57 protein-coding genes are annotated in these 83,056 nt (G+C 60.1%); 27 read left to right on the forward strand and 30 right to left on the reverse strand.

The genetic code is table 11. The features are described 5' to 3' along the window. Window positions 1-164: 164 nt before the first annotated feature. Window positions 165-1,187: a tRNA preQ1(34) S-adenosylmethionine ribosyltransferase-isomerase QueA gene (gene queA / locus JNK74_17905; GenBank protein ID MBL7648061.1), complete on the forward strand. Its 1,023-nt coding sequence runs from the start codon at window positions 165-167 to the stop codon at window positions 1,185-1,187. Window positions 1,188-1,257: 70 nt separating this feature from the next. Further along, entirely contained in the window at window positions 1,258-2,838 is a 1,581-nt protein-coding gene (locus tag JNK74_17910; GenBank protein MBL7648062.1) for a putative DNA binding domain-containing protein, read from the forward strand. A gap of 34 nt (window positions 2,839-2,872) precedes the next feature. On the opposite strand, the gene JNK74_17915 is transcribed toward JNK74_17910, so the two are convergent. From JNK74_17915 to JNK74_17940, 6 genes are all read right to left on the reverse strand, one after another. Beyond that, on the reverse strand, window positions 2,873-3,964 hold the full coding sequence (locus JNK74_17915; protein MBL7648063.1) for a nitronate monooxygenase: 1,092 nt from the start codon (window positions 3,962-3,964) through the stop codon (window positions 2,873-2,875). Window positions 3,965-4,135: 171 nt separating this feature from the next. Next, entirely contained in the window at window positions 4,136-5,527 is a 1,392-nt protein-coding gene (locus tag JNK74_17920) for a Gfo/Idh/MocA family oxidoreductase (protein ID MBL7648064.1), read from the reverse strand. 137 nt (window positions 5,528-5,664) lie between these two features. Then, the gene (locus JNK74_17925; protein ID MBL7648065.1) at window positions 5,665-7,692 is read right to left on the reverse strand and encodes a transglycosylase SLT domain-containing protein; all 2,028 of its coding nucleotides are present in this window, start codon (window positions 7,690-7,692) and stop codon (window positions 5,665-5,667) included. Between the two features lie 40 nt (window positions 7,693-7,732). Continuing rightward, complete coding sequence (locus JNK74_17930) at window positions 7,733-9,016, reverse strand: sulfatase-like hydrolase/transferase (protein ID MBL7648066.1); 1,284 nt, start codon at window positions 9,014-9,016, stop codon at window positions 7,733-7,735. A gap of 112 nt (window positions 9,017-9,128) precedes the next feature. After that, window positions 9,129-10,118: a Gfo/Idh/MocA family oxidoreductase gene (locus JNK74_17935; GenBank protein MBL7648067.1), complete on the reverse strand. Its 990-nt coding sequence runs from the start codon at window positions 10,116-10,118 to the stop codon at window positions 9,129-9,131. A gap of 2 nt (window positions 10,119-10,120) precedes the next feature. Beyond that, window positions 10,121-12,466, reverse strand: coding sequence for a YfhO family protein (locus JNK74_17940; GenBank protein MBL7648068.1), 2,346 nt, complete (start codon window positions 12,464-12,466; stop codon window positions 10,121-10,123). A gap of 233 nt (window positions 12,467-12,699) precedes the next feature. On the opposite strand from JNK74_17940, the gene JNK74_17945 reads away from it, so the two are divergent. From JNK74_17945 to JNK74_17955, 3 genes are all read left to right on the forward strand, one after another. Further along, a complete protein-coding gene (locus tag JNK74_17945; protein ID MBL7648069.1) occupies window positions 12,700-13,641 on the forward strand; it encodes a glycosyltransferase in 942 nt (313 codons plus the stop codon). A 115-nt stretch (window positions 13,642-13,756) separates the two neighbouring features. After that, entirely contained in the window at window positions 13,757-14,914 is a 1,158-nt protein-coding gene (locus tag JNK74_17950; protein MBL7648070.1) for a metallophosphoesterase, read from the forward strand. After that, complete coding sequence (locus tag JNK74_17955; protein MBL7648071.1) at window positions 14,911-18,072, forward strand: AAA family ATPase; 3,162 nt, start codon at window positions 14,911-14,913, stop codon at window positions 18,070-18,072. The genes JNK74_17950 and JNK74_17955 overlap by 4 nt, the downstream gene beginning before the upstream one ends. A 253-nt stretch (window positions 18,073-18,325) precedes the next feature. Here the strand turns inward: JNK74_17955 and mnmE are convergent, their stop codons facing one another. The 6 genes from mnmE to rpmH all read right to left on the reverse strand — a co-directional run bounded on the left by mnmE (window position 18,326) and on the right by rpmH (window position 23,973). After that, window positions 18,326-19,702 (reverse strand): tRNA uridine-5-carboxymethylaminomethyl(34) synthesis GTPase MnmE, encoded by a 1,377-nt coding sequence (gene mnmE / locus JNK74_17960; protein ID MBL7648072.1) that lies wholly within the window; start codon window positions 19,700-19,702, stop codon window positions 18,326-18,328. After that, window positions 19,695-21,071, reverse strand: a complete 1,377-nt coding sequence (locus tag JNK74_17965; GenBank protein ID MBL7648073.1) for a Jag N-terminal domain-containing protein — start codon at window positions 21,069-21,071, stop codon at window positions 19,695-19,697. Before JNK74_17965 ends, mnmE begins: the two co-directional genes overlap by 8 nt. Window positions 21,072-21,152: 81 nt before the next feature. Beyond that, complete coding sequence (gene yidC / locus JNK74_17970; GenBank protein ID MBL7648074.1) at window positions 21,153-23,078, reverse strand: membrane protein insertase YidC; 1,926 nt, start codon at window positions 23,076-23,078, stop codon at window positions 21,153-21,155. Window positions 23,079-23,156: 78 nt separating this feature from the next. Then, a complete protein-coding gene (gene yidD / locus JNK74_17975) occupies window positions 23,157-23,384 on the reverse strand; it encodes a membrane protein insertion efficiency factor YidD (protein MBL7648075.1) in 228 nt (75 codons plus the stop codon). Further along, complete coding sequence (gene rnpA / locus JNK74_17980) at window positions 23,377-23,787, reverse strand: ribonuclease P protein component (GenBank protein ID MBL7648076.1); 411 nt, start codon at window positions 23,785-23,787, stop codon at window positions 23,377-23,379. The genes yidD and rnpA overlap by 8 nt, the downstream gene beginning before the upstream one ends. Before the next feature lie 51 nt (window positions 23,788-23,838). Next, window positions 23,839-23,973, reverse strand: coding sequence for a 50S ribosomal protein L34 (gene rpmH, locus JNK74_17985; protein MBL7648077.1), 135 nt, complete (start codon window positions 23,971-23,973; stop codon window positions 23,839-23,841). Window positions 23,974-24,276: 303 nt separating this feature from the next. Here rpmH and JNK74_17990 point away from each other — a divergent pair, with 303 nt between their 5' ends. Then, window positions 24,277-26,007 (forward strand): alkyl hydroperoxide reductase, encoded by a 1,731-nt coding sequence (locus JNK74_17990; GenBank protein ID MBL7648078.1) that lies wholly within the window; start codon window positions 24,277-24,279, stop codon window positions 26,005-26,007. A 31-nt stretch (window positions 26,008-26,038) separates the two neighbouring features. Here the strand turns inward: JNK74_17990 and JNK74_17995 are convergent, their stop codons facing one another. Further along, the gene (locus tag JNK74_17995; GenBank protein ID MBL7648079.1) at window positions 26,039-26,467 is read right to left on the reverse strand and encodes a hypothetical protein; all 429 of its coding nucleotides are present in this window, start codon (window positions 26,465-26,467) and stop codon (window positions 26,039-26,041) included. Next, on the reverse strand, window positions 26,464-27,645 hold the full coding sequence (locus tag JNK74_18000; protein ID MBL7648080.1) for an ATP-binding protein: 1,182 nt from the start codon (window positions 27,643-27,645) through the stop codon (window positions 26,464-26,466). The genes JNK74_17995 and JNK74_18000 overlap by 4 nt, the downstream gene beginning before the upstream one ends. Before the next feature lie 321 nt (window positions 27,646-27,966). Here JNK74_18000 and JNK74_18005 point away from each other — a divergent pair, with 321 nt between their 5' ends. Beyond that, a complete protein-coding gene (locus JNK74_18005) occupies window positions 27,967-29,367 on the forward strand; it encodes a hypothetical protein (protein ID MBL7648081.1) in 1,401 nt (466 codons plus the stop codon). 43 nt (window positions 29,368-29,410) lie between these two features. Next, on the forward strand, window positions 29,411-30,700 hold the full coding sequence (locus tag JNK74_18010; protein MBL7648082.1) for a hypothetical protein: 1,290 nt from the start codon (window positions 29,411-29,413) through the stop codon (window positions 30,698-30,700). A 158-nt stretch (window positions 30,701-30,858) separates the two neighbouring features. Here JNK74_18010 and JNK74_18015 read toward each other — a convergent pair whose 3' ends face one another. Continuing rightward, window positions 30,859-31,791: a tyrosine recombinase XerC gene (locus tag JNK74_18015; protein ID MBL7648083.1), complete on the reverse strand. Its 933-nt coding sequence runs from the start codon at window positions 31,789-31,791 to the stop codon at window positions 30,859-30,861. Window positions 31,792-32,127: 336 nt separating this feature from the next. On the opposite strand from JNK74_18015, the gene topA reads away from it, so the two are divergent. Further along, entirely contained in the window at window positions 32,128-34,827 is a 2,700-nt protein-coding gene (topA, locus tag JNK74_18020; protein MBL7648084.1) for a type I DNA topoisomerase, read from the forward strand. 353 nt (window positions 34,828-35,180) lie between these two features. Here the strand turns inward: topA and JNK74_18025 are convergent, their stop codons facing one another. From JNK74_18025 to JNK74_18035, 3 genes are all read right to left on the reverse strand, one after another. Then, window positions 35,181-35,639: a DUF494 family protein gene (locus JNK74_18025; protein ID MBL7648085.1), complete on the reverse strand. Its 459-nt coding sequence runs from the start codon at window positions 35,637-35,639 to the stop codon at window positions 35,181-35,183. A 198-nt stretch (window positions 35,640-35,837) separates the two neighbouring features. Further along, window positions 35,838-36,626, reverse strand: a complete 789-nt coding sequence (locus tag JNK74_18030; GenBank protein ID MBL7648086.1) for an alpha/beta fold hydrolase — start codon at window positions 36,624-36,626, stop codon at window positions 35,838-35,840. A 138-nt stretch (window positions 36,627-36,764) separates the two neighbouring features. Continuing rightward, the gene (locus JNK74_18035; protein ID MBL7648087.1) at window positions 36,765-37,088 is read right to left on the reverse strand and encodes an SCP2 sterol-binding domain-containing protein; all 324 of its coding nucleotides are present in this window, start codon (window positions 37,086-37,088) and stop codon (window positions 36,765-36,767) included. A gap of 295 nt (window positions 37,089-37,383) precedes the next feature. Between JNK74_18035 and JNK74_18040 the strand changes: the two genes are divergently transcribed. The 5 genes from JNK74_18040 to groL all read left to right on the forward strand — a co-directional run bounded on the left by JNK74_18040 (window position 37,384) and on the right by groL (window position 42,082). Continuing rightward, complete coding sequence (locus tag JNK74_18040; protein ID MBL7648088.1) at window positions 37,384-38,076, forward strand: leucyl/phenylalanyl-tRNA--protein transferase; 693 nt, start codon at window positions 37,384-37,386, stop codon at window positions 38,074-38,076. Window positions 38,077-38,122: 46 nt separating this feature from the next. Then, window positions 38,123-38,782: a redoxin domain-containing protein gene (locus tag JNK74_18045; GenBank protein MBL7648089.1), complete on the forward strand. Its 660-nt coding sequence runs from the start codon at window positions 38,123-38,125 to the stop codon at window positions 38,780-38,782. Between the two features lie 82 nt (window positions 38,783-38,864). After that, window positions 38,865-39,476, forward strand: coding sequence for a redoxin domain-containing protein (locus JNK74_18050; GenBank protein ID MBL7648090.1), 612 nt, complete (start codon window positions 38,865-38,867; stop codon window positions 39,474-39,476). A 78-nt stretch (window positions 39,477-39,554) separates the two neighbouring features. Next, on the forward strand, window positions 39,555-40,196 hold the full coding sequence (locus tag JNK74_18055; protein ID MBL7648091.1) for a redoxin domain-containing protein: 642 nt from the start codon (window positions 39,555-39,557) through the stop codon (window positions 40,194-40,196). A gap of 239 nt (window positions 40,197-40,435) precedes the next feature. After that, window positions 40,436-42,082, forward strand: coding sequence for a chaperonin GroEL (groL, locus tag JNK74_18060; protein MBL7648092.1), 1,647 nt, complete (start codon window positions 40,436-40,438; stop codon window positions 42,080-42,082). Window positions 42,083-42,285: 203 nt separating this feature from the next. On the opposite strand, the gene JNK74_18065 is transcribed toward groL, so the two are convergent. Together JNK74_18065 and JNK74_18070 are read right to left on the reverse strand one after the other, a co-directional pair. Beyond that, window positions 42,286-43,044, reverse strand: a complete 759-nt coding sequence (locus JNK74_18065) for a hypothetical protein (GenBank protein MBL7648093.1) — start codon at window positions 43,042-43,044, stop codon at window positions 42,286-42,288. A 76-nt stretch (window positions 43,045-43,120) separates the two neighbouring features. After that, window positions 43,121-43,267 (reverse strand): hypothetical protein, encoded by a 147-nt coding sequence (locus JNK74_18070; protein ID MBL7648094.1) that lies wholly within the window; start codon window positions 43,265-43,267, stop codon window positions 43,121-43,123. 245 nt (window positions 43,268-43,512) lie between these two features. On the opposite strand from JNK74_18070, the gene JNK74_18075 reads away from it, so the two are divergent. From JNK74_18075 to JNK74_18095, 5 genes are all read left to right on the forward strand, one after another. Then, complete coding sequence (locus tag JNK74_18075; protein ID MBL7648095.1) at window positions 43,513-46,563, forward strand: type I restriction endonuclease subunit R; 3,051 nt, start codon at window positions 43,513-43,515, stop codon at window positions 46,561-46,563. Next, window positions 46,556-47,887 carry a restriction endonuclease subunit S gene (locus JNK74_18080; protein ID MBL7648096.1) on the forward strand — a complete coding sequence of 444 codons (1,332 nt, stop codon included), beginning with the start codon at window positions 46,556-46,558 and terminating at the stop codon, window positions 47,885-47,887. The genes JNK74_18075 and JNK74_18080 overlap by 8 nt, the downstream gene beginning before the upstream one ends. Continuing rightward, complete coding sequence (locus JNK74_18085; protein MBL7648097.1) at window positions 47,884-48,999, forward strand: anticodon nuclease; 1,116 nt, start codon at window positions 47,884-47,886, stop codon at window positions 48,997-48,999. Before JNK74_18080 ends, JNK74_18085 begins: the two co-directional genes overlap by 4 nt. Window positions 49,000-49,025: 26 nt before the next feature. After that, window positions 49,026-50,630, forward strand: coding sequence for a type I restriction-modification system subunit M (locus tag JNK74_18090; GenBank protein MBL7648098.1), 1,605 nt, complete (start codon window positions 49,026-49,028; stop codon window positions 50,628-50,630). 543 nt (window positions 50,631-51,173) lie between these two features. Then, on the forward strand, window positions 51,174-53,546 hold the full coding sequence (locus tag JNK74_18095; GenBank protein MBL7648099.1) for a hypothetical protein: 2,373 nt from the start codon (window positions 51,174-51,176) through the stop codon (window positions 53,544-53,546). An 89-nt stretch (window positions 53,547-53,635) separates the two neighbouring features. Here the strand turns inward: JNK74_18095 and JNK74_18100 are convergent, their stop codons facing one another. Beyond that, window positions 53,636-54,853, reverse strand: coding sequence for a hypothetical protein (locus JNK74_18100; protein ID MBL7648100.1), 1,218 nt, complete (start codon window positions 54,851-54,853; stop codon window positions 53,636-53,638). Then, complete coding sequence (locus tag JNK74_18105) at window positions 54,850-55,857, reverse strand: hypothetical protein (protein ID MBL7648101.1); 1,008 nt, start codon at window positions 55,855-55,857, stop codon at window positions 54,850-54,852. The genes JNK74_18100 and JNK74_18105 overlap by 4 nt, the downstream gene beginning before the upstream one ends. 205 nt (window positions 55,858-56,062) lie before the next feature. On the opposite strand from JNK74_18105, the gene JNK74_18110 reads away from it, so the two are divergent. From JNK74_18110 to JNK74_18130, 5 genes are all read left to right on the forward strand, one after another. Then, window positions 56,063-60,256, forward strand: coding sequence for a DUF5011 domain-containing protein (locus JNK74_18110; GenBank protein MBL7648102.1), 4,194 nt, complete (start codon window positions 56,063-56,065; stop codon window positions 60,254-60,256). 411 nt (window positions 60,257-60,667) lie between these two features. After that, window positions 60,668-61,003: a PadR family transcriptional regulator gene (locus JNK74_18115; GenBank protein MBL7648103.1), complete on the forward strand. Its 336-nt coding sequence runs from the start codon at window positions 60,668-60,670 to the stop codon at window positions 61,001-61,003. Between the two features lie 393 nt (window positions 61,004-61,396). Then, a complete protein-coding gene (locus tag JNK74_18120) occupies window positions 61,397-62,395 on the forward strand; it encodes a hypothetical protein (protein ID MBL7648104.1) in 999 nt (332 codons plus the stop codon). A 102-nt stretch (window positions 62,396-62,497) separates the two neighbouring features. Further along, window positions 62,498-63,487: a hypothetical protein gene (locus tag JNK74_18125; GenBank protein ID MBL7648105.1), complete on the forward strand. Its 990-nt coding sequence runs from the start codon at window positions 62,498-62,500 to the stop codon at window positions 63,485-63,487. Window positions 63,488-63,507: 20 nt separating this feature from the next. Then, on the forward strand, window positions 63,508-64,953 hold the full coding sequence (locus JNK74_18130) for a hypothetical protein (protein MBL7648106.1): 1,446 nt from the start codon (window positions 63,508-63,510) through the stop codon (window positions 64,951-64,953). A 181-nt stretch (window positions 64,954-65,134) separates the two neighbouring features. On the opposite strand, the gene JNK74_18135 is transcribed toward JNK74_18130, so the two are convergent. The 5 genes from JNK74_18135 to JNK74_18155 all read right to left on the reverse strand — a co-directional run bounded on the left by JNK74_18135 (window position 65,135) and on the right by JNK74_18155 (window position 72,321). After that, on the reverse strand, window positions 65,135-66,517 hold the full coding sequence (locus tag JNK74_18135; GenBank protein MBL7648107.1) for a hypothetical protein: 1,383 nt from the start codon (window positions 66,515-66,517) through the stop codon (window positions 65,135-65,137). Between the two features lie 51 nt (window positions 66,518-66,568). Continuing rightward, window positions 66,569-69,016, reverse strand: a complete 2,448-nt coding sequence (locus tag JNK74_18140) for a Cache 3/Cache 2 fusion domain-containing protein (GenBank protein MBL7648108.1) — start codon at window positions 69,014-69,016, stop codon at window positions 66,569-66,571. A gap of 390 nt (window positions 69,017-69,406) precedes the next feature. Continuing rightward, complete coding sequence (thiD, locus tag JNK74_18145) at window positions 69,407-70,231, reverse strand: bifunctional hydroxymethylpyrimidine kinase/phosphomethylpyrimidine kinase (GenBank protein MBL7648109.1); 825 nt, start codon at window positions 70,229-70,231, stop codon at window positions 69,407-69,409. Next, a complete protein-coding gene (locus JNK74_18150) occupies window positions 70,228-71,496 on the reverse strand; it encodes a NupC/NupG family nucleoside CNT transporter (GenBank protein MBL7648110.1) in 1,269 nt (422 codons plus the stop codon). Before JNK74_18150 ends, thiD begins: the two co-directional genes overlap by 4 nt. Before the next feature lie 165 nt (window positions 71,497-71,661). Beyond that, window positions 71,662-72,321, reverse strand: coding sequence for a phosphatase PAP2 family protein (locus JNK74_18155; protein MBL7648111.1), 660 nt, complete (start codon window positions 72,319-72,321; stop codon window positions 71,662-71,664). Window positions 72,322-73,167: 846 nt separating this feature from the next. On the opposite strand from JNK74_18155, the gene thyX reads away from it, so the two are divergent. The 3 genes from thyX to JNK74_18170 all read left to right on the forward strand — a co-directional run bounded on the left by thyX (window position 73,168) and on the right by JNK74_18170 (window position 78,172). Then, window positions 73,168-73,950, forward strand: a complete 783-nt coding sequence (gene thyX, locus JNK74_18160; GenBank protein ID MBL7648112.1) for an FAD-dependent thymidylate synthase — start codon at window positions 73,168-73,170, stop codon at window positions 73,948-73,950. Between the two features lie 205 nt (window positions 73,951-74,155). After that, entirely contained in the window at window positions 74,156-76,210 is a 2,055-nt protein-coding gene (locus JNK74_18165) for a hypothetical protein (protein MBL7648113.1), read from the forward strand. Window positions 76,211-76,960: 750 nt separating this feature from the next. Beyond that, window positions 76,961-78,172, forward strand: coding sequence for a DGQHR domain-containing protein (locus JNK74_18170; GenBank protein MBL7648114.1), 1,212 nt, complete (start codon window positions 76,961-76,963; stop codon window positions 78,170-78,172). Between the two features lie 18 nt (window positions 78,173-78,190). Here JNK74_18170 and JNK74_18175 read toward each other — a convergent pair whose 3' ends face one another. The 3 genes from JNK74_18175 to JNK74_18185 form a co-directional block, all read right to left on the reverse strand. After that, a complete protein-coding gene (locus JNK74_18175; protein ID MBL7648115.1) occupies window positions 78,191-79,738 on the reverse strand; it encodes a DUF87 domain-containing protein in 1,548 nt (515 codons plus the stop codon). Next, window positions 79,722-81,827, reverse strand: coding sequence for an AAA family ATPase (locus JNK74_18180; GenBank protein MBL7648116.1), 2,106 nt, complete (start codon window positions 81,825-81,827; stop codon window positions 79,722-79,724). The genes JNK74_18175 and JNK74_18180 overlap by 17 nt, the downstream gene beginning before the upstream one ends. A gap of 240 nt (window positions 81,828-82,067) precedes the next feature. Next, window positions 82,068-83,056 (reverse strand): phosphoadenosine phosphosulfate reductase family protein (locus tag JNK74_18185; GenBank protein MBL7648117.1); only part of this gene is annotated, 989 nt, incomplete at its 5' end.

Genomic DNA, 83,056 nt, shown 5'->3' on the forward strand with positions numbered 1-83,056 from the left:
CCTACATTCGGCAAGCCATGACCACAGTGACAAACAGGGAAACGAGACCCTGTTGCACTTAGTTTATGAATCCAAGCGGTTTCGCGTCAGCGCCTCAAACTGGCAGCCCGCGCGGATTCTGTGCGATCATAGGACTTCCCCGAAGCCCCAATCCGTGAGTCCCCATGAATACAAGCGATCTTGATTACCACCTTCCCGACCATCTCATTGCCCAACAGCCCTGCCCCCAGCGGGACCAGTCCCGCATGCTGGTCGTTGACCGCGCCGCAGGTACGATTCGCGAAGACGTTTTCTCCAACCAGCCTAATTACCTGAATCCCGGCGACTGCCTCGTGCTCAACGACACGCGCGTCATTCGCGCGCGGCTGAAGGGGCAGAAAGTCACGGGCGGGCAGGTGGAAATCTTCCTGCTCCACGAGGAATATCCTGGGACCTGGACCGCGCTGGTGCGTCCTTCCGCCAAGGTGAAGCCGGGCACCCCGGTGCATCTGGCCGGCGGCGTCATCGCTACGGCGGGCGAGATCCTCCCCGAGGGACGGCGCCTGGTGCACTTTGAGGCGCCGAATGTGATTGAGGTACTGGAGCAAATCGGCGAGCTGCCCCTCCCTCCCTACATTCACCGGGAAACCCAGGCGGACAGCGACCTGCGGCGATACCAGACGGTATATGCCCGCCATCACGGCGCCGTGGCCGCCCCCACGGCGGGACTTCACTTCACACCGGAAGTTTTCGACGCGCTCGCGGCAAAAGGCGTGAACAAAACCCACGTGACGCTTCACGTAGGTTATGGAACCTTTAAGCCCATCACCGCAGACAAGCTTGAAGACCACTATGTGGACCCGGAAGAGTTCCATGTGTCGGAAGACGCAGCCGCCACCCTGAACGCCACCCGCGCCGCGGGCGGCCGGATCGTCGCCGTGGGCACCACCGCCACCCGGACCCTCGAAACCCAGTACCGAGATGGCCGGTTCCATCCGGGCGAAGGCAACACCAGCAAGTACATCTATCCGCCCTACACATATGGCGGCGTGGATGTTCTGCAGACGAACTTTCACCTGCCCAAATCAAGCCTCCTCGCCCTCGTCTTCGCCTTTGCGGGACGGGAACTCGTTATGGACGCGTACCAGCACGCCATTCGGGAGGAGTTTCGGTTCTATTCGTATGGGGATGTGATGCTGATCATTTGATGGAAGTTTACTGATGGGGTCGAGAACGATACAATACCCATAGTTCGATTGTTGAAAATGAGAGATTATCATGATGTCCACCCCTGACGGCCAGATGTATTTTGATGATTTACCTGCGCGAAGCTATTCGGCTGTCCTGACTGCGGAGGAGATCTTTAGCTTTGCGGATGCCGCATTCATGGCTGGAGTTCATGAAAGTAGCCTGATAGAGAAGAAGTCGAGCCGTATTCAACCCAAGCAATTGGCCGAGTACCTTTCAATGTGGGCAAACACGACGGGGGGCGGGCTTATTGCAATTGGAATCTCGGACGATGGCACTCTGGAAGGCTTTGTCAGGCAGTCACCAAACCACGTGAACCGACTTGAACAGGCAAGAGCGGACTTGTGTCCCGATGCGCACTTCAAGTCAAAGCGACTTCCCTTCACGCATCCTTCAGGCGAACAAGATTTTGTTCTGCTTTTCTACGTTCAGTTTCACGAAACCAAAGCGGTTGCGACGGCACAAGGTGAGTATTTTGTGCGTATCGGGGATCAACGAAGGAAGTTGAAAGACGATCTCGAAATCCGCGAGCTGCGAGATTCGAAAGGTGAGGTTCGGGCAGAGTCTGAACTTGTGAGCCTAGATTTTCCCGAGGATTTCAATGGTCGGGCCATAAGTCAGTTTGTCGAAACAGTTCGGGCGCGAGACGAGCTTAGTGCGGAGTTGCGACCTGAGGAGATATTGAGTCGTCATTCACTCGGCAAAATTCGCGTCGGAAAATTTCTTCCCAATTTAGCGTGCGCACTACTTTTTGCATCCGTACCACGGGAAGTCGCGCCTGGTTGTCGTATCCGATTTCTTCGCTTTGATGGCGAAGAAGAGGGATCAGGTGAAAAGTGGAACGCGGTAAAAGATCTTTATGTTGATGGAAGCATTCCGGAGCAGATCATTGGAATTGCCCAGATCCTCAAGTCACAACTTCGAACGTTTTCGAGACTTGGACCCGGAGGTAAGTTTTTTACTGCGGAAGAATATCCCGAAACGGCATGGTACGAGGCGATTGTTAACGCTTGCGTTCACCGAACCTACAGCAATGGTTTGCGCAACGCGACCGTGTTCGTAAAGATGTTCGATGACCGTCTCGAAATATTGAGCCCAGGTTCCTTCATGCCTTTTGTCTCACCGAGCAATATCTACACTGTGCTAAGTGTTCCACGAAATCCAAATCTTATGAACGCGTTGCGATACTTGGATCTCGTCAAAATGGCTCGTGAGGGCACGCGGCGAATGAAGGCAACCATGGGCGAAATGGGTTTGCCCGTCCCGGAATTTAGAGCGAGACCAGATGTAGGCACCCATGTCACTGTCATACTCAGAAATAAAATCAAGCAACGAAAGGCTTGGGTCGACTCCGACATTGCTAGTGTCGTGGGGGCGTCGCTGGCGCGATTGCTCAGCGACCAAGAACGGCGCTGCCTGAATTTTGTTGCGGAAAACGGAAGTATTAGCGTAAGCGATGCGCAGCGACTGACTTCGCAATCCTGGCCCGCATGCAAGAAGCTGCTTGATGGACTTGTAAGCAAAGGTGTATTGACACATACCCATCGCACCGACTTGGAGCGCGATCCTAAGGCCCGCTATACACTTTCCGATATCCAAGACGCCGACTAGACTGTACTGGCAGAAATCATTGGCGCGGACTTTTCTACTTGTTTCCCAACGCTCCAATCCGCTCTTCCACCTCATCGACCACGCGCTGAATCAGCGCCGCCGCGTGCCGGTCACGCACCAGCCTTGCGGACTGGCCCGCCCAGAGGGGCGTGAAATCTTCGCGCCCCTGGGCTTCGCCCGCTTCGCGGAGCACCCGGTTCAACTGGCCCTGGAGTGGATAAGGCATGGGCCGTTCGTGCCGCTGTGCATAGGCCTCCGATACGCGATTGGCAAGCCCCCGGCCCAGACGCCCTGAATACGCCCGGGTCAACACGGTATGCCAAGCCGTCTGGCTGTGGAGGGTGTCCCGATGGTGGGTAGTGGCGTTGGATTCTTCGCAGGCCAGGAAGGCGGTGCCAATTTGTGCCCCCGATGCTCCCAGGGCGAGGACCGCTGCCACACCACGCCCGTCGGCAATGCCGCCCGCCGCAATTACGGGGGCACGGACAGAATCCACCACCTGCGGCACGAGGGCCAGGGTGCCCATGAGGGACGACTCCGCCGGGCGCAGAAACGATACCCGGTGTCCGCCCGCCTCGAAGCCCGTGGCCACGACAACATCCACCCCGGCTTCATCCAGCGCAACGGCCTCCTCCACCGTGGTCGCGGTACCAGCGGTGACAATGCCCCGCTGTCGGCAGCGCTCGAGTATGCTTTGATTGGGAACGCCGAACACGAAACTGAAGACCGGTGGGGCGGCTTCGAGCAGCGCCTCGGCCTGGGCGTCAAAATCGTGGGGGGCGGCGGGTGTCAGCAAGGACGGTGCGACGCCGAGTTCCTCGAAGAGCGACGCCAGTGGAGAGAGCGCCTCCTGAAAGCGCGCTTCCACGGAAGTTGCGTCGGCCAAACTGTCGACCGTCGACACCCAGAAATTGATGGCAAATGGGCCGTCCGTCAGGGCGCGGATCGACGCGCACAAGCCGCCCAGCTCGGAAGGCGCCAGGCCCATGGCCCCAAAGGAGCCGAGCCCGCCGGCATTCGTAACGGCGGCCACCAACTCCGCGGAGGAATGCCCCCCGCCAAAGGGTCCCTGCACGATGGGGTAGCGGAGGTTGAGCAGTTCAGTCAGGCGTGTTTTGTACCACATGGAGGATTCCTTGATCGGTGGGTTTGGGCCTCGCGTTGCAGGGACGGCAGGGACAGCAGGGAGAACTAAATGGTCCCCATACGACCCAAAAGACCCATAAGACCCCTGCCCATTACAAAAAGCCCCGGTGCGGCCGTCACCGCACCGGGGCTCGACAATTCATTCACCAAATCAGCAGGGCAGTTCCCAGCCCTTGCGATATTCCTTGCTCACGATTTCCTTCGGGTTATTCACGTTCGTAACTTCGCCCTTGATGTTGTCCCACTTCAGCTTCTGGCCGGACTTGACCACCAGGTTGCCGAAATTCACCATTTCGGTGAAGGGGCCGGAGTAGGAGAAGTTGGACGCGGGCTGGTAGCCGTTCTTGATGCCGTTGATCCAATTCAGATAGGGGTTCTGATCCGGGATGCGTTCCAGGAAGGGCTCCGGCTTGGTGTACTGCTCCATGGCGGAGGCGGGCATGAGGCGGGTACGGTCGCCGTATTCGCCCGTGGTGATAATGCCCTTCTCGCCGATGAGGAAGGAGCCGTTGGAATCGTTGTCGCCGAGCATTTCGCCTTCGGGGATACCTTCGGGGCGCTTCGGGCGGTTGTAAATTTCTTCGCCGGGCTTGTCGGGGTTGGGCCAGTGGCCGTCATACCAGTACACGTCCACCGCCTGCATGTCGCCGCGCGCGGGGAAGGAGTACTTGATGGTGCTCATGATCGGGAAGGTCTCGCTGTTGACACCTTTCTGCTCAATCACTTCCACGGTGAAATATTCGGCTTCCACCAGCTTCAGGGACATGTAGATGGGGTCCATGATGTGGCAGGCCATGTCGCCCAGGGCGCCGCCGCCGAAGTCCTGCCAGGCGCGCCAGTCGTGGGGCGCAAGACCCTTGTTGTAGGGGCGCCAGGGGGCCGCGCCGATCCAGCGATCCCAGTCGAGGTTTTCGGGGGTCTTCTGGGGGGGAAGGGGCTCGCCCATGCCCTGATTCGCCCACACGGGACGGTGTGTCCACACGTGGGCTTCCTTCACCTGGCCGATGGCGTCTTTCCAGATCATTTCGCAGAGTTCGCGTGCGCCGTCGCCGCAGTGTCCCTGGTTGCCCATCTGGGTGAAGACCTTCATCTCCTCCGCCGTGTTCTTCAGCAGGCGCGCCTCGGCCACGGTGTGGGTCAGCGGCTTCTGCACGTAAACGTGCTTGCCCATCTTCATGGCCATGTAGGCGGCGGGCGCATGAGTGTGGTCCGGAGTCGAAATCGTCAGCGCGTCGATCTCGGGCATCTGCTCCAGCATGTTCCGGTAGTCTTTGAACTTCTTCGCGTCGGTGAAGGTGCCGAAGGCCTTCGCGGCGCGATCCGCGTCCACGTCGCAAAGGGCGACAATGTTTTCTTCGCGGCAGGCATAGATATCGCCGCCGCCCTTGCCGCCCGCGCCAATAGCGGCGACGTTCAGCTTCTGATTGGGGGAAATCTTACCGGGCACGACCTGGGCCGTGTTGGGCTGGGCCGAGGCGATGGTCACCGCGGTCGTCGTGGTCGCCGCCAGAAAGGCGCGGCGGCTCAACTTGCTGTCTGACATTTCTCTCTCCTTGTAAAAATCATGAATGGAAGGAACCGCGGCCCGGCGCCAGGCACCGGGGACACTGGGGGACATTATAGGAGTTTCCGAAGCCCGTCGCGAGATCTTTTTTTCTCGTTCCCGTGGGGCCGTCTTGTTCAAGACGCCGGGGGGTACAGGGAGCGGTAGGCCGCGTAATTTCCGAGCACCTTCTGAACGTAGTCGCGGGTTTCATCGACGGGAATGGCCTCTACGAAAGCGTCCAGATCCAGATTCCGGAACTTCGCCCGCCATTTGTCCCGATTGCCCGGTCCCCCGTTGTACGACGCGGCGGCATCGATAAGATTGCCGTTGCTCCGCTCCACCATGCGGTGCAGGTACCAGGCGCCCAATCGAAGCGAATTTACGGGGGACTCCAGATTGGCAACGTGGACGGGCTCGATATTGGGGTCCACATCGGCCATCCATTTCGCGGTGGCCGGCATGATCTGCATGACGCCACTCGCCCCGGATCGCGAGGTGAGATTCGGTCGGAAGGTGCTCTCCTGGCGGGCGATGGAAAGAATGAAGTAGGGATCCAGACCCGTTTCCCGAGCCATATCCTGTACCTCTTCCCAGTAGGCCCGGGGGTACTCCAGCCGAAGCCGCGCCAGGCTGCGCCGTCCCTGTTCGTCCACCCCCCAGCCTTCGTGAGTGGCAAATTGCAGCGCGGTGTGGGCCAGGCCGGCCTCCGCGATGGCGCGGAGGCGGATTTCCCGATCAGGTCGCTGGTTCAGCCCCTGTAACATGGGCACCACCTCCCATTCACTCTCTTCGAGGCCGTGGCGCGCGAAGAAAGAGAGGCGCTGATACGCGGGATCGGCGATAACCGATTCCGGCAGGGGGGGTAATTCCTCCAGCAAATTGCCAAAGGGCAGGAGCACGGGATTCGTGCCGTCCACCCTGAGATTGACGTCGGGCGCTCCCGTAGGCACCTTGGCCTCCTTCAGGCGCTCCAGCGCCCGATGGGCGTAGTAGTAGCCCAGACCATTGTCGGAGGCCGCCGTGTAATAGAGGCGGGTGAGCGCGCTATCCGACGCCGTAGCCGGGTGGGTGGCACATTTGTAGTAGGCCTGGGAGCGGAATCGGCTGTCTGGATACTCCCGGCCAAGCCGCACAAAGTACTCCAGCCCCCGGGCGGCATTACCCTGGTTCAGGTAGAGCTGCCCGAGTTGATAGAGCGCGTCGTCGGCGCGAAAGTGATTCTTACATTTCGATGGAAGCAGCTCATAAACCCGCGCGGCGTCGGCGAGCCGGCCCTCCTTTTCCAGGACGCCGCCGAGATACCAGACGGTCTCTCCCGCGTCGCGTGTTTCCGGGGCAATATCGACGAGGAAGCTGCAAAGGAACTCCGCGCCGACATAGTTCTTCTTCTGGGTGGCAATACGGGTTGCGTAGGCCGCGACGAAATGCGCCGCCGGATCGGCCGACTGCTCCCGCAGCAAGGCCAGGACGCTGGAATCGTTGCCGGGATCGGGATCATAAAGCTGGGCCGCCAGCACCGAAACCGGCATCGCACCGCCGGCTCCGGGCAGAGAAACGGGCGCCAGGGGAAGCTTCTCTTTCAAATCCGTGTAGGCACTCGCACGGAGCAGGCCGAGGAGAGCCAGGGTCTGATCCTGAGGCGTCGGTGACTTGATCAGGAGCCGGGAAGCATCCAGGCGCTGCTTGATGTAGTTCGTGTTCTCGATGGTATCTCGGAGAAAGTCAAGGCGCGGGTCCGACACCTCGGGTCGGGTCAGGGCCGCCTCGCTGAATTGCCAAAGGTAACTTTCCATCCACCAGGGCGTCGGCGCGATCTGCTCGAATCCGCTGAGCTGGGCGATCACGCCGGCATGATCCTGGCGCTCGGCGGAGAGTTTCGCCATATGCCCGCGGGCCATGGAACGCCAGGGTCCCTCCGGGCCGTCGATGACCTTTCGGTAGGCGGCTTCGGCGCCCGCACCGTTTTTCTGCCGGGCGAGGCACATGCCGATCCGAACGGTCGCCCAGGGCCCAAGGGACGGATCGCCCTCCGATGCCTGAAAGGCCTTGAGCGCCTTCCCATAGTCCGCCGCGCGGTATGCCTCATAGCCTTGAAGGTAGGAGACTTCACCCGGCAGGGACGCCAGCATGCACAGGCTGCCCAGAAGAAAGGACGAAATCATAGGTACTGCTACTCCTGCCCCCGCCGGGGCGTTTGCTGCCTTAACGTTGTGGATCGGCGGCACTGGAACCGAGCGACGCCAGCAGCATCTTGCGAATGGCCGACGACTGCCGCTCTCCCAGGAGATTGTGCCGTTCCAGCGGATCCGCCTGCAAATCAAAGAGACGCTCTCTTCGGCCTGTCCCCTCCACCAGCCACTTGTAGCGGGCGGAGCGGAGGCCGCAGCTATCTTCCCCGCACAACACGAGGGTCCGGCGGTGGGGAAGTCCCTCCTCCCGCAGATGGGAAGCAAGACTGCGTCCCCCTTCGATCGGGGCACTTTCGACATCGAGCACTTCGAGCAACGTGGGAACCAGGTCACCCGTTGACACGAGGGCGGAATCGGTACCGCCGCGCCGCTGATTGGGCACCCCGCCGATCACGAGGGGCACCCGGACCAGGGGCTCGTAGAGCGGTGCGGGCGCCGTATGCAGGAGACCGCGATAGCCCAGGCAGGCGCCGCGTCCGGCCGTAACGGCGAACACATTGTTGGTGCGTCCGCGGGACGTGAGCGTGGCGAGGAGCCTTCCGACTTGACGATCGACGTGGCTGATGCCGCCGTACCAGGCGGTGAGAACGCGCCGGAAATCGGCTTCGCTGCGCCCCGCGCCGTCACGGGGATCGGCAATCTCCAGATCGGGTTCCAGGGGATCCAGCAGCGTGCCCTCGGGAATTTTGAGTCGCGAAGGGCGGTACATGTGCTTCCAGGGCACCGGCGGATCCAGGGGCCATCGCGGTCGGGGGAGGCTCACCCACAGAAAGAAGGGTTCCGCAATGGTTCGAGCCAGCCGCACGGCTTCGTTTCCGGTCCAGGTGGTCGGGTGGTACGCCTCCCGCAGCAGGAGCGCAGCGGAGGCGTCTTCGTCGTCCGGCTGGGCCTGGCCTTCCGTGCTCAGCCAGTCCTGGTAGGCGTCGGCCAGTCCCGGGCTCCCTATGGCCTCGACGAGATCGAAGCTCCCGGTCAGGCGCTCGCCCGGCAGGTCCAGCGCGCCGACGGCCGCCGTGGTGTAGCCGGAAGCGCGCAGGAAATCCGGCATTAAGAGGGGCTCAATCGCCGGGCCCGGCGCGGGTCCGTCGGGATCGAAGGCGTTCGGCACCGAGCCCGTGAGGAATGCATGGGCCCCGGAGGGTGTGTGGGGAAAGGAAGAAAAGGCCTGGGTAAATTGAATGCCGTGGGACGCGAGGGCATCTATGTTTGGCGTGCGGACATCCGGGTTGCCCGAACACCCAAGGCTATCCCAGCGGAGACCGTCCGCGGTGATCACGATGATATTGGGCTGATTCATGCCGTACTGCTGCCTTCTGCTACCGCCGGGTCCACGACTGCCGGGCCGCGGGCGGGCGCGTCCATGTGCTCCATAGAGTATACCGGCGCGCGGGGAACCGGCAAGAACGTGGTCAGTTTTCGACCAGGCGCACCGCGCCACCGCTCTCCATGGCCGTCCAGATGGCTTCGGTCACGCGAATCGTTTCCAGCCCGCACTCGGGTGGTGATTCGGTCGTGGCCTCGCCCAGAATGCAGGCGATAAAGTTGCTGTCTGGATTCTCCGCGTAGTCGGGCAGCGTGTAGGAAACCGGCAAACCCTGGGCGTCCTGCTGGACGAGGGCGCCGTCCTGTCGCAAATAGAACGCCCCCTTCGAGCCGATAATGGTGTGATCCTCATGCCAGGCGGGCGCATTGCCGATGATGGAGATATTCCCGAGGGCGCCGTTTTCAAAGTTGAGCGTGATGGCGCTGTTTACGTCCACTTCGCGACCAAAATTCTCGCCCCGCGCCGACACCGCCGCCACCCGAAGGCCCGTAACCCACAAAATAATGTCGATCACGTGGCTGCCCGAGTCATTCAACTGCCCGCCGCAGGAAAGTGCGCGGACTTGCCGCCAGGTGCCTTCGGTGAGACGAAGCCACTCCTGCGCCTGGATGGACTGTACAAATTGAATTTCCCCGAGCTGGCCCTCGGCAATGGCCGATCGCATGTAGCGAAAGACGGGATCATAGTGCCGCTGGTACGAAAGGGAGAGCACTTTCCCGGTTTCCCGGGCGAGGTCGATCAGGGACCGGGCCTCGTGGCGGTCGCACACGAAGGGCTTTTCGGTGAGCACGTGGAGGCCGCGCCTCAGGCTCACGGAGATTTGCTCGCCGTGATACGCGTGGGGACTCAACACCAGTACCGCGTCGAGATCCACCGCCGCCAGCATCTGCTCATAGGTGGAGTAGGTGGCGATGGTTTCGCTGCCGGGACAGCGCGCGCGAAAGCGCGCCAGCGAGTCGGCCGATGGGTCCGCCAGGGCCGCAATCTCCGCGCGGCCCGTGGCCATCAGCCGCTGATAGTGTCCGGGCGCGATGCCGCCGGCTCCGATGAATCCGACTCGAATCTTTCGGGTCATGGTCACGATTCCTTGTTCCCCGAAAAATCCGCGGGGGTAATGATGGGGGCGGCGCCCCCGCCGTGTTGCGTAAAATGCCCGTAAAGCTGCCGGCTTGCCGTAAAGACGGCCCAGCCCAGGCACCCGATCAGCGCGAGGCCCGATGTGAGCAGGCCCAGCGTGACACTCAATGGCGCATAGGTGAAGGTTACATTGTGTTTGCCCGCGGGCAGATACACGCCGCGGAACATGCCGTTCACTTTCAGAATCGGTTCACGCGCCCCGTTGACGTAGGCGTGCCAGCCGGGCGCGAAGGTATCGGCCAGCACCAGAATTCCCGGTCGTGTGGTGTCGGCCGTGATCTCGACCTCTTCGGCGGACTCGCGCGCCACCGCGCAGCGGGCCTCCGCAACCAAGGTCGCACCGTCCTCCGAATGGCCCGGTGGCAAAGCGGGCAGAAGGGCCTCATACTCTCCGCCCGATGCCGTGACCACGCAGGTGGAGCGCGCCGGGAAGTCTGGAGCAACGAGTCTTTCGATGGCGCCGTCCAGATCGGCGGCAGCCTCCCACTGGGGCACCCAGCGCACCCGCGCATGGGCTGATTCGTTCTTCCAGAGGCTGAGCCGCCCGAGGGTCCGCAGGAAGCGCAGCCGCAGCCGCTCGCGGGTTTCTTCTTTGTCCATCCAGGGGAGATTGCGTTCACCCGCCACCACCCGCACGCCCATGTAGTTGAGAAGCAGGGGGTAGAAGGGGCCATCCGCGTCGGGCTCCGCGCTCAGTGCCGAAACGCCCATATAGGGCGTCAGCCGCGACCACCATCGCGCCTGATCGCGCGTCAGGGGCCAATAGGCCCCGCCCGCGTTTTCCACCGGGTGGAGAAAGCCTATATTCGCGGGCAGCACCGACTCGCGTGAAGCGGGCAGGGTGAGAATACGTTCGCCCAGGGCCTGGGCCTCCGCCTCGCGCACGGCGGGCAGGCACGCGTCGAGCCAGTGGGCGTCCCCCGCATAGGGATGCTGGTAAACGTTGGTGCTGGCTTCGCGCAGATCCACAAAGAGCAGGAAAGCCAGGCACGCGCCGCACATCACCCCGATCCAGCGCACACGGAGAACGAAGAAGGGCAGCAGTACAAGTACCGCCGGGGCGATGCGCCCGCGGGTGTCCGCCGTGCCGACGACCAGCAGGACCGCCGCGAAAATCATGGCCAGCAGGACCGAGCCCCAGATCAGGGGCGAACGCGGATCACGGCCCGCCAGCAGGAGCCGATCGGCGCCAAACCCCGTGAGCAGGGCCACGGCGAAGGTGCCGGGATAGACCAGCACCTTCCAGGGGTCGGTCGCGGGGGAGGCATCGGAGCCCCACACGGCGATCCCTATCCAGAAGACGGCGCTGGCGATAAAATACAGCACTTCAAATCGCCGCTGCCGATAGAGCAGTGCGGCGGGGATCAGGATAAGCGGAATCGCACCGGAATAGAGCATCCCCGGAAGCACGGCGGTGCGGGGCAGTAGCAGCGCGGCGGGAATCTCGCTCAGGTGCGCTGGAAGGTGACCGGACCATCCACCGGGCCAGAGCCCCTCGGCGGGATGCTCCAGGGTCAGCACCCAGGCCATAAAGGGAAGCCACTGGACCGCAGACAGCGCCAGACCGATGGCGGACATCATGGCAAAGCCCCTGAGGGTGTCCCCGATCTGGATCCCGGTGAAACGACGCCGGACCCAGGCGCGCGTGATGCCGTAGAGCAGCGCGCTCAGCGCGAGGATGGCGCCGAAAAGTGGCTCGCCGGCGAGGAGCAGAAGGGCGATCACCACGCCCCCCGGCAGAACCAGAATGCGCCGGTATTTCTCACTGAACTGGTACGCGATGCCGTACAACACGGGGGGCCAGATAAGCACACCGAGCATCTCGGGACTCGACATGACGGAGACGCTGGCCCCGCCGAAGGCATAGACCATGCCGCCGATGGCGGCGGGAATCCAGGCCGTGCCGAGGGTCCGGAGGAGCAGGGCGGTGAAGAGGGCCATGAGGAAGAGTCCGGCGAAGGCGTGAAGCGCGAGGCCCGTCACCGCCGGGGTAACCAGAAACACGAGGTTCAAGGGTTGCAGCATGCCGTGCACGGGATTGGCGAAGAATGGGACACCGCAGAATTGCCGGGGCGACCAAAGGGGCCATTCTCCATCCCGAAGGCGGCTGCTGGCGTAGGAAAGGGTCGGCAGAATGCGACCGTAGACCTCCCCGTTCTCAAAAGCACCGGAGGCCGCGCCCGGCGGGGCCTCCACATGGGTCCAGAACAGCGGTGCGAGCAAAGAGAAGATCGCCGCCAGCAGGAAAAGGGGGAGCATGCCGAATCGTCGAGACGTCAGTTCCACCTTGACCGTTTCCGTTCTTTGACCATCATCGTGCGGCTCCATTGCCCCGGAGCCGGTGGCCGCCCGTGCGAACCAGTGAACGCCTCCGGTTCCGCATAGTACCACTCCCCCGGAATTGCTTTCCATTTCACGGCTTGCGCCGACCCGCCCACCTTGGGTAAGCTCTGCGAGACGCAGCGCGAGCCGCGCACTCGGAACTTCTACCGCAACTCGGGAAAACGGTGGTTGCAACCATGGACGTCTCCATAATCATCCCGACCCGCGATCGCGCCGCCTGGCTGCCCACCTGCCTGGCCCATCTCGAACAGCAGACCTTTCCAGCGGCGCGCTTCGAAATTATCGTCGTGGATGACGGCAGCGCGGACGACACCTCCTCGGTGCTCCAGCGCTACGCGCAGGGTGCGCCGGTGCGTATCCGCCCCATCCGAACGGAGCGCGTGGGCTTCGCGGCCGCCCGTAACAAGGGTGTGACCCTGGCCACGGGAACGATGCTCCTCTTTTTCGCCGAGGACGAACTCGCCAGCCCCCGGATTGTGGAGAACCACTGGCGGGCGCACGGTGGCGATCAGGTGGAGGTTTGTCTGGCCGGTGAAATTCACGTCCACCCCCAATTGTCTCCGGATAGTTTCACGCGACTTTCCATCGACGATTCGCCGGATGATGACGAGTACGCGGAGCAGGTTTCCTACTTCGACGCGCAATCGTCGAATTTCAGCATCGGCAGAACAATCTTCGAACGGATCGGGGGCTTCGACGAAGTGGAAGGACTCTCTCCGCTGGAGCACATTGTCCTCGCTCACCGGCTGGGCAAAGAAGGGGTGGAAATCCGCCGGCTCGCCGACGCGCGCTCTTATGTGTGGCAGCCTGCCTCCCTGCCTGCGGAGCGGGTCCGCTACTACGATATGGGCTACGCCATGTTCGAAGTACTCCGCATGTCGCGATCCGCCGCCATCGTGGAACGCCACCAACTGAATCGCGGCCCCATCGAACGCACGCTCAGCGCCTTTCTTGTGCCCTACTACCTCCGGGCGTTCGAGCGAAACAACCGGGAGAATCACGCTTTCGCGAGCGCCCTGCGGCGGCGCATCCTGCACCATGACCGGGCGGTCGGCTTCAATGACGCCGCGCACGGGCGGCCCCGACACGCGCCCGCGCCCGCGCCGCCCGCCCGCTGAGGGCCGGGGTGTTGAACCCTTTTCCGCCCGCACTTGGATCCTGCGTCGGAATTTGCCACACTAGGGACGAAAATCCACGGGACTTTGCCAACCGATCGGGTACCACGCCACGCCAATGAAGTTCATCCATACCGCCGATATCCATCTCGACCAGTCCTGTGCCGCCATGGAATTGCCGCCCACGCTCGGCAATGAATACCGGGCACATCTCCACGCGGTGCTCCAGAAAATACTGAATCGCGCCCGGGACGTCCGAGCCGACGCCATCTTCATTACGGGAGATCTCTTTGAACACGAGCGCGTCACCCGCAATACCATCAACACGCTGCGCGACGCCTTCGGCGCTCTGGCGCCCACCCCGGTCTTTCTCTGCGCCGGACGACACGACCCCGCCGTTGCGGGTTCTCCCTATCTGACCGAGGCTTGGACGGCCAACGTCCATGTGTTCTCGGAACCCGTCTGGCGCAGTGTCGCGCTGCCGGATCGGGATTTCACCGTGCACGGCTTCGGGCTGACGGACGGCGCCCCGATGGACCGCCTGCCGGGCGATCTGGAAATTCCCCGGGACGGCCGCACCCACGTCGCCATCGGTTATGGCCTGGAGCAAAACGTGCTCCACGGCGGACGGGAAGGCACGGCGGCTTTTGAAACGATGCCCGCGCTGCCCGACGGCCTGGCCTATCTGGGTCTGGGCGGACTCCATGGGCGAACCGAGATCACGAACCCCACAGGAACGGCGATCTGGTATCCCGGCGCACCGGAAAGTTGCCACCCGGGAGAGTCCGGCAGCCACGCCTGCCTGGAGATTGACATTGAAGCGGGCTCGAACGCCACCGTCACCCCCTATAACCTTTCATCGGGGCGATTCCAGGCGCTGACGCTGGACTGCAGCGCCTTCACGAGCGGCCAGGAATTGCTGGACGGGATTCGCGCTCTGCTCCTGCCCTTGCGGGACTGTCCCCTGATTCGCGTGACGCTGGAAGGCGCCCTGCTCCGGCAGATCTATGACGAACTGGAAGGGATCCGGGATATTCTTGCTGAGGAGGTCCATTATCTGCAGTGGCGCGAAGCCTGCCAGGTCGGCGATGACTACGCGGCGATTGCGAAGGAGCGCACGAGCCTTGGGGCCTTTGTGCAGCGTATCAGCGAAGAAATCGGCGACGCGCCGAGCCATGCGCTGCGGCTACAGCGCCAGCGCAGCCGGGATCTTGGTGTATGCGCTTATCGCGCCACACCGCTGCCCATCAAAGGCCTGACGGGAGATTATCGTTGAGAATTCGATCGATCCATATGGCGGGCTACGGCCGTTTCAGCGACGAAGTCATCGAATTCGTGCCCGGACTCCAGATCATCATCGGCCCCAACGAAAAGGGGAAGTCCACCATCCGCGCCTTTCTGGCCGATATGCTCTACGGGCAAAAGCGAAACGAGGCCCAGCGGATCTACGACGACGCGAACGCCCTCCGCGCGCCCTGGAACGGAGACGGGTCCTATGGCGGCTCACTGACCTATGAATTGGACGGCGGCGAGGTCTATGAAGTCGTGCGCAACTTCGACAAGGACCGCGAGTCGATCCAGGTCTTCGACCGGTTGAAGAATAAGGACGTGACGGATTCCTTTACCCGGTTTCGCAATCGCGAACTCGACTTTGCCCGCCGCCATCTGGGCCTGGGCAAGGATGTTTTCCTCAGCACGGCCACCATTACCCATACCAGCCTCACCGACCTCGGCGACAGCGAAGCCCTGGACCAGATCCGGGAAACTATCCTGGCGCTGGCGGACTCCGGCGGCGGCGCGGGCACGGTGGAGGGCGCGCTGGACGCCCTGGCCCGGCGCATTTCGGCGATCGGGCGCCCCGACGCCCGGAACAAGCCCCTGCCCGCCGCGCGCCAGCAACTCGCGGCGCTGGAAAAGGAGTATCAAGTCGCCCGCGAACAGCAGGAAACCCTGCGCGCCCTGGCCATCGCCCGAAAGAAGGTTCTGGATGAGGGCGCGGCCCTCCAGCGGGACAAGGCGGATGCGGAAGCCGCTCTCGCGGCCCACGAGCACCAGGGTGATCTCGAGCGCTTGCGCGATGTCGAGCGGCTTCAGGAACAGATTACCGCGATCTCCGTCAAGTGTGAGGCGCTCGGCGCGCTGCGGGGGTTCCCCCTCGATTTGGATAGCCAGGTTCAGGCCGCCCAGGCGGGTGTCGCCGCCGCGCAACGCCAGTTGGAAAAGTCGCAGGCGCAGCACGAGGCCCTGAAGCAGAAACTGGCCGTCGAACTGGAAGCCGGCAGTGGACGCCCCCTTCAGTCCAACGAATTCCCGCCCGCACTCGAGCAGCAGATCAATCAGACCCAGGCCACCCTTCATCAATTGACGCAGCGCATCGACGAAGCCCGTACCCTGGTCAACGCCGCAAAAGACCGCATGGACGAGGTCCAGCAGCAATTGACCGAGATGCCCGACTTCAGCCGCCTCTCGGCGGACCCGGTGGAGTGGCTCACCCAACTGGCCAGCTCTTTCGCGGCCGCGCTCCGCGCCCGCGATGAAGAGTGCGCGCTGCGGGCTTCCCTGCGCAAGGAGGTGGCCTCGTTGCGGGCGCTCAACGCGCCCTACGACCCCCTCTTTGAGCCTTGCGCCGATTTCTCGGAGTTGGCCCGGGAATACCAGGTGCAGGTGCGCCTCCACGAAAGTCAGCGAAGCCAGCACGCCAGCGATCTTCACTCGCTTCAAGGCACCTACGAAGAAGTGAAGGGCGAACTCCGCGCATTTCTGCCGTTGGGCATCGTCAGCCTGCTGATCGCCTGCGCCATAGGCGGCTATTATTTCCTGTCGGACAACCGGGAAACGGGTATCGGAGCCCTGGTCACCCTCGCCGTCGGCCTCATTTTCCTCACCATGCACCTCTCCCAGCAGGGCCACCTCAAGCGCCTCGCCCGCAATATCGGCATCGCCGAACAGGAACTGGCCAATATCGCCGCCGTGGAGCGGGACAAGAGCCTGGATCGCATCGACGACATGCTGCGCGAATCGGGGCTGCAGAGCGTGCGCGAACTGGAGGCCCTCTACGACCAGTACAAATCCACGCAGATGGAACTACGGATCCGGAGCACGGCACTCGCGGGGCAGGAAGAGAAGGCCGCCGAGGCCGAGGAGCGGGTACCCCAGTTGCTCAGCCGTTTCCAGGACACGTTTGCCAAGGCCGGCGAGACGATTGAAAGCGAGAACGACGTGCAGGAAGCCGCCGGACGGGCCATCGCCCGTTACCAGGCCTATCGCGAGGCCAAACGGCGCGCGACGTCGAACCGCTCCGTGCTGGAGCGACACGAGGCCGAATTGAAGCGCCTTGAACTGCTCGCCGCCCAGACGAGCGACGACCTGGCCCTTCTGGAGCTGGAAGCCCGGGAGTTCGTCCGCGACTATGGGCTGCCGGGCCTTGACGAATACGCCGAGGTCAAAGACCTCATCAACGCCTTCCGGGAAAACATCGCGGACAGCCGGGAGCTGCAGGGCCGGCATGACATGCTGAGCGAGAACCTTCGCAATCTGGAACGGCAGATGGACGAAGAACGAGCTGAGCGGGACGCCGCGGCGCAGAGCCTGGCCGCGCTGCTCGGCCGCGCGAACATAGACACTTTCGAGACGTGGAATCTCCGGGCGGCCGATGCCCGCGAATTCGAATCGCTGGAGCAGGAGCGGGAACATCTGGAGGACCGGCTGGCGGACAAGCTCGACCGACACACCCTCCTTTCCCTGCAGGAGCGGGTGGCGCGCTTCGGTGGCGGCGGCCCTTCCCCCGAAACACCCCCCGAGGTGTTGCGCGAACGGATCGCGCGCCTCAATGAAGGTATCGAACGCAAAATCCAGGAGGAGCACGCGCTCCACGTTGAACTCACCGAACAGAGCGTACGCACCCGCGCCCTCGGCGAGCTCGAAGAGGAGATCGCCCTGACGGAGTCCGGCATTCTCGCGATGGAAGCCGAGATCGAAGCCGCAAGCTACGCCATGGCCCTCATGGAGTCCGTCGCCGAAGACAAGCATGCGGAGATCGCGCCCAAGCTGGCGCGCATCGCCAGCGACTATCTTGCGGCGATCACCTGTGGCAACTACAGCGAACTCTTCCTCGCCCGCGACTTGAGCGTGGGTGTGCGGGTGCCGGCCACGGATCAGGTGAACGACGCGCCGGAAAAATCCCTGAGCAAGGGCACCGTGGATCAAATCTATCTCGCGCTGCGCCTCGCCTTCGTTCAGTGTGTGAGCGAGAACGGCGAGGGCATCCCCATGCTGTTGGATGACCCCTTTGCGAACTACGACGACGAACGTCTGGAATCGGCGATGACGCTGATCCATGGTCTGGTTGGCCAGAATCAGATCCTGCTTTTCACCTGTCGGGAAGACGTTGTTACGGTGGCGGAACGACTGAATGCGTCGGTTATTCGCCTGTAGTTTAAATGTCGGTTTGTGTTTATTTGTGATCTTTTGGCGCGTGTTTATCTCCAAAAAACGCAAATTATTGGCGGAATTTGGCGGGCGACGCGACGCGACGATTCCATCCAAACACAAAGATCACTTGCCGATTTCCGGAGGCTGTGGTAGAATTGGGTTGGTCAGCGCCACAAGTGGCGTTTCTCCTTCCGCGGAGGTCTGGTACGGTTCGTCGTGTCAGACCTCTTTTTTTGTCTCTTACCGAGACGAGTCGCTACTTCCCGATGCAAAACGATCCGAAGATCGCGGCCAGCACATCGTCCGGCGTGGTCTCTCCCGTGATCTCGCCGAGGGCTTGAAGCGCCTCCTGAAGTTCCAGCGCCAGAAACTCCGGCGACATCCCCTGTCCTCCGAGAAATCGCTCCACGCACGCCGCGGCACGGCGCAGACTGTCCTGCTGGTGGAGACGATTTACCAGCGCTTCGTCCGCCGCGATGTTGGCGCCCCCCAGGAGAATCCGGCCGAGCGTTTCTTCCAGGGTACTGAGCCCCGCGCCCGTGAGCGCCGACACAAACTGAGCGGCGGTGGCTTCACGCGCCCACTCGGGAATTCGCGGCTCGTCGACGAGGTCACACTTGTTCAGTGCGAGGACGACGGGGATCTCCAGGGCGATCAGTTCTTGGAACAGATCGCTATCTTCTTCCTTGCTCTCTCGCGAGGCATCCAGCACGAGCAACGCCACCTGAGCGGACTTCTGCACGTCCCGGGCAATCTGAACCCCCTGACGCTCAATCTCGTCGTCGGTGTGCCGCACGCCGGCGGTGTCGATGAGCTTGACCGGCACGCCGGCAAGGGTGATGTATTCTTCGAGGCGGTCGCGGGTAGTTCCTGCCTGGGCGGACACGATGGCCCGGGCGTCGCGCAAGAGGGCGTTGAAGAGGCTCGATTTGCCGACATTGGGGATGCCCGCGATGGCCAGGATGGCGCCGTCGCGGTAAACGCGGCCCGCCTCGCTCTTTCGCAATAGATCGAGCATCTGGCGATGGGCCTCGGCCGCCTGGGCCATGAGGGCCTCGTCGATAAGATCCGGGATATCGTCTTCCGGAAAGTCTACCACCGCTTCAACTCGGGCGAGCAACTCCAGCAGCACTTCGCGCATTTGAAAGAGGGTGCGGGACAGGACCCCGCTGGAGGCCGCGTTTGCCGCCTGCAGGTTGGCGCGGGTTCGGGCCTGAATCTGGTCGATGACGGCTTCAGCCTGAACCAAATCGATGCGCCCGTTCAGAAAGGCGCGCAGGGTAAACTCGCCGGGCCGGGCCAGCCGTGCGCCTTGATTCAGCGCGGCTTCCATGATGGCGTTGAGGGGCGCGGGGCCGCCGTGACCATTGATCTCCACCACGTCTTCGCGGGTGTAGGTGTGGGGGGCGCGCATGACGTGGCAGAGCACTTCATCAACAGTCGCGTCGTCGGCCCCGAGGATGTGCCCGTGAAAGACGGCGCGCGCGGCATCGTCCAGACTGCGGCCCCGGGACGATCGGAAGATGGCCGAAGCGATCGCGATGGCGTCGGGACCGCTTAAACGAACAATCCCCACCCCCCCTTCGCCCGGGGGGGTGGAGATGGCAACAATCGTATCACCGGTGTCAGTCACTCAGGGCGCCTACATCGATATCGCCACCCTCGCTCCGACCGGCGTACTCGCCGCCTCCGGAACGGCCACGGCCACCGCGACGGCGTCCGCCCCGGTTGCCCCGACTGGAACGGGGCGCGCGCTCGGGGCGCGTCGCATTCTTCGGACTGATGACCACGCTGCGGAAGAGGGACTCGCCCAGACTGAAGGTACGGATTTCCTCATCGCCCTGGAGGGTCAGGTGGATGATGCGCCGCTCCTGGGGGCTGAGCGGCTTCAGGCGCATGTTGCGCTGGGTCTCTTTCGCCCGGTTGGCCATGGTGCGGGCCAGTTCTTCCAGGGACTCGCGACGGCGGTCGACATAGCCTTCCACGTCGACAACGATGCGCTCGGTGTTTTCATTGGTGTCGCCCCGAGAGATCATGCGGTTGATCAGGTACTGCATGGCGCTCAAGTTGCGGCCCTTGCGACCAATCAGGATGGCGCTGTCTTCGGAGGACACGTTGATGCGGGCGCTTCCGTCTTCGGAGCGAACGAAGGCCGCCGTGCCGGCGATGCCCATGTGGGTAATGATGGCTTCGAGGAGCGACGCCGCTTCCACACCCTGCTCATCGGTGATGGGCGCGGTCGTGTCGATGCCGGAGCTTTCCTGCTGTTCGACAAATTCGTCCGAAGGCGCTTCGCCATCGGCCAACGCGGCTACGGGACGCTCTTTGCGTTCCGGACGTTCCTTACGCTCGGGGCGTTCTTTCCGTTCCTGACGCTCTTTGCGCTCCGGACGTTCGGCCCGCTCGCCACGGTTTTCTTTGCGTTCGGGACGATTGCGCTCACGATCACCGCGGGACTGCTGGTTATCCCCCTGCTTCTCGGCGCGCTCTCCCCGTCCGCGACCGCGTCCGCCACGCTCGCCGCGGGGCTGCTGGCCTTCGCGCTCTCCACCGGCCTGCTGGCCTTCCTGCGCTTTGGCACGGTTGCCGTCGCGATTACCGCGTTCGCCGGCCGGCCTGTCGCCGTGGCCGCCGCGGGCATTCTGATTGTCCCGACCGCCCTGGCCATCCCGGTTTTCGCCTCTCTCGCGGGCTTCGGTCTTTTCGCGATGCTGTCCACGATCACCGCGACCACGTTCGCTACGTTCCTGACGCTCACCCCGTTCCGGGCGATTTCCCTCGCGGCGGGGCCGCTCACTCGCGGCGGGGCGCTGGGGCTCGTCGGGCATATTTTCCACAATGAGCCGGACCTTTACCGGTCGCGCGCCAAACCCAAGAATCCCCTTGCTTCCCTCGTCGATAATTTCGATCTTATCGACTTCGTACATCTCGACACCCAACTGCTTCAGCGCGCTTTGAATGGCTTCTTCGCGTGTCTTCGCGCTGGCCTCCACTGCTTTCATGGCTCTCTATCTCCTTCGGGGCCTCCGCCCTCGTTACTCCGGTTTTGCCGCGCTCTTGCCGGATGGTTAGTGGATTCGTCCTCAGTCCTTACCGGACTCCTTGCCCCGCGGACCTTTCTTCTTTCCCCGGCGCTCTTCCCGCGCCATCTCCCGTTTTCTCGCCTGCGCCGCCGCGTAGAAATGCTTCGGGCGGGCTTTCTTCTTGGCCACCGCCCCCGGCTTGGCTTTCAGTTCTTCGTCGCTCACATGAACAAAATAATTCTGGAGGATACCGAGCAAGGTGCTCGTTAAGATATACAAGTTGAGGCCGGAAGCCATGTTGTAGCAGATGGCGCTGAAGAAGATGGGCATCAGCGTCATCATCATCTTCTGCTGCGGGTTCTGCACCGGTCCGGAAGTCGGCATGAGCTTGGTGCTCAGGACCATGGCCCCGCCCATGAGGAAGGGCAACAGATTGAAGTGCTCGATCCCGTTGGCCATGAAGGGCATGGGGATCACGAAAGGCAGCGTGAACAGCGCGTCGGGCTTCGACAGGTCGGTAATCCACCCCAGGAAGGGTGCGCCGCGAAATTCGAAGGCCGTCGCGTAGACGCGATACAGCGCGATGAAGATGGGCATCTGGAGGAGCATGGGCATGCAGCCGCCGAGGGGGTTCACGCCCCGCTCGCGGTAGAGCTCCATCATGCGCTTCTGAAGTTCCTGCTGGTCCTCGCCCACTTCCTTCTTGATCTCTTCCATCTCGGGCGCGAGCTTCTGCATCTTCTTCATGCTCTTCATGCCCTTGAGGGTCAAGGGGAACATGGCGGTGCGCACGAGAATGGTGAGGAAGATGATGGCGAGGCCATAGTTGGCCGTGAAAGAACTGAGTCCGTAGAACCAGTTCAGCACCCAGAGCATGCCCTTGGCAAAGGTGTCCATGATGCCGAACATGGTGAAGAATTCGAGGGAGGTTTTCAGGTCGGGCCAGGCCTGGGCCAGGCTGTGTCCCTGAAGTGGACCGAGGTAAACCTTGAAGCTGCGGATATCCGCGGCGCCGGCCGCCACTTCGGTGCGGGGGACGCTCAGGGCGACCTGGAAGTGCTTGGGATCCCCCAGACTCCAGCCGCGAGCCCCTTCATACTCGGGCTTCATGGCGACGATGAAAAAAGCGCTCTTGACGGCGACCCAGTTCGGCGCCTGCATGACCTTCGAGTAGGTGCCGTCGATCGGGCGCTCGAGATCCTTGGTGGGGAAATGGATGTTCGCCTCGCCTTCGCGCCAGACGATCTCCTGGTGCGACATCGCATTGCTCTGGTCGCCGGAGTTTACGTTCGGCGCCCAGTAGAGCGAGTAGGCCGGTTCGGTATCGAGCCCCAGTCGACGGGCCTCGCCACCATTGTTGATGTAGGTCACCGAGACATCGAGGACATTGGGGTGTTCGGCGGAGAGGGTAAAGGTCTTCTTGACGGTGGCGGCATAGGGCTCGGGCAACTGCACCTGAAAGCTCAGGGAGCGTCCGTCCCCGCCCGGTTCCGGCGTCCAACGAACTTTGTTGAGGTAATCGCCGAGATATTCATTCTGGAATACGAGGCTCAGGGGGTATACCGCCTCGTTCTCGGCAACGTCGCCCCAGAGCGGCACGAGGGACTGCTTTTCGCCGTGGACCACGTGGACCGTGCCCTGCTTGAGCCGGGCTCCCACGTCGGTGAAGACGAGGTCAAGCCCGGAGGTGCCGTCGGCGTCGACGTTGGACAGGGTAAACTCTTGCGCGGGGCCCTGGGCGGGATCATAAATCAGCCCGCTGAGCGCCTGCGCGCTTTCCGCGGGAATGGCCGGGGCCGTCGGCGCGGCGACGGGCGCACTCGGTTGCCCGGGCGCCACGGTGCCCGTTGCGGCCGGGGGGGCCTGCTGCTGCGTCGGGGGCGGCATGAAATAAAACGTCGAAATCGCGAGCACGGACATCAGAATAATAAAGATAAAATTATTCCGCTGCGCGTCTTTATCGCGCTGATTGTCACCCAGCATCATAAAAGTGCTTCTCCTCGGCCCGGGGCGCCGTGCATGTGGCGCAACGCGTGCGGGGGCCGGTGTTGTGACGGATGCTCCTCAATGGCCATGGCGCTTCTCGGGCACGGGATCGTGCCCCCCCCTGCAGAAGGGGTTGCATCGGAGGATGCGCCAGGCGCCCAGAAGGAGTCCGTAGACGACGCCATGGGTCCGGAGTGCGTCAATGGCATACTGGGAGCAGGAGGGATAGAATCGGCAATTCTGGCCAAGCCAGGGGGACAGCCAGCGCTGGTAGAGGCGGATTATGCCGACCAGCACCTTAACCATCCATTACGCCGCCGCGATGGAGCAAGCGCTTCATCGTTTGTACACAGGTTGCGTAGTCCAGCCCCGCCGCCTCCGGCCGCGCCACCACCACGAAGTGACACGGTGGCGACAGGAATGGCCGGTGGGTACGGTAGAATTCGCGGAGGTAACGCTTCACGCGGTTGCGCGTCACGGCCTTGCCGACCTTGCGAGACACCGCAAGGCCCATCTTGGTCCCTTGCTGCTCCTGCGTTGCCAGATAACAGACGAAATAGCGATCCGCGACCTTGCGGCTATTGGAAAAAACCGCGCCGTATTCAGATTTCTTCCGGATTCTATCCGCCGGCGGAAAGCTGTTTCCGCCGCAGCGCGCAGAAACGCCGCGGGGGCCGCCCGATGGAGTTGCGGAGGGGTCCGGTGTCATATCGCTGGATTCGACTGTCTGGTCCCGCACTACAGGATCATCACATTCAATTTAAACCGTGAGGCTCTTCCGGCCCTTGCGGCGGCGGCTGCTGATTACGCGGCGACCGTTCTTGGTGGCCATGCGGGCACGGAAACCATGGGTGCGCTTCCGTTTAATGTTCGAAGGCTGGAAAGTGCGCTTCACGCTATGCTCCTTTTACATCTCAAATTCGTATTTTTAGACAACGGATAAGAAAACCGGGACCGTCCGGAAACAGACATAGTGCGCCCGTCCCAGTTCCAAAGATTGAGCTAAGGGCGTAACTATACGAAATTAAGGGTTTTGATGTCAAACGGGAAACGGCGCTTCCCAGACCCTTCGTTCCACAGCCCGCCGCGCCAATGGCCCGGAATTTCGAATAGCGACACAAAACCCGTACGCGGTATAGTATCAAGAGTCCGCCGTCGGGGCGGTCCATTGGCTTGACACCGGGCCGGGAGACCTGTGATGCGTAGACGAGTATTCGTGGCCCTGCTTTGCTGGGCCTTGGTCCTGAGTGCCGGAGCGCTCGCGCCGGGCGATGCGGTCGGCGGCATGACGTTTAAAGACATTCGCTTTCTACCGAGGACGCTGGACGACTTTGGCGAACGAGCGGCCTTTGTATTCGCGTTCACCGCCACAGCCGATCCCGGTCGGGCGGCGCTGGATACACACCTGAAGTCGCTTCACGAATCCTGGAGCGATAAAGGCGTCGAGATCGCCGCTGTCCACCCGTCGCCCGCCGACACCATCCCCACCATCGCACTCCATGGCATCGAGCGGGAACTACCCTTTACCCTCCTGGGTGATCCCGACGGTAGCGCCGCGAGAGCGCTGGGCGTCGAAAAGCTGGGCTCCTTCGTCATTCTCGACGGCCGGGACAAGCGGCTGCGCTATCGCGGCGACGGGGCGGGCGTCGCGGCGGCGCTGGATGCCGTCCTCGCGGGCGAAAGGGTCCCGGAAACCGAGCGGCCCGTGGACGGCGGAGCGATCCCGGCCCGTGCCGTTCCCGATCCCGACGCGCCCGTCACCTACAGCGAGCACATTGCCCCGATCCTGAATGAGCATTGCGTGGCCTGCCACCGCCCGGGCCAGACCGCGCCCTTCGCCCTGCAGGACTATCGCCACGCGTCCGCGCGGGCGGACATGATCCTGGAGGTGGTCCTGGAGGAGCGCATGCCCCCGTGGTATGGCGCGCGGAAGCATGGGCCCTTCGTCAATGAACGTACCGTCACCGAAGCGGAGAAGACCCTCCTCGCCCAGTGGATCCGAGGAGATAAGCCCGAAGGGGATCCCGCACTCGCCCCCGCCCCTTCTGTGTTTCCCGATTCCGAATGGGCCATCGGCGAGCCCGATCTCGTTCTCACGGCGAAGGACGTGGAGCAGATTCCAGCCGAGGGCTTTATCCCCTATCGCTATGTGACACTCCCCTATCAGTTCGCCGCCGACATCTGGGTGCAGGGTCTGGAAATCCTTCCGGGCAATTCCGAGGTGGTGCACCACGCCAATTTAATCTACACCCTGCCCGGCCAGCCTTATGACGAGCAGAACGGTTTCCTGACCGGCAAAGTACCCGGCGGCAATCCCGTGGATCTTGCGCCGGGGGTCGGCATGATGATTCCGAAGGGGGCCGTGCTGACAATTCAGATCCACTACGTCACGACGGGCAAGCCCGAGACCGACCAGATGCGGGTCGGGATTCGTTATGCGGACGGGATCGTCGCCAAGCGCACCTTCCACCAGCGCATACGCCCGGAGACCATCGCTATTCCCCCGGGCGAGCCCTTCTACCGGATGAGTGCGGAGGAGACGATCCCCCACAACGCCACGGTGATAGCGCTCTTCACCCACATGCACACGCGAGGGCGGGACATGACCTTTTTCGCGGACTATCCCGACGGCCACAGCGAGACTTTGCTGACCATCCCCAACTACAGCTTCGACTGGCAGCTCGCCTATCAGTACGCCCCCGGCACGAAGCGTTTTCCCAAGGGCACGAAGATCCGGACGGTCTCTCACTACGATAACTCCGCCTTCAATCCCTACAACCCGGATCCCACGATTGAAGTGCCCTACGGGGATCAGACTATCCATGAGATGAATGACGGATACGTGTTTTATCTGGATGAGGAGGAGAATCTGAATTTGAACATCGATGGGGCGACGGGCCAGGTGAGGGAGAGCGTGGCGGGGAAATAGGGCTGCATGGAGGTATGGAGGGGGTGTGACCTCAGATGGTTACTCGGTGTTGTAACCGCTTAATTTCAATTTCAACCCTGTGTGTTCGATAGAATCTATCTTTGCGCGCCTGGGTATCAGCGCTGAGGCTGGGTACCTTTGACGCCACCAGTATACACTTCTTCGTTGCGTCCCCGTGCCGCTCCCGGAAGTGCCCCAACGTCACCGCGAGTTGCTCAATACCGTGGTCGATTTTCGATCCTTTGAGTTCCAGATAAAACACCGATTGAAGCGGCACCGATATTTCCAGAATATAGTCGCAACGCTTACTCGTTGAATCGCCCTTAAAGACGCACCGATCCACGGCAATTCGCCTCACGGTTTTCATGGCTGGATTATCGATGACCAGCTTCCTCTTCTCCTCCTCGGTCACGATGAGTCGGTCATTTCGAGTTTCTATGCATTCGTCCGGAATGTTCACGCGCTGACTTCCGAATACTTAAGCCGAAGCAGCCGGTCGAATTCCTCGGACAGGACTTCCGATACTCCGTCAATCACGTTCACACCAATCAGGCGGCTCTCCTCGTCCAGAATACTAACCAATTGGCCATCCTGAATGGTGTAAGCCCTTACCTCCTCGTAGCGAAGCTGGAAATCCGGGTCCACCGCATTGCTTTCTCCGAGCCTTTCCAGGACGTCACCCGCGATAATCAGGTTGTTCAACGCGGTCAGGATGTATGGGCTGTGGGTCGTGACGAGAAATCTCGTCTCGTAGCGACGCTGTAACAGGGACAGCAATCGGATAATATTCCGCTGCGAATCGGGAAACAAGTGTGCTTCCGGTTCCTCGATGATGACTGATAATTTGCGTAATCTTGTATCACGCGACGACAATGCCAAGAGCAGTGGCAATACCGATTGCTGTCCCGATGAAGCATCGGACAAAATGACGGAGCGCCCTCCGACATCGATCCAGTCCTGCTCGTTGTCGCGTCGATAATTTCCCTTGAGAACAAGATTGAACAGTACCTGCAACTGAACGCTATGAGGGTCGCTTTCACTCTCCAACGCGTCCAGGGCGTAAAACTGCCTGTAGGTTTCGAACTTGGCACCAAATTCCCACATGGTCGGATCGAGTCTTGGATTCTCGCGAAAGATTTTGAACGCGTTCTGCTGAAGGATCGACAGGAACGATCGACCAGCGGGGATAAACAGGGAGTCGGCCTGGTCATATTTTCCGCCCAGGGCAAAGTGCACCTGTCGTGCCCTCGCTCCATCATCGATCCTCGAAGTGACTTCCTCGACCGCTCCATCCAATCCGTCGAATTCCACTTCGATATCTTTTGCTCCTGAGTTCCGACGGATTCGGGCGCTGAAGTTACCGACAGCATAGTTGAGCTCAAAGGATCCGTCGCCCCACGACAACGGAGAGAAGTAAGAACAGAACTGCTCTGACCAGTACCCGTCAACCCAAACTTGACCACGAGACCCAAGCGCCAGTTCTAAAACGCTGGACACAAAACTACGGCGAAAAAAATGTATCAGCTTCGCGAGCACGCTCTTTCCGGAAGCCTGGGGCCCGATGATTACGGTAAACTTGGCGACCTCCAAATCGGCTTGGCCGATACCAAGAAAATTCTTTGCTGTCAGTCGCTCCATTGTGATTCCAATCGGCTGTCCGGCGCTTGGGAGAACATCGACCCCGTGCGAATCTAGTCGAACCGGGTCGGGAATACGGTATAGTCTACCTGAGACCCAAGGGGAATTGAAGTACGAACTTGGAACCTCTCCGGGGTGATCTCAGTTGGGATGGGATGGAGACATCCGGTGATCGAGACTGTTCACCCCCATAAAATATTGCGTTGTCATCGAAACAAACCATTTCACTGCTTCAATACAGGATGCTACCAACTGAAAATCTTCCGTACGCTGGGACCACGACAGGCCCTTCTCCGCCCCCCATCGATTGGCTGCCTTCTCTTGCTTACCGTCCTCGTCTCCGGCTGCCAGGCGAAAGGATGTGGTAATCCCTATGGCACGCCCGACCAGGCTACGGCCATTGAGGACGCCATGTATCAGGGCTCGATCGCGGACTGCGTCGCGGCGATTGCTGCGGCCCGGGAGACCCGTGCCGTCTGCGTCGGGTGCCCCGATGTGGAATTCGCCCGGGCCGCACCAGACACCACACCGCCCACGCTGGAAGACGTCGCGACGGCATGGAACACGGTGCATCTTCCGGGGCTGAACACCTACGGGGAGGATTGCCCTCCCATCGGTCGTGAATGGCCCGCCGCGGCGCTGGGTGGATACTATGCGCGTCTCGCGGGCTATCCCGCGCCGGAAGAGTTGCTCGCGCTGATCGCGAAACAAGTCGAAGGCGCACAATACGGTCCCGCCCACGCTCCGGAGCCGCTGGTTACCCATGTCGGCCTGTATGGCTATGCCGGACGCCTTGCTGAGAGAAGCGACCCTTGTTATCGGGGCGGCGTGGTTCGGGAGCGCGTGGAGGAAATCTGCGGCAAGCTCCCCCAGTTCTGCCCTGCCTATACGTCGGGGATCTGGGCGGGCGAGCGCTTTGTGGTGGCGGATTTTTCGGTGACGCCCCGGGCCTATGATGGCGGCGCGGCCTACGACCACGGTTGGGCGGGCGCCCTGATGGTGGAGGCCTGGTTGCAAGCGGGCACGCCGGAAGACCGCGGTCTTTTCGAGGCCTCGGCCCGGCTGGCGGCCGCGTGGAGCGCGAAGGAGCCGGCGGTGCGCAACCACAACTACACGGCCAAGAATATCTGGCTCCTGGCGCAACTCTATGCCCTCACCGGCGAGGCGCCCTTTCGAGATGCCCTGGTGGATCGGCTGGAACGCAATCTCAAGCCGGGCGTACTCATGGATCGCGACGCGGACGGTCTCGTGGACGGCATGGCCCATCAGCCCTTTGCCGAACTCAATCCGGTGGCCCGGACCCCCGGACGCATGTGGGACGGGCACAACAGCATTCTCTGGTATCAGGCGATGAATACCTGGGCCATGACGGAAGCCTACTGCGCCTTCCGTGACAGAGGCGATGTGGAGGAGGCCGGGGAGTTGCGACCGTTTGCCGTCGCCATGCTGGACAATATGGCCTGGGAATTGACCCAGCTCGGGCCGGGTGTGGACATCGGCGAGGGCGCCCATCCCACGCCCTACGCCCTTCTGGTCGGCCTGAGGAAGATCGCCGCCGCGGAGGGGGAAACCCACGCGAACTGGGAAGCCGCCCTGGCCGTTCTATGGAACACGGGATATTTTGAGCGCTTCGAGGGCGGCCGAAGCACGGCCAACTGCGGGTTGTATCTGCTCCACCTGAGCGGAGCGCCATTTGTCCCATTGGGAGCACGGGTTCCTTGATTCGACTGGACTGTCACGGGGCAACGCTGGCATAATATATATTATGAATACACTTTTACGAAACCTGATCCTCCTCGCCTGCGTCGCCCCCCGGGCCGCGCTTGCTCAGGACGCCTTTGAGGCGCCGCCGATCAGCTACAGCGAAACCGCACCGGACAATCCCATCGAGCGGCTGCGGACCGAAATTGAAACCGGGAGCGCCACGCTCGCCCAGGACGAGCACGGTTACCTCCGGCCGCTGTTAAAGCTGCTGGGGGTTCCCGAGTCCTCCCAGGTGCTGGTCTTTTCCAAGACTTCGCTCCAGATCAACAACATATCCCCCGCCGCGCCCCGCGCCATTTACTTCAATGACGACGTCTACATTGGTTCGGTGCAGCACAGCGATGTGGTGGAAATCTCCGCCGCCGACCCGAAGTTGGGAACGGTGTTCTACACCCTCGCTCCCGGCGCCGGGTCGCGGCCGGAGATTGTGCGCCAGCGGCACGAATGCCTTCAGTGCCACGGCGGGAGCATGACGCGGAATATCCCAGGGCACATTGTGCGCTCCGTTTTTCCCGCGCAAGACGGTCAGCCCATCATGAAAGCGGGCTCCGCGCTCACGGATCACACCACGCCGATGGAAGAACGCTGGGGCGGCTGGTACATCACGGGGACCCATGGCAACGCCCGCCATCGGGGCAACCAGATCGCCACGGAAACGCCCTATGACGCGATTATCGACGTGGAAGCTGGGGCCAACCAGCCGACGCTGCCGCCACGGGTGAACACGGCGGATTACCTGACCCCGCACAGCGATATCGTGGCCATGCTGGTGCTGGAGCACCAGGCCCACATGCACAACCTGATGACGCAAGCCAACTTCGAAACGCGCATGGCGCTCCATCGCCAGGCGGTGATGGACAAGATATTCGACCGGGCCCCGGATGAACTCAGCGAATCGAGCCAGCGGATCATCAAGAGCGCGGGCGACGCGCTGGTGGACTATATGATCTTCGCCCATGAAGAAGAGCTGAAGTCCCCAATTCAAGGGACCTCGGGCTTTGCGGAAGCATTTTCCGCGCTGGGTCCCCGGGACAGTCAGGGGCGCTCGCTGCGTGAGCTGGATTTGGAAAGCAGGCTGTTCACGTATCCCCTGAGCTACCTCATCTACTCGCCCCAGTTCGACGGCCTGCCCGGCGCCATGAAAGACTACGTCTACCAGCGCCTGTGGAACATCCTCACGGGGGCCGAGGCCACCCCGGATCTGCTCTTTCTCACCAATGCGAAGTGCCGGGCCATCCGGGAGATCCTGATCGATACGAAACCGGGGCTACCGGCGTATTGGGTCCGGTAACGCGCACGCAGGCCCTGTGCGGTGAATCTTCTTCCGTGAATTTCCGTGTCTTTCCGTGGTCGAACCATTGTTTTGCGGGCAATGGCTGCTCCCAGTGAACTTGTGCCCAACGGTCGTTCACCCTTTTTCAATCGCCGCATGCTTACAGCCGGAAGCTGCTACGCATGCGGGTGCGCCTGCTCATAGACCTGCCTGAGGCGCTCGATGCTCACGTGGGTATATATCTGCGTGGATGACAGATTTTCGTGCCCGAGAAGTTCCTGCACCGTGCGGAGGTCCGCGCCGCCGTCGAGCATGTGGGTGGCGAAGGTGTGGCGAAGGGTGTGGGGCGAGACCTCCCGCCTGCCAGGCAGTACCAGGCGCACGTAGTGCTCCACAACGCGCTGGATGCTTCGGGTGGTCAGCGGGCCGCCCCGGGCGTTGACAAAAAGGACATCATGCTTCGGTTCCCCGATGGAGGCACGAACCCCCAGATAGTTCTTGAGTGCTTCCCGGGCGAATTTGCCAAGATGGACGATGCGCTCCTTCTTCCGCTTGCCGAACACCCGCATGGTGCTCTGGATCAGGTCTACATCCCCCAGCTTTACGCCCCGGGCCTCGCTGGCGCGGGCGCCGCTGCTGTAGAGCGTCTCCATCAACGCGCGATCCCGGATGCCGAGCGGTTTCGAGGTGTCCGGGGCCTCCAGCAGGGCCGTTACCTCGGGGATGGAGAGTACATCGGGCAGGTCCCTGGGCAGCTTCGGCGAAGAAACGGCCTTGGCGGGATTATCCTTTAAATAGTCCGATTGGACAAAATAGCGGTAGGCGGCCCTGAGCGAGGCCAGTTTCCGGGCCGTGGTCCGGGGGGAGTTGCCCCGGGTCTGGATATGGGCGAGGTAAGAGCGGATGTTCTGCTTGTCGGCCCGCTGAAGCACATCAAGGGAGGCCTGGGGCAGGATTTCGTCGTCCGGCAGGTCAAAGGCCCTGGGCCCGAGCACCATCCAGGCGCAGAAGTGGTCCAGATCGCGCATGTAGGCCCGCAGGGTGTGGGGCGAATAGTTCCGCTCGATCTTGAGGTAGTTCATGAACTGGAGTATGGGGATTTGCGACATGGGCGATCGTACCTTGGGCGCATTTTGGGCGAGGCGGGCTTGTGGAAGCAAGCGATGCTGTGATCTGCGAAGGGCGATCGGAGGGATCAAACGGATCGGACCGATCTGATCGGTCTAATCAGTCTGATCAGTCCGATTCCACCACCGCAAAAGCCGAAGCGCATCTTCGATTTTTTGAGTTAAGTTCCATTTTGGCGCACAATTACCCAGACTAGCCTACTTGCCCTTGGGACGGGCAAGGTGTTAATGTCTCGCCAAAGCATGAGCTGTTGAATACGGCCCCCCGGCATTCGGGCGGGCCGCGCGGGCAATTTCTGCCCTGATAAGGATATCCCCTTGAAACTGGTAATTGTAGAGTCCCCGGCGAAGGCGAAGACCATCGGGAAGTTCCTGGGCAAGGACCACACGGTGCTGGCCAGCTACGGCCACGTCCGTGATCTCCCGAGCAACGCCGACGAGATTCCGGCTGAATATAAGAAGAAGCCCTGGGCGCGGATGGCGGTGGATGTGGAGAACGACTTCGCACCGATTTACGTGGTGCAGGCGGACAGCAAGAAGCAGATTGCGGAGCTGAAGAAGCACCTTAAGGAGGCCGACGAGGTTGTTCTCGCGACGGACGAAGACCGCGAAGGGGAAGCCATAAGCTGGCACTTGCTGGAGATTCTGAAGCCCAAAGTGCCGGTCAGGCGCATCGTATTCCACGAGATCACCCAGGAAGCCATCCGCGAGGCGGTTGCGAATCCCCGGGACGTGAATCAGGAGCTGGTGCGGGCCCAGGAAGGGCGCCGCATTCTGGACCGTCTTTTCGGTTATTCCCTCTCCCCCGTACTGTGGAAAAAGGTCCGTACCAAGCTGAGCGCGGGCCGCGTGCAGAGCGTGGCGGTGCGCCTGGTGGTGGAACGGGAGGAAGAGCGCCGGGCCTTCCACAAGGCGAACTATTGGGACATCGAGGCGGCCCTCAAAGCCGAAGGGATCGATTTCATGGCGACCCTGGTCGAGGTGAACGGCCAGCGCATCGCCTCGGGCAAGGATTTTGACGAGACCACCGGTCTGCTGAAGTCGGACAAGGTGCTGTGGCTGAAAGAGGAAGAGGCCCGTTCCCTGAGCGAGGGTCTGAAGGCCCACGTGCCGTGGACGATTACCTCGGTCCAGCAGAAAGAGGCCAAGCTCCGGCCCTATCCCCCGTTTATCACGTCCACGTTGCAACAGGCGGCCAGTTCGGTGCTGGGATTTTCCCCGCGAGACACCATGCGCGTGGCCCAGCGCCTCTATGAAGGCGTGGACCTGGGCGGTGGCGAGCGGGAAGGTCTGATTACCTACATGCGAACCGACTCGGTGACCCTGAGCAACCGGGCGCTGGAAGAAGCGGAAAAGGTGATTAAAGACAAGTACGGCGAGCGCTATCACCACCGCCGTCAGTTCTCCACCAAATCGAAGATGGCGCAGGAGGCCCACGAGGCCATCCGCCCGACGCACTTGAGCCGCACGCCGGAACAGGCCGCAAAGTACATCAGCGGCGACGACCTGAAACTGTATCGCCTGATTTGGAACCGCACCCTGGCCTCCCAGATGGCCGATGCGGAACTGCTGCGCACAACCATCGATTTCGAAGCCAACGCCAACGGAAAGAAGGCCACGTTGCGTTCCAACGGATCGGTGGTGACGTTCCCCGGATTTTTGAAGGTGGCGGACAGCGGCCAGCAGGATTCGCTCCTGCCCGCCCTGGCCGAGGGCGATAAAGCCGGCCCCGGCCAGAAGGTCACGATTGACGATATTAATGCCCTGGGCCATGAGACGAAGCCCCCTGCGCGCTACAACGAGGCCTCGCTCGTGCGACGACTGGAAGAAGAAGGCATTGGCCGGCCTTCGACCTATGCGCCAACAATCTCCATCATCCAGCAGCGCGGGTATGTGGAAAAGCAGGGTAAGGCGCTGGTCCCCACCTTCGTGGGCATCGCGGTGACCTTCCTCTTGCGCGACCACTTCCCGGAATATGTCGAGATTAAGTTTACGGCGCGGATGGAAAATGCGCTGGACGCGATTGCTGAAGGCCAGATGGACTGGGTGGATTTCCTCCGCGCCTTCTACAACGGTCACGGCGATTTCGGCGCCGGGCTCGCCCCCACGATTGAATCGGAGCTGGACAAGATCGAGTTCCCGAATATCCCGGTGGGGATTGCGGCGGACGGTCAGCCCCTGGTCGTACGCCTGGGACGCGCTCAGCCTTTCATCCAAAAGGGCGAGGGCGGTACGGGCAATACGGCCTCCATCCCTTCGGATGTGACCTACGATGAATTGACGGTGGAACAGGCGGAGGCCCTGCTGGAAGCCCGGGCCAAGGCGGATGAACCGCTGGGCCAGGATCCGGAAACCGGCAAGAACATCTATGCTATTCTGGGTCCGTACGGCCCCTATGTTCAGCTTGGCGAACAGGAGGAAGGCAGCAAAGTGAAGCCCAAGCGCGCCAGCCTGGGCAAGGGCATCACGCTGGAGAATGTCACGCTGGACATTGCTCTCCAGTATCTTTCCCTGCCGCGCACGCTGGGCCTGCACCCAGAATCGGGCAAACCCATTCGCTCGGCGATCGGTCGTTTCGGCCCCTACATCGTCCATGACGGCGATTTCCGGAGTCTCAAGAACATCGACGACGTGTTCCATCTTCCCCTGGAAGCCGCCCTGGAAATGCTGGCCCAGCCGAAGCGCCGGGGACGTCAGAAGACGGTGCTGCGGGAAGTGGGCTTGGTACCGGGCACCGAGACGAAGATCGAGATGTTCGACGGGCGCTATGGCCCCTACGTAACCGACGGCACCACAAACGCGTCGTTGCCGAAGGAGGCCGATCCGCAGACTTTCACGCTGGAGCAGTCCATCGCGCTACTGGCCGCGCAGGCGGAGAAGACGCCCGCGAAGAAAAAGGCGGCGGCCAAAAAGAAACCGGCCGCAAAGAAAAAGGCCGCCGCAAAGAAACCCGCGGCCAAGAAGAAAGCAGCGACGAAGAAGCCCGCCGCCAGGAAAAAGGCGGCAAGCGAGGGCTGAAACTCGCCGGGACAAAGCTACCGGTAAACAGCGAAGATATTTGACCGTTCAAGAGCGCAAAGGAGAGTACTTCTTTGCGCTCTTTTCTATCAATTCCCTGACAGTCCAGGAAAGGGTTGACCACGGAAGGGCGCGGCATTTCACGGAATCTACAGCGATCTGAATTGTCGATTGAACATTGCGAAATGGCGCTTGCCCTGATGCCTGGATTGTGTCCCCCTCGCGATTTGACCACAATCGCGCGACTATCTCGTTCACTCCTTCCGTGAAATTTCGTGCCCTTCCGTGGTCAAGAAACGAAATCCCCGCAGGCCATTGCCAACGGGGATTTGTAATTGAGTATTTCGGATCAATCAGTGCAGGGGGCCGGTGCCGCCTTCGAAGACCTGAAAGATCGTCTGCTGCGACTCCACGTCGCGCGTTCCCATGAGAATCCAGCTCAGCAGGTACTCCAGTTCGTCCAGGGTGACGATACCCTCCGTCTGCACGACGCGCTCGAAAATCATTTCCCGCTCGTAGGGATCAATCAGTTCGTAGAGCTCCAAACGGGCCAGGGCGTCGCGGGCCTCGCGAGAAAGTTTGTGGCTTTCGATGGCGGAGAGATGGCGAACGGTACCGGTGTTTCGGCGGCCTTCGGCCTGCTCGGCGGACAATTCGGCCCCGACCAGGCGCATGGCGGCATCAATATCGCGCTTGGCGTAACCCTGCCCCGCCAGCCACTTACGCATCCCGGATTCGGACGGGGCGGCTTCTGGATGCTCTTCCAGCCGTTGTAGAATAACGCTGATCAACTCCGAGAGCGCTTGTTTCATAACCGTTCTCCCATGATCGAGAGCCTGTGCCGGGAAATAAGAACGTTCCGGGGATACAATACTGCTTCCACTAACTGACTTCCTCAAGACACCCCGGGCGGGTACGACTAAACGAACGTGCTGCACGCGATTCCCGCCATGCTCTCGCAATATTGTAGGTCCCACGGAGCGGGGTGTCAACTTTTCCGTTAAATCGACTCAATTTGGGGCGGCGGTCGCCGGGGTGGCCTGGCCCGCCAGCATCTGGTTCAGCCAGACCACGATCTGTCCCGTGGCCTGGGGAGATGTGGCAAATATATCTACGCCATGGGCCGTGCCCGGGTAGGTATGGGTTTCGATATGCCCCGGGGCGATGGCCTTCAAGGTGGTCCCGGACGAGGCCGCGTAGGCATCCCCCTCTGCCCAGACCAGGAGCGTCGGCCGCTGGGCACGCTGCTCCATGAGGGGTTCGGCGGCGATACCCTCGATTTCGAGTCCCGGCGAGAGCATGACGAGGCCCTGCAGCGCCGGGTTCTGCGACGCATAGTCGAGGGCCAGGCTTGCGCCGAGGGCCTCACCGGCGATGAAAAGGTTTTCCTGGTCCGCACCGGCGGCCACCAGCGCCTGCAGGGCCGCATCCAGGTCGAAGAGGGCCTTACGCCAGTCCGCCGGGGCAAACTGCTTGAAATTCAGTGGCTGGCCGGTGGCATCGCGGCTGTCGCCGTGCCCCCGCAGATCGAAGGTGACGACAAGATAGCCCGATTGCTGGGCGCGCACCGCGAGGGGCTCCCAGAGCGCGGCGCGGCCCCCTTTGCGGTGGACGAGAATCAAACCCGGCGGATTGGCCTGTACGGGACGGTAGATGTGTGCCGAGAGGGTGATGCCGTCGGACGTGTTGAGCACCATATCGTGATCTTCGAGTCGGGCGCGCTGGCCGCAGGCCGCGAGGGACAAGGCCAGACACAGCGCGAGGGCCGAAGTGAACAGCCGAGGACGACGAAAAATCATGCTGGCCTCAGCGACGTTCTTGACGGCCTGTACAAGACATGCGGGTCCGGAGTCCGACACGACTGACGCCGGGCGCCACCCACACCCGGCGTTTCTATCGAGCGTACGGGCGGCAAGCCCCTCCGGGCGTATCCTGCCTTACCCGAGATTGAAGACACTCTGGAGCTTCAGGGCCAGGGCCATGTCGCCCTGAATCTTCAACTTGCCGGTCATGAAAGCCATCTGTCCGTTCAGCTTGCCCTGGAGCAGGTTCAGGAAATTGCCCGACTCCATGGTGATCGTGATGCTGGGCTTCTCCGCGGCGCCCGCGCTCACCACAGCGTCGCCGTTGGCGATGGCGATATTCCATTCACCGCCACCGTCGCCCGTGATGTTGAACTGATAGACGCAGTTCATGCCCTGAATCTTCTCTTTGTTCACTTTCGCCGGCACCTGGTCGAAGAATGCAGCTACATCAGACATACGCGTATTCGCCTCCGTTGAGTTTTTTGGCGGCCCATCGTCGCCAGCCTTGATACGGCCCAATTGCCCGCAAGGTCACGGGTACTCTAGCACGCGGCGAATTCAGTTGACAATGGACAGTTGACAGTTGACAGCGAAGAAAGGTGAGGCGCCAAAAGGACCGATTCGACGGATAGAACCGATTGATTAAATCCGTCCTGTTGGACCTATTCGTCTGATGACGCTCAACGATTCCGCCTGCGGCGGGTCAACCGTCAACTGTCAACGGTCAACTGCCAACTGCCATAATACCGACATGCCCATTTACCGACTCGATCAATTTATCGCCTTTCCGCCGGTCCACCATGCCGAAGACGGTTTGCTTGCCGTTGGCGGCGACCTGCGGGAGGAGCGCTTGCTGCTTGCCTATCGTTCCGGGATTTTTCCGTGGTACTCCGAGGGGGAACCGCTCCTGTGGTGGTCGCCCGATCCGCGGATGGTGCTCTTTCCGGGGGAGTTTCACTGCTCCCAGAGCCTGAGGCGGGTGATCAAGCGCGGCCTATTTCAGGTGACCCTGGATCGGGCCTTTCCAGCGGTGATTCGCGCGTGTGGCGACACGCCGCGACCGGGTCAGGATGGCACGTGGATCACGCCGGAAATGGAGGCGGCCTATGTGGGGCTGCATGATCAGGGTCATGCCCATTCGATCGAGTGCTGGCACGAGGGCAGACTGGTGGGCGGGCTCTATGGCGTGGCGATTGGCGGGTGCTTCTTTGGCGAGTCCATGTTTTCCCACCGGGACAATGCCTCGAAAGTGGCCATGTTTGCCCTGACCCAGGCCGCCCGGGCATGGGGCATTCCCCTGATCGATTGCCAGGTGGCGAATCCCCACCTGTTGAGCCTGGGCGCGCGGGAGATATCCCGCAAGACGTTTTGTCAGTTGTTGCGGGATGGCTTGCGTACCACCCTGACTCAGGATGCGTGGAAAACCCTGCCGCCCCTGACTTAGACTCGTCGTGGACTGAATGTATTCTTGCACTTCCAAGGAAAAGAAAATGATGCAGTACCTGTTGCGCGGAACCCTCGCCCTGAGCCTGGCCGCCACCCTCGCTTGGCCCGGTCTGTCCTTTGCCGAAGAACCGGAGCCCCTCAAGATTGGCGCGGACTTCCCGGATTTTACACTCCCCGATACGACGGGCCAGGAGCACACCCTCGGCCAGTATAAGGACAAGATCGTCGTGTTCAATTTCAGCACGCCGGAGTGTCCCTGCTCCCGGAGTGTGGATGGGGCCCTGGCCGAACTGGCGGCGGCTTTTGCGGACGAGGGCGTCGTCTTTCTGGGGGTGAACTCGAACTTCTTCATGGACCCGGAATCCCTCCGTGACTATGCGAAATCCGCCGGCGTGACCTATCCCATGCTCAAGGATGACGAAGTGGAACTGGCCGATGCCGCCGGGGCCCGGGTTACGCCGGAAGTCTTCGTGAAGGACAAGAACGGCAAGGTGGTATTCCATGGTCCGCCGGACAATCGACTGAACCCGAAGGCGACGCCGACGGAGTTTTATCTCAAGGACGCCCTGGAAGCGCTTACGATGGGCAAGCCGATTAAGAAATCGAACATCACGCCCTGGGGATGCAGCATTCGGGGGGAGAAAAGTACCGCGGCGGATTCCGAGCATGTTGAGAAGCCGTCAGGCGAGGCGGGCCAGCCCTGACCTTATCATCGTGGGGGGGCGGAATATAGATCTTGGATTGTGGCAGCGGCGCGGCGCCCTGCCGATACCAGGGAGTAGCGTAATGAACATTGCAGCACGCATTTTCGCCGTCGCGGGGCTCGCCTTGGCCGTGACGGTTACCGGGGCCTGGCTGAGTGGTGTTTCGGCGGCAAGACTGGAAGCCCCGAAGATCGGCGCGGCCTTCCCCGATTTCAAGCTGCCCGACACCACGGGCAAAGCGCATGCCCTGGGCGACTACAAGGGCAAGATTCTGGTCCTCAACTTCTCTTCCCAGGAGTGCCCCTTCTCACGCGGCGCCGATCCTTCCATCAATGAACTGGCCACCGCGTTCAGAGAGAAAGGGGTGGTTTTTCTCGGGGTGGACTCCAACAAGGATCTGGACGCGGCGGCGATCCAGAAGCATATTGAGGAGGCGAAGATCCCCTATCCCATCCTCAAGGACGAGGGCAACAAGCTGGCGGATGCGGCGGGGGCCCGGGTAACCCCGGAAATCTACGTGATCGACCAGGACGGCAAGCTGGCCTATCACGGCGCTCCGGATGACCGCGCGGGCCCAACCAGCACCCCCACGGCCTTCTATCTCAAGGACGCTCTGGACGCCCTTACCGCAGGCAAGGCGGTGGAGAAACCTACCGTGAAAGCCTGGGGCTGTGGTATAAAACGGGCCGGTTAGTGACCAAATACAGCACTGAACATTTGTGTGGCGGGCGCGGATGACGCGTCCGCCCTTTAATTTGAATGGAGATTCCCCATGTACACGCTTCGCCTGTTCATACCCGCTCTCGTCGCCTGCGCCCTGCTGGTTGCGGGCTGCTCGCAACCCGACCCGGTGGCTACCGAACCGGCCCCTTTGGAGCCTCCGACCCCGGTGGCGGAGGAAAGTCCGGCGGCCTCCCCGGTCGTCTCACCCACGCCGGAACCGGCACCCGCCGTCGATAGCGCCTCGGAGGCGCCCCTTCCCGAGGTGCGCGCGGTGAACACTGCGGAGCTCGGTGAAGTTCTCGAAAAAACGCGGGGCAAGGTGACCGTGCTCAATTTCTGGGCCACGTGGTGCGTGCCCTGTGTGAAGGAGATGCCCGATTTCGTGACCCTGCACGACGAGTCCGATCCGGCGCAAGTCGCGCTGGTGAGTCTCTCCATTGACGACGCCGCCGAAATTGCGGGCGCCATTCCCGAGTTTCAGCGCGCCCACAAGGTGCCGTTTCCAATCTACGTGCTCAATGAGCGGGATGATGAGGCGCTGCTGAAGGCCCTGCGGGGGAAATTTTCCGGTATGATTCCCGCCACGTTCGTCTACGACAAGTCGGGGGCGCTGGTGAAGACCGTGGAGGGCCCCGTCACCCTGGCGGAGCTGCGCGAAATCCTGAAACCGCTGCTCGCTCCCACCTCCTAACCTCAATTTTTTCAATCATTTAGAAAACCAGAGGATCTCCACCGTGCCGGGGCTGTCGGGGCATGTTTCCGGGCATGGGAACTTGACACCCCGTGTTGGTTATGCTAGTATGCGCTCTTGTTAGCACTCCATTGAATGGAGTGCTAACAGGTTCCCGAGGCACGGGGGTTCAAGTTCCCCGGCTCTTACGGTAATTTTTTTGTGGCACCCCAGGTGCGCAACTTAAGGAGATAGACAACATGGCCAAGCAATTGCTTTTTGGTCAAGAAGCACGCATGACCCTCATCGAGGGCGTGGACAAGCTGGCGAACGCCGTCCGCGCGACGCTGGGACCCAAGGGTCGCAACGTCCTGATTGAAAAGTCCTTCGGCGCGCCCCACATCACCAAAGACGGCGTGACGGTTGCCAAGGAAATCGATCTGAAGGAACCCTTCCAGAACATGGGCGCGCGCATGGTTCGCGAGGCGGCCAGCCGCACGAATGACAACGCGGGCGACGGCACGACGACGGCGACGGTGTTGGCCCAGGCGATGGTGCACGAAGGCCTGCGCCAGGTGACGGCGGGTGCGAACCCCATGTACCTGAAGCGCGGCATGGACAAGGCCGTGGCGGCCGCGATTGAAGCGGTGCAGAAGGCCTCCAAGAAGGTTAAGAATCAGGAAGAGATCAAGCAGGTCGCCACGGTTTCGGCGAACGGCGACTCGACCATCGGCGACATCATCGCGCAGGCGATTGAAAAGGTCGGCGAAGACGGCGTCATCACCATCGAGCAGGGCAAGACCCTGGAGACGGAAGTGGACCTGGTCGACGGCATGCAGTTTGACCGCGGTTATCTTTCCGCCCACTTCGCGACGGACCACGAGACGATGCGCGCGGTACTGGAAGATGCGCTGATCCTGTGCCTGGAGAAGAAGATCACCAACATCGGCGAGCTTCTCCCCATCCTGCAGAAGATTGCCCAGTCCGGCAAGCCCCTGCTGATCATCGCGGAAGACGTGGAGGGCGAAGCCCTGGCCACGCTCGTGGTGAACAGCCTGCGCGGCATCCTGCGCTGCGTTGCGGTGAAGGCCCCGGCCTTCGGCGATCGCCGCAAGGAAATCCTGCGCGACATCGCCATCGTGACCGGCGGCGAATACATCAGCGAAGACCTGGGCACGAAGCTGGAGAGCGTTGAGCTGTCTCAGCTTGGTTCCGCGAAGCGCATCGAGATCGACAAGGACACGACGACGATCATCGAGGGCGGCGGCAAGAAGAAGGAAATCCAGGGCCGTTGCGATCAGATCCGTCGCGCGATCGAAGCCACCACTTCGGAATACGACAAGGAAAAGCTTCAGGAACGCCTGGCGAAGATCGCCGGCGGCGTGGCCATCATCCGCATCGGCGCGGCCACCGAGACCGAGCTGAAGGAAAAGAAGGATCGTGCGGACGACGCGCTGAATGCGACGCGCGCCGCGATTGAAGAGGGCATTGTGGCCGGTGGCGGCGTGACGCTGCTCCGCACCCGCAAGGCCATCGAAGCGCTGAAGCTTGAGGGCGACGAAGCCATCGGCCAGGCCATCGTGAGCAAGGCGGTCGGCGCGCCCCTCCAGCAGATCGCGAGCAACGCGGGCCATGAAGGCTCCGTGGTCGCGGAAGCGGTGCTGGACGGCAAGGGCAATTTCGGCCTGAACGCCGCGACGGGCAATTACGAAGACCTCGTGGCTTCCGGCATCATCGACCCGGCCAAGGTTATCCGTTGCGCCCTGCAGAACGCGGTGAGCGCCGCCACGATGATCATCACCACGGAATGCCTGGTGACGGACATCCCCGAGAAGAAGAAAGCCGGCGGCGGCCATGACGATCACCACCACGGCGGCGGCATGGGCGGCATGCCTGGAATGATGTAAGCCACTGGCTTACGCCCCCTGAATGAATCAAAGCCGGGTCTCCGATGGAGACCCGGCTTTTTTCTTTCGGGACCGTCCCGCGGTTCTTGAAAGCGCGGGACAGTCCTGTTCGGGAAAAATAAACCGCGGCTTGGGGCCACTACAAGACGCGCCATGACTATGGCGGATCCTGGACCACTCTTCTGGACCGTCCCGTTGGGGGCTCACCCCGCGTCGGGAAAGCTCACGATGATCATGCTTACCTTGGGATCCACCGACTGCATGGCCGGGAGATCGGAACTGAAGGTACTATCGCCGAGAACCGTCGAATCGTCGGCGCCGGCGTCGGGCTGAAAGGTCAAGAGCAGCGCGCCGCCCCGGAAGCCGCCCTCGGGATCTTCGTGGGGCAGGTCTTTCAAGGCGCCGCCATTGGAATCCACCAACTGCCCGCCGTAATCCCAGCCGAATCCATAGAGCAGGAAGGGCTTTCCGTTCAATTCTTCAACCCGCTTCAGGGAAGTTCCCACCGCAAGCCCTTCGGCGGTTTTCCACTGGGAACCCGCGCCGTCGATGCGCGCGGCCAGGGGAAGGGCCTTCTTGTCGAGGTCATTCCAGAGGATAAGGACGCGCCTGGTCGGGTCGCCGGGGAATATGGCCGTACCTGGCTCGGTCTCCCCCTCACCCAGCGGGTAAGGCTCGTCGCGAACATTTTCGGCGCCGTAGACGGCAATCAGGTCGGCGGCGCTGGAGGTTGGGGTGATGGGGCCCACGCGTTCGCCCGGCACGATGAGCCAATCGACGACCGCGGCGGGCGTCGGGGCTTCCGCGACCGGCGCGGCGGGAGCGGGATCCGGAGCAGGCGCCTGCGACACGGCGTCGGGCTCCTCCTGGGAATCCGGCTCGGGGGCGTTTCCGCCACAGCCGGCCAGCATCAGGGCCAGGGCCAGGCCAAAAGAAAGGGTAAATCGAATGGATACGGGCATAGATCGCTCCCCGGCGAGATGCGGGCTCAACAGTGTATACACGGGCCAAAGCCCCAGGTTCTTGCGCGGTGACAGTTTAGGGGGGAAAGCTCCCATAGTCAAGCCGCCACGGAAATCGCGCGCCCAGGGGTGCGTTGCCCCGAGAGGCTGGCGAGATGTCGATGAGCTCGCCGTCGCCGGGATCGAGCTGGCCGCTCATTTCGATGAGGTGGACGATGTTCACGATGAGTTCTTCACTCCCCTCGCCGCCGAGGTGGGGCGGGGCACCGGGGTCGAAGTGGGTGTTGGGCGTGCGGTCGGATTCGCGCAGGCCTTGACAGTTGAGGCGCTGACCGTGTTACGGTAGTGGCGCAACGTGCGCATCGGTGCGAGCGGCAACGGGAGAGGACGAGGCGACCTCGCGCGGCAAAATTGTAATCTGAGACGGTCTGGGTGGCATGGGCTCCCATCAACGTTAGAGCGAACAGGATGAGCCAAAAAGAGAGTGATATCGAGCGCAGTCTCATCGGAAAGCTCAAGGACTTAAAATACATCCACCGTCCCGAGATCCGGGACCGGGATGCGCTGGAGAAGAACTTCCGTCAAAAATTTGAGGCACTGAACCGCGTCCAACTGACCGATGCGGAATTTGCCCGCCTGCGCGATAGCATCGTCAGCGCCGACGTATTCCAGGCCGCGAAGACCCTGCGGGAATACGGCTATTTCGAGCGCGAAGACGGCACGCCCCTGCATTACACGCTGGTCAATATCAAAGACTGGTGCAAGAATGACTTTGAAGTCGTCAACCAGCTCCGGATCAATACCAGCAACAGCCACCAACGCTACGATGTCATCCTGCTGATCAACGGCATTCCCGTGGTGCAGATCGAGCTGAAAAGCCTCGACGTTACCCCGCGCCGCGCCATGGAGCAGATCGTCTCCTACAAGAACGAGCCCGGCAACGGCTACGCCAACACCCTCCTGTGTTTCATCCAAATCTTCGTCGTCAGCAACCGCGCCAACACGCGCTACTTCGCCAACAACCACGCCCAGCATTTCGCCTTCAATGCCGACGAGCGTTTTCTGCCTATTTACCAGTGGGCCGACGAGGACAACACCAAGGTCACCCACCTGGACGACTTCGCGGAGAAGTTCCTTCTCAAGTGCGCCCTCGGCCAGATGATCAGCCGTTACATGGTCCTCGTTGCGAGCGAGCAGAAGCTGATGATCATGCGGCCCTACCAGATCTATGCGGTCAAGGCCATCGTCGATTGCATCCATCAGGACCGGGGCAACGGCTACATCTGGCACACCACCGGCAGCGGCAAAACCCTCACGTCCTTCAAGACCTCCACGCTGCTGAAAGACAACCCCGATATCGACAAATGCCTCTTCGTCGTGGACCGCAAGGATCTCGACCGCCAGACCCGCGAGGAGTTCAACCGATTCCAGGAAGGCTGCGTCGAGGAGAACACCAACACCGAAACCCTCGTGCGACGCCTGCTCTCGGAGGACTACGCCGACAAGGTCATCGTCTGCACCATCCAGAAGCTCGGCCTGGCACTGGATGAGACCAGTAAGAAGGCACAGCAGCACCAGAAGAATGGAAAGGCCACCTACAAGGAGCGCCTGGCGCCCCTGCGCGACAAGCACATTGCCATCATCTTCGATGAGTGCCACCGCTCCCAGTTCGGCGACAACCACCAGGCCATTAAGGATTTCTTCCCAAGAGCCCAGCTCTTCGGCTTCACGGGTACGCCCATTTTCGACGCCAACGCCACCTACAAGCAGGTAGACGGCACCATCGGCTCGTACCGAACTACACGGGACATTTTCGAGAAGCAGCTACACGCCTACACCATCACCCACGCCATCGACGATCAGAACGTACTCCGCTTTCACGTCGACTATTTCAAGGCGGCGGAGAACGAGGACGAGGGTGAGAGCAAGAAAAAGACGAAGGGCAAGCCCGACGAGGCGGCCAAACGGCGTGCCGTGGTCGATTCCATCCTGGAAAAGCACGAATCCGCCACCAACCACCGCCGCTTCAACGCCCTCATGGCCACCAGCTCCATCAACGACGCCATCGCCTATTACAACCTGTTCAAGGAAGTACAGGCCCAGCGCCAGGTGGACGACCCAGAGTATGTGCCCCTCCACATCGCCGCCGTCTTCTCGCCGCCCGCCGAGGGTAACCCGGACGTCAAGCAGTTGCAGGAAGACCTGGCCCAGGAAAAGGCCGACAACCAGCAGGACCCGGAGGGCAAAAAGGCCGCCTTGGGGGTGATCATAAAGGACTACAACGCGCGGTACGGCACGAACCACGGCATCGGCGAATTCGACCTCTACTACCAGGACGTGCAGAAGCGCATCAAGGACCAGCAATACCCCAACAGCGACTACGCCCACAAGAACAAGATCGACATTGTCATCGTGGTGGACATGCTGCTCACGGGATTCGATTCGAAGTTTCTGAACACCCTCTATGTGGTTAAAAACCTCAAACACCACGGCCTGATCCAGGCCTTTTCCCGCACCAACCGCGTGCTCAACGACACCAAGCCCTACGGCAATATCCTCGACTTTCTCGGCCAGCGGAATGCCGTGGACGATGCCATCGCCCTCTTCTCCGGCGAGGACACGGGCCGCGCCAAGGAGATCTGGCTGGTGGACCCGGCCCCGCTGGTGATCGACAAGTACGAAGAGGCCGTCGCGGCCATGGCGCAGTTTCTCAATCGGAGCGGTGCGACGGACGAGGAGAAGAAACACCGGGTCTGTGAGCCGGAGGAGGTCTACAACCTCCAGGGCGACACCGCCCGCTTGGAGTTCGTCAAGCACTTCAAAGAGGTGCAGCGCTTCAAGACACAGCTCGACCAGTACACCGACCTGGACGAAACGCAAAAGGAGCGCATCGAAACGCTTTTGCCTGAAGAAAGGCTCCGCGAGCTACGTAGCTCCTACCTGGAAACCGCACAGCGCCTCAAGGCCCAGCAGGGCAAGGGCGGCGAGGACGCGGACAGCGCGGTGGACCAGCTCGATTTCGAATTCGTGCTCTTCTCCTCCGCCCTCATCGACTACGACTACATCATGGGCCTCATCGCCCGCTACACCCAGGAGAAGCCCGGCAAACAGTCCATGAACCGCGCCCAACTGGTGAGCCTCCTCTCCGCCCACAGCAACCTCATGGACGAGCGCGACGATATCGTAGCCTATATCAACACCCTGCAGGCGGGCCAGCCCCTGAGCGAGCAAGCCATCCGCGAGGGCTACCAAACCTTCAAAGCCGAAAAAGCGGACAGCGAACTCCACGCACTGGCCGCGCGACATGGCCTGGCAGACGAAACCCTGAAGATCTTCGTCGGGGCTGTACTTGACCGCCTCATCTTCGACGGCGAACAACTCGGCGACCTCTTCGAATCGCTGGATCTCGGCTGGAAGGCCCGAAGCAAGGCGGAGCTGGCCCTGATGGAGGAATTGGCACCGTTCCTGAAGAAACAGGCCCAGGGACGCGAGATTTCCGGGTTGGCGGCCTATGAGTAAGTCGAAGGGGAGCGGGAAGAAGGGATTGTTGCCCAAGCTGCGCTTTCCTGAGTTTCGGGACGCGGGCGACTGGGCGAGCAAGTGCATGGGAATCTTATACAGTTTTCAGCCGACAAACTCGTATTCAAGGGAAAAACTAAACTACATCGAAGGCGAAGTAAAGAACATTCACTACGGTGATATTCATACAAAGTTCGCTACATTATTCGATGTGACGCGAGAAAAAGTTCCGTTCATCAACTTAAGCGAATCACTCGAAAAAGTGAACCCTGAGAGCTATTGCCTAAAAGGTGACATGGTCTTCGCGGACGCTTCCGAGGATTTGGATGACATTGGGAAAAGCATCGAAATCGTCAACACAAACAATGAGAAGATTTTGTCTGGCCTGCATACACTGATGGCTCGTCAACGGGATTCCGAGCTTGTCATCGGCTTTGGAGGTCATCTGTTCAAGTCTAGTTCGATCCGCAAACAAATCAAGAAAGAGTCACAAGGCACCAAGGTGCTGGGAATTTCCTCCGGCAGACTATCTAAAATCAAAGTTTGCCTTCCACTGAACAAAGACGAACAGCAAAAGATCACCGATTGTCTCTCGTCCCTCGACGCGCTGATCGCCGCGCAGGCGGACAAGCTCGACGCCCTCAAGGTCCATAAAAAAGGGCTGATGCAGCGCCTCTTCCCCCGCGAGGGCGAAACCGTCCCCGAACTGCGCTTTCCCGAGTTTCGGGATGGGGGGGAGTGGGAGGAGAAGACACTCGGATCTATTGCAGAGTTCCTCAAAGGCAAGGGTATCTCAAAGGCCGATATCCATTCAGACGGCAATCAGCCATGTATACGCTATGGGGAACTGTACACCCTCTATAGAGAGCGGATTGATACGGTGGTCTCCAATACTAACTTGTCGCCAGATGAGCTGTTCTTGAGTCATGCTGGCGATGTGATCATACCTGCTTCCGGCGAGACCAAGATTGATATTGCGACGGCAGCTTGCGTGATACATCGTAATGTCGCACTGGGCAGCGATCTAAACATAATTCGCTCCAAACAGGATGGTGTCTTTCTGAGCTACTACTTGAACGGAACGCTTAGATTGGAAATTGCAAAAGTCGCTCAGGGTGACACAGTGGTTCATCTGTACAAGAGCAATTTAGAGAAACTGAAAGTGGCAATCCCGTTACCGGAGGAGCAGCGAAGAGTCGCCGATTGCCTTTCCTCCCTCGACGCGCTGATCGACGCGCAGGCGGAGAAACTCGACGCCCTCAAGATCCACAAGCGCGGCCTGATGCAGCAGATCTTCCCCAGCCCGGAGGTGACGGACGCATGAGCGGCACGCCAACCGTCTACAACTACCCCAATCTCCGCAGAGTCGTCGAACGGTTGAGGGATGACTTTTCCAGTGGCAATTGCGACTTCGTATTGCTCTACGCCTATAATCGCACAGGAAAGACTCGACTTTCCATGGAATTCAAGGAGTATAGAAAGCGCAAACGGGAAAATGGTCGAGACACACTTTATTTCAACGCCTTCACCGAGGACCTATTCTCGTGGGACAATGATTTGGAGAACGACGCCAGACGAGCACTCCAGATCAATTCAAACTCAAAGTTCTTTGCCGGATTTAAGGATCTCGCGCTGGAAGAGCGAATTTTTGCCTACCTGAGTCGATATGCCACCTTCAACTTCAAAATCGACTATGAAAACTGGAATGTCGTCTTTAGCCAGGAAATAGCAAATCCGAAATTCAAGCCGGGGTCAAAAGAGCCCGAAACGATCACAGAAAGTAACATAAAAATTTCGAGAGGGGAAGAGAATCTATTTATTTGGTGTGTTTATCTGGCCATATCTGAACTCGCAATCGATGAGGCGAGCGCATACGACTGGGTAAAATACTTCTATATAGACGACCCCATCACATCCCTGGACGACAATAATGCTATCGCCGTTGCGACAGATCTAGCGAATTTACTAAGACGAGCCAAGGGTAAAATCAAGACTGTAATATCCTCCCACCATGGCCTGTTTTTCAATGTGATGTTCAATGAACTGAAGAAGTCTTCACACAGATCTTATTTTATTCACCGGAAGCCCACGGAGAATACTTATACCCTGAGGGCTACCGATGAGACTCCGTTTTTTCATCATGTGGCCACTTTAAGCGAGTTGAAAAAAGCGTCGGAAAGCGGGGAACTTTACACGTATCACTTTAACGCGCTTCGCAGCATTTTGGAGAAGACCGCCGCGTTCCATGGCCAAGACGACTTCTCTTTCTGTTTGGATAGTACAGACGAAGCGCTGTATTCCCGCGCCTTGAATCTTCTCAGCCATGGTAAAGCCTACCCCCTCTATCAACCTGTCCAGATGCTCGAAGACAACAAGAAACTTTTCAACGACATCTTACAGGCATTCCTGAATCGCTTTGAATTCGGCATGCTGTGAACTGCCTCAGAAGGGTGTGATTGACGATGACCAAAGAACAACGCAACCAACTGGGCAAGACCCTGTGGGCGATTGCGGATCAGCTTCGCGGCGCGATGAACGCGGACGACTTCCGCGACTATATGCTGTCCTTTCTATTCCTGCGCTACCTCTCCGATAACTACGAGGCGGCCGCCCAGAAAGAACTGAAGGGAGAGTATCCGAAGCTGCCCGAGGGTGACCGGCGCGCGCCGCTGACCGTGTGGTATGAAAACAATGCCGCCGACGCAGCCGATTTTGAGACACAGATCCGCCGCAAAACGCACTACGTCATCCAGCCGGACTACCTCTGGAGCAGCATCGCGGAGCGGGCCCGAACGCAGGACGCCGAACTACTGCAAACGCTGGAGCGGGGCTTCAAGTACATCGAAAATGAGTCCTTTGCCAGCACCTTTCAGGGCCTCTTCTCGGAGATCAATCTGAATTCTGAAAAGCTGGGCAAGACACCGGCCGACCGTAACAAGAAGCTTTGCACCATTGTCACGACCATCGCCGAGAAGATCGCGGAGTTCTCCACCGACAGCGATATCCTGGGCGACGCCTATGAGTACCTCATCGGCCAGTTCGCCGCCGGATCCGGCAAAAAGGCGGGCGAGTTCTACACGCCGCAGTCGGTTTCCACCATCCTGTCGCGCATTGTAACCCTGGACGGCCAGGACCCGCGCTCCGGCAAAAAGAAGAAGCTCAACCGCGTGCTCGACTTTGCGTGCGGCTCCGGCTCCCTGCTGTTGAACGTGCGCAATCAGATGGGCAAGGACGGCATCGGCAAGATCTACGGCCAGGAGAAGAACATCACGACCTACAACCTGGCGCGGATGAACCTGCTGCTGCACGGCGTGAAGGATACCGAGTTTCACATCCACCACGGCGACACGCTTTTCAACGACTGGCCACTGCTCAACGAGATGAACCCAGCCAAAAAGCTGCAATGCGATGCGGTAGTGGCCAATCCGCCCTTCAGCTACCGCTGGGAACCCACCGATGCGCTGGGCGATGATTTCCGTTTCAAGAGCTATGGCCTGGCCCCGAAATCGGCGGCGGACTTCGCTTTCCTGCTCCACGGCTTTCACTTCCTGAGCGACGAAGGCACCATGGCGATCATCCTGCCCCACGGCGTCCTCTTCCGGGGTGGTGTGGAGAGCCGCATCCGCACCAAGCTGCTCAAAGACGGGCACATCGACACGGTAATCGGCCTGCCCGCCAACCTCTTCTTTTCCACCGGTATCCCGGTGTGCATTCTTGTGCTGAAAAAGTGCAAGAAACCCGACGACGTGCTCTTCATCAACGCCAGCGAGCATTTCGAAAAAGGCAAGCGCCAGAATGTCCTGTTGCCCAAGCACATCGACAAGATCGTCGACTTCTACCAGCACCGGAAAGAGGAGGACCGCTTCGCGCGCCGGGTCGGTATGGAGGAGATTGAGAAGAACGACTACAACCTCAATATCTCCCGCTATGTCAGCACCGCCGAAGCCGAGCCGGAGATCGATCTGGCGGAAGTTCACAAGAACTTGTGCGATATTGAAAAGCGCATCGCCGAGGCGAGGGCTACGCACAACAATTTCATGAAGGAACTGGGATTGCCACCGATTTGATGACGTGCTTTGACGAAGTCGCTACGGGGGGTATCGGCCATGAGCAGGCGAGAGGAATAAACGGACCAAAACCACGGACAGCCACCATTATTCTCACTCTTCCCCCAGGTGTTGGTCGGGAGCACCTGGAGGCATGCTCAGGCTTCTGGAATTGCCTCTCTTGTGGGGCCGGTGGGGCTAATGGCTCGGGTTGAAGAAGACCGTGTCGCATAGTGATGCCGCCGCGTGAGTATTTTCGAAGCGACCGCCGGGCCGCTCGCTCAGGGTATCAGGGCGCGGTCGCTGCGTCAATCCAGCGCTCCCAATCGGCATAGCCCGCTGGCACGCGTCCGGGGGGGCTCGGGCGCGGGTCCGTCCCCCCCACGGCCGCCTCCATGGGGCGATTTCGGGTAGGGCCTGGGGAGCTGGTTTCGGGGCTGGATTGAATTTCGAGATATATTGGAGTTTCTGGTAATTTGACGAATTGGCCGGTGCGGTGCCAAACTGTTCTTTTACCGCAGGCCGTGTTTATTGAAATCATTCACGAAGTGAGAGGATCCTGTTATGCGCTCCCCCATGCCGGCCGCCTTCGCGGCCGTACTGGCCTTTGCCGCGTTCTTCGCCGCGCGGACCGTGGCCGACCCCATCGATCTTTCGCGCGCGGTGATCGTGCTCGACAAGGACTCGTCGGTTCCTTTTAAGACCGCCGAAATGCTCCATGACGAGATTCAGCGACGCAGTGGCCAGGACCTTGCGATTGTGGGCGTAGCGCCGGCGGGCGCGGCCCGGATTGTGCTCGGGCTGGCGGACGAATTGAGTGCGCCGACGGATGCGCCCGTGCCGGTGAAGGCGGAGGGCTTCAGCATCTGGACGGCGGGTTCGGATGTGTATCTCGCGGGGCGGGACAAGCGCGGGGCGCTCTTTGCCGCGGGCCGACTGATCCGGCTGCTTTACTGCACGCCGGGGGTGGTGCGACTGGCGTCGGACACGCGGGTGTCGACCGCGCCGAAATATGAGTATCGCGTTCACCAGGCGGGCTACCGGAACACGGCGAACAGCTATGACCTCTGGACGGTGGAGCAGTATGAGCAGTATGCCCGCGACCTGGCCATCTTCGGCACAAACGGCCTGGAGCTGATCCAGGAAAACGGCCGCGACAACCGGGACTCACCCCTGATGGTCCGGACGATGTGGGACATGAACATCCTGCTGTCGCAGATGCTGGATCGCTACGACTTCAACGTCTTCGTGTGGTTTCCCCTGCTGGAGGATATCAGCGACCGGAAGGTGTATGACGAGCAGTTGAATATGTTCGGCGAATTCTTCCAGGAGATGCCGCGCATCGACCAGATCTTCGTGCCGGGCGGCGATCCCGGCAACAACCCGCCGCGCCTGCTGATGCCGTGGAGCGGGGACATGGCGAAGCGGCTGCACAAGCGCTTTCCGAAGGCGGAACTGATCATTTCCGATCAGAAGTTTGTGGAGCAGGATCTGGCGGATTTTTATGACTATATCAACGACGACAAGCCGAAGTGGCTGGCGGGCATCGCCTATGGCCCCGGCACGCACCACGATTTGGACTGGAGCCTGGAGCACCTGCCGAAGGGCTACAAGGTGCGCCACTATCCGGATATTACGCACAACAACCGCTGCCAGTTTGGGGTTCCCAACTGGGACACGCGCCATGGCCAGACCCTGGACCGGGAAGGCATCAACCCCCGCCCGACGCAGATGAAGGCGGCCCACAATCATTATGCGGCGATGACGAATGGTTTTGGTTCGTACTCCGACGGTGTCCACGACGATCTGAACAAGGTGGTGTGGAGCGCGCTGGCCTGGGATCCCAATGCGGATCTGGACACGATATTGCTGGACTATGGCCGGGTGTTCTTCGGTGAGGCGGTGGGCGCGGATGTGGCCGAGGGCCTGCGCATGCTGGAGCGCAACATGGAGGGCATGCTGATCAGCAATGAGAACGTGCCCAAAGCGCTGGCCCAGTGGGAAATGATCGGTGTGAAGGGGGGCGAAGCGGTGCGGAGCAACTGGCGCTATCAACTCTATTATTTCCGGGCCATGTTTGACGTCTATATTCAGTCGCGCCTGCAGTATGAAACGGAACTCGAGACGCGCGCGACGGCGGCCCTGACCAAAGCCCCCACGGTCGGCAGCGAAGCAGCCATGACGGAGGCCTCCACGATCCTCAACGAATATGTGATGAATCGGGTGCGCCCCGATCTTCGCGTCAAGCTGGAAGAGGTGGGCCTTCAGGCGCTCCACAGCATCGGCTTCCAGTTCAGCTTCCTGGAACCCTACCGCGCGCGCAATCCCGAACGGGGCGCGCTGCTGGATAAGGTGGACGTGCCGATGAACAACCGGCCGTGGCTGGAGAATGAGTTTGAGAAGGTGCGCAAGCTGGCCTCCGAGCCGGAGAAAGTGGCCCGGATCGATCGCCTGGTGAACTGGGAGAACGCGGGCCCCGGCGGTTTCTATGACGACTTGGGCAATCCCTCGAAGCAGCCCCACCTCGTCTATCAGACCACCTTTGCGACGGACCCCGGATTTGTCCACGGACCGCAGAACGCCCACTACCGCACGCTGGACAACAGCACGCTGAAGGTGGACCCGACGCTGCGCTACAGCATGCTGGATCAGGCGGAGACGCTCTATGGCACGCCGCTGCTGGTGCGCTATGATCAGCTCGATCCAAACGCGGCGTATAAGGTGCGTGTCACCTATTTCGGTCGCTACAATGCGACCATGTCGCTCAAGGCGGACGATCTGGAGGTGCACGGCGCGCAGGCTTCCACCCAACCCGCGGAGCCGCTGGAGTTCGACGTGCCGAAGGCCGCCACACAGGATGGCCAGGTGACGCTCCAGTGGGATCTGGTCGAAGGGCGCGGTTGCCAGGTGGCGGAGGTGTGGCTGATTAGGAAGTAGGGAATTGGGGAGCATCGGACGGATCGGACTGATCAGATCGGTCCGATCCGTCCGATTTATACAAACCGGAAGCGCGGGACGGTGCCGATTCACTTTCCCAGGGCGTGTTTGATCAGAATATCCGCGGCCCGCTCCGTGGCGCCGCCGCGCAGGACGTCGGCCCGCAGGGCCTCGGCGCTCTCCCGGTAGCAGGGATCGTTGACGAGGGCGTCGATGGCGCGGAGCATGGCGTCGCCGTTCAGCCTGCGTGGGGAGGCCTTCACGCCGAAGCCGTGGTCGAGGATGTACTCGGTGCAGAGTTCCTGCTCCAGGTGCCCCGGCAGGGCGAGGAGGGGTTTGCCCGCGGCGAGGGCCTGGTACATGGTGCCATTGCCGCCGTGAAACACGACGGCCGCGCAATGCTCCATGATGGCGAGGCCGGGGGCGTATTTTGCAAAGCGGAAATTGGGCGGCGCGGCGGCCATGCCTTCTTCCGAGACCTGCCCCGCGGTGGTCACCACAAAGCGGTATTTCGACTGGCCCAGGGCCTTATAGCAACGGCGGAGCAGCGGCTCCAGCAGACCGGTGGATCCCATGGTAATGTAAATGTTCGTTGTGCCGTCCGAAAGCTCTTCGAACCATTCCGGCAATTCACAGGGGGGCTCGTACAGGATGGGACCGATGGACTGCCACAGGGGAAATCCGGGATGGGACTTGTGAAAGTGATCCAGATCGGGCGAGATGAGCGGGATTCGCCGGAGCAGGGTGATGCCGTTGACGGGCTCCACGCCGTGGCGGCGGTAGACCGGCTTGCGCATGCGGCCGAAGTGGAGCAGCTCCATGGCGTGGACCAGTACATTGAAGAAGGTCCACGGTTTGACGAAGTGGGTGTTGTAGGCGTTGAGCACGCCAGCCGCCGGGATGCCCAGAATGTGCCCCGCCGTGCTCGTGCCCACGCTGGCGTCGCCGAGAATCAGATCGGGCCGTTCCTCGCGGCAGACGCGGATCATGTCTTCGATGATCTCGTCGAGCGGCGCCCACTTGCGGCTATTGAGCATGTCCCAGACGCTGACGAGAAAGCCGTGATCGTGGAAGCGGTCCCACGCATAAGGCTGGGCCGGTTCCTTGACGCGGACCACGCGGAAGCCGGCGGCCTGGGCCTGATCGAGCTTGGAGCGGGGGTGTTTCGGGTCTTCGCCGGCGAATACAACCTCATGGCCCCGGGCCCGGAGCACCTTGGCAATCTCGACGCAACGGCCCACATGGGCCAGGCCGAAACCGAGGGGAAACATGAGAATTTTGAGCGGAGGCGCGGCGGATTCGGTCATTTGGATGGCTCCGCCATTTCCTGGTTCGCGGACTGCAACGCGGCCTTGCGCGCGGCGAGCCCGGCGTCGATCTCGGCGAGAATGGTCTTGCCGAGGAGGCCGCGCTTTTTCAGAAAAGCCGCGCAATTGTGGCGGCCGGTGTCGAGAGGCTTCACGGTGATGTTGCCCACGCCGATGTGACGGCGGGCCTGATCGGCATCGGGCACGCTGCGCTCGCCATAGAAAATCGTGGCGCGTGGGGGCGCCGGCTGGGTATCCAGGTAGAGCCGGGTCACGTCGGGGAGAGTCTTTCCCGCGAGGTAACCGCGCATCTTGCGCCATACCAGTTGGGCGGCGACGGTGACCAGGAAGACCTCCGCGAAGTCCGCCGGGCTGCGCAGCAACTGAGGGAGGTTGAAATAGACCTTCAGTTGGTTTTTCAGGCCGAGATAGACCTCGGGGGGGAAGCAGGGGGAAAAGGCGACGATCTGATCGATTTTGGCCCGCGAACTCACATAAAAGGCCACGTAGCCGCCGGCGGAGGCCCCGATGGCGACGTTGTAGGTGGAGCCGAGGCGCGCCAGGGTCTGGTTGACCAGCTCGGGATAAAAATCCGCACCGTCTCCGCCGCCATCGGGCTGCCGGAAATATCCGGTGCGATAGGGATCGCGGAGGAAGACCAGGTTGTAGTTGTTCCGGTCTTCCTTGAGCATGTTGCGAAACTCGAACTGGGGCATGCCGGCAAAGAGCACGGCCATGCCCGCGAAGGAAACGATGGTGACGTCCGAGCCGTTGTCCTCCACCTGAATATAGCGGGACAGATCGACATCCCCCTGTGCGCTCTGGGGATCGTTGAAGTTAAAGGTTCCCTCGGACTCCATGTTCCGGGAAAGTTCGGGCATGAAGGTACGGGTAACGAGTTTTACGAGGTAATTGAGAATGGCCATGAAGTCCCGTTTGGGGAAAAGCACCGAATTGACGAACACACGCTGCCCCACATCGGGTACACGGGCAGTGAGACGCACTCCCCCATTATACCGACATTGCGCGGGACTGTTCCATGGGCGCTTGACGCCCGTCCGGTGATGGGGTATCGTGGTTCACGTGCGTTGCCGACCGCCTGCGAAGTGGATGGCGGGCGACGGCGTCACCCAGGGCCTTTTCGGCCTGAGGATCCAGAGTCGCGCCTTGACCGTGTGGCGCGCAAATCGACCGAAAGGAGTCCTTTTCGTGCCCCGTTTTTTGGTTTTCTTGCTCCTATTGGCCTGTTTGGCCTTTTCCGCCGTGGTCAGGGCCGACGATGTTCGGATGATCCGGGATATTGCGGATTCGGATGCCGACGCCGATCCGACATTCCTCACGGTCTCCAATGGCCTGTTGTTTTTTAACGCGGACGACGGGGTGGCGGGTGATGAGCTCTGGGTGAGCGACGGCACGGCCGAGGGCACACGGCTGCTGAAGGACATCGACCCGGGAGAGGGCGGATCGAGCCCCCTCTGGCTGGTGAACTATCACGACGCGGTTTATTTCTTCGCCAGCACCCCGGAACTGGGGCGGGAGTTCTACCGGTCGGACGGGACCGAAGAGGGCACGGTGTTGCTCAAGGACCTCGTGCCCGGTGACACGAGCAACCGGAGCCACCATATCCCCCTTATTGTGAATGACGTGATGCTTTTCCGCGGGCACGACAATGCCCTGGGCGAGGTCATCTGGCGGAGCGACGGCACGGAAGAGGGCACGACGGTCCTGGCCGACCTTTCGCCGGAAGGCAGCGACGAAATCTTCTCGGGGAGCTTGATACAGGCCGGCGACGTGGCGTATTTCAACGCCAGCGACGGTGTCCACGGAGAAGAACTGTGGATCACGGATGGCACGGTGGACGGCACGCGCATGGTGGCCGACATTGCACCGGACGCGGCGGAAAGCCAGCCGTACTTTTACGCGGGCACCCAGGGTGCGGTGTTTTTCGCGGCGCTGGATGGCGAGCACGGTTTCGAGCCCTGGTACTCGGACGGAACCGAAGGCGGCACGCGTATGCTGGCGGATCTGGTGGAAGGTGTGGACAACAGCTCGGTGGGCAACGCGTATTTCGCGCCGGACGGCACGCTCTATTGCTTCGCAAACAACAATGTCCACGGAAGCGAGCCGTACATCGCCGATCCGGGTGGGCTGAACTTCCGCCTGTTGAAGGAAATCAACCCGGACGCCGCCGGCTCGAATCCCGGCGAGTTCTTTTTCTACGAGGACCGGGTCTATTTCCGCGCGAGCAGCGCTGGAATCGGCACGGAGATGTGGGTCACCGATGGAACGACCGACGGTACGGTTCCTTTCCGCGATGTCGAGGGAGCTTCGGGCAGCTACACGCTCCCGACGCTGCTGGGCGACACGCTGATATTTTCGGCCAATACCCCCGAGACGGGCCTGGAACCCTTCCGCACCGATGGCACGCCGGAGGGCACGACGCTGATTCTGGATGTGTACCCCGGGGCCGAGCGCGGCTTTGACGGCTCGCCCGTGGTTTACCAGGATATGGTTTATTTCCGGGGCAACGACGGCGTCAACGGGTCCACGCTGTGGCGCACGGACGGCACCGCCGAAGGAACGGCGATGGTCCGGAAGATCAGCGCCATCTCCACCAGCTCGAATCCGCGCGCGCTGACGCCCCTCGGCGATCAGGTCATCTTCGCGGCGGAAGACGGCGCCGGGACGGACGCGCTCTGGGCCAGCGATGGCACCGAGGACGGCACGACACCCCTGCGCACCCTGGACCGCATCGACGAGTTGACCCCGCTGGGCGACCAGATCATCTTTGTGGCGAGGGCCACGGGGACGGGACGCGAGCTCTTCGCGACGGACGGCACGGAAGGGGGCACCGTAATGCTGAAAGATATTGTGGAGGGCGCGGAAGACTCGACGCCCTCGCAATTGACGGCGACGGAAGACCATGTGTTCTTCGTGACCCGGGGCGAAGCCAATGGGGGCGCACTCTGGAAGACGGACGGCACGCCGGAAGGCACGGTGCTGGTCAAGGACGTCAACCCCGAAGACAACGACGAAGGGATAAGGTACCTGACAGCGGCGGGCCCGAATGTGTTCTTTTCGGGCTACGACGCGGACAACGGCCAGGAGCTCTGGTTCTCCGACGGCACGGCGGACGGCACGGTACGCGTGGCGCAATTGGCGCCCGGCGCGGAGAGCGTGGCCCCCGCCGATATGATCTGGGCCGATGGCCTGCTCTTTTTCACGGCCTACACCGAGCCCGGGGGCGGCGAAGACAACAGCCGATCATTGTGGGTAAGCGATGGGACGGAGAGTGGCACCGTGCCCGTAATCGACCCTTATCCCGGCGGCAATGACCAGTTTGCGGCCTTTCACGCCGTGGGCGAACTCGTGTATTTCGTGGCGGACGACGGCGTACACGGTGAGGAGCTCTGGCGCAGCGACGGGACGCCGGAGGGCACGTGGATGGTGAAGGACATCTGGATCGGACCGGGCGACTCCTTCATTGACGAGATTATCGACATTGAGGGTCGCCTGTATTTCTCCGCGGGTGGACAGGATACGAGCGTGGAGCTTTGGACAAGCGACGGCACAACCAATGGCACGCGGGTAGCCGCGGATATTCTGCCGGAGGGCGGCTCGGATCCGGAGCAGGTGACCAACGTGAACGGGGTGCTCTATTTCACGGCGGAGCACCCGGACTTCGGACGGGAAGTCTGGAAGAGCCACGGCACGGGCGAAGGCACCTTCATGCTGCCGGAAGTCCGCGAGGGCGTCGCCGATGGAACCCTCCGCGAACTCACGGCGGCGGGCAATAACCTCTACTTTCAGGCCACCGACGCGGACAACGGAACGGAGCTCTGGGGGGCGCTTACCGAGTTTGAAGTGAGCTTCATCCGGCGGGTCGATTCCGATCCGACGCAGGCCGATACCGTCCGCTTCGACGTGGGCTTCAACCGCCCCGTCTCGGGCGTGGACCTCTCCGATTTCGCCATAGACGCGGTCGGGATCTCCGGCGCGGCGCTGACAAACCTGGAGGTGGTCGGAAATCTGTTTCGCGTCACGGCCGCCACCGGCACGGGAGACGGCACCTTGAGCATCGACCTGATCGACGATGGCACCATCTTCGAGGACGGCGGCGGACTGACCCAGCTCGGGGGCGACGGCGCGGGCAATGGAAACTTCACCTACGGCGAGGTGTACACCCTGGACACGGCGCCCCCCGTCGTGACCGTCAATGAATTGTTCACCAGGTTTACGGGGCCGGGCCTCTTCGGCACGGTGGACGATCCCGAGGCCACGGTGACGATCACCATCAACGGTGAGACGTTCACGGCCCTGAACCAGCGCGATGGCACGTGGTTCCTCGAAGGCGGCAAATTCGAACCTTTCGTGGAGGGCGTGTACGACGTGATCGCCTCGGCCACCGATCTCGTGGGCAATGTGGGCACGGATGAAAGCACCGAAGACCTGCACGTCGATCAGACGCCACCCGTGGTTACGGTGGACACCCTGGCCTCGCCCGATCCTTCACCGGCCTTCAGCGGAACGATCAGCGAGCCGACCCTGGAGATTCGGGTTGCCATCTTCGGCGACTCGGAGCTGGCCACGAATAACGGCGACGGAACCTGGACGCTGCCCGCGGGCTCCCTCACCGTCGAAGCCGACGGGCACTACGATGTGCGCGCCACCGCCATTGACCGCGCGGGAAATGAAGGGGCGGACGAGTCGAACATCGAGTTCCTCTACGACACCATTCCGCCGTCGGTGACGCTGCTGGGTGATGCCGAAGTGGCGCTTGTGGCGGGTACGGACACCTATCTGGAAGCGGGCATTTCCATCGTCGATGGCGGCGATCCCCTGGCGCAGTTGGTGATCGAGGGTGTAGTGGACGACGACACGCCGGGCGTGTATGTGCTCACCTATTACGCGGTGGACCGCGCGGGCAACGAGTCGGAGCGCCTGGAACGGACCGTGACCGTGACGGGCCCCGCGGAGGGTGAAGGTGAAGGTGAAGGTGAGGGTGAAGGTGAGGGTGAAGGCGAAGGCGAAGGCGAGGGTGAAGGCGAAGGCGAGGGCGAGGGCGAGCCGGAGCTCAGCCTCACTGATGCGCGCCTCCTCGAGTCGGGCTTTGCCGGCGCCGATGCGAATGATGATGGCCAGCTCACACTGGCGGAAGCCCGCACGGTGTTGGCGAGTCTCACCCAGGGTCAATTTGATCTGCTCGACGACAACAGCGATGGCTTCGTAACGCTGGCCGAGGTCCAAGCCTACATTGACGCGAACACGGAAACCCCGGGCGGCTGCAACGCGAAGGCACTGACGGTCGAGGCGGTGCGCAAGCACATCGGCGACTTGTTCCTGTTTGCTCTGGCGCTTGCTGCGCTGGGGATAGCGCGTCGGCACCCCAATGACACCGTGTAAACCCTGAATGCGCGAAAGCGGCGCATGGCCCCGACAGGCTGTGCGCCGCTTTTTTTGCTCGCTTCGGTAAGGGAGGGTCGACCGGGGGATAGGTCTTATGGGTCTTATGGGTCTTATGGGTCTTATGGGTCTTATGGGTCTTATGGGTCGTATGGGTCGTATGGGTCGTATGGGATCTGAGACTTCATACTGACCTACTGGCCCCATCCTTCATCCTTCATCCTTCATCCTTCATCCTTCATCCTTCAGCCTTCATCCTTCAGCCTTCAGCCTTCAGCCTTCATCCTTCAGCCTTCAGCCTTCAGCCTTCAGCCTTCAGCCTTCAGCCTTCAGCCTTCATCCTTCATCCTTCCTCTTGACAAACCTAGAACTTCAAGGTATAGTGCCCTTACACCAAGGAGCACGGTAACCATGACCTCCAACAAAGAGCTTATCGGGGCGAGCACACGCCTCCTCATCCTCTCCGTGCTTGCGCGTGAAGCCAACTATGGCTACGCCATCATCCGCGCGATCAACCAGGAGGGCGAGGGGCTCTTCACCTGGCAGGAGGGCACCGTCTACCCCATCCTCCACAAGCTGGAGAAAGAGGGCCTCGTCCGCACCCAATGGCAAGACGCCGACACGGGCCGCAAGCGGAAGTATTACTACATCACCGCGGAAGGCCGCGAGGGCCTCGCCGAGGGCACCAAAGAATGGAGCGGCTTCCACAAGCTCATCACCGCGCTGGGGGACGGCGGCCATGGGTGAGGGAAGAAGAGGATCTTGGACATTCATGTCCAAGGCAAAGCCCGCTTTAATGCCGAAGGGCACTGGACCGTGTTCAGTAATGCGTCAATCTGCAATTCATTGTTTACATGTCTACCACTTTCACCGAATCACTACTACGCTCGTGGGGGATTGGCAAAGCTGGGAGCGCAGGCGTCCCCGCCTGCCCATGGGAGAAGTAGCTTTTTCGTTCGGGAGTGTACTCCGTGGGGATTCAGCACCCCGCACCTTAGTATTCGCGCCGAAGGCGCGATGCAGGCGGGACGCCTGCGCTCCCAGCCTTGCACATTCTCTTTCAGAACTACAGCGTATTCGCAAGCGAAGAGACACGAAAACGAGACTACGGCACAACGGCAAACCCCAAAGGGCGGCAACATGAACACCCCACTGAACGACGACACCCAACAAAAAGCCCGCGAACTCGCCCGCAAGATCACCGTGGCCCACGACCTCGACCCGGAGATCCAGGAAGAACTCTACGGCCACATCGAGGACAAGCTGCTGGCCTACAAAAGCGGCGAGGAGCTGGTATCAGATGAGGATGCGTTTATTCTCGTGCGGGAGCACTTTGGGGACGCGAAGGTGATTCGCGGATTATTGCGCGGCGTGCATGCTGGTGCGTTCCAAGCAAGCTTGATGCGGAAAGTGCTGGCCTTGACATTGGTTGCATGTTCGGTTCGCGTCGGCTTCTCCCTTGCCCGTGAACTTTCTATCGCGGCGGCAGGCTTGTATGAATCGGGTGCCGGTGTTCTATTCTGCATTCTCTCCAGCCTTCTTATATTCGAGATTACGGCCCTCGGCACCTTGGCTTTTGTCCTACGGCGCTGGAAGCAAGCTGAACGGTCGGAACGCGAACTCTGGTTTGTTCGCTGGTCTCTACCTCGTATGACTTCGTGGCTGATCGTTGCCGTCGCCATGAGTTGGCTTATACCCGCAGTTAGTATTTCCGTGTCGATAGATGAGCTTGGCTTTGAGCCTTCTCGAACCAGCTTGGGGTTGATGGCGAGTACAATGATCTGCACGCAGATGCTGTGGTGCGCCATTTGGTTCTGGTGGGCCGATTCCGGATCGCGCACACTTACGAAAAACGTTGTCATCGGACTATCCTGGGCGGCCTATTCGCTCTTGGGTTCAATGTACCCTGCGAAGGTTTTGCTGCATCTCGGTGAAGGAGGGCCGCTCGATGAAACGATTGCTCATGTTGGGCACGTCCCTCTGAGCGTATCCACCTCATTCGTCGGTACCTGGTTTACCATGTCGAGTATGTCTCCCAGCATTCCTGTGATCGCTGGATGTCTTTTTGTGACTAGTTTGTTTTCAATTGCTCGGCACATCGTCGCAACGGTTGGGAAGCACGCGCCCGCTGTCCGATGAACGGGCGAGCATTCTGAACTCGCAACGAAAAACTCAGCCGGGACGACTGTGCCACAGTCTTTCAGTAGTCTCGAGAGAAGATCGGGAAAGGCATAAAGAGTTATGAGCGGTAAACTCGACAATAAGACCCGGCAAAAAGCCCGCGAACTCGCCCGCAAGATCACCGTGGCCCACGACCTCGACTCGGAGATTCAGGAAGAGCTCTACGGCCATATCGAGGACAAGCTGCTGGCGTACACGAGCGGCGAGGAGCGGGTAACGGACGAGGATGCGTTCATTCTCGTGCGGGAGCATTTTGGGGACGCGAAGGTGATTCGCGGTTTGATGCAGGAAGTACACGCGGGAGCGGTGCAGATCGGTCTGGCGCGACGAGTCTCTGCGCTTGTGGTGGTTACGGTTGGAATACATGCGATTGTTAGGCTGGTTCGAGTTCTCTCTATGCCGACACTTATCGCACATCCCATCCTGGATGGAACGTACGCAGATTGGGCTGTATTGAATTTGGAGTTACTTGCGATTCTCCTGATACTTCTCTACTCGAGTCGTCGTGAAAGAGCTGCCCGGCCGGTCTGGTATCAGGACTGGCCCATGAGTCGAATTCTTGCTTCTCTGTGGTTGGTGGTGGCGGTGTACTTCTGTATCCCTTCGGTTGATATAAGTGGCGTGCCAGAGACGGCGCTTCCTTGGAACTTCGTCTTGCCCACTCAGATTCTTCTTTCACATTTGCTCGTCTGGCTTTGGTGGACTTGGAGCAACTCACATACTATGTTCGGCGTTGCGGCAGGACAGTATTGGGCCTTGCTCTTTTCGTCAAAGAATGTTTTTCCTCTTGCATTCAATCTTACAGCGGCCCCCGTAGACTCACCCGACAGCATTTACTTGAAGCATTTCGAGTTTATGATCGGACCCACACTCGTGAATGCCTCCATACGGCTAGTTGGATGGGAATCGTTCTCGACGGCCCTCTCCCTTTTTCAAGTATTGGGCACTGCTGCAGCTGTGATCACTCTGCTGTTAGTTTGCTTGCTTGCGATGAGGCGAGAGTTTGCCCGCGCGGGCCGCACGGATGAAATCGTGAGCAGCTCATCATGACGGGTGAATTACCAGACACTGTGAGCAGAAAAGCCCGCGAACTCGCCCGCAAGATCACCGTGGCCCACGACCTGGACCCGGAGATCCAGGAAGAGCTCTACGGCCACATCGAGGACAAGCTGCTGGCCTACAAGAGCGGCGAGGAGCGGATCTCGGATGAGGATGCCTTTATTCTCGTGCGGGAGCACTTTGGGGATGCGAAGGTGCTCCGCTCGATGTTCGCCGAGGTTCATGAGGCGGCGGCGACGTTGGCGCTGGGGCGTCTGATCGGTGCGGCGTGTATCATCACGCTGGCCGTGACCTGGCTGTGCACGTTGCTGGCGCTGCCGTTTCAGGGGTTGGCGCTGTATTTGCTGGAACATGGCGCCACGGACGGCGCGTTGATTCCACCCGCCACGTTCCTTTTGTTCCACGCGATGGTACCCGTCCTTCCGATGGGCGTCGCGCTGACCTTCATTCACTGGCGCAAGCGCCTGGAGGCGGGTAAGCGGCCGTGGTTTTACCGGTGGTCGAAGTGGGACTTCCTGCGTTGCGGGGCGATCCTGTTCGCGGCCATTCCCTTCACGCCGAGTTTTGAACTGGAGCCGTTTCACACCCTGTCGCCGGATGTTGCGGCCTTCGCGCCCACCGCAACGCAGGTGGCCATCGCGGCCTGGATGGTTCAATGCGGCCTGTGTGTCGCGTGGTTATGGTGGTGCGGCGCGGACCTTCGCCGTCCGAGCACGGCGATAGGTTGCGTGGGTGGATGGATGGCGCTGTACATCGCGATGGGCAGCATCCCGGCACCGTTGTTTCTTATCTCGGGGGGAGCCGCGCAGCGTGAAAGTCTCGCAACCGATATACTGGCTCGTGCCACGTTCTTCGGTGAGTCCTACGGATGGGTCTGGCGCGGCACTTCGCTCGCGGCGGGCTTTGCGGGAACTCCCGCGCTATTGAAGTCAGCCATGCTCTACCCGATTTGCAGCCTGGTGGTCTATTTTTTCTTCTCCACGCTACACTCGGCGAATGCTTCACCGGAACGTGAGTTCAAGAACTGGGGCGGACGATTTCTCCCGCTTTGTATGATGTTGCTACTGCCCTCGTGGATGTGGATGGCCGTTGAGAAGAACGGATGGACTGAGAGCGTGTGGCTCGGAGGGTTGCTGTACATCGCCTTGCTTGCGCCCTTCGTTTACATCCGTCTGGTCTCCATACCCCGCGCCATTGCGGACCGCAAGCTCTATCGCCTCCGATCGCTCGGGTACGCGGGCAATCTCTTTCTCATGCCAACCTTCTTCGTTCCCAATCAGCTCGTGAACGGACACCCACTCCGCGAGAGTCTCGCGACCACCGTATACCTCGCGGCCTTCTGCGGCGTCCTGGTGTGGATGGCTGTCATGGCAATGGTGAATTGGCGCAAACGGAATGAAGCGTATATGGAGCCCAAAGAAGTCGTAGCGGCCCGTACGGGACCGTCCCAAACGTAAGGGTGCTGAGAGGGCCGCGAAATCCCGTACCCAGTCGCCATCTCGCACGGAAAATCCCCACTGCGCGTTTGGGACCGTCCCGCGTTTTTCCGGGGCACCGGCCAACAAGGGCGACAGCGCATGAACGGTACACTCGCGCTACGACCCGCCGGGAAACTCGAGCGGCGCTTTACGACGCTCCTTAGAACTTGAAAGTAGCGGAGGTTTGCAGGCGCAGGTTGCTCGCGTCGTCGCGCTGGAGATAGCTGGTGCGCCAGTGGGCCAACTCCACGCCGAGTTCGATGTTTTCGCTGAAGGCATAGAGGGCGTTGCCGTAGAAGCCGACATTCTTGGATCGGGCGCCGGGCAGCAGGTCGCTGTCGTCCGGATCCTCCATGCCGCCGCCGAGCGTGTAGCGCCATTTGCCGTAGGGGCCTATCTCCAAGCTCGCCCAGCCGCCCCGGGTGCGTATCTCGCGGGCGTAGTTGAAACGTCCGTCGTCAAAAGGTACGACAACAACACCCTGGCCGATGCCTGCCGTGTAGGCGTCCATATTGGCGCCGGTGAAGACTTCACCGGTGAGCAGGAGCTTTGGGGTCAGGGCGTAGATGGATTCGGCGTGGACCGACCAGGAATCCACGGTCTGGCTCCGCCAGCTTCCGCCCGTGAAGTTGGTGAAGTCGAATTCTTCCTGTCCGAAGTGCCCGGATATGCCCAGAGTAGTCTCGCGCCCGATGGGCCCGTCGAGATAGTAAACTGCGCGACCCTGAATACTGGGGAAACCGGTGTCGGCCCCCGTGTCCTCGCCGAAGGCGCGTGTGTTCACATCGCCGATGTTTCGCGTGAGCGCGAGGGCCAGTTCCAGGTTGCCTTTCTCGCCGATTCCGAAGGTCTTGGTGGCGCGGATCTGGGGCCGACGGAAGCCGCTGTTGCCGGTCCACCACAGGTTGGTGAAGTTCAAGGTACGTGGGATCAGGGGGGAGATCAGGTCCCAGGTCTGGCCGAAGAGAAGTTGTGTATTGTCCTCGGGCCAGTCCATGGAAACATAGGCGTAGCGCATCCGGAGCTCGGGGTTGTTTTCGGTGCCGTCTCCGTAGAAATCTACCTCAACGCGCCCTTCGGTTTCCGCGCCGAAAGACTCGGGACCGAAGATCTTCAGGCCGAGGCGGGTCTGGCGTGCGGTGAGGGCAAACTGATCGTCGTCCCGGCCGACGTTTTCGGGATCAACCCATCGCATGGTGTTGCCGTTGGTTGTGCCGGCGGAGTCGTGGGCGGCGTCGATCTTGACGTAACCGTAGAGTTCCATGGGGTAGCGGCCCCGAAGGGCGGGCTTCTCGGGGGCCACGGTTGCCGGTTCGGTCGCGCTGGCCGCCGCAGGCGCGGTGGGCACCGGGGCCGCCGGGGTCTCTTGCGCCTTTTCCAGGTCGTCCAGTCGGTCCTGAAGCGCCTCAATGAGGGCGGCCTGTTGAGCAACCTGCTGCTGGAGCAACTTCAATTGGGCTTCGGTTTGATCCTCCGCAGCGGCCGTACAGTGAACGCTGGAAACAACAAGAACCACCACGAGAAAAACCGCGAAAAATTTCATAACCTAAGAGCTCCCACGGCTGCGCCGCTCCTGATTCGACGAAATCGCCACTTATATCTTGAATTGCTCCACCAGCGAATTCAGCTCAGAGGCCAGTGTCGCCAGGCTGGACGCGGACTCGCGGGTATCCCGCGCGGCCTGATCCGCCTGCTTGGCTGCCAGCAGCACGTTGGCAACGTTTTCCGCCACGGAATTCATTCCCACGGCGGCCTCGGTCGCGTTTTGGGCGACGACGGACGATCCCGATGCGAGCTCGCCGATATTACGCGAGATCTCGTTGCCTCCGTTGATCGCTTCTTGAACATTTCGGGAGACTTCGTTGGCGCCAGTCGCCGTCTCCTGAACGCTCCGGGCCACCTCGCTCGCACTTCGCGCGGTACCCGCGACGTTGTTGGAAATCTCGCAGGTGGTGGCCGACTGCTCTTCCACGGCGGCGGCGATACTGTTGGAGATTCCGTCGATCTCGCGGATGATCTCGGTGATTTCGGCGATGGCCACCACCGCCTGTCGGGCCGTAGACTGCATGGCCCCGATCTGGATGCGTATATCCTCCGTCGCGCGCGACGTCTGCTTCGCGAGCTCTTTCACCTCGCTGGCCACGACGGTAAAGCCCTTGCCGGCTTCACCCGCCGAGGCGGCCTCGATGGTCGCGTTCAAGGCGAGGAGGTTGGTCTGGGAGGCGATGCCCTTGATTACATCCACCACCTTTCCGATTTCATCGGCCGAGGCCCCGAGTTCGTTTACGATGCTGGCGGTCTTGTCCGCCCGGCCCGCCGCGCTGTTGGCCACCTGGGCGGCCTGGCCCGCGTTTTTCGCCACTTCCGACAATGAGGCGGTCATCTCTTCGATGGCGGCCGCCACGCTGTTGATGGAGTTGTTCATCTCGTCGGTGGCGGAGGATATGGTGCCAATGCTGGAAGACATTTGCTCCACGGCGGCCCCCACGTTGTTCAGGTTTGCGGAGACTTCCTCCGCGGCCGTCGCCACCGTGTTGGAATTGGCGCTACTCTCCTCCACACCGGCGGCCACGTTGCCGATGTTCGCGGAAGCCTCTTCCGTCGCGGCGGCGGCGCTCGCGGCCTCTCCCGTCATGGTCGCCATATTATCGGCCAGGGCCTGGGCGATCGAGGACAGCTCTTCCGAGGCGCCGGCAAGGCTCTGGGAGTTGCCGGCGATATTGCCGACGATACCCTGGAGTTTGGCGATGAAGGTGTCGAACCATAGGGCCATTTCGCCCACTTCGTCCTTCGTTTGGATTTCGAGGCGGCGTGTCAGGTCGCCTTCGCCCTGAGCGATATCTTTGAGCATGGCGGCGGCCGCCGCAAGAGGGCGGGAGATCCGTGTGGAGAGAAGCAGGGCCCCAATCATCACGAGCGTGAAAATCGCCGCTGCAAACGCGGACGTGTAGCCGATCATGCCGTTCACGGCCCCCTCCACGTTGCCTATCGCGTCGAGATAGTCGTCTTTGTAGGTGCTCGCACCGATGGCCCAGTCCCAAGGCTCGAAATAGGCAATGGCCGCCAGCTTCTCCCGGGCCACGGACTCTCCTTCGTTCTTCCAGGGATAAGTCTCGTAGTCAACGGGTATTGCCCCGGTACCGTCTTCCTTCAGGGCCACGGCTTTGTCCACGATGGACTTGATGAACTCCCTTCCCGAATCGTCTTTCGCCTCCAGCACATTCTCCCCGTCGCGCTTGCCCTTGGCGGAGATTATGTAGTGGCCACGGTCCTCGTCTTTCCCGCCGAGAACAAACACGTAGCCGGTCTTGCCGACTACGATGTCCATGATGCCTTCGCGGATCGCTTTTACGCTTTCCTGCTTGAAGGCGACGCCCAGAGCGCCGATCACGGTGGTCCCGTCCAGCAGGGGCTCATAGCCCGCTATATAGGCCTCGCCCTGAATGTAGGTCTGACCAAAATAATGCTGGCCCGCCTTGAGGGCCGTGGCAACGGGATGGGGTGTCCCGTCGTCCTTGACCATGGGAATGGTAGTGCCAAGGGCGCGCTTCCCGTCCGGACCCAACACGGTGGTCGCCACGCGAACAAGATCGCCCGCCTCGTTGAGTGTCTGGAAGATGGCCACCGCACCATTCGTCGCCGCCACGAGATCGTCCAAAACCGGCGTGGGACTTGCCGGACTGCTAACTTGTCCAAACCAGCTTTCGCCGATCATCATCTTGGGAAGCGTCACGGGCCGTCCGTCGACCTGCCAGGTAGCGGTCTCTGTGCTCAGATGGACACCGCCGGACGCATCCAACAGCTCCTTCGCCATGTCGAGGTCGCTCTCCAGCTTCTGGAGCAGATTCTCGTGCTGAACGCGACACATCAGCCATACGTTGCGCGCGACCTGGGTGACTTCATCCTGACCCAGTTTATTCAACTCGGTCACGACTTCGGCCTGCATTGGACCGCTTCGGACGTAAACCGTCGAGATGGAGACGATTGTGGAGACCAGGACGGCCATTCCTGTCAGGGAGAGAATCTTGGTGCGAAGTTTCACAAAAGTGTTCCTCTTCGAGGTGAGGCGTATGCGAAAAAACCCGGCAGATCACGCCTGATTGCGCGGCTGTGATTTCCCACCCCGACGAATATCACAACCGTATTGCGATGTGATTGGAAGGCTTCGCGCAGCCCGAAATGAAGCTCCAATCTGAGAGAGACGGAACGGCGAGATAGCACGAACTCGCGCCGCCCAACTCCCTATCATTAATACACCCGAGGACCATAAGTTGTCAATAATAAATTACATTATCGCTATGGACCTGTCTTGCAGCGGAAGCTGTCCGTACTATGTTACTGTTGATAAGGACCAGAGGATTGGTGTCGGGTTGAAGCTTTCGAGACGGGATTGGGGAATCAGGGCTTGCGTGGGACCGCGCTCCCCATCCCTTCAGTGAAACCATTCCCCGCCGGGTTGCTTCCCCATTCCCCAGCCGTGGTTCAGCGGGCCACTTCCTTTGCCGAATCCGGGCCAGGCTTGTTCCAGCGCGCCGTTGAGGTAAGTCTTGGCGCTTTCGATGGCTGCTTTCAGATTCATGCCCTGGCCCAGGCGCGTGGCGATGGCGGAGGCGAGGGTGCAGCCCGTCCCGTGGCCTCCCGTGGTGTGAATTCTTGGTGCCCGGAACGCGGTCCATTCGACGCCGTCATAAAGCCAGTCCACCACCTCGTCGTCCGTGCCGTGGCCGCCTTTGATGAGTACGTTCTTCGCACCGAGATCGCGGATGATGCATCCGGCGGCTTCGAGGCTCTGTTGATCGGTGATGCGCAATCCCGTCAACGCGTCGGCCTCGGGCAAGTTGGGGGTGATCACGGTGGCGTGGCGGAGCAGCCGCGTGATGACAAGCTCCTGCGCGTCTTCGTCGATGAGGCGGGCGCCGCTGGTGGCCACCATGACGGGATCGAGCACGAGGGGAATCGCGGGGTGGCTGTCGAGCACATCGGCGATGGCCTCGATGATCTCACGGTTGAGAAGCATGCCGGTCTTGATGGCGTCGACACCGGGATCGACCAGCACGGCCTCGATTTGCTTGGCGACCATTTCGGGATCGATGCCCTGGACGCCGGTGACGCCGAGGGTGTTTTGCGCGGTGATGGCGGTGATGGCCGACATGCCGTAGCCGCCGAGGGCGAGGATGGTCTTGAGGTCGGCCTGGATGCCCGCGCCGCCGCTGGAGTCGCTGCCGGCAATGGTGAGTATGCGCGCGGGGTGGCTCATCCGAGGACTCCCGCTACGCAGGCGGTGCAGAAGCAGGCCAGGGTGCCGGCGGCGAAGGCTTTCACGCTCATGGCGGCGACTTCGGCGCGGCGCTCGGGCATGAGGCCGTCGAGCCCGCCGATGAGAATACCGAGGCTGCCGGGATTGGCGAAGCCGCAGAGGGCGTAGGTGGCGATCATGCGCGAACGCTCGGAGAGCGCGCCGGATTCGATCATGGGTTTCATCTTTTCGTAAGCCAGGAACTCGTTGAAGACCGATTTGGTGGCAAGCAGTTCGGAGACGGCCCCGAGGTCGCCCAGGGGCACGCCCATTATGAAGGCGAAGGGACGGAAGGCCCAGCCCATGATTTCCGTGGTGGTGAGGCCGGTCACCCGCACCACGGCCAGATCGAGCAGGAAGATGAGCCCTACAAAGACGATAAGCATGGCGGCCACATTCAGCGCCATGGCCACGCCCGTGTGGGCGCCCCGCGCGGCGGCGTCGAATATGTTTTCACTCTCCACCGGCAGGACGATCTTCTCGTTGCCCATGGTTTTGGGCGTGCCGAGCTCGGGAATCATGATTTTCGCCATGACCAGGGCGGCGGGCGCGCTCATGAGCGAAGCGGCGAGGAGATGCCCCGGCTCCGCGCCGAAGCCCGCATAGGCCACCATGACGCTGGCCGCGATGGTGGCGAGGAACGCGGTCATGATGGTGAAGATCTCGGAGCGGGTCATACCTTTGAGGTGGCTGCCGAGAGCGCTCACGGATTCGATGCCGAGAAATACCAGCAGCGCCGCCGCGAAGGTCTCCGCGCCGGAGGTCTTCAGCGTGCGCCGCATCACCCAGGCGATACCCCGAATCACCCACTGCACCACGCCGAGGTGGAGCAGGATTGCCGACAGTGCGGACACGAAGATGATGACCGGGAGCACCTGAAAGGCGATAACCGCGGTGATGATCGCGGGGCCTTCGGACTGGGGCGCGCCATCGGGACCGAAGCCCACGCGTTCCACAAAGAAAATCTCGCTGAGATTTCCGAAGACGAAGCTGCCGCCCGCCGCGCTGGCCTCGGTGATGATGTCGAAGCCCTTCCGCACCCCATCGAAGAACTTCTCGCCCGCCTGCGTGTGCATGACCAGCAGGCCCAGGGCGAACTGGAGGCCCATGCCCCAGGCCACCAGCCGCCAGGGCACCGCGCGGCGATTTTCCGAGAGGGCCCAGGCCAGACCCACGAGCACAAAGAGCCCGGCGAAGCTGATGGCGCGAAGAAGGGGATCGGTCATGGTGGCCTGGGCTTTCGTTTGGGGTTGGGGAATGGGTCTTATGGGTCTTATGGGTCTTATGGGTCTTATGGGTCTTATGGGTCTTATGGGTCGTATGGGTCGTATGGGTCGTATGGGTCCGTATGGGTCATTGTTTCATAAGACCGATTGGTCCCAGACGCCCCATCAAAGCACGGGCGCTGCTCCTGCTTTCTCGGTCGTCTCTGGCACCACCACCTTCGGCCGCCGCACGACCACGAGCCGGTGGGCTATCAGGGCCGCGATCAGGCCAACAAACGAGCCCGCGTAGATGTCTTCAAAAAAGTGCTGGGACAAATACACCCGGCTGTAGGCCCCGAGCAGCGCCAGGAAAAACAGCACCGCGCGGAGCGTCCGCCAGGGGGTAAGCAGCATGAGCGCCGTGGCCAGGGCAAACGCTATGGCGCTGTGGCCCGAGGGAAAGGAATAGAAACTGTGCAGGTCCACGCCCGGCACCAGGTAGAGGGGTGTGGGCTCGCCGAAAAACGCGGCGGGCCGGGGCACGGGGCCGAAGACCTGCTGCTTGAGCAATTGGCTCGTGAGCCCGGCGATCAGGCAGGCGAGAAAGACCGAGGCCCCCCAGCGAAAACGCACGAAGCAGAGCGCAATGGCCAGCCCATAAGCGAAGTACCCCTCGCCAAGATAGTTGGCGTACACAAAAAAGGAGTCCCAACCGGCGACATTCACATTGTTGAACGTGAGATGGAGATCGGGCTGCTCGGTGGTCGCGATGATGAGACCCGCGAGGAGAGCCCAAACGGTAAAGAGGCCAAAATAGGGTCGGTGCGACTTCAGGTACGCGCGCATGGGTGTGGGGCTTCGCCTTTTCGGATGCGCCGGTCGCACGCGACGCCAAGGGTCGCCTGGACCGGAGATTCTTCAGGTTCTCGCCCTATGATATCGAATTTCGGACGGCGGATTCCCGAAAATTCCGCGTCATGGATCACCTTCGACCCTATTTTTTTCCGAAAGGTGCTCGAAGAGCCGTTTTGGGCATCCTGCGGGGTGACCACGCCTCCGCCCTAGCTTTTCCACCATTTTTCCACACACCACAACAAATGGTAGGACCCTGAGAACACCATAGGCCGATCTACAATATATTGTGCTTGCCCCACGCAGCCACCGGCTCACCAACCCCACTGGGTAGCGGTGTGGCCGCGCACCACCACTACCAACAGTAGGCCTATCGTCAAATTTCTGACTGGGCCCCGGCAGGGGGCTCAACGGCGTCCCAGCACCCGCCACGGAGCGTGGGAAGCCTTGTGAATACAGGGTTTTCGGGGCCCTCCAGGGCGATTTCCGGGGGGGAATTCGGGCGAAAAAAAGGGTGCCGGACTGAGCGGTGTATCATTTTCAAACACTATACAAAATCAACTATATGTTGTATACTTTTCCCAGATGGCTACCATATTTTGTAGCTTCGGATAGGCCTTGTGCATGAGAAAACCGTGCAAATCCAGAATAACCCCTGCACCAAAAAAGGGCTTTACAATGCCGGATCAAGGGCCTATAATGCGGCTTATCCTTTCGGTGTGGCCCGGTAGTCTTGGGGCCGCACTGCCCGAAAAATCCTGGTCAAAAAATGTATCACTTCTGCCGATGGAGTCCTGTGTCTCCGCGATGAAGTGTGAATAGTGTGGAAAGTGAAATCTCGTGAAGTTCGTCAAGCCTAAAGTATTCCTCGTCGGTGAAACCCGCATCATAGAACAGGGGCTCCAGGACTACCTGGAACACGTGGGCGCGACCAAGTGGAAGACCGACGCGCCGAGCGATTCCGAGAAACTTGCCGAGGTGATGGGCCGCCTGTGCTACCGCTCCTTCGAGCCCGGCATGAACCCGAACGTGACCCGGGTGCGCGAGGGCAACGCGACCTACCTGAGCAACATCATCAATGTGGGCCACGGCAGCGTGGTGGAGCATCCCGTGCTCAATTTCATCTTTTCCGATGTGAGCCGGGTGGTGACCCACGAGCTGGTGCGCCACCGCGCGGGCACCGCCATGAGCCAGGAGTCCCTCCGCTTTGTGCGCCTCGACAACCTCTCGGCCTATGTGCCCATGTGCATCGAGGAGAACGACGAGGGCATGGCCATTTTCGTGAAGACCATGGAGCAGCTCGAAGAACTCCAGCGGACCCTGGCCACGGTCTATGACATTGACCACGAAGAGAAGTTCGCGGTGAAGAAGAAGCTGACCTCCGCCTTCCGCCGCGTGGCCCCCATCGGCCTGGCGACGACGATTGGCTGGTCGTGCAACTTCCGCACGCTGCGGCATGTGCTGGAAAACCGCACGGACCCCCACGCGGAAGAGGAGATTCGCTATCTCTTCGCGGAGGTCTTCAACGTAGTGAAGGATCGCTACCCCAACCTGTTGGGCGATTATGAGACGGAGATGGTAGACGGGCTGCCCTGGATCAAGACGGCCCACCGGAAAATTTAGCAATAGAATGCGGCACGGCCGTCTCGGCTGTGGTTTGAAAAGGAATGTGGCACAGGCGTCTCGCCTGTGATTCAAATTGAATGCGCGCTTGAAGGCCCGGGGTAAGGGACTCGCGCGAGGTCGAGTAGTGGATAACGGCGAAGCGGAACACGCCGAGGAGAAACGCGTCATGTATACGGGACATTCAACATCGGAGACGGGAGTCATGTTTCAGGTCAAATCGTATTTTAAGCTGGCCGAGGGATTCCTCGCCCAGTATCGGGGTCAACAGCCCGATTGGGGCCCCCTGGGCTACATCACCTTCAAGCGCACCTATGCCCGCGTGATCGATGCGGAGCAGAAGCGCACCGAGGAATACTGGGAAACGCTCCGTCGCGTTGTCGAAGGCTGCTACACCATCCAGATGAACCACTGCCATGCCCTGAAGCTGCCCTGGAAGCCGGACAAGGCCCAGCGCTCCGCCCAGGAAATGTTCAAGCTCATGTGGGACTTCAAGTTCCTGCCCCCCGGCCGCGGCCTGTGGATGATGGGCTCGGACTATATCTACATCCGCGGATCCGCGGCGCTGAACAACTGCGCCTTCGTGTCCACCGAAGAGATCGACACCGACTTCGCCGAGCCGTTCTGCTTCCTCATGGATATGTCCATGCTCGGCGTGGGCGTGGCCTTTGACACCAAGGGCGCCGGACAGCTCACCATTCAGGATCCCCAGATCGCCGAGTACACCCACGTGGTGGAAGACTCCAAAGAAGGCTGGTGCGACCTCATCCGCGCCGTGCTCAACGCCTATGCCGGCCGCGGGAAGAGCCCGGCCCACATCGACTACAGCAAGATCCGCCCCATGGGTTCGCCCATCAAGACCTTCGGCGGCATCGCCCCCGGACCCGGACCGATCATCGAGTGCATTGAGAACATTAAGAAGATCCTTGGACCGCGCGCGGGCCATGCCATCTCCTCCACCGACATCACCGATCTGATGAACGTCATCGGCAAGTGCGTGGTGTCCGGCGGCGTGCGCCGCACGGCGGAGCTGGCCCTGGGCGATCCGAACGACGGCGAATACCTCAAGCTGAAAGATCCCAAGCTCCACGGCGACAAGCTCACCGCCTGGCGCTGGGCCTCCAACAACAGCGTAAGCGCCGTCGAAGGCATGGACTACACCAAAGTGGGCGCCCAGACCGCGAAAAACGGCGAGCCCGGCTACTTCTGGAAAGAGACCGCCCGCGCCTACGGTCGCATGAAAGACAGCCCCACCTGGGCCGACGCCAAGATCGCCGGCACCAACCCCTGCGCCGAGCAGAGCCTGGAAAGCTACGAGATCTGCAACCTCGTGGAGACCTTCCCCAGCCGCCACGCCACCCTCGAAGAGTACAAGCGCACCCTCAAGTTCGCCTACCTCTACGCCAAGACCGTGACCCTAATCCCCACGCACAACGAGCGCACCAACGCCATCATGCTGCGCAACCGCCGCATCGGCCTCAGCCAGAGCGGCATCGTCGAAAGCTTCCAGCGCCACGGCCGCCGCGAACACTTCCGCTGGTGCGACCTGGGCTATGAATACATCGGCAAGCTCGACAAGATCTACTCCTCCTGGCTGTGCATACCCGAGAGCGTGAAAAAGACCAGCGTGAAGCCCAGCGGCACCGTCTCCCTGCTGCCCGGCGTCACCCCCGGCATCCACTACGCCCACTCGGAATACTACTTCCGCACCATCCGCGTGGATAAGACCAGCCCGCTCATCGAGCCCATCAAAAAGGCCGGCTACCGCGTCGAAGAATCCGTCTACGGCGACAACACCCTCATCGTGTACTTCCCCGTCCACGAAGAATTCTTCGACCGCTCCAAGACCGACGTCTCCGTGTGGGAGCAGGTGGAAAACGTCGCCCAGATGCAATACTACTGGGCCGACAACCAGGTCAGCGCCACCATCACCTTCCACCCGCAAGAGGCCAAGGACATCCCCTACATCCTCGAGCTCTACGAGTCCCGCTTGAAATCCATCAGCTTCCTCCCGCTGACGGAACACAACTACGCCCAGGCCCCCTACCAGGCCATCACCCGCGAGGCCTACCTCGGCGCCCTGGAAAAACTGAAGCCCCTCAACTTCGAAAGCCTCAACACCGACGAAGCCCAGGACCTCTTCTGCGACGGCGACAAATGCGAAATCAACGTCGCACCCCACCTGCCCGAACAGCAGGAAGTGGAATTCCCCGAGAAAGAAGAAGTGAGAAGGGGCAGCAAGACGGAGGTCGGGGTGTAAGGCGATGATGATGGGGCGCGGGGTCGAGATGAATACGAGATAGAGTGCCCACGGGGCGCGCAGTGCAATAGGCGCTGCGCGCCCCTGTTTCATATTTGAAACTACTTGGTTATTTGCGCGTTTATGTGCGGCACTCCGCGGACGTGGGGACCGTATTCTTGGATCCTACTATAATACTTGCTACTATATTTCCCATCGGAAACACTGCACATTACACAATCTGATAAAAGGGGAACCTGTGGCAGAAGATGTCGTTAGAAATAGGACTGACTTACTGCGCTTGAATGAGCGCAAATTTCAGCTCTCACCTACACAATGGGACACACTATCCACGGTACGTACTCCGAAAGAGTTTGAGTGGAAGGACACTTTTTTCGACAAATCACTAGCCCACCACGTTCCCACTGAGCGCGGAATCTACGCCTTCATAGTCCGACCTTGCGAGCATCCAGGACCACCACATCAGTATCTGATATATATTGGAATGACTGATCGTTGTCTTCGGACGCGATTTCGCGAATACTTGGCAGAGAAAAAGCAAAAGAAACGAATGAAGTTTTATGATTGGCTCAACAAATATGAAAGGCATCTCTATTTTTACTACGCATCAATACCAGACCAGCGGGTTAGCCTTTCGAAGCTGGAACGATCATTAAACGATGTGTTTATCCCGCCGCTGAACGAGAACGACCTCTCCGCAGAGATTCGCGAAGGAAAGAGAGCTTTTGTCTAATGAGTAAGAGATATTACATGCCAGCGTTACGCGGATGCATGGGGGATTGGATCTATTATACCTGCCTCATGAATTTTGGTGACGTGAGTAATCGCATTTCATTCGCCAAGGAGATCCACAGCAGCAAAGGGCTGTCGGACTTGCTCCAAAGAACCCTCGACGAGAGTGAGCGGGCTGTGGACATTGCGGAGTATCTCAATGGCGTGAAGGAGAGATTCTTTTCTTCGATGGTAGTAGCGGTATACGGTGGCGACCCACAGTGGTACGAATTCGGAAACATAACACCGAAGAATGACGCGATTTCAATAGAAGACTATAGGCCACAGGATGTCTGGAAGATGGGCTTCTTGAGTCTTTCTGGTGGCGAACACTTATTTGCACTGGACGGACAGCATCGACTCGCGGGCATCAAACGCGCAATCGTAAAGAATCCCGCCCTCGTAAACGAAGAGTTACCTGTGATTTTTGTATCCCACAAGACCAGTGTGCGCGGGGTTCAGCGCACCAGGCGGTTATTTACAACCTTGAACAAAAAGGCTAAGCCGGTTCGAGAGAACGAAATCATTCAGCTGGATGAGGATGATGTCATGGCGATCTGCACGCGACGGTTGGTGGAAGAGCACCCCAGCTTTAATAGAGGACAAATCGCCATCACTACTTCTGCAAGTCTGTCTCGGGACTCAAAATCTTGGATAACAATAAGAAATTTGTACAATATTTTAAAACTGGTTTTCAGAAAGATCGAGCCACGGGCCACGACAAAATCGCTAAGCTGGAACCGCCCTTCTGAAGTTGAACTTGATGCCTACTACAATACCGCCACCGGCTTTTTCGAACTGCTTGGAAAGTACAACAAGCCATTGGGTCGATATTTCGCAGCCAAGAACAATTCTGAAGGGATTGTTCGAGCAAACCGACACGCAAAAGGGGGACATATTCTATTTCGTCCTCAGGGGCTCAAAATAGTAACGGAAATAATTTCAGAGCTCACCCACGAAATGAGCCTTGAACAAGCCGTGCTGGCTGCAAGCAAGCTCCCAACTGAACTAGCTGAAGCTCCATACAAAGGGGTGCTGTGGCTCGACGAAGCGTCGAAAATACAAACCAAAGCAGATGCAGTAACTAGGGATTACCTGCTCCAAAAGTTGGGTAAACTGTCTGCTGAGAGAAAAAGGACACTAAACGCTCGGTGGAAATCCTTTTCAGGTGGTCGCAATATGCCGAAATGATGGCCCAGTAAGAACCGCTTATTCCCAACAACGAACCCTCTCCGCATGGCGGCCAGGCAATTTGCAGAAGGCTACGCCTTTCGGGAGCGTCGTGTCCGAAAACTCTTGTGGCTGAACTTTGCGGCCATAGGCACCCTGTAGCTTTCTAAGTCCCTTTTCCGTTTGTGCACATGCGAATGAAATTACTGCGCCAAGTTGTGTGGTGAAGTCATCGGCTTGCCCTTCAAAATCGCTGGGATCTTGCGACAATAGCATCACGACAGAGCCCTTCGATGCCCCTTGGCGTATGATATCAACAAGAGACTGGTATTTCTTTTCTGCGAGAATACGCCGGGCTTCGTCTATAACGAGTATATGCCTCAGGCCACGAAAGCCGGATTCGAGTGGGGCATCCTCCAGCCTTAGGAGATACGACTTCAGTGCGTCAAGAACCAAAAGAATAATGAGTCGCTTCAACTCTTCGGAGCCGATACGATTTAGACTTAGCACCCATGACCGACGGAAGAAATCCTCCGCGGACATATTGGGCGAAAAGCAATTGAGACTCGTCACTTCATTGAGACGGCTTACGATACTATCCTTATTCTTGCCACTTGCAACTAGTTCAAGCTCATAAGCATCTCGAATCGCCTCCAGGTTTCGATTGTGCCCTCTGCTTAGCACTTGTTCTATTGCTACGCGCAAGGAGTCCCGCTGTACATCTCCTGAAGCACGGCAGGCTAGGGCGATGCTATCGCGCAAGACCATAGCTTCACTCGTCAAATTGACATTCCCAAACTCTGCCTTAGGCAAAAAATCGAGCGGAATAGGCTGCTCTCCCACTTCCAAAATTGTGCAGTTGGACGGTGTAGCCCCAAGCCGCTGAAATAAAGCGGAAGAATCTAAAAAATCCCCTTTGGGGTCAATGATAAGAAACGGAAGTTCAACCTGGTCGACCATCTGCCCGACTATCTGCATTCCCGTCGTGGTCTTTCCAGTGCGGGTCTTGCCCATCAGTGCGATGTGAGGAGAGACCCCACTGCCATTAATGGCATATCCCACCTTCTCAGAGCTAGGCAGCGATTCACTAACGGAACCAACGCGAATGCGGATTTCTTGGGGGCGTGCGCTATTTATAGAAATATTTCGAGGTGAGAACGTTGTGGCCCCGGCCGGGAGCAGCATCGATAGCCCCGTAACAAAGTCCTCGACATTCTTGTCACTGGCTTCCCACGAATCTGACAGCAGCTTCGCCCCGCGAGCCCAATGTGCTTCTACCGCTTGCCGAAAATCGTCGGTCGAAACCGACTCTTGAAAGCCGTTGTCCATTACTATGGCGGAGATCCATAAGTCCAATTCTTTTCCAAACAGATTTTCCCCCCGGATTGAAGTTGTATTTCTGGTCTCATCTCGCTCAAGTGGTGTCGGTATATCGGGGACCGCAAGGGAGCGTCCGATCGAGAGCCGCGCGGTATCATATCGATTCGTCAACCCCAGTCGCGTCCTCAATTCGTCCTCGAAGTTGAAAGCAGCTTGAGTGGGGTAGAATCCAGCCTTTGCTATGGCGTCTCTAGTTGTTCGGTTCATGGGACTCACCAAAAAAAGTGTTGTCATGCACAACCGAGCACTGTTTGGCATGATCGAATTTTACTAGTACCTTTTGCGATACATTAACTTCAACGGCAGATAAAATATCCTCCGTCACTTCTTGATCATGTGTCAGGATGATTATTTGATCTAAATCGACTTTTGTAAGAGCTTTCATCAGCCGTGGACGATACTCTGAATCCGCATTGCCGAGGGGCGTATCAATTACTAACGGCACCCGTCGCCCCGTCATCTCTGCAAGGGCCAAGGAAAAGGCGATACCGAAAGTTCGCCTTTCAAAGCCGCTCATGCTATCTATGGATTGCTGCCGACTGTTCCGAAATGTAAACATTGGCGACGTTTGACCATCCTCTGGAAAGGATATGCGACCACCACTATAACGAGGGTCCGCAATAGTGGTGAAATGTGATGTCACAAGTTCCTGCAATCTTCCCAGTGCGATTGGCTGCAGTTTGTCTGTCAATTCCCCCGTCAAGATCCGAACCCTGTCCGCGATAGCAATACGTTTCTGTTCTGGTTCCATAGTGGCTATCTCATCACGAAGCCTTCTAATTTCACCGTTGATCGTGTGAAGATCACTCTTGTATTTTCTAACCTCATTCTCCGACCCGCCAATCCGCCTGATAGCCTCGCCAATCTGTGACTCATTGTCACTAATAAGCTGACGAAGGTCTTCAAGGTCCTGGGGCGCGTCAGTCTCACGCTCGAAGCGAATTCGTGCCTCATTGTAGCTTATGTTAGCATCTTGTAGCTTTCGAACCCGGGATCTCACCGTGTCCGCCCCGAAAGAATGGGCCTCTCGCAGCATTTCAATCACCTGGCTGCGAACGTCGCCTCGAACATGCCCGAGGATATAAGACTCGGCGCACTCTGAGGGTGGTGGGTTATAGATCTGAGTGAGAGCATCAGAAAATCGAGACTTTACTTTTTCTCGTATCTCTGTTGAAAGGTGTCCCAGGAGATCGTCTTGTTCTGGGGGTTCCGGCATCGCGACCTGAAGCACTTTTCCGGCACGTTCGATTGTTCCAAGTTTTATGCCCTCCCACGATTCTCTTTTCTCCTCCGCCTGCAATCGTCTTTCAATCGCATAGTGAAGGCGTGATACCGCGAGTGAAAGACCTAAACTTTGGAGACACTGTTTCAGTGCACTCTCTGCGGTGTCTTTTGTGCTTTTGGTGTTGGCGAGCTCGGAAGAAAGTTGTGCCAGATCGTTCCCTCTGTAGCCTTTGAGAGTGAGCTGTTCGACCGCGTTGTTCCGTTCCCGTTCCAATTGCTCTTTTTCAGCGCTGAGTTCTTGCATGCTTCGCTCATGCCCAGCAATAATGTCGTTTATTTGATCTCGTTTCTGCTCGAGATCACGCAACTGCTGCTCTTTTTCGCTCGCTTTCTTCTTTCCACCTATTTTGCTCTGAGTCGTCCTAACATACTCCTGCATTTGCTTGTTAAGTTCATCGATTATCTTCGTTCCAAAAAGCACTTGAACGCTTCTGGTAAGACTCGAGCTTCTATCGGAAGCGCTGGTAGATGTATTTATAAGCGTCTGGGCTTGTTCCCCATCGAAGAAAAAAGCGGGGGCTATATGAGCCGGGAAGAGTAGTCGCTCCAACGTATCGTGCGCCGTATCGATGTTCGCGCTCGTACCGACAAGTTGGCCCGCTTCATATATCTGCAATTCCTCTGAGGCATTCCCGGGTTTTAGTCGCTGGTTACTGCTGAAGTGCCAACGGCGCACCACCCGAATCTCACTCTCACCTTTTGCCCTCAACGTGGGAGAGAATACTAGTTCAATCTCCGTTGGATCTTTGGGGTCCGCATTGTTTCGACGGAATTTTGGCAGAATACTATTGTAGTGCTCTTGACTCTCGGTAAAGGAGCTGAACCCGTCGCAATGCCGAAGCCCAAATCGCCCAAAAATGCCTAAATAAAGGGCGACCAACAAGCTCGTTTTGCCGTGACCATTCATCGCACCAATTAAGTAGAGTGGCTTGCGCATGGTTGGCTTGAGAAATGAAAAGGTCGAATCTTCGTAGCTGCGCCAGTTTTGAAGCCTAATTCGTGAAAGGTACATGCAAGCCCCCTGTTAAGACTCAGTCGTCCTAGACATAAATCGATCTATCGTGCTATTGAATTGCTCGACGACACCCTCTCTCCTGCCGGATCCAGAGTGTTCCTGCATTAATTCGCACAGATCTTTTAGTAGTATTACATCGACATTGTATTCTTGACAAAGATGGTCAATTATCTTCTTCGCCTCTCGGTCGGTAAAGCACGGAAGCTCTCTCAAAACTTTGTCCTCCCATTTCTTGTTCTAAAGTACACTTCGTATCGCCGCTGCGCTCTTATCGACTTCCCACTGCTCTCGTATGAGGTGGACCTCAAGAGGGGATATAAGCTCAAGCCCAACCTTGTCCTGCAGATTAAGCAATTCAGAAAGAAGCATTGCACGCGCCTCGAAAGTCAAGGGGCCTAGCCCGGGGGCTCCATTCCTCCGAACTTTGCTTCGAAATTTTGGAGTGTCCGATACGTCTCGCAGCCGATTCCTGTAGTCAACGAGGGATTGAAGTTCGGGATATCCAGAATCGATTAAAGACTCAAGTGAACGATCCCGCTTGACGACGGTGCAGGTCCAGCAGCCAAACCGAGCCAAAATGGAGCTAGAGTCGGCGACCCCGGTCTCATCCATTAATGCACATGATTGAGTGGCGTTGCACATCCCGGCATCTTGATACACCTCCAGCATAGACAACGTGGCGTTGCTTCCCCATGGGGATGGGACCTCTCGAAGATACTCCCAAACTTGGCTTGTGGAAAGGTCTTTGATCGGGCGGTATATGAAGCAGTTATCGATTTCCGTGCTGGGTATTAGTCGGTCGTGATCGTTCGCAATAGAGTAAGCATCGATTCGCTGCTGCCGAGCAGCCGACTCGGCCCGCCTCACTCCAAGCACCAATACGACCTCCCCAAATTCTCGGGCTTTTTGCGCGATGAATTCAGACGAGGGGCGAATCTTTAAGCGATCCATACACCATCGAAAATTGCGATTCGGAGCGGGGTAACCCTTTCCCAAAAGATTGACCCAGAAACTTTCATCCGATGGGGGCTTGGTTATGGATACATCTATGGGCAATCCCAATCGCTCAATACCATCTGTAATCTGCTGAAGCGCACGCAAGACGTACGACTGAAAAACAGGAGATTCCACCAGTGTGTCGTTGTAAACAAAGGGTGCAGTTTTAATACTACCGCTCAAGCGGCGTGCTGTAGGGCCAAGTATTCTTTCCAAAAGAGGTCCCATCG

The sequence above is a fragment of the Candidatus Hydrogenedentota bacterium genome, assembly GCA_016791475.1.
In the GTDB taxonomy this organism is placed as follows: Bacteria; Hydrogenedentota; Hydrogenedentia; order Hydrogenedentales; family JAEUWI01; genus JAEUWI01.

Coding starts and splice junctions, on each gene's coding strand:
- rnpA (MBL7648076.1), bottom strand. CDS start 23,787: ATGACACCGGACCCCTCCGCAACTCCATCGGGCGGCCCCCGCGGCGTT.
- JNK74_18085 (MBL7648097.1), top strand. CDS start 47,884: ATGAGCGGCACGCCAACCGTCTACAACTACCCCAATCTCCGCAGAGTC.
- JNK74_17935 (MBL7648067.1), bottom strand. CDS start 10,118: ATGACCCGAAAGATTCGAGTCGGATTCATCGGAGCCGGCGGCATCGCG.
- JNK74_17945 (MBL7648069.1), top strand. CDS start 12,700: ATGGACGTCTCCATAATCATCCCGACCCGCGATCGCGCCGCCTGGCTG.
- JNK74_18135 (MBL7648107.1), bottom strand. CDS start 66,517: ATGAAATTTTTCGCGGTTTTTCTCGTGGTGGTTCTTGTTGTTTCCAGC.
- JNK74_18045 (MBL7648089.1), top strand. CDS start 38,123: ATGATGCAGTACCTGTTGCGCGGAACCCTCGCCCTGAGCCTGGCCGCC.
- JNK74_18125 (MBL7648105.1), top strand. CDS start 62,498: ATGAGCGGTAAACTCGACAATAAGACCCGGCAAAAAGCCCGCGAACTC.
- JNK74_17950 (MBL7648070.1), top strand. CDS start 13,757: ATGAAGTTCATCCATACCGCCGATATCCATCTCGACCAGTCCTGTGCC.
- JNK74_18075 (MBL7648095.1), top strand. CDS start 43,513: ATGAGCCAAAAAGAGAGTGATATCGAGCGCAGTCTCATCGGAAAGCTC.
- JNK74_18010 (MBL7648082.1), top strand. CDS start 29,411: ATGAATACACTTTTACGAAACCTGATCCTCCTCGCCTGCGTCGCCCCC.
- JNK74_17930 (MBL7648066.1), bottom strand. CDS start 9,016: ATGAATCAGCCCAATATCATCGTGATCACCGCGGACGGTCTCCGCTGG.
- JNK74_18165 (MBL7648113.1), top strand. CDS start 74,156: ATGTTTCAGGTCAAATCGTATTTTAAGCTGGCCGAGGGATTCCTCGCC.
- JNK74_17925 (MBL7648065.1), bottom strand. CDS start 7,692: ATGATTTCGTCCTTTCTTCTGGGCAGCCTGTGCATGCTGGCGTCCCTG.
- JNK74_18035 (MBL7648087.1), bottom strand. CDS start 37,088: ATGTCTGATGTAGCTGCATTCTTCGACCAGGTGCCGGCGAAAGTGAAC.
- JNK74_18180 (MBL7648116.1), bottom strand. CDS start 81,827: ATGTACCTTTCACGAATTAGGCTTCAAAACTGGCGCAGCTACGAAGAT.
- JNK74_18015 (MBL7648083.1), bottom strand. CDS start 31,791: ATGTCGCAAATCCCCATACTCCAGTTCATGAACTACCTCAAGATCGAG.
- JNK74_17920 (MBL7648064.1), bottom strand. CDS start 5,527: ATGTCAGACAGCAAGTTGAGCCGCCGCGCCTTTCTGGCGGCGACCACG.
- JNK74_18030 (MBL7648086.1), bottom strand. CDS start 36,626: ATGATTTTTCGTCGTCCTCGGCTGTTCACTTCGGCCCTCGCGCTGTGT.
- queA (MBL7648061.1), top strand. CDS start 165: ATGAATACAAGCGATCTTGATTACCACCTTCCCGACCATCTCATTGCC.
- JNK74_18065 (MBL7648093.1), bottom strand. CDS start 43,044: ATGCCCGTATCCATTCGATTTACCCTTTCTTTTGGCCTGGCCCTGGCC.
- JNK74_17965 (MBL7648073.1), bottom strand. CDS start 21,071: ATGAAAGCAGTGGAGGCCAGCGCGAAGACACGCGAAGAAGCCATTCAA.
- thiD (MBL7648109.1), bottom strand. CDS start 70,231: ATGAGCCACCCCGCGCGCATACTCACCATTGCCGGCAGCGACTCCAGC.
- JNK74_18100 (MBL7648100.1), bottom strand. CDS start 54,853: ATGACCGAATCCGCCGCGCCTCCGCTCAAAATTCTCATGTTTCCCCTC.
- groL (MBL7648092.1), top strand. CDS start 40,436: ATGGCCAAGCAATTGCTTTTTGGTCAAGAAGCACGCATGACCCTCATC.
- JNK74_18170 (MBL7648114.1), top strand. CDS start 76,961: ATGCCAGCGTTACGCGGATGCATGGGGGATTGGATCTATTATACCTGC.
- JNK74_18000 (MBL7648080.1), bottom strand. CDS start 27,645: ATGGAGCGACTGACAGCAAAGAATTTTCTTGGTATCGGCCAAGCCGAT.
- JNK74_18090 (MBL7648098.1), top strand. CDS start 49,026: ATGACCAAAGAACAACGCAACCAACTGGGCAAGACCCTGTGGGCGATT.
- yidC (MBL7648074.1), bottom strand. CDS start 23,078: ATGATGCTGGGTGACAATCAGCGCGATAAAGACGCGCAGCGGAATAAT.
- JNK74_18175 (MBL7648115.1), bottom strand. CDS start 79,738: ATGAACCGAACAACTAGAGACGCCATAGCAAAGGCTGGATTCTACCCC.
- JNK74_17990 (MBL7648078.1), top strand. CDS start 24,277: ATGCGTAGACGAGTATTCGTGGCCCTGCTTTGCTGGGCCTTGGTCCTG.
- JNK74_18080 (MBL7648096.1), top strand. CDS start 46,556: ATGAGTAAGTCGAAGGGGAGCGGGAAGAAGGGATTGTTGCCCAAGCTG.
- yidD (MBL7648075.1), bottom strand. CDS start 23,384: ATGGTTAAGGTGCTGGTCGGCATAATCCGCCTCTACCAGCGCTGGCTG.
- JNK74_18040 (MBL7648088.1), top strand. CDS start 37,384: ATGCCCATTTACCGACTCGATCAATTTATCGCCTTTCCGCCGGTCCAC.
- JNK74_18050 (MBL7648090.1), top strand. CDS start 38,865: ATGAACATTGCAGCACGCATTTTCGCCGTCGCGGGGCTCGCCTTGGCC.
- JNK74_18120 (MBL7648104.1), top strand. CDS start 61,397: ATGAACACCCCACTGAACGACGACACCCAACAAAAAGCCCGCGAACTC.
- JNK74_18025 (MBL7648085.1), bottom strand. CDS start 35,639: ATGAAACAAGCGCTCTCGGAGTTGATCAGCGTTATTCTACAACGGCTG.
- JNK74_18055 (MBL7648091.1), top strand. CDS start 39,555: ATGTACACGCTTCGCCTGTTCATACCCGCTCTCGTCGCCTGCGCCCTG.
- JNK74_18150 (MBL7648110.1), bottom strand. CDS start 71,496: ATGACCGATCCCCTTCTTCGCGCCATCAGCTTCGCCGGGCTCTTTGTG.
- JNK74_18155 (MBL7648111.1), bottom strand. CDS start 72,321: ATGCGCGCGTACCTGAAGTCGCACCGACCCTATTTTGGCCTCTTTACC.
- JNK74_17910 (MBL7648062.1), top strand. CDS start 1,258: ATGATGTCCACCCCTGACGGCCAGATGTATTTTGATGATTTACCTGCG.
- JNK74_17915 (MBL7648063.1), bottom strand. CDS start 3,964: ATGTGGTACAAAACACGCCTGACTGAACTGCTCAACCTCCGCTACCCC.
- JNK74_18115 (MBL7648103.1), top strand. CDS start 60,668: ATGACCTCCAACAAAGAGCTTATCGGGGCGAGCACACGCCTCCTCATC.
- JNK74_18095 (MBL7648099.1), top strand. CDS start 51,174: ATGCGCTCCCCCATGCCGGCCGCCTTCGCGGCCGTACTGGCCTTTGCC.